Source organism: Brevundimonas sp., from assembly GCF_041648615.1.
Lineage (GTDB): Bacteria > Pseudomonadota > Alphaproteobacteria > Caulobacterales > Caulobacteraceae > Brevundimonas.
Genome location: NZ_JBAZOS010000001.1, coordinates 1 through 111470, shown reverse-complemented (window position 1 = coordinate 111470; position 111470 = coordinate 1). Strand labels below are relative to the sequence as shown.

The 111470-nt window shown below is 69.6% G+C and carries 108 protein-coding genes and 2 tRNA genes; 49 read left to right on the top strand and 61 right to left on the bottom strand.

The window, feature by feature from the left end; all coding sequences use genetic code 11:
- The first annotated feature begins 382 nt into the window (after window positions 1-382).
- Entirely contained in the window at window positions 383-1264 is an 882-nt protein-coding gene (locus WC555_RS00550; RefSeq protein ID WP_373250276.1) for a type I restriction-modification enzyme R subunit C-terminal domain-containing protein, read from the top strand.
- A gap of 112 nt (window positions 1265-1376) precedes the next feature.
- On the opposite strand, the gene WC555_RS00545 is transcribed toward WC555_RS00550, so the two are convergent.
- From WC555_RS00545 to WC555_RS00525, 5 genes are all read right to left on the bottom strand, one after another.
- A complete protein-coding gene (locus tag WC555_RS00545) occupies window positions 1377-1853 on the bottom strand; it encodes a hypothetical protein (RefSeq protein WP_373250275.1) in 477 nt (158 codons plus the stop codon).
- Window positions 1854-2098: 245 nt separating this feature from the next.
- Window positions 2099-2965: an SMP-30/gluconolactonase/LRE family protein gene (locus WC555_RS00540; RefSeq protein WP_373250274.1), complete on the bottom strand. Its 867-nt coding sequence runs from the start codon at window positions 2963-2965 to the stop codon at window positions 2099-2101.
- A 10-nt stretch (window positions 2966-2975) separates the two neighbouring features.
- A complete protein-coding gene (locus WC555_RS00535) occupies window positions 2976-4772 on the bottom strand; it encodes an IlvD/Edd family dehydratase (RefSeq protein WP_373250273.1) in 1797 nt (598 codons plus the stop codon).
- A gap of 4 nt (window positions 4773-4776) precedes the next feature.
- Window positions 4777-5526, bottom strand: a complete 750-nt coding sequence (locus WC555_RS00530) for an SDR family NAD(P)-dependent oxidoreductase (RefSeq protein ID WP_373250272.1) — start codon at window positions 5524-5526, stop codon at window positions 4777-4779.
- Window positions 5527-5643: 117 nt separating this feature from the next.
- On the bottom strand, window positions 5644-6417 hold the full coding sequence (locus WC555_RS00525) for an IclR family transcriptional regulator (protein ID WP_373250271.1): 774 nt from the start codon (window positions 6415-6417) through the stop codon (window positions 5644-5646).
- Window positions 6418-6612: 195 nt separating this feature from the next.
- On the opposite strand from WC555_RS00525, the gene WC555_RS00520 reads away from it, so the two are divergent.
- Genes WC555_RS00520 through WC555_RS00510 form a run of 3 tightly spaced genes read left to right on the top strand, consistent with a single transcriptional unit; the run spans window position 6613 to window position 9714 of the window.
- On the top strand, window positions 6613-8187 hold the full coding sequence (locus WC555_RS00520; protein WP_373250270.1) for a sodium/sugar symporter: 1575 nt from the start codon (window positions 6613-6615) through the stop codon (window positions 8185-8187).
- Between the two features lies 1 nt (window position 8188).
- On the top strand, window positions 8189-9082 hold the full coding sequence (locus tag WC555_RS00515; protein ID WP_373250269.1) for a 2-dehydro-3-deoxygalactonokinase: 894 nt from the start codon (window positions 8189-8191) through the stop codon (window positions 9080-9082).
- Window positions 9079-9714, top strand: coding sequence for a 2-dehydro-3-deoxy-6-phosphogalactonate aldolase (locus tag WC555_RS00510; protein WP_373250268.1), 636 nt, complete (start codon window positions 9079-9081; stop codon window positions 9712-9714). The genes WC555_RS00515 and WC555_RS00510 overlap by 4 nt, the downstream gene beginning before the upstream one ends.
- A gap of 4 nt (window positions 9715-9718) precedes the next feature.
- On the opposite strand, the gene WC555_RS00505 is transcribed toward WC555_RS00510, so the two are convergent.
- Genes WC555_RS00505 through galA form a run of 3 tightly spaced genes read right to left on the bottom strand, consistent with a single transcriptional unit; the run spans window position 9719 to window position 15954 of the window.
- The gene (locus WC555_RS00505) at window positions 9719-10861 is read right to left on the bottom strand and encodes an arabinogalactan endo-beta-1,4-galactanase (protein WP_373250267.1); all 1143 of its coding nucleotides are present in this window, start codon (window positions 10859-10861) and stop codon (window positions 9719-9721) included.
- Window positions 10862-10915: 54 nt separating this feature from the next.
- A complete protein-coding gene (locus WC555_RS00500) occupies window positions 10916-13540 on the bottom strand; it encodes a TonB-dependent receptor (RefSeq protein ID WP_373250266.1) in 2625 nt (874 codons plus the stop codon).
- A gap of 53 nt (window positions 13541-13593) precedes the next feature.
- The gene (gene galA / locus WC555_RS00495) at window positions 13594-15954 is read right to left on the bottom strand and encodes a beta-galactosidase GalA (RefSeq protein WP_373250265.1); all 2361 of its coding nucleotides are present in this window, start codon (window positions 15952-15954) and stop codon (window positions 13594-13596) included.
- Window positions 15955-16336: 382 nt separating this feature from the next.
- Between galA and WC555_RS00490 the strand changes: the two genes are divergently transcribed.
- Window positions 16337-17512 carry a DNA cytosine methyltransferase gene (locus WC555_RS00490; protein WP_373250264.1) on the top strand — a complete coding sequence of 392 codons (1176 nt, stop codon included), beginning with the start codon at window positions 16337-16339 and terminating at the stop codon, window positions 17510-17512.
- Between the two features lie 71 nt (window positions 17513-17583).
- Window positions 17584-18018, top strand: coding sequence for a surface-adhesin E family protein (locus WC555_RS00485; protein ID WP_373250263.1), 435 nt, complete (start codon window positions 17584-17586; stop codon window positions 18016-18018).
- 9 nt (window positions 18019-18027) lie between these two features.
- Here the strand turns inward: WC555_RS00485 and gyrB are convergent, their stop codons facing one another.
- The 5 genes from gyrB to rpsT form a co-directional block, all read right to left on the bottom strand.
- Window positions 18028-20466: a DNA topoisomerase (ATP-hydrolyzing) subunit B gene (gyrB, locus tag WC555_RS00480; protein WP_373250262.1), complete on the bottom strand. Its 2439-nt coding sequence runs from the start codon at window positions 20464-20466 to the stop codon at window positions 18028-18030.
- A gap of 317 nt (window positions 20467-20783) precedes the next feature.
- Window positions 20784-21914, bottom strand: a complete 1131-nt coding sequence (gene recF / locus WC555_RS00475; protein WP_373250261.1) for a DNA replication/repair protein RecF — start codon at window positions 21912-21914, stop codon at window positions 20784-20786.
- Window positions 21915-22024: 110 nt separating this feature from the next.
- Entirely contained in the window at window positions 22025-23143 is a 1119-nt protein-coding gene (gene dnaN / locus WC555_RS00470; protein ID WP_373250260.1) for a DNA polymerase III subunit beta, read from the bottom strand.
- A 195-nt stretch (window positions 23144-23338) separates the two neighbouring features.
- Window positions 23339-24796 carry a chromosomal replication initiator protein DnaA gene (gene dnaA / locus WC555_RS00465; protein ID WP_373250259.1) on the bottom strand — a complete coding sequence of 486 codons (1458 nt, stop codon included), beginning with the start codon at window positions 24794-24796 and terminating at the stop codon, window positions 23339-23341.
- Between the two features lie 441 nt (window positions 24797-25237).
- Window positions 25238-25507 carry a 30S ribosomal protein S20 gene (rpsT, locus tag WC555_RS00460; protein ID WP_373250258.1) on the bottom strand — a complete coding sequence of 90 codons (270 nt, stop codon included), beginning with the start codon at window positions 25505-25507 and terminating at the stop codon, window positions 25238-25240.
- 212 nt (window positions 25508-25719) lie between these two features.
- On the opposite strand from rpsT, the gene WC555_RS00455 reads away from it, so the two are divergent.
- Window positions 25720-26106 (top strand): BlaI/MecI/CopY family transcriptional regulator, encoded by a 387-nt coding sequence (locus WC555_RS00455; RefSeq protein ID WP_373250257.1) that lies wholly within the window; start codon window positions 25720-25722, stop codon window positions 26104-26106.
- Window positions 26106-28256 carry a M56 family metallopeptidase gene (locus tag WC555_RS00450; protein ID WP_373250256.1) on the top strand — a complete coding sequence of 717 codons (2151 nt, stop codon included), beginning with the start codon at window positions 26106-26108 and terminating at the stop codon, window positions 28254-28256. The genes WC555_RS00455 and WC555_RS00450 overlap by 1 nt, the downstream gene beginning before the upstream one ends.
- Before the next feature lie 3 nt (window positions 28257-28259).
- Here the strand turns inward: WC555_RS00450 and WC555_RS00445 are convergent, their stop codons facing one another.
- The 5 genes from WC555_RS00445 to WC555_RS00425 all read right to left on the bottom strand — a co-directional run bounded on the left by WC555_RS00445 (window position 28260) and on the right by WC555_RS00425 (window position 32393).
- The gene (locus WC555_RS00445; protein ID WP_373250255.1) at window positions 28260-29048 is read right to left on the bottom strand and encodes an enoyl-CoA hydratase-related protein; all 789 of its coding nucleotides are present in this window, start codon (window positions 29046-29048) and stop codon (window positions 28260-28262) included.
- Window positions 29049-29123: 75 nt separating this feature from the next.
- A complete protein-coding gene (locus WC555_RS00440; RefSeq protein ID WP_373250254.1) occupies window positions 29124-29573 on the bottom strand; it encodes a hypothetical protein in 450 nt (149 codons plus the stop codon).
- A 10-nt stretch (window positions 29574-29583) separates the two neighbouring features.
- Window positions 29584-30123 carry a DUF1697 domain-containing protein gene (locus WC555_RS00435; RefSeq protein ID WP_373250253.1) on the bottom strand — a complete coding sequence of 180 codons (540 nt, stop codon included), beginning with the start codon at window positions 30121-30123 and terminating at the stop codon, window positions 29584-29586.
- Between the two features lie 98 nt (window positions 30124-30221).
- The gene (mutM, locus tag WC555_RS00430; protein ID WP_373250252.1) at window positions 30222-31085 is read right to left on the bottom strand and encodes a bifunctional DNA-formamidopyrimidine glycosylase/DNA-(apurinic or apyrimidinic site) lyase; all 864 of its coding nucleotides are present in this window, start codon (window positions 31083-31085) and stop codon (window positions 30222-30224) included.
- 3 nt (window positions 31086-31088) lie between these two features.
- Window positions 31089-32393 carry a hypothetical protein gene (locus tag WC555_RS00425; protein ID WP_373250251.1) on the bottom strand — a complete coding sequence of 435 codons (1305 nt, stop codon included), beginning with the start codon at window positions 32391-32393 and terminating at the stop codon, window positions 31089-31091.
- 179 nt (window positions 32394-32572) lie between these two features.
- Between WC555_RS00425 and WC555_RS00420 the strand changes: the two genes are divergently transcribed.
- The 6 genes from WC555_RS00420 to truA all read left to right on the top strand — a co-directional run bounded on the left by WC555_RS00420 (window position 32573) and on the right by truA (window position 35795).
- Window positions 32573-32649, top strand: a tRNA-Arg gene (locus WC555_RS00420).
- Window positions 32650-32736: 87 nt separating this feature from the next.
- Window positions 32737-33084, top strand: a complete 348-nt coding sequence (locus tag WC555_RS00415; protein WP_373250465.1) for an acyl-CoA thioesterase — start codon at window positions 32737-32739, stop codon at window positions 33082-33084.
- A 57-nt stretch (window positions 33085-33141) separates the two neighbouring features.
- Window positions 33142-33732 carry a peptide deformylase gene (locus WC555_RS00410; RefSeq protein ID WP_373250250.1) on the top strand — a complete coding sequence of 197 codons (591 nt, stop codon included), beginning with the start codon at window positions 33142-33144 and terminating at the stop codon, window positions 33730-33732.
- Window positions 33732-33971: a hypothetical protein gene (locus WC555_RS00405; protein ID WP_373250249.1), complete on the top strand. Its 240-nt coding sequence runs from the start codon at window positions 33732-33734 to the stop codon at window positions 33969-33971. Before WC555_RS00410 ends, WC555_RS00405 begins: the two co-directional genes overlap by 1 nt.
- Window positions 33972-34084: 113 nt before the next feature.
- The gene (gene fmt / locus WC555_RS00400; RefSeq protein ID WP_373250248.1) at window positions 34085-35041 is read left to right on the top strand and encodes a methionyl-tRNA formyltransferase; all 957 of its coding nucleotides are present in this window, start codon (window positions 34085-34087) and stop codon (window positions 35039-35041) included.
- 10 nt (window positions 35042-35051) lie between these two features.
- On the top strand, window positions 35052-35795 hold the full coding sequence (truA, locus tag WC555_RS00395; protein WP_373250247.1) for a tRNA pseudouridine(38-40) synthase TruA: 744 nt from the start codon (window positions 35052-35054) through the stop codon (window positions 35793-35795).
- A 54-nt stretch (window positions 35796-35849) separates the two neighbouring features.
- Here truA and WC555_RS00390 read toward each other — a convergent pair whose 3' ends face one another.
- Window positions 35850-35987 carry an entericidin A/B family lipoprotein gene (locus WC555_RS00390; protein WP_373250246.1) on the bottom strand — a complete coding sequence of 46 codons (138 nt, stop codon included), beginning with the start codon at window positions 35985-35987 and terminating at the stop codon, window positions 35850-35852.
- Between the two features lie 95 nt (window positions 35988-36082).
- On the opposite strand from WC555_RS00390, the gene WC555_RS00385 reads away from it, so the two are divergent.
- The 10 genes from WC555_RS00385 to WC555_RS00340 all read left to right on the top strand — a co-directional run bounded on the left by WC555_RS00385 (window position 36083) and on the right by WC555_RS00340 (window position 48220).
- Window positions 36083-37741, top strand: coding sequence for a thiamine pyrophosphate-binding protein (locus tag WC555_RS00385; RefSeq protein ID WP_373250245.1), 1659 nt, complete (start codon window positions 36083-36085; stop codon window positions 37739-37741).
- Between the two features lie 11 nt (window positions 37742-37752).
- Window positions 37753-38199: a hypothetical protein gene (locus WC555_RS00380; RefSeq protein ID WP_373250244.1), complete on the top strand. Its 447-nt coding sequence runs from the start codon at window positions 37753-37755 to the stop codon at window positions 38197-38199.
- A 45-nt stretch (window positions 38200-38244) separates the two neighbouring features.
- On the top strand, window positions 38245-41148 hold the full coding sequence (gene polA, locus WC555_RS00375) for a DNA polymerase I (protein WP_373250243.1): 2904 nt from the start codon (window positions 38245-38247) through the stop codon (window positions 41146-41148).
- Window positions 41149-41215: 67 nt separating this feature from the next.
- Window positions 41216-42424: an NAD(P)/FAD-dependent oxidoreductase gene (locus WC555_RS00370; protein ID WP_373250242.1), complete on the top strand. Its 1209-nt coding sequence runs from the start codon at window positions 41216-41218 to the stop codon at window positions 42422-42424.
- A gap of 105 nt (window positions 42425-42529) precedes the next feature.
- A complete protein-coding gene (gene trmD / locus WC555_RS00365; RefSeq protein WP_373250241.1) occupies window positions 42530-43282 on the top strand; it encodes a tRNA (guanosine(37)-N1)-methyltransferase TrmD in 753 nt (250 codons plus the stop codon).
- A 1-nt stretch (window position 43283) separates the two neighbouring features.
- Window positions 43284-43712, top strand: a complete 429-nt coding sequence (gene rplS / locus WC555_RS00360) for a 50S ribosomal protein L19 (RefSeq protein WP_373250240.1) — start codon at window positions 43284-43286, stop codon at window positions 43710-43712.
- 118 nt (window positions 43713-43830) lie between these two features.
- A complete protein-coding gene (locus tag WC555_RS00355; protein ID WP_373250239.1) occupies window positions 43831-44232 on the top strand; it encodes a DUF2946 family protein in 402 nt (133 codons plus the stop codon).
- Window positions 44233-44299: 67 nt separating this feature from the next.
- Window positions 44300-46366 (top strand): TonB-dependent receptor family protein, encoded by a 2067-nt coding sequence (locus tag WC555_RS00350; RefSeq protein ID WP_373250238.1) that lies wholly within the window; start codon window positions 44300-44302, stop codon window positions 46364-46366.
- Window positions 46367-46412: 46 nt separating this feature from the next.
- Window positions 46413-47756 carry a PepSY-associated TM helix domain-containing protein gene (locus tag WC555_RS00345; protein ID WP_373250237.1) on the top strand — a complete coding sequence of 448 codons (1344 nt, stop codon included), beginning with the start codon at window positions 46413-46415 and terminating at the stop codon, window positions 47754-47756.
- 14 nt (window positions 47757-47770) lie between these two features.
- Window positions 47771-48220 carry a copper chaperone PCu(A)C gene (locus WC555_RS00340; protein ID WP_373250236.1) on the top strand — a complete coding sequence of 150 codons (450 nt, stop codon included), beginning with the start codon at window positions 47771-47773 and terminating at the stop codon, window positions 48218-48220.
- 60 nt (window positions 48221-48280) lie between these two features.
- On the opposite strand, the gene WC555_RS00335 is transcribed toward WC555_RS00340, so the two are convergent.
- The 6 genes from WC555_RS00335 to WC555_RS00310 all read right to left on the bottom strand — a co-directional run bounded on the left by WC555_RS00335 (window position 48281) and on the right by WC555_RS00310 (window position 53918).
- The gene (locus WC555_RS00335; protein WP_373250235.1) at window positions 48281-48766 is read right to left on the bottom strand and encodes a PA2169 family four-helix-bundle protein; all 486 of its coding nucleotides are present in this window, start codon (window positions 48764-48766) and stop codon (window positions 48281-48283) included.
- Between the two features lie 72 nt (window positions 48767-48838).
- Window positions 48839-49648: a tryptophan 2,3-dioxygenase gene (locus WC555_RS00330; protein ID WP_373250234.1), complete on the bottom strand. Its 810-nt coding sequence runs from the start codon at window positions 49646-49648 to the stop codon at window positions 48839-48841.
- Window positions 49649-49690: 42 nt separating this feature from the next.
- Window positions 49691-49972, bottom strand: coding sequence for a hypothetical protein (locus WC555_RS00325; protein WP_373250233.1), 282 nt, complete (start codon window positions 49970-49972; stop codon window positions 49691-49693).
- Between the two features lie 115 nt (window positions 49973-50087).
- Entirely contained in the window at window positions 50088-50450 is a 363-nt protein-coding gene (locus tag WC555_RS00320; RefSeq protein WP_373250463.1) for a YdbL family protein, read from the bottom strand.
- 17 nt (window positions 50451-50467) lie between these two features.
- Window positions 50468-50656 carry a YnbE family lipoprotein gene (locus WC555_RS00315; RefSeq protein WP_373250232.1) on the bottom strand — a complete coding sequence of 63 codons (189 nt, stop codon included), beginning with the start codon at window positions 50654-50656 and terminating at the stop codon, window positions 50468-50470.
- A gap of 82 nt (window positions 50657-50738) precedes the next feature.
- Entirely contained in the window at window positions 50739-53918 is a 3180-nt protein-coding gene (locus WC555_RS00310) for a YdbH domain-containing protein (RefSeq protein ID WP_373250231.1), read from the bottom strand.
- Between the two features lie 423 nt (window positions 53919-54341).
- On the opposite strand from WC555_RS00310, the gene WC555_RS00305 reads away from it, so the two are divergent.
- Complete coding sequence (locus WC555_RS00305; protein ID WP_373250230.1) at window positions 54342-55691, top strand: peptidoglycan DD-metalloendopeptidase family protein; 1350 nt, start codon at window positions 54342-54344, stop codon at window positions 55689-55691.
- Between the two features lie 6 nt (window positions 55692-55697).
- Here the strand turns inward: WC555_RS00305 and WC555_RS00300 are convergent, their stop codons facing one another.
- The gene (locus WC555_RS00300) at window positions 55698-56348 is read right to left on the bottom strand and encodes a glutathione S-transferase family protein (protein WP_373250229.1); all 651 of its coding nucleotides are present in this window, start codon (window positions 56346-56348) and stop codon (window positions 55698-55700) included.
- Window positions 56349-56395: 47 nt separating this feature from the next.
- Between WC555_RS00300 and WC555_RS00295 the strand changes: the two genes are divergently transcribed.
- On the top strand, window positions 56396-57286 hold the full coding sequence (locus WC555_RS00295; RefSeq protein WP_373250228.1) for an alpha/beta fold hydrolase: 891 nt from the start codon (window positions 56396-56398) through the stop codon (window positions 57284-57286).
- Here WC555_RS00295 and maiA read toward each other — a convergent pair.
- Window positions 57283-57915 carry a maleylacetoacetate isomerase gene (maiA, locus tag WC555_RS00290; protein ID WP_373250227.1) on the bottom strand — a complete coding sequence of 211 codons (633 nt, stop codon included), beginning with the start codon at window positions 57913-57915 and terminating at the stop codon, window positions 57283-57285. The two genes, WC555_RS00295 and maiA, sit on opposite strands and share 4 nt — an antisense overlap.
- Window positions 57912-58565: a fumarylacetoacetate hydrolase family protein gene (locus WC555_RS00285; RefSeq protein ID WP_373250226.1), complete on the bottom strand. Its 654-nt coding sequence runs from the start codon at window positions 58563-58565 to the stop codon at window positions 57912-57914. The genes maiA and WC555_RS00285 overlap by 4 nt, the downstream gene beginning before the upstream one ends.
- 135 nt (window positions 58566-58700) lie before the next feature.
- Here WC555_RS00285 and WC555_RS00280 point away from each other — a divergent pair, with 135 nt between their 5' ends.
- The 3 genes from WC555_RS00280 to WC555_RS00270 all read left to right on the top strand — a co-directional run bounded on the left by WC555_RS00280 (window position 58701) and on the right by WC555_RS00270 (window position 59740).
- Entirely contained in the window at window positions 58701-59081 is a 381-nt protein-coding gene (locus tag WC555_RS00280; RefSeq protein WP_373250225.1) for a DUF883 domain-containing protein, read from the top strand.
- A complete protein-coding gene (locus WC555_RS00275; RefSeq protein ID WP_373250224.1) occupies window positions 59081-59488 on the top strand; it encodes a hypothetical protein in 408 nt (135 codons plus the stop codon). Before WC555_RS00280 ends, WC555_RS00275 begins: the two co-directional genes overlap by 1 nt.
- An 87-nt stretch (window positions 59489-59575) precedes the next feature.
- Entirely contained in the window at window positions 59576-59740 is a 165-nt protein-coding gene (locus WC555_RS00270; protein ID WP_082559993.1) for a DUF1328 family protein, read from the top strand.
- Window positions 59741-59780: 40 nt separating this feature from the next.
- Here WC555_RS00270 and WC555_RS00265 read toward each other — a convergent pair whose 3' ends face one another.
- The 3 genes from WC555_RS00265 to WC555_RS00255 all read right to left on the bottom strand — a co-directional run bounded on the left by WC555_RS00265 (window position 59781) and on the right by WC555_RS00255 (window position 61977).
- Window positions 59781-60632 (bottom strand): metallophosphoesterase, encoded by an 852-nt coding sequence (locus WC555_RS00265; RefSeq protein ID WP_373250223.1) that lies wholly within the window; start codon window positions 60630-60632, stop codon window positions 59781-59783.
- Complete coding sequence (locus WC555_RS00260) at window positions 60632-61591, bottom strand: diacylglycerol kinase family protein (protein WP_373250222.1); 960 nt, start codon at window positions 61589-61591, stop codon at window positions 60632-60634. Before WC555_RS00260 ends, WC555_RS00265 begins: the two co-directional genes overlap by 1 nt.
- 68 nt (window positions 61592-61659) lie before the next feature.
- Window positions 61660-61977: a hypothetical protein gene (locus WC555_RS00255; RefSeq protein ID WP_373250221.1), complete on the bottom strand. Its 318-nt coding sequence runs from the start codon at window positions 61975-61977 to the stop codon at window positions 61660-61662.
- Between the two features lie 183 nt (window positions 61978-62160).
- On the opposite strand from WC555_RS00255, the gene WC555_RS00250 reads away from it, so the two are divergent.
- From WC555_RS00250 to WC555_RS00235, 4 genes are all read left to right on the top strand, one after another.
- Entirely contained in the window at window positions 62161-62502 is a 342-nt protein-coding gene (locus WC555_RS00250) for a YMGG-like glycine zipper-containing protein (protein WP_373250220.1), read from the top strand.
- A gap of 80 nt (window positions 62503-62582) precedes the next feature.
- Window positions 62583-63032: an OmpA family protein gene (locus WC555_RS00245; protein WP_373250219.1), complete on the top strand. Its 450-nt coding sequence runs from the start codon at window positions 62583-62585 to the stop codon at window positions 63030-63032.
- A gap of 130 nt (window positions 63033-63162) precedes the next feature.
- Window positions 63163-65277 carry a protein-disulfide reductase DsbD family protein gene (locus tag WC555_RS00240; protein ID WP_373250462.1) on the top strand — a complete coding sequence of 705 codons (2115 nt, stop codon included), beginning with the start codon at window positions 63163-63165 and terminating at the stop codon, window positions 65275-65277.
- A 195-nt stretch (window positions 65278-65472) separates the two neighbouring features.
- The gene (locus tag WC555_RS00235) at window positions 65473-65958 is read left to right on the top strand and encodes a superoxide dismutase (protein WP_373250218.1); all 486 of its coding nucleotides are present in this window, start codon (window positions 65473-65475) and stop codon (window positions 65956-65958) included.
- Window positions 65959-66032: 74 nt separating this feature from the next.
- On the opposite strand, the gene WC555_RS00230 is transcribed toward WC555_RS00235, so the two are convergent.
- Window positions 66033-66287, bottom strand: coding sequence for a GlsB/YeaQ/YmgE family stress response membrane protein (locus WC555_RS00230; protein ID WP_373250217.1), 255 nt, complete (start codon window positions 66285-66287; stop codon window positions 66033-66035).
- Between the two features lie 186 nt (window positions 66288-66473).
- Here WC555_RS00230 and WC555_RS00225 point away from each other — a divergent pair, with 186 nt between their 5' ends.
- Window positions 66474-66851: a helix-turn-helix domain-containing protein gene (locus WC555_RS00225; RefSeq protein WP_373250216.1), complete on the top strand. Its 378-nt coding sequence runs from the start codon at window positions 66474-66476 to the stop codon at window positions 66849-66851.
- A 109-nt stretch (window positions 66852-66960) separates the two neighbouring features.
- Window positions 66961-67746: a histidinol-phosphatase gene (gene hisN, locus WC555_RS00220; RefSeq protein ID WP_373250215.1), complete on the top strand. Its 786-nt coding sequence runs from the start codon at window positions 66961-66963 to the stop codon at window positions 67744-67746.
- Between the two features lie 3 nt (window positions 67747-67749).
- Here hisN and WC555_RS00215 read toward each other — a convergent pair whose 3' ends face one another.
- The 3 genes from WC555_RS00215 to WC555_RS00205 all read right to left on the bottom strand — a co-directional run bounded on the left by WC555_RS00215 (window position 67750) and on the right by WC555_RS00205 (window position 70631).
- A complete protein-coding gene (locus tag WC555_RS00215; protein ID WP_373250214.1) occupies window positions 67750-68790 on the bottom strand; it encodes an alpha/beta fold hydrolase in 1041 nt (346 codons plus the stop codon).
- On the bottom strand, window positions 68787-69698 hold the full coding sequence (locus WC555_RS00210) for a class I SAM-dependent methyltransferase (RefSeq protein ID WP_373250213.1): 912 nt from the start codon (window positions 69696-69698) through the stop codon (window positions 68787-68789). The genes WC555_RS00215 and WC555_RS00210 overlap by 4 nt, the downstream gene beginning before the upstream one ends.
- A 105-nt stretch (window positions 69699-69803) precedes the next feature.
- Window positions 69804-70631 (bottom strand): class I SAM-dependent methyltransferase, encoded by an 828-nt coding sequence (locus WC555_RS00205; RefSeq protein WP_373250212.1) that lies wholly within the window; start codon window positions 70629-70631, stop codon window positions 69804-69806.
- A 256-nt stretch (window positions 70632-70887) separates the two neighbouring features.
- On the opposite strand from WC555_RS00205, the gene WC555_RS00200 reads away from it, so the two are divergent.
- On the top strand, window positions 70888-71352 hold the full coding sequence (locus WC555_RS00200; protein WP_373250211.1) for an Hsp20 family protein: 465 nt from the start codon (window positions 70888-70890) through the stop codon (window positions 71350-71352).
- Between the two features lie 53 nt (window positions 71353-71405).
- Here the strand turns inward: WC555_RS00200 and WC555_RS00195 are convergent, their stop codons facing one another.
- From WC555_RS00195 to gpmA, 3 genes are all read right to left on the bottom strand, one after another.
- On the bottom strand, window positions 71406-72689 hold the full coding sequence (locus tag WC555_RS00195; protein ID WP_373250210.1) for a pentapeptide repeat-containing protein: 1284 nt from the start codon (window positions 72687-72689) through the stop codon (window positions 71406-71408).
- Between the two features lie 99 nt (window positions 72690-72788).
- Entirely contained in the window at window positions 72789-73427 is a 639-nt protein-coding gene (locus WC555_RS00190; RefSeq protein ID WP_373250209.1) for a bifunctional diaminohydroxyphosphoribosylaminopyrimidine deaminase/5-amino-6-(5-phosphoribosylamino)uracil reductase RibD, read from the bottom strand.
- The gene (gpmA, locus tag WC555_RS00185) at window positions 73424-74140 is read right to left on the bottom strand and encodes a 2,3-diphosphoglycerate-dependent phosphoglycerate mutase (RefSeq protein ID WP_373250208.1); all 717 of its coding nucleotides are present in this window, start codon (window positions 74138-74140) and stop codon (window positions 73424-73426) included. Before gpmA ends, WC555_RS00190 begins: the two co-directional genes overlap by 4 nt.
- A 161-nt stretch (window positions 74141-74301) precedes the next feature.
- On the opposite strand from gpmA, the gene WC555_RS00180 reads away from it, so the two are divergent.
- Window positions 74302-75801, top strand: coding sequence for a phosphomannomutase/phosphoglucomutase (locus WC555_RS00180; protein WP_373250207.1), 1500 nt, complete (start codon window positions 74302-74304; stop codon window positions 75799-75801).
- A 150-nt stretch (window positions 75802-75951) separates the two neighbouring features.
- Here the strand turns inward: WC555_RS00180 and WC555_RS00175 are convergent, their stop codons facing one another.
- Together WC555_RS00175 and WC555_RS00170 are read right to left on the bottom strand one after the other, a co-directional pair.
- The gene (locus WC555_RS00175; protein WP_373250206.1) at window positions 75952-76506 is read right to left on the bottom strand and encodes an ActR/PrrA/RegA family redox response regulator transcription factor; all 555 of its coding nucleotides are present in this window, start codon (window positions 76504-76506) and stop codon (window positions 75952-75954) included.
- Window positions 76507-76576: 70 nt separating this feature from the next.
- On the bottom strand, window positions 76577-77974 hold the full coding sequence (locus tag WC555_RS00170) for an ActS/PrrB/RegB family redox-sensitive histidine kinase (RefSeq protein WP_373250205.1): 1398 nt from the start codon (window positions 77972-77974) through the stop codon (window positions 76577-76579).
- Window positions 77975-78115: 141 nt separating this feature from the next.
- Between WC555_RS00170 and WC555_RS00165 the strand changes: the two genes are divergently transcribed.
- The 3 genes from WC555_RS00165 (at window position 78116) to WC555_RS00155 (ending at window position 80935) form a co-directional block, all read left to right on the top strand.
- A complete protein-coding gene (locus tag WC555_RS00165; RefSeq protein ID WP_373250204.1) occupies window positions 78116-78736 on the top strand; it encodes an SCO family protein in 621 nt (206 codons plus the stop codon).
- Between the two features lie 227 nt (window positions 78737-78963).
- Window positions 78964-80244, top strand: a complete 1281-nt coding sequence (locus WC555_RS00160; RefSeq protein ID WP_373250460.1) for a polyhydroxyalkanoate depolymerase — start codon at window positions 78964-78966, stop codon at window positions 80242-80244.
- On the top strand, window positions 80210-80935 hold the full coding sequence (locus tag WC555_RS00155) for a M48 family metallopeptidase (protein ID WP_373250203.1): 726 nt from the start codon (window positions 80210-80212) through the stop codon (window positions 80933-80935). The genes WC555_RS00160 and WC555_RS00155 overlap by 35 nt, the downstream gene beginning before the upstream one ends.
- Window positions 80936-81087: 152 nt before the next feature.
- On the opposite strand, the gene WC555_RS00150 is transcribed toward WC555_RS00155, so the two are convergent.
- Both WC555_RS00150 and WC555_RS00145 read right to left on the bottom strand, forming a co-directional pair.
- Entirely contained in the window at window positions 81088-83193 is a 2106-nt protein-coding gene (locus WC555_RS00150; RefSeq protein WP_373250202.1) for a transglycosylase domain-containing protein, read from the bottom strand.
- A gap of 117 nt (window positions 83194-83310) precedes the next feature.
- Window positions 83311-84273, bottom strand: coding sequence for an alpha/beta fold hydrolase (locus WC555_RS00145; RefSeq protein ID WP_373250201.1), 963 nt, complete (start codon window positions 84271-84273; stop codon window positions 83311-83313).
- A 117-nt stretch (window positions 84274-84390) separates the two neighbouring features.
- On the opposite strand from WC555_RS00145, the gene WC555_RS00140 reads away from it, so the two are divergent.
- Complete coding sequence (locus WC555_RS00140) at window positions 84391-85512, top strand: Rieske 2Fe-2S domain-containing protein (RefSeq protein WP_373250200.1); 1122 nt, start codon at window positions 84391-84393, stop codon at window positions 85510-85512.
- 206 nt (window positions 85513-85718) lie between these two features.
- Here WC555_RS00140 and WC555_RS00135 read toward each other — a convergent pair whose 3' ends face one another.
- Together WC555_RS00135 and WC555_RS00130 are read right to left on the bottom strand one after the other, a co-directional pair.
- Window positions 85719-86378, bottom strand: a complete 660-nt coding sequence (locus tag WC555_RS00135) for a TetR/AcrR family transcriptional regulator (RefSeq protein ID WP_373250199.1) — start codon at window positions 86376-86378, stop codon at window positions 85719-85721.
- Window positions 86379-86591: 213 nt separating this feature from the next.
- Window positions 86592-88424, bottom strand: a complete 1833-nt coding sequence (locus WC555_RS00130; protein ID WP_373250198.1) for a cation:proton antiporter — start codon at window positions 88422-88424, stop codon at window positions 86592-86594.
- A gap of 152 nt (window positions 88425-88576) precedes the next feature.
- Here WC555_RS00130 and WC555_RS00125 point away from each other — a divergent pair, with 152 nt between their 5' ends.
- Entirely contained in the window at window positions 88577-90703 is a 2127-nt protein-coding gene (locus WC555_RS00125; protein WP_373250197.1) for a M13 family metallopeptidase, read from the top strand.
- Between the two features lie 412 nt (window positions 90704-91115).
- On the opposite strand, the gene hisS is transcribed toward WC555_RS00125, so the two are convergent.
- From hisS to WC555_RS00100, 5 genes are all read right to left on the bottom strand, one after another.
- The gene (gene hisS / locus WC555_RS00120; RefSeq protein WP_373250196.1) at window positions 91116-92609 is read right to left on the bottom strand and encodes a histidine--tRNA ligase; all 1494 of its coding nucleotides are present in this window, start codon (window positions 92607-92609) and stop codon (window positions 91116-91118) included.
- 39 nt (window positions 92610-92648) lie between these two features.
- Entirely contained in the window at window positions 92649-93917 is a 1269-nt protein-coding gene (locus WC555_RS00115; RefSeq protein ID WP_373250195.1) for a DUF418 domain-containing protein, read from the bottom strand.
- Window positions 93918-94008: 91 nt separating this feature from the next.
- The gene (locus WC555_RS00110; protein ID WP_373250194.1) at window positions 94009-94578 is read right to left on the bottom strand and encodes a phthalate transporter; all 570 of its coding nucleotides are present in this window, start codon (window positions 94576-94578) and stop codon (window positions 94009-94011) included.
- Complete coding sequence (locus tag WC555_RS00105; RefSeq protein WP_373250193.1) at window positions 94575-95453, bottom strand: 3-hydroxybutyryl-CoA dehydrogenase; 879 nt, start codon at window positions 95451-95453, stop codon at window positions 94575-94577. The genes WC555_RS00110 and WC555_RS00105 overlap by 4 nt, the downstream gene beginning before the upstream one ends.
- A gap of 92 nt (window positions 95454-95545) precedes the next feature.
- The gene (locus WC555_RS00100) at window positions 95546-95866 is read right to left on the bottom strand and encodes a YggT family protein (RefSeq protein WP_373250192.1); all 321 of its coding nucleotides are present in this window, start codon (window positions 95864-95866) and stop codon (window positions 95546-95548) included.
- 151 nt (window positions 95867-96017) lie between these two features.
- Here WC555_RS00100 and WC555_RS00095 point away from each other — a divergent pair.
- A tRNA-Ala gene (locus WC555_RS00095) sits at window positions 96018-96093 on the top strand.
- A gap of 60 nt (window positions 96094-96153) precedes the next feature.
- On the top strand, window positions 96154-97107 hold the full coding sequence (locus WC555_RS00090) for a rhodanese-related sulfurtransferase (protein ID WP_373250191.1): 954 nt from the start codon (window positions 96154-96156) through the stop codon (window positions 97105-97107).
- Window position 97108: 1 nt separating this feature from the next.
- On the opposite strand, the gene WC555_RS00085 is transcribed toward WC555_RS00090, so the two are convergent.
- The 5 genes from WC555_RS00085 to WC555_RS00065 all read right to left on the bottom strand — a co-directional run bounded on the left by WC555_RS00085 (window position 97109) and on the right by WC555_RS00065 (window position 100610).
- Window positions 97109-97381 carry an HPr family phosphocarrier protein gene (locus tag WC555_RS00085; protein WP_373250190.1) on the bottom strand — a complete coding sequence of 91 codons (273 nt, stop codon included), beginning with the start codon at window positions 97379-97381 and terminating at the stop codon, window positions 97109-97111.
- Window positions 97378-97782 carry a PTS sugar transporter subunit IIA gene (locus tag WC555_RS00080; protein WP_325741410.1) on the bottom strand — a complete coding sequence of 135 codons (405 nt, stop codon included), beginning with the start codon at window positions 97780-97782 and terminating at the stop codon, window positions 97378-97380. The genes WC555_RS00085 and WC555_RS00080 overlap by 4 nt, the downstream gene beginning before the upstream one ends.
- Before the next feature lie 86 nt (window positions 97783-97868).
- Window positions 97869-98297: an HPr kinase/phosphorylase gene (locus WC555_RS00075; RefSeq protein ID WP_373250189.1), complete on the bottom strand. Its 429-nt coding sequence runs from the start codon at window positions 98295-98297 to the stop codon at window positions 97869-97871.
- Window positions 98294-99937, bottom strand: coding sequence for a sensor histidine kinase (locus WC555_RS00070; RefSeq protein WP_373250188.1), 1644 nt, complete (start codon window positions 99935-99937; stop codon window positions 98294-98296). Before WC555_RS00070 ends, WC555_RS00075 begins: the two co-directional genes overlap by 4 nt.
- On the bottom strand, window positions 99906-100610 hold the full coding sequence (locus WC555_RS00065) for a response regulator transcription factor (RefSeq protein WP_373250187.1): 705 nt from the start codon (window positions 100608-100610) through the stop codon (window positions 99906-99908). The genes WC555_RS00070 and WC555_RS00065 overlap by 32 nt, the downstream gene beginning before the upstream one ends.
- A 207-nt stretch (window positions 100611-100817) precedes the next feature.
- Here WC555_RS00065 and WC555_RS00060 point away from each other — a divergent pair, with 207 nt between their 5' ends.
- Entirely contained in the window at window positions 100818-102536 is a 1719-nt protein-coding gene (locus WC555_RS00060; RefSeq protein ID WP_373250186.1) for a hypothetical protein, read from the top strand.
- 5 nt (window positions 102537-102541) lie between these two features.
- Here WC555_RS00060 and WC555_RS00055 read toward each other — a convergent pair whose 3' ends face one another.
- From WC555_RS00055 to WC555_RS00040, 4 genes are all read right to left on the bottom strand, one after another.
- A complete protein-coding gene (locus WC555_RS00055; RefSeq protein WP_373250185.1) occupies window positions 102542-102880 on the bottom strand; it encodes a zf-TFIIB domain-containing protein in 339 nt (112 codons plus the stop codon).
- Window positions 102881-102959: 79 nt separating this feature from the next.
- A complete protein-coding gene (locus WC555_RS00050; RefSeq protein WP_373250184.1) occupies window positions 102960-104816 on the bottom strand; it encodes a DUF885 family protein in 1857 nt (618 codons plus the stop codon).
- A gap of 68 nt (window positions 104817-104884) precedes the next feature.
- Window positions 104885-105493 carry a DUF6655 family protein gene (locus WC555_RS00045; protein WP_373250183.1) on the bottom strand — a complete coding sequence of 203 codons (609 nt, stop codon included), beginning with the start codon at window positions 105491-105493 and terminating at the stop codon, window positions 104885-104887.
- A gap of 2 nt (window positions 105494-105495) precedes the next feature.
- Window positions 105496-105936, bottom strand: a complete 441-nt coding sequence (locus WC555_RS00040; protein WP_373250182.1) for a VOC family protein — start codon at window positions 105934-105936, stop codon at window positions 105496-105498.
- A 146-nt stretch (window positions 105937-106082) separates the two neighbouring features.
- Between WC555_RS00040 and WC555_RS00035 the strand changes: the two genes are divergently transcribed.
- From WC555_RS00035 to WC555_RS00020, 4 genes are all read left to right on the top strand, one after another.
- Window positions 106083-106658 (top strand): YqaA family protein, encoded by a 576-nt coding sequence (locus WC555_RS00035; protein ID WP_373250181.1) that lies wholly within the window; start codon window positions 106083-106085, stop codon window positions 106656-106658.
- A 52-nt stretch (window positions 106659-106710) separates the two neighbouring features.
- The gene (locus WC555_RS00030) at window positions 106711-107244 is read left to right on the top strand and encodes a disulfide bond formation protein B (RefSeq protein WP_373250180.1); all 534 of its coding nucleotides are present in this window, start codon (window positions 106711-106713) and stop codon (window positions 107242-107244) included.
- Complete coding sequence (locus tag WC555_RS00025; protein ID WP_373250179.1) at window positions 107222-107815, top strand: demethoxyubiquinone hydroxylase family protein; 594 nt, start codon at window positions 107222-107224, stop codon at window positions 107813-107815. The genes WC555_RS00030 and WC555_RS00025 overlap by 23 nt, the downstream gene beginning before the upstream one ends.
- Before the next feature lie 70 nt (window positions 107816-107885).
- Window positions 107886-108185 carry a hypothetical protein gene (locus WC555_RS00020; protein WP_373250178.1) on the top strand — a complete coding sequence of 100 codons (300 nt, stop codon included), beginning with the start codon at window positions 107886-107888 and terminating at the stop codon, window positions 108183-108185.
- A gap of 4 nt (window positions 108186-108189) precedes the next feature.
- Here the strand turns inward: WC555_RS00020 and WC555_RS00015 are convergent, their stop codons facing one another.
- The 3 genes from WC555_RS00015 to WC555_RS00005 all read right to left on the bottom strand — a co-directional run.
- Window positions 108190-109161: an esterase-like activity of phytase family protein gene (locus WC555_RS00015; RefSeq protein WP_373250177.1), complete on the bottom strand. Its 972-nt coding sequence runs from the start codon at window positions 109159-109161 to the stop codon at window positions 108190-108192.
- Window positions 109158-111032: a cobaltochelatase subunit CobT gene (gene cobT, locus WC555_RS00010; protein ID WP_373250176.1), complete on the bottom strand. Its 1875-nt coding sequence runs from the start codon at window positions 111030-111032 to the stop codon at window positions 109158-109160. The genes WC555_RS00015 and cobT overlap by 4 nt, the downstream gene beginning before the upstream one ends.
- 160 nt (window positions 111033-111192) lie before the next feature.
- A partial coding sequence (locus WC555_RS00005; protein WP_373250175.1) for an inorganic diphosphatase occupies window positions 111193-111470 on the bottom strand: 278 nt, incomplete at its 5' end.

Here is a 111470-nt window from a genome sequence, read left to right as displayed (position 1 = left end):
TTGCCGGACCATCGTCTGTCAGCTGTCGAACAACAACGCACTCCGCATGTCGTCTACAATCGCTCCGAACCGGTGCTGGACGCGCAACTCCGGTGTTCCGGTCACATAGCGAGCGAACAGCGTAAAACCGCTCCAGCGGACTCCTCGCGCGAGACCGCTTCTTCGCACGCCGCGATCATCATCAGCACCTCGTCGCGCAACATCCTGATGGCCGTCGAGCGGATTGCGACCTAGCCGTATCCTGAACATTGGCGGCGACTTGCCGTAGCCGGACGTTCTTGCTCTGGTAGAACCGACGGGAGGGCGCGCGGATGATCATTCGAATGGGCAAGTCCTGCGCTCGCGGCAAACGGGACTTTCTGCGAGCATGACCGGATCGTCCATGAGCGAGCGCGACATCTGCTCGAAGTTCATCACCCCCGCCCTCACGGGTGCGGGCTGGGACCTCCTGACTCAAATCCGCGAGGAGGTCAGCTTCACCAAGGGCCGCATCATCGTGCGCGGCAAGCTGGTCACCCGGGGCAAGGCCAAGCGCGCGGACTATGTGCTCTATTTCAAGCCGAACCTGCCGATCGCGCTGATCGAGGCGAAGGACAACAAACACAACGTCGGTGACGGCATCCAGCAGGCCCTGGCGTATGCCGAGACCATCGTCGATAGGCCCGACATCACGCTCCCGGAAGGCTTCGGCGAGAAGCAGAAGAAGGTCTACGTGGACGGAGTCGCTGTGTCGGTGGTTTCGGAACGGATCGAATATCTCGACGCCAACGGCAAGCTGGTCACGGAGAGCCTGCGCGACTTCACGCGCAACACGCTTCGCAAACGATACGTGTCGCTCGACGCCTTCCTGCGGCGCTGGAACGAGGTCGACCGCAAGCAGGCGATCATCGACGAACTGGCCGACGAAGGACTGCCGCTTGAGGTGCTGAGCGACCTTGCCGGCAAGAACCTCGACCCCTTCGATCTGATCTGCCACGTCGCCTTCGACCAGCCGCCGCTGACCCGTCAGGAACGCGCCGACCTAGTCCGCAAGCGCGATGTGTTCACCCGCTACGGACCGCAGGCGCGCGCGGTTCTGGAAGCCCTCCTGACCAAATACGAGGACGAGGGACTGCTAAACCTGGACGATGTCCAGGTGCTGAAAATCGCCCCCTTCGACAGGATGGGAACGGCGATCCAGCTCGTGAAAACATTCGGCGGGCGGCCGGGCTATGAGCAGGCTGTCCATGAGATGCAGGCGGCACTCTACGACCAGACGGCCTGAGCATGGACATCATTGGAAATCAGAAAATCTGGACGTTCATCGAGGGTGAGGACCGAGCTACTCCCTCAACCTGCCCCAAGGTTCGCAAAGCCTCGGCACCCCTTGTGCGGGATTACATGGATCTCGCCACGAAGGTGGGGTCCTCCACTCCGTGCAACAACATGTTGGTCGTCGCCAACATGTGCGGGAGGCCGGCCTCCGCGCTTGCGGTGATGGCACCGCTGATGTGCGGGACGCCAAGAACGAAAACGTAGGCATCACGGTCCGCCTCCTCCGCCGCAAACGACGAAAGGTCATAGTCGAAGAGCCATTGGAGGTAGTCCGATAGGTCGTTGGAGCCCCGAGCTTCCGAGGCACGCCGAATATCGACGCGAAGCTGGGTTTTTATTGCCTCTGCCTTCGCATTGGCGAGTTTTATGTCGGTTGTCCCGAGCGACTTGATGATCGCGGCCCTAGGTCGACCCTTGGCATCGGGAAATGCATACCGAACCTCCTCGGGAAGGGGGAACCTGACTTCAAGGATCCCACTGGAACGACGCTGAACATATTTGCCGAAATCCTCATTCCCTGCCGCGCGCTTCCGACCCATCGAGGACACTCATACTGACAAAAACTCAACGTCATTTACAACGGAATGCCCAACCCACAAGCTCTAAAATATCTGAAATATAACGATCTTTTTTGACTTCAGCACGTTAGCCGATCATCGAAGCCTATGGCGTTTGAGTCGTTCCGGGCGCGCCATTTTCTTCGTAATTCCCGGCCTTAAGGCGACGCGCGAGACCGCTTCCCCGGTCTGCGCCCTTGTCGCGACGCCGCCGCCTTCGGGGCCCTTCACACTCTGACGAGGTTCTGAGGCAGGCCCGGCGTGCCCGCCCGAAGACGGTAGAGGCCGCCGAGCGTCGGCTGCTGGAGGCGGACAGCCTCTGACTGGCCGAGCCAGGCCGTGGTGCAAAACATCGTGCGCAGGTCGTCGCCGGCGAAGGCCGCCTTGGTCACCGTCGCCACGGGGAAGCGGATCAGGCCCAGGCTCTCTCCCGAGGGGGCGAAGCGCGCCACGCCCGAGCCGTTGAACAGGCCGACGTGCACCACGCCGGCGCTGTCGACGCTCGGGCCGTCAGGGAAGCCGTCCGCGGTCTCGGCGAAGACCCGCCTGTTGGTCAGGACGCCGTCGGCGTGATCGAAGGCATGGATACGGCGGTTGACCGTGTCGTTGTGGTAGAGGGTGCGTCCGTCCGGGCTCATCGCCGGGCCGTTGGTGACGCGATAGCCGTCGTCGTGACGGACCAGCGCCCCGTCGGCGTAACGGTACAGGGCGCCGCTGACCGTGGCCTCGGAGTCGTCCATGGTCCCGAACCACAGGCTGCCGTCCGGGGCGACGAAGCCGTCGTTGATCCGGTTCTGCGGCCGGTCCGCCTCGACCGCGATCAGCCGGGTGAACCGGCCGGTCGCCGGATCGAACCGATGCAGGCCGCCGCGCACCCCGCAGATCAGTGAGCCGTCCACGGCCGGCAGGGCGAAACCCGTCTGGTCAGGCGTGTCCCACGATGTCTTCGACCCGTCGTCCACGCCGTAGCGGTGCAGTTTGCGGCCCTTGATGTCGACGAACCAGACGGCGCGGTCCCGGGCCACCCAGACGGGCCCCTCGGCCAGTTCGGCCCTCAGGTCCCAGACCAGTTCGGGCGCTTCGGTATCGGCCATGTCGGCTCCGTCAGTGGCTGTCGCGCGGCAGGCCGAAGCGGTCGATGATGCGGTGGTATTTCACCGCCGGCTCCAGCACCGCGCCGGTCTCCAGCTGGCTGACCATTCCGCGCTGGATCTCCTGCCACGGCGTCTGGGAGGCGGGACAGGCGTAACCGCCCCCGGCCTCGAAGAGGGCGCGGCGCCCGGCCAGTTCCTCGTCCGGGATCAGCACATCGGCCCGACCCGTGTTCAGGTCGATGCGCACCCGGTCGCCGGTCCGGAGCAGGGCGATGGCCCCGCCGGCCGCCGCTTCCGGCGAGGCGTTCAGGATCGAGGCCGAGCCCGAGGTGCCCGACTGACGTCCGTCGCCGATACAGGCCAGGGCGGTCACCCCCTGTTTGATGAGATAGTCCGGCGGCCGCATGTTCACGACCTCGGCCGCGCCCGGATAGCCGATCGGCCCGGCCCCGCGCATGAACAGCAGGGTCCGCTCGGTGACGCCGAGGGCGGGGTCGTCGATGCGGCGATGATAGTCCTCGGGTCCGTCGAACACGACGACAGGCCCTTCGAAGGCGTTGGGGTCGGCCGGGTCGGACAGATAGCGCGTGCGGAACTCGGGGCTGATCACGCTCAGCTTCATGATGGCGGTGCTGAACAGATTGCCGGTGAAGACCAGGAAGCCCCCCTGGGGCTTCAGCGGCTGGTCGATCGGCCGGATCACGTCCGGCATGCCGGTGGCGCGGCCGGCGCAGTTCTCGCCGATCGACCGACCGGTCACCGTCAGGGCGTCGAGGTGGATCAGTCCCTGTTTCGTCAGTTCGTGGACCACCGCCGGCACGCCGCCGGCATGGAAATAGTCCTCGCCCAGATAGGCGCCGGCGGGCTGCAGATTGACCAGCAGGGGGACGTCCAGCCCATGCGTCTGCCAGTCCTGCAGCGGCAGGTCGATGTGGGCGTGGCGCGCCAGGGCCGTCAGATGCACCGGGGCGTTGGTCGAGCCGCCGATGGCGGAGTTGACGACGATGGCGTTGAGGAAGGCCTCGCGCGTCAGGATGTCCGACGGCTTCAGATCCTCGCGCACCATGTCGACGATCCGCAGCCCCGTCTCATAGGCGACCTGGGCCCGCTCGCGGTACGGCGCCGGGATGGCGGCCGAACCGGGCAGAGACATCCCCAGCGCCTCGGTCAGGGAGTTCATCGTCGTGGCCGTGCCCATGGTGTTGCAATAGCCGACGGACGGCGCCGATGACGCCACCAGCTCGAGGAAGCCGTCGTAGTCGATCTCTCCGGCGGCCAGCATCTGGCGCGCCTTCCAGATGATGGTGCCCGACCCGGTGCGCTCGCCCTTGTGCCAGCCGTTCAGCATCGGCCCGACCGACAGGGCGATGGCGGGCATGTCCACCGTCGCGGCCGCCATCAGACAGGCGGGCGTGGTCTTGTCGCAGCCGATGGTCAGCACCACCCCGTCCAGCGGATAGCCGTACAGGCTCTCGACCAGACCCAGGTAGGCGAGGTTGCGGTCGAGCCCGGCCGTCGGACGCTTGCCGGTTTCCTGGATCGGGTGGACCGGGAACTCCATGGCGATGCCGCCGGCCTCGCGTATGCCTTCGCGGACGCGCTCGGCCAGAACCAGGTGGTGCCGGTTGCAGGGGCTGAGGTCCGAGCCGGTCTGGGCGATGCCGATGATCGGCTTGCCGGACTGAAGCTCGCGCCGGGTCAGGCCGTAGTTCAGATAGCGCTCCAGATAGAGCGCGGTCATGTCGGGGTTGTCGGGGTTGTCGAACCAGGCCCGGCTGCGCAGGCCCTTGGCGGGGGGCGTCTTCATCGGATCAGGTCCAGCCGCCGTCGACGACATAGTGCTGGTTGGTGATGGCGCCGGCCTCGTCGGAACTCATGAAGACGACCACCCGGGCTATGTCGTCGGGCGTCAGCCGACGCTTCAGGCACTGGTTCTTGTAGATGTCCTGTTCGGTTTCGGGCGTGACCCACAGGGCCAGCTGGCGCTCGGTCATGATCCAGCCGGGCGCCACCGCGTTCACGCGCACGCCGAACGCGCCGAAATCGCGCGCGAGCGAGCGCGTCAGGCCCAGCACCGCGGACTTGCTGGCCGTATAGGCCGCCATGCCCCCTTGCCCGATGATCCAGGAGGTCGAACCCAGGTTGACGATGGATCCGCCGCCCGACGCCTTCATGTCCGGCAGCACGGCCTGGGCGGCGAAGAACTGGTGCTTCAGATTGACCGCGATACGGCCGTCCCAATAGGCCTCGGTGACCTCCAGCGTCTCGTGGCGCTCGTCATGGGCGGCGTTGTTGATCAGGATGTCGATCGCACCGAAGCCCTCGCGCACCGCGCCGATCGCGCTCTTCAGCGCCGGAATGTCGGTCAGGTCGCAGGCGACGAACCGCAGGCGGTCGCCCAGTTCGTCCTGCAGGCGCTCGCCCCGCGTGACGTCGATGTCGAGAACGCCGACCTTGCAGCCCTGGGCGTGAAAGGCTCGCGAAATCGCCTCGCCGATACCGCCCGCGCCGCCGGTGACGACGACGACGCGATCCTTCAGGTCCGGGTAGATGGCCCCCATGCCTCGCGCGCCTCCCTGGCGTCTGTCGTCCGAACGGCGACTCTTGTTATTTTACAAGTGAAACAGATTTCTGCGGGCGAAAATGCTGTACCAGGCCGTCGAAGTCAACGGCGCGCGTCAGGCCTGGGACACCGCGCTCATATCCCCCGAGATGGTCTCCGCCGCCTCGCGAAGCCGCGAGACCGCTTCCCGCATCGGGCAGGTCGGCGGCATGCGCTCGATGTAAGGCGTGATCAGGGTGGCGATGATGCCGTCGGCGCCCATGACGGGCGCGACCAGATCGGTGACGCCCTTCACGAAATCGCTGGGGCGCTCGACATGGCCGGCCTCGGCCGCGGCCAGGGCGGCGGCGGCGAATTTCCGGACCTTCTGCACGCCGGACCCGTCGACCAGCATCTGGTGCAGCTGGGTTCTGGCCCGCTCGTTGGCGCAGCCGTAGAACATCAGGCCCGAGGTCGCCTCGATGATGTTGCGGCGGTAGCCGATGCGAACCGAATAGCCGAGATCGCCCGGCCCCTCGATCCGGGCGATAACCACGATCTGATCCCCGGTCGGCACCACGAGATGGCAGGACTGCGACGTCGCCGCCGCCAGATCGCGCATCACCGGCAGGGCCACATCGACGAGCGACTTGATCGGCGCCTGCGACATGCCGAGCGTGAACAGCCGGTTGGTCAGCCGATAGGCGCCGGACGACTGTTCGATATAGCCGCGAAACTCCAGCACCTGGATCATGCGGAACAGTTCACTGACCGACCGGCCGAGGGTCGCGGACATCTGGGACGGCGTCATCGGCTCGCCCTGGGCCGACAGCAACTCCAGCACGTCCAGCCCCTTCTCGAGGGCGGGTGCGCGATATTTGCGATCCTCGGCGTCGTCCTGCAGCGTCATTCCAGCGTCCGTTTCAAGCGTTCCGGACGCTAGCGGGCGCGCGCGGTCGGGTGAAGGGCGATTATCCCTCGCGGAGCAAATATTGTCGCTAGTGAAACCAACATACACATATGAAAAATAGTTGCGCGACCTGATCCCCTGACCTAGCGTCGCGAGGAGCCCGGTCAACCGGGACATGCCTGGGGAGGGCACCGCATGTCGCTCGCGACCATCGATCTGGTCATTCTGGCCGTCTACGCCGTGCTGATCTTCGGCCTGGCCCAGTGGGTGTCGCGCGACAAGGGGGGCGCGAGGAAGACCTCGACCGACTATTTCCTGGCCTCGAAGAACCTGCCGTGGTGGGCCATCGGCGCCTCGCTGATCGCCGCCAACATCTCGGCCGAACAGATCATCGGCATGTCGGGCTCGGGCTATGTGATCGGCCTCGGTATCGCCTCCTACGAATGGATGGCGGCCCTGACCCTGTTGATCGTGGGCAAATTCTTCCTGCCGATCTTCCTGCGCAACGACATCGTCACCATGCCGCAGTTCCTGCAGCAGCGGTACGGCCCGACGATCCGCAACGTCATGGCGGTGTTCTGGCTGCTGCTCTACGTCTTCGTGAACGTGACCTCGATCCTGTGGCTGGGCTCGATCGCCGTGAACACGGTCACCGGTCTGGACCAGATGTACGCCATCGTCGCCATCGGCGTGTTCGCCCTGGCCTATCAGCTGTGGGGCGGGCTGAAGGCGGTCGCCCTGACCGATATCGTCCAGGTGGCCCTGCTGGTCGCGGGCGGCCTGATCATCGGCTTCATGGCGCTGGGTCAGATCGGCGGAGCCGGCGGTCCGGTCGTGGGCTTCCAGACCCTGCTGACGGAATTCCCCGACAAGTTCGACATGATCCTGTCGCCCGACAATCCCAACTTCAAGGAACTGCCCGGCATCGCCGTGCTGCTGGGCGGGCTGTGGATCATGAACATCAGCTACTGGGGCTTCAACCAGTACATCATCCAGCGGGCGCTGGCGGCGAAGTCACTGGGCGAGGCCCAGAAGGGAATCGCCTTCGCCGCCTATCTGAAGCTGCTGATGCCGGTGATCGTGGTGCTGCCGGGCATGGCGGCCCTGGTGCTGGCTCCGACGCTCTCCGCGCCCGATCAGGCCTATCCGACGATGATGAACCTGCTGCCGGCGGGACTGAAGGGGCTGGTGTTCGCGGCCCTGATCGCGGCCATCGTCGCCTCGCTGGCGTCCAAGGTGAATTCGATCTCGACCATCTTCACGCTCGACCTGTACGCCAAGGCCAACAAGGGCGCGTCCGAACAGCATCTTGTGCTGGTGGGCCGCATCGCCGCCGTCAGCGCCATGGTCATCGGCGTCCTGGTCGCGCGCCCGCTGCTGGGCGGCTTCAGCCAGGCGTTCCAGTTCATCCAGGACTTCACCGGCTTCTTCACCCCGTCGATCGTGGTGATCTTCATCCTCGGCCTGTTCTGGAAGCGGGCGTCGGAAGCGGGCGCCCTGACGGCCGCCATCGGCGGCGTCGCCCTGTCCGGCCTGATGTGGTGGCTGGACCGCGAGGGGGTCTTCACCCTGCCGTTCATGAACCGGGTGGGCGTGGTCTTCCTGGCCGCCCTGGCGGCGGCGGTGATCGTCTCCCTGCTCTCCCCGCCCAAGGAGGGGACGATGCAGATCCGGCTGGACGGCGTCAGCTACAGGACCTCGATCGGCTTCAACATCGCGGGCGCGGGCGTGATCGCCTTCCTGATCGCCGTCTACGCCATCTGGTGGTGAGGTGAGCGACGGGGCCCGACTGATCGGCGTCGACTGGGGCACCAGCAATCTGCGCGTCATGCGGATCGCGCGGGGCGGCGCCGTCATGGACGCCAGATCGGACCCGCGGGGGGCGGGGGGGCTGGCCCCGGACGCCTTTCCCGGCGTTCTGACCGACGTCGCCGGCGACTGGCTGGCCGAGGGCTTGCCCGTTCTCGCCTGCGGCATGGCCGGCGGGCGCGGCAAGTGGCGGGAAATGCCCTATCAGTCGACGCCGGTGACGCTGGAAGATCTGGCCGCCGCCCTGGGGTCGCCTCCGGGGGCGCCCGGGGTGTCGATCGTGCCGGGGGTCCGGGCGATGTCTGACGGCCGGATGGTCGATGTCATGCGCGGCGAGGAAACCCAGATCATGGGCCTCGAGCTTGACCGGGACGATGACTGCGTGGTCGCGCCGGGAACCCACAGCAAATGGATCAGCGTCCAGGCCGGGTCGATCACCGATTTCCGCACCTTCATGACCGGAGAACTGTTCGCCGCGATCCGGACCGGGACGGTCATGGGCGCGGGCATGGGCGAGCCCGACATGGACGCCGCGGCGTTTGAAGCGGGGGTGACGCGAGCCCTGGCCGATCCGGCCTTGACGGCCTTGCTGTTTTCCGTCCGGGTCGAGAGCCTGGCCGACCGGCTGTCGGTCGAGTCCGCGGCCGACTATCTGTCCGGACTGCTGATCGGAGCCGAGATCGCGGCCCGGCTCGGCGGCAGGATGCGGCCCGTGACCCTGGTCGGCGCCGCGGCGCTCAATCGACGCTATGCGACGGCGCTGTCGCTGGCGGGCTTCACCGAGGTCCGCGTCGCGGACGGCCCGACCGCCACGGCGCGCGGCCTGTGGCGCATTCACGAGGCGGCCCGCCGATGATCCCCTGCTCCGTCGAAACCCTGGACGCCCTGCCCCTGGTGGCCATCCTGCGCGGGCTCGAGCCCGACGAGGCCGTCGCGGTGGGCGAGGCCATCGTCGCCGCGGGCTTCGTCTGTCTGGAAGTGCCGTTGAACTCGCCCGAACCGCTGGAGAGCATCCGTCGGCTGCGCCAGGCGCTGGACGGGCGGGCGCTGGTCGGGGCGGGCACGGTCCTGACCGTCGCGGCCGCGCGCGAAGTAGCCGCGGCGGGCGGCCAGATCATCATCTCGCCCAACACCAACCCCGAGGTGATCGGCGCGGCCAGGGCGATGGGGCTGCTGTCGATGCCGGGCTTTTTCACGCCGTCCGAAGCCTTTCAGGCGCTGGATGCGGGCGCGGACGTCCTCAAACTGTTTCCGGCCGAGGTCGCCGGTCCGGCCGGGTTGAAGGCGGTGCGCGCCGTCCTGCCGGCCGGGACACGCGTCTACGCCGTGGGCGGGGTCGATCCGGACGGCGTGGCGGGCTGGCGCAAGGCCGGCGCCTCAGGCTTCGGCATCGGCTCGGCCCTGTTCAGGCCGGGCGTTCCGGCCGAACAGGCCGGCGCATCGGCGGCCGCCTTTGTGGCCGCCTGGCGGGCCGGTCCGGCGGTCTGACCCCCTATTTCCCGACAGGGGAAGGCCAGCGGTATTCGGCCGTGGGCCAATGTCCGGCCATGGTCAGTTCATTGCCGCGACGCCAGTCGAAGAAGGTCGCGTTCTCCCAGTTCGAACCCCGGCCCCAGCGCGTCGAACAGCGCGTCGAGACCCAGGCCGGCTCCCAGTAGACGACGCCGGTCCCGCCGTTGGTGATCACGGTCTGGGTGATGTCGGTCATGTATTTCAGCTGGCCCTGCTCGGTCGCCGGATACTGCGGCAGCAGGGTGTCGGGCCCGAGCAGGTTCGGCGACGCATCGGCCCCGTCGTTGGTGAAGGGATAGGAGGTCTCCACAACCACCACATCGGCGTCATAGGCGGCGGTCAGGCGCTGGATCGTCGAGCCGAGGCCGGCCAGGTCGTTGGTCGACCATTTGCGGTAATAGCTGACGCCGATCAGGTCATAGTCGGTCACGCCATGCTCGGTGGCGGCGGCGAACCACGGCTCGACGTTCTCGGGCTGGGCGATGTGCAGCATGACGCGCGGCTGGATGGCGCTCCCGGCCGAGGCGTCGCGGACGGCCTTGATCCCGGCGTTGAGCAGGGCGGCGTTGCGCGGCCAGTTGATGCCCTCGCGCTTTTCCTTCCAGTCCAGCTCGCCCATCAGTTCGGGATTGGTCTCGTTGCCGACCTGGACCATCTCGGGCATCAGACCCTCCGCCGCCAGGGCGTTCAGCGTCCGGAGCGTATAGTCGTACAGCGCCTGGGACAGGGCCGGGACGTCGTCGCGGATGGGCCGCCAGGCCTTGGGCACGATCTGCTTGTCGCCGTCGGCCCAGTCGTCGGAATAGTGAAAGTCCAGCAGCACCTGCATGCCCTCGGCCCTCGCCCGGCGGATCGTCTCCCGGACGTCGTCGAGGTCGCTGTAGTCGGTCCATTCCGCGTCGTTCCACAGACGCACGCGCACCAGATTGTGGCCGGTCTCCGCGAAGATGGCGTAGGGATCATAGGCCTGCCCGCCCACGCGATAGACGGCGCCGCAGTCCTCCATCTCGTTCACATAGGACAGGTCCGCGCCGAAATAGAAGCGGGGCGCGGTCTGGGCGGCGGCGGGACCGGCGGTCGCGACCATCAGGGCGGCCAGGGCCGGGGGCAGGAAACGCATCATGGAACAGGGCCTCGAAAGCCGGCGGGCGGCGTCGGCGCCGCCCGCCGGGCGCACTCAGTAGCGCAGGGTGATGTCGAAGCTGAAACGACGGCCATAGTGGTCGTAGCGCGCCAGCCGGTCGGTGCTGTTGTCGTAGTGGACCCGCACCGGCTCGTCGGTGAGGTTGCCGGCCTGGAAGCGCAGGCCGATCTGGTCGTTGACCTGATACGACGCGCTGAAGTCGAGGATGCCCTCGCTCTCGAGCGTTCGCAGGGCCGATCCGTCCCAGCCGGCGATGATGGTGAAGGGGCTGTGATACTTGTAGCCCAGCCGGCTCTCGAACCGGCCGTTGCTGTACCACAGGTCGATGGTGGCGGTCCGTTCCGCCAGCCCCGTTCCCTCCAGCGGATCGTTGGCGGGATAGAACTCCTTCACGTCGGAATCGACATAGGCGAAGTTGGTGTAGATGCCGAAGTCCTGCAGACCCGGGATGAAGCTGAAGGGGGTCTGGAAGGTGAACTCGGCGCCCGAGATGCCGCCGCCGTCGCCGTTGAACGGCCCGGTGACGTTGTAGGTCACGCCGCCGATGGCGACCGGCTGGGTCGAATAGCCGATGTGGCTGTCGACGTCCTTGTAATAGACGGCCGCGGCGAACAGGGCCTCGGGCGCGAAATACCACTCGTAGGACACGTCGAACTGGGTGGCGCGGAACGGCTCGAGCAGGGGATTGCCGGCGCTGCCCGTCGGCGGCGGGGCGGTGTTCCACAGGGTCCGTCCGGCGCGCAGCTCGTCCAGCGGAGGCCGGGCGATGGTGCGGGCCGCACCGAAGCGCAGCTGCTTGTCTTCGGCCAGGGCGAGCGTCAGGTTCAGGCTGGGCAGGACCTCGACATAGTCGTTGTCGATGCTGACCGCCGTCAGCGGACCGCCGTTGACGGACTCGTAGCCGCTGCTGGTCGTCTCGGTCGCAACCACCCGGACGCCGACGTTGCCGGTCAGCGGCATGCCGCCCCACTGGCTGGAGAAGTCGGCCTTCACATAGGCCTCGGCGACCTGTTCCTCGACATCCCAACGCGAGCCCAGCACTTCGGAGTTCGCCGGCTCGGTGAAGCCGCCGTAGGCCGCCTGCGCCAGGGCGTCGAAATCGCCGTTCAGCAGCGGCGGGGCGGTGAAGTCATCGACCGTGAAGCTGCTAAGCAGATTGGCCGGCAGGGCGCCGGCGATCGGCGCCTGGAACCACTGGGTCCGGCGATAGCCCTTGGCCCGGTCCGATATCCGCGCCCCGAACGAGACCTCGGTCATGCCGGTGTCGCCCAGCCAGCGGCGGGCGTCGAAGCGCCCGGCCATCAGTTCGTCTTCCAGATGACCGCCATCCGTCTGGCCCGGCACCCAGCCGGGCAGGCTCTGGATGGCGGGATCGGCGGGGTCCGAGCTGGTCGACACCGACGGCGTCACGCCCGAGCGCATGTCGAACGACAGCGAGTTTGGATAGACCTCGGTGAACACGGCCTGCCAGGTGTTGTCGCGTTCGGCCTTCGAATAGGAGAGGTCGCCCAGCACGGTCCAGTCGCCGGTCGTCCAGCGGCCGTTCAGCCCGGTCACGAACAGGGTCTTGTCCTCGACGTAGCGGGCGATGACGTTGGTGACCGAGACGAACGGCAGGGTGGCCGCGACGACGGTGTTGTCGATGATGGTGTAGGAGGCGCCGGGGTCGTTGTAGGCCCAGCCCGAGCCGCCGGCCCAGTTGCCGATGGCGCCGTTCCGGCCATACCAGGCCTGGTTCTGATCCTCGCCGATATCGATCTGGGAATAGAGGGCGTCGAAGTTCAGTTCGAAGCTGTCGTTCGGACGCCACTGGACGGCGCCGTTGACGCCGGTGCGGTCCTCGGCCAGCCGCTTGACCTCGGTCTGGGCGCCCCAGGGCGTGGCGTCCAGATCGCCGTCGCCATCGACGTCGCCCGGCTGTCCGCCGGTGTCCTCGTCATTGAAACCCCAGCCCTGGAAGGAGGCGAAACCGTTCCTCTGTTCCTGACGGCTGACGCCCAGATTGACGCCGAAGGTGTCGGACAGGCTTTCCGTGAAGCTGGCGGCCGCGCGATAGCCGAGGGGGTCGTAGTCCGGCAGATTTTCGCCGGACTCGTAATAGACGGCGCCGGCGCTGGCCGCGATGGCGGGCCCGGAATAGTCCAGCGGCTTGACCGTGCGGATGTTGATCGTGCCGGCCACGCCGCCGGCGATGAGGTCGGCCGACTGCGATTTGTAGACCTCGACGCCGGAGACGACCTCGGACGGATAGATTTCCCAGCGCACGTTGCGGTCGGGCTCGGACGAGGCCACCTCGCGGTCGTTGACGAGACCCAGCACCAGACGCGGGCCGAGGCCGCGGATCGCCGCCTGGCTCTGGTTGCCGCGGTCGCGGGTGCCGTTGATGCCGGGCAGGCGCACGAGCTCCTCGGCGATGGTCACATTCGGCAGCTGGCCGATGTCCTCGGACGAGATCGCCTCGATGACCAGCGGCGACCGGCGCTTGACGGCGATGGAGTCGCGCAGCGAGGCCCGGATGCCGGTGACGATCACCTCGTCGATCTCGGTCGCGTCGGGTTCCTGGGTTGGCGCAGTCTGTGCGCTGGCGAGCGCCGGCGCCAGCAGGAACGCCGCCGTCAGCGCCGAGGCGCCGAGCAATCTGTTCTGAAATCCGGTCATGGTCTTCTTCCCCGATGGTCCGCCGTTGTCCGGCGTCTGTGTTGGTCCGTGTCTCACGCGGCGCGCAGCCTGAGGGTCGCGGGCCGGAGGCCCGGCCCGGTGGCCGTTACTGAAATCTCGCCGCTTGCGCGGTCGGTCTGAAGGATGGCCTGGGCCAGGGCGTTGAAGGTCTTGCGCGTCGTGGCGCGGTCCGGTTCGTGGCTGGTGGGATTTCCATTACCGACGCCGATAATCCGCCCCGGCCCCTGGACCTCGAAGGTGATCTGCTCCGCCGCCCGGGGCGCGGGACGGCCCCGCTGGTCCAGCAGGCGCACCGCCAGCATCGCCACGTCCTGGCCGTCGCCGCGCAGGCGGGACCGGTCCGTGGTCAGCTCGATCCGCGAAGCCGGCCCCGCCGTCTCGCGGCGCACCGGCGGCAGGGCGCGGCCGTCCTTGTAGCCTCGGGCCTCGATCACGCCGGGCGCCCAGGGCACGGACCATTCCAGATGCCGGTTCCGCACAACGTCCCTCGAACCCAGCGAGCGACCGTTCAGAAACAGCTCGACCCGATCGACATTGGCATGGACCCAGACGGGTATCGCCTCGCCCTCGCGGCCCTCCCAGTTCCAGTGCGGGAACAGATGGACCAGCGGCTCCGGCCGCCACCAGGCGCGGTAGTACCAGTAGTTGTCCTTGGGGAATCCGCAGGAATCCATCGCGCCGAAATACGAAGCGACGCTGGGCCAGCGGTTGAACGGCGTCGGCTCGCCGCGATAGTCGAAGCCCGTCCAGATGAACCCGCCGGCGATATAGGGGCGCTCCGCCGCGATGGTCCACCAGTCCTCGGCGGTTGAGGCCCACCAAGGGTGTTCGGTGTCGTAGGCGGGCACGATATGGCGGGCGTCGTCGCGGACGTATTCGCCGCGCGTCTGGACGGTGCTGCCCGTCTCGCTGCCGAGGATCGGCTGGTCGGGGAAGCGGGCGTGATAGGGCTCCATCTGCGGCGTGCGGTAGTTGAAGCCCAGGATGTCGACGACCCGCGACACGCCGTCGCCGAAATTCTGGTCCAGCGCCGCCGTCGTCGGCCGCGTCGGATCCAGCCGGTTGACCCGCCGGACCATGGTCGTGGCGATCCGGGCCCCGCGCTGCGTACCCTGGATCGCCTGCTCCTCGTTGCCGATCGACCAGGCGATGACCGACGGCCGGTTGCGGTCGCGCCGGACCAGCGATTCCAGCTCGGCCATGGCCGCGGTGTCCGAGGCCATGCGGCGCGTTTCAGAGATCACCAGAACGCCCAAGGCGTCGCAGGCGTCCATCAGTTCGGGCGTCGGCGGATTGTGCGAGGCGCGATACGCGTTGCAGCCCATGGCCTTCAGCTGTTCCAGCCGCCAGGCCTGCAGCCGGTCCGGGATCGCGGCCCCGACGCCGGCGTGGTCCTGATGGCAGCAGGCGCCCAGCAGCTTCAGAGGCTGACCGTTGAGGAAGAAGCCGCGGCGCGCGTCGAACACGGCGGTCCGGACGCCGAACGGCTGTTCGTATCGATCGACGATCCGCCCCGCCACGCGCACCTCGGCGATCAGCCGGTACAGGCGCGGCGTCTGCGTGGACCACAGCAGGACCCGATCCCAGCTGAGCGTGGTCTCGACCGCGCCCTCGCTCCAGCCCGCGAGGGTCGTGTTCGCCGAACCCTCCGCCACCGGCGCCCCGTCCGGATCGACGATCCGCATCGCGACCTCGCAGGCCGCCGGGGGCCCGGCCTCGTTCTTCACATCAACGACGACGACAGCCTTCGCGCCTGCCCCGGCGGGCTCCGCCCGAACCCACACGCCCCATTGCGGCACATGAACCGGGTCGGTCGCCACCAGCCAGACATGGCGGTAAAGGCCGGCGCCCTCGTAGAACCAGCCCTCCCCCAGACTCGCATCGACACGGACGGTCAGGATGTTGGTCTCGCCGGGGACGGCGACATCGGTGATGTCGACCCGGAACGGCGAATAGCCGCCCTCATGCTCGTGCACGATGAAGCCGTTCAGCAACACGACCACATCGCGGAAGGCGCCGTCGAATTCCAGCGACAGCCGCTGACCGGCCATGTCGGCCGGAATGGCGAGAGGATGACGGTACCAGCCGACGCTGGTCTCCGGATGCTCGCGACCCAGCGGCTTGAAACCGTGCGCGGCCTTCGGATCGTCCTCGCCGATCGGCGGCGGGTCGGGATTGTCCACAAAGGGCAGATCGATGGCCCAGTCGTGAGGCAGCTGCACCGCCTGCCAGCCGCTGTCGTCGAAATCAGCAGCGGCGGCCGTCGCCACCTTGGTGCCCGCCTTGGCGTAGGTTCTCTGGTCGAGGCCGAAATCGAAATCGCGCGCCGGATCCTGGGCGTGGCCGAGATGGAAACGCCAGCCGAACGACAGCCTTGAACGGCGGCGCGCCATGTTTGACGGGCTTTCAGCCCGGGCCTGAGCCGACCGTGGAAGCCCGAGGGCGGCCGCGGACAGGGCCGATCCTTTCAGAATACCGCGACGCGACGGCTTCACCCCCGCACTCCCGGGAGCGTGGCGCCGCGCGCGCGATCCGAAATGATCGGAGCCTCAACCATGATCGTCGACGTTTCCCGCGCGCCTGTTCCGGCGCTTGCTGCATCAAGAGGCATCCAGGACAGGCTGGTAGTCAACCATTTTCATCACGACAGGTGAAACTATTTTCATGAGTGAACCAAAATGCGGCGCCTCGCGCGGCACGTCTTCGGGTCACGGCAGGGCCATGATCCGGCACAGATGATTGGACTTGGCGGCGCCGGCGCGTCAGCGTCGGCTCATGATCGAATCGTCCGTTCACCCGCTCGACGACCGGCGGCCCGGCTTCTACGAATTCTTCGCGGGCGGGGGGATGGTCAGGGCCGGGCTGGGCGAGGGCTGGCGATGCCTGTTCGCCAACGACATCGACGCCGGCAAGGCGCAGGCCTATCGCGCCAACTGGGGCGCCGGCGACTTCCATCCCGGCGACATCGGCGCGGTGACCGCAGCCGATCTGCCGGGCGCGGCCGGGCTGATGTGGGGCTCGTTCCCGTGCCAGGATCTGTCGCTGGCGGGCGTGGGCGCGGGCCTGGGCGGACGCCGGTCGGGGACGTTTCACGCCTTCTGGGACGTCGCCCGGGGACTGGCGGCCGAGGGGCGGGCGCCGGCGATCGTGGCGGTCGAGAACGTGTGCGGCGCGCTGACGTCGCGGGGCGGACGGGATTTCGAGATCGTCTGCCAGACCTATGTCGACGCCGGCTATCGCTGGGGCGCCCTGGTCATCAATGCGGACCGGTTCCTGCCCCAGTCGCGGCCCCGGCTTTTCGTGATCGGCGTCAGGGGCGATCTGCCGGCGCCGCCCGGGCTGATCGCGCCGGGACCGCTGGAGCCCTTCCACCCCGCCGCCCTGCGCCGCGCCGTCGACCGGCTGCCGGAGGCGTTGCGCGCCCGGATGGTCTGGTGGCGGTTGCCCGAACCGGGCGCGCGACCGACGGCGCTGGCGGCCCTGATCGAGGACAATCCCGCCGATGCGCCATGGAGCCCGCCGGAACGGACGGCGGGGCTGCTGGCCCTGATGTCGCCGGTCAATCTGGCCAAGGTGGAACAGGCGCGCCGCGACGGCGGACGGCGCGTCGGGGCCCTGTACCGGCGAACGCGGCAGGAGGCGGATGGCCGCAAGGTGCAGCGGGCCGAGGTGCGGTTCGACATCGCCGGCTGCCTGCGCACCCCGGCCGGGGGCTCCAGCCGACAGACGGTGCTGGTCGTCGACCGGGGCGTGGTGCGCTCGCGGCTGATATCGGCGCGTGAGACGGCGCGGCTGATGGGGCTGGCCGACAGCTACAGCCTGCCGGCCTCCAGCAGCGCGGCCTGGCGGCTGACGGGAGACGGGGTGGCCGTGCCGGTCGTCCGCCATCTGGCGGAATGGCTGTTCGAGCCCATCCTGAAAGCCGCCGCCGGCGCGCGCCGCGCGGCCTGATCGCGGCGCCGCCCCTTGCCAAAGCCGCACAGCGGAGCATCATCAGGGTTCAGGGGTCTGGGGAGATCAACGTGAAATATCTTGCACTAAGCCTTGTCGTTCTGGCGGCGGGCGCCACGCCGGCGGCGGCCGAAAGCTGGCATCCGTTCTCGCGCAGCCAGAGCAATGTCTTCATGGCCGACGTCGACAGCATCGTGGTCAATGGCGACATCACCTCCGTCCATGTGGCGACGGCGCCACGGACCGGAACGCCGGGCGACTACAGCCATACGGTCGAGACCTATGAAATCCAGTGCGCCACCGGCAAATGGCGCACGGCCGGGATGGTGGAATACGGCCCCGACGGCGCGGAGATGGACACCTATCCGGAGGAAGGCGCGGCGTGGGAGGATGTGCGTCCGAACACCTCGCCCGAATTCCTCAACAACATCGTCTGCAAGGGGTCGCGCGCCCAGCCGCCGGTCTGGCCGACGATCAAGGCGTTCGTCGACGCCGGTCGCACCTGACGGTCGGGCCTAGGCGTCGACCGCCGCGTCCAGGGCGTTGGCCTGGATGAATTCGCGGCGCGGCTCGACCACGTCGCCCATCAGCTTGGCGAACAGGTCCGACGCGTCCTCCTGGTGCTCGACCTGCACCTTCAGCAGGGTGCGGGCGTTGACGTCCAGGGTGGTCTCCCACAGCTGTTCCGGGTTCATCTCGCCCAGACCCTTGTAGCGCTGGATGGCGAGGCCCTTCTTGCCCGCGTCCAGCACCGCCTCGAGCAGGTCGAGCGGACCCCGGATCGTCACGGCCTTGTCCTTGCGGCGGAAGATGGCCGGCTTGTCGAACAGACCCTCGAAGGCGGTCGAGCGTTCGGCCAGACGGCGGGCGTCCAGCGAGCGGATCAGCGCCTCTTCCAGGACGATGCGTTCAGTCACGGCGCGGCGCACGCGCTCGAAGGCCACGGCCCCCTGGGCGCCCGGCGAGCCGGTCCAGTCGCCGTCGCCTTCCTCGGCGTACAGATTCAGACGGGTGGCGGCCTTCGACGGATCGGCGGGGTCCTCATCGAACAGGCCGGCGAGCGCCGCCTGTTCGATGGCGAAGACGGGGGCGCGTTGCGACAGGCGGTCGACGCCGGCCTTGAAGGCCTTGGCTTCACGCACCAGCGCCTGGAGGTCGAGACCCACGCGGCGTTCGCCGTTGGGCAGGTCCAGCTCGGCCTCGGACGCCCCCTCCTCGATCAGGTAGGAGTCCATCTCGGACTGGTCCTTGAGGTAGCGCGACTGCTTGCCCTTGGAGACCTTGTAGAGCGGCGGCTGGGCGATATAGACGTGGCCGCGCTCGATCAGCTCGGGCATCTGGCGATAGAAGAAGGTCAGCAGCAGGGTCCGGATGTGGGCGCCGTCGACGTCGGCGTCGGCCATCAGAATGATCTTGTGATAGCGCAGCTTGTCGGCGTTGAAGTCGTCGCGGCCGATGCCGGTGCCGAGCGCCAGGATCAGGGTGCCGATCAGTTCCGACGACAGCATGCGGTCGAAGCGGGCGCGCTCGACGTTGAGGATCTTGCCGCGCAGGGGCAGGACGGCCTGGTTCTCACGGTTGCGGGCCTGTTTGGCCGAGCCGCCGGCGGAATCGCCCTCGACGATGAACAGTTCGGACTTGGCCGGATCGCGTTCCTGGCAGTCGGCCAGCTTGCCGGGCAGGGACGAGATCTCCATCGCCGACTTGCGCCGGGTCAGGTCGCGGGCCTTGCGCGCGGCCTCGCGGGCGGCGGCGGCCTCGATGATCTTGGCGACGACCTGTTTGGCCTCGACCGGATGCTCCTCGAACCAGGTCGACAGGCCCTCGGAACACAGGCCTTCCACGGCCGGACGCACCTCTGACGAGACCAGCTTGTCCTTGGTTTGCGACGAGAATTTCGGATCCGGCACCTTGACCGACAGGACGCAGGTCAGGCCTTCGCGGGCGTCCTCGCCCGAGACCGAGACCTTCTCCTTCTTGGCCGCGCCGGCGGCTTCGATATAGCCGCCCATGACCCGCGTCAGCGACGCGCGGAAGGCCGACAAATGGGTGCCTCCATCCCGCTGGGGGATGTTGTTGGTGAAGCACAGCATGGTCTCGTGGTAGGAGTCGTTCCACCACAGGGCGAGATCGATCTCGATCCCCTCCTTCTTGCCGCGGATGACGATGACGTCCTTGAGGATGGGCGTCTTGGACTTGTCGAGATGGCGCACGAAGGCCTCGACGCCGCCCTCATAGTGCAGGATCTCCTCGAATTTCTCGGCTCCGCGATGGTCCTGCAGCTTGATGACCACGCCCGAGTTCAGGAAGGCCAGCTCGCGCAGGCGATGCTCGAGCGTCTTCAGGTCGAAATCGATATGGGCGAAGGTGGTGACCGAGGGATAGAAGGTGACCTCGGTGCCCGACAGGACCTTGCCGTTGTCGCGCAGGGGGGCGTCGCCGGTGACCTTCAGGCTCTCGACCGTGTCGCCGCGCGCGAACTTCATCTCGTGGCGTTTGCCGTTGCGATAGATGACCAGTTTGAGCCAGTCGCTGAGGGCGTTGACGACCGAGACGCCGACGCCGTGCAGGCCGCCCGAGACCTTGTAGGAATTCTGGTCGAACTTACCGCCGGCGTGCAACTGGGTCATGATGACCTCGGCCGCCGAGACGCCCTCGCCCTCGTGGATGTCGGTGGGTATGCCGCGGCCGTTGTCGGTGACGGTGACCGAGCCGTCGGCGTTGAGGATGACCTGGACCAGGTCGGCGTGACCGGCCAGGGCCTCGTCGATGGCGTTGTCGACCACCTCATAGACCATGTGGTGCAGGCCCGAGCCGTCGTCGGTGTCGCCGATATACATGCCGGGCCGTTTGCGGACCGCGTCCAGGCCCTTGAGGACCTTGATGGAATCGGCGCCGTAGGCGGCCTCTTCGGCGGTGTCGACGTTGCGCGCGGTCGGGGTCTGATCGGTCATATATTCGGTCGGTGAAACGCCCTCGCGGAGGGCCTCTGAAGGCGGCGGCGGGGCCGCCTTGAACGGACGGTTTTCAGGGCGCGAATCCGATCCGCGCCGAGGCCGTCAACATATAGGGATTCAGGGCGGAATTGCGAGGAAAAGCGGGGTGGGTCGGCCCTCTGAATCCTTCCCCCATTTCGGGGGAAGGTGGGCCGCGCAGCGGCTCGGATGGGGGCTCTGTCGGCGTCACAGCCGGCGCGACGGGAGATCGCCGCAAACAGCCCCCATCCGTCAGGCTTCGCCTGCCACCTTCCGCCGAAATGGGGGAAGGAAAACTATTCGACGGTGAGCACCCCGCCCTCCACCCGCACGAACTGCGCCCGACCGCGCAGCGGCGCGAACAGTTCAGCCTCCGTGCCGGTCATGAAGGCCTGCAGGCCCAGGGCCTCGATCTCGTCGAACAGGGCGGCGCGGCGGGCCGTGTCGAGGTGGGCGGGGGCCTCGTCGAGCAACAGGACGGGCGGGGCCGGCTGGTCGGCCAGCCGGGCGATCTGGGCGAGGATCAGGTTGAGGACCAGGGCCTTCTGCTCGCCCGAGGAGCCCTCGGCGGCGGGGCGGTTCTTCTCGCGGTGCAGGGCGGTCAGGTCGGAGCGGTGCGGGCCGTACAGCGAGCGGCCGGCGGCGGCGTCGCGGGCGCGCGAGCGGCCCATGCCGTCGCGGATGAGGGCGGCGATGGCGGTCGCGTCGGCGCCCGAGGCGGCCAGGGTCTCGGCCTCGCCGGTCAGGCCGAGATCGGCCTGGGGGAAGGGCCGGTCGGACCGCGCGTCGATGGCGGCCTGGAGCGTGGTCAGGGCGGCGGCGCGGGCGGCGGCGGCGGCGGCCCCTGCCTCGCCCAGCCGGATTTCCAGCGCATCGAGCCACAGGGGGTCCGCGGCGCGGCCTTCTGCGCCCTCCGTCAGCAGCCGCAGGCGTTCGCGCAAGGCCTTTTCATAGGCCGAGACCGAGGCGGCGTGGGCGGGGTCGGCGGCGAACACCAGCCGGTCGAAGAAGCGAAGCCGGGCGGCGCGGGCGTCCGAGAACAGCCGGTCCTGCTCGGGCGTGGCCCAGACGGGGCGCAGATGGTCGAGAAGCCGGCCCGGCTGGGCCGTCTCGCCGTCGATGCGGACGATGCGGCGGGCGGCGCCGGCGGACTGGACGCCGGTGCCCAGCTTCGTCTCCCCGTCCCCGTCGGTCAGGACGGCGGCGACAGCCCAGGCGCGGCCGGTCGCCTCGCCGGGTTCGCGGCGGCCCATCTCGGGCGCCGTGGCCCCGCGCAGGCCCTTGCCCGGGGTGAACAGGCTGAGAGCTTCCAGTAGGTTAGTCTTGCCGGCGCCGTTGGGGCCGTGGAGCACCACCGCGCCCGCCGCGATGGGCAGGGTCGCGCTCGCGTAGGAGCGGAAATCGGTGAGGGTCAGGGCGGTGATCAAGGGGTGAAGAGTGATTTGTGACTAGTGAGTAGAGCGTCGGCGCTGATGCGGCAGCTGATCCCGCTCACGATCGAACCACTCACCAGTCACTACTCACCATTCACTCCAGCTCACACCCGCAGCGGCATCAGCACATACTGGACGCCCGGATCGCCCGGATCGAGGACCAGGGTCGGGCTGGCCGGGTCGGCGAATTTGAAGTGCGCCGTCTCGCCGGTGATCTGGCCAGCGACGTCGAGCAGATAGCGGGCGTTGAAGCCGATCTCGAAGGGCTCTTCGGAATAGCCGATCTCGACCTCCTCGACCCCCTGCCCGGCCTCCATGTTGCGCACCGTCAGGGTCACGCGGTCCAGCTCGAAGGCCAGTTTCACGCTGCGGCTCTTCTCGGCCGAGATGGTGGCGACGCGGTCGACGGCCTGGGCGAACAGGGCGTTGTCGATGTCGGCCTGTTTGTCGTTCCCCTTGGGGATGACGCGCATGTAGTCGGGGAAGGCGCCGTCGATGACCTTGGAGGTCAGGGAGGCCTGGCCGAATTCGAAGCGGATCTTCTGCGGGCTGACCATGACCTCGACCGGGCCGGAGCCGTCGTCGAGCAGGCGGCGGACCTGGTCGATGGTCTTGCGCGGGACGATGACGCCGGGGCCGCCGGCGGCGCCCTCGGGGGCCGGGGTCTCGGCCAGGGCCAGGCGGTGGCCGTCGGTGGCCACGGCGCGCAGCAGGGGAATGCCGTTGTCGGCCACGGTGTGCAGATACAGGCCGTTCAGATAGTAGCGCGTCTCCTCGGTCGAGACGGCGAAGCGGGTCTTGTCGATCAGCCGGGCGAGGTCTTCCTTGGGCAGGGTGAAGCGCGTGCCGCTGGTCTCGGTCGACATCACCGGGAAATCGCCGGCCGGCAGGACCGGCAGGTTGAATTTCGAACGGCCGGCCTGGACCACCAGACGGGGGTCGTCGCCGTTGTAGCTCAGCGAGACCTCGGCGCCGTCGGGCAGCTTGCGGACGATTTCATAGAGGGTGTGGGCCGGGGCGGTGATCTGGCCCTCGACATTCACCTGGGCCTCGGCCTCGTCGACCATCTCCATGTCGAGGTCGGTGGCGGCGAAGCTGAGCTTGTCGCGTCCGGCGCTGAGCAGGACGTTGGACAGGATCGGGATGGTGTTGCGGCGTTCGACGACGCTCTGAACGTGGCCGAGGGCCTTGAGGAGCGCGGATCGTTCGATGGTCAGTTGCATGTCGTCTCGCCCGGGGTGCGGCGACTCAAAGCGTCACCACGACTGGAGGGCCTTGGACACTAGCGGATTGAGCGGGCGGGGCAAGGAAGGGACTGGGGATGAGGGATTAGGGATTAGGGACGCCGCCCCATCGATGTGTGGATAATCCCCCGCCGAACGCACACGGGCCAAAACCTAATCCCTAATCCCTCGACCCTAGCCCCTCAGCTTCCTTGTCAGCGTCTCGACGTCGCGGGCGATCTGGTCGTCGAGGCCCATCAGTTCCTCGATCTTGCGCACGCCGTGCAGGACCGTGGTGTGGTCCCTGCCTCCAAATCGGCGGCCGATGTCGGGATAGGAGCGGGTCGTGTGCTGCTTGCACAGCCACATGGCGATCTGGCGCGGACGGGCCACGGCGCGGGTGCGGCGCTCGCTGAGCAGGTCGGCCTGTTTGAGGCTGAAGTGGTCGGCGACGGTCTTCTGGATCTCGTCGACGGTGATGCGGCGCTCGGGCCCGCCGCGCAGGGCCGAGCCGAGCAGGGCCTGGGTCTCGTCGACGCTGAGCGACGACAGGCGGGCGCCGGCGACGGCGGCCAGGGTGTTCACGGCGCCTTCGAGCTCGCGCATCGAGCCGGGGGTGCGGTCGACGAGGTGTTCGAGCACCTCGGCCTGGGCCTCGCCGGAGACGACGCCGAGATTGGCCAGCGCCTGGATGCGGTTGCGGGCCACGGCCAGCTTGAGGGCGCGGTCGGCGGGCTCGACCGGGCAGGTCAGGCCCGAGGCCAGATGGCTGCGCAAGCGCGGCTCGACCTCGGTCAGGGCCATGGGCGGGCGGTCGGCCGAGATGATGATCTTCTTGCCGTCCTCGATCAGGGCGGTCAGCGTCGACAGCAGCTCTTCCTGGGTGCCGGCCTTGCCTCCGACGAACTGGACGTCGTCGATCAGCAGCATGTCGGCGCCGCGCAGGCTGTCCTTGAACGCGGCCATGGTGCGGTCCTGGGCGGCGCGCACGAAGGTCGACAGGAAGCGTTCGGCGGTCAGATAGACGACCCTGGCGTCCGGGCGAAGCCGCTGGGCTTCCCAGGCGATGGCGTTCAGCAGGTGGGTCTTGCCGTAGCCATAGGGGCCGCAGAAGAAGATCGGGTTGAAGTGGCCGTCGGCCCAGGCCGCGGCCTGACGGGCGATGGCCAGGGCGAAGGCGTTGCCCTGTCCTTCGACGAAGCTGTCGAAGGTCAGGCGGTCCTGCAGGCCGGCGGCGCGCACGGCGCGGGCCCCGTCGGCGACCGGGGGAACGGTGGCCATCGGCATGGCCTGGGGAAGCGACTGGAACGGGATGGGGGCGGCGCCCTCGGCGCGGCCGGCGGCGACCTGGGAGGCGGAAGGGGTCGAGCCCATTTCGGCGCGGCAACGCACGTCGAGACGGCGCGACAGGCCGTCGAGGCCCAGCCACAGCTCGTTCATGCGGCGCAGGGCGTTCTTGCGCACCCAGTCACGGGCGTAGGCGGTCGGGGTGACGAGGATCAGCTGGCCCGAACCGTCGGCGCGGACGGCCGACGGCGCGATATAGGAGCTGAACGGCCCCTCGCCGATTTCCGTGCGAAGACGGCCCGCCGCCTCGGTCCAGATACGATCCGGATCCGTCATCCCCGCCATTTCAGCGCTCCCCGTAAACATCAGCCACCCGCTCAATCCATCACACGCCGACACCCTTCGAGCACGCCGGAATCGGGGACGACTTCTCCTGTCCCGCGTGGCGATGGCGCCGCGCAGGTGGGGTCGAACTCTCGAACAGACGTCTCACGCCGACACGAAATCAGGTTCCGCGCCGTCTTCATCCGTGTGGGGATGGAAGTGCGTCAGCGCCCCAAACTTACGCCCGGCGAGGGGGGCGTCAACGCTGATTCGCGAGTCGATTCGCACTTAAAATTGTTGACTCCGCTAAAGCCAAACGCAGTCAACGAAAAACCGTATTTCGCCACAGACGGGAGAGCGAATTCCCGTCTGGGCGGTTAGACGCACACGTGCAAACGGCGAGGAAGCGTTCGCTCCCTCGCCGTTGAAATCGCTGATATTAACTATGACAGGCCTGTAAAAGGCCGTCCGTAGCCCGTCGTGTCAGGCGACCGACATTTTCTTCAGCTGGGCGGCCAGGCGACCGACCTTCCGCGAACCCGTGTTCTTGTGAACCACGCCCTTGGAGACGGCGCGCATCAGCTCGGATTGCGCCTCGACGAAGGCGGTCTTGGCCGCACCGGCGTCGCCGCCCGTGACGGCTTCCTGGAATTTGCGCAGGAAGGTGCGGACACGCGTGCGGCGCGCCTTGTTCACTTCGGTGCGGGCAGCGATCTTGCGGATCGCTTTCTTGGCGCCGGCATTGTTGGCCATCAGTCAAACCTTACGAACGGAAACGCCGCGGAGCACGGTCCACGGCGGGGAAATCTCGAAGAGCGCGCGGCTATAGCGGAAAGGGGTCAGGGGGTCAACGAGAGTCCGACACCGCGCCTCAGCTATCCGCGCCACGGCCGCTGAAAGCGACAGTTGACGTCGTCGGGTTACAATTGTAGCGTTGTCGTTACATTCCTCGTGAGATCTCCGTCATGGCCGAACCCACAGCCCCCAGCGAGTCCGAACTGGACGTCCTGAAATGCTTCTGGCGCGACGGCGACCTGTCCGCGCGGGAGGTGCAGGACCGGATTGCCGGGAGCCTGGGCTGGTCGTCGTCCACGACCCGGACGGTGCTGGAGCGGATGCGGGCCAAGGGCCTGCTGAGCCGGCGCGACGCCCATGGCATGGCGGTCTATTCGACGGCCCAGCCCAAGACGGCGGTGATCGGCGGGCTGATGAAACGGCTGGGCGCCCTGCTGGACCTCGACGGCCCCCTGCCCGCGGCGGCCTTCTCGGGCAGCCAGATCCTCGACGCCGGAGACATCGCCGAGCTGGAAGCGGCCCTGTCCGCGCCCGACGCCGACAGGGAGGACCGCTGATGGGCGCCCCCGAACTTCTCGCGCTGTCGCTGGGCCTGTCGGTCGCGACAGCGGCGCTGGCCTGGGCGAGTGGCCGGCTGGTGGAGCGGCTGAGCGCCGATCCCCGGCTGAGGGACCGGGTCTGGGCCGCCGCCCTGATCCTTCCGGCCCTGCCGCCGCTGGCCGTCGGCCTGCTGCTGCTGACGCCCGCGCCGGTGCGAAACCTCCCCGCAGCCTCCAGCGCTTTGCCCACGGCCCTCGTCACGGCGCCGGCGGAGTTCGCCGCAATCGCCCCCGCGCCGTCGTTCGTTTTTGATCCCGCCATGGCCGCGTGGGCCGTGCTGGGGTTGGCCGCCCTGCTGACCGCCGCGCGGCTGACGGCGCTGGCGATCCGCGCCCGACGGCTGGTCCGGATCGTCCGCCAGGCCGAGGCGCCCGGCGCGGCGGTGACGGCGATGGTCGAGACGGCCGCCCTTGAACTGGCCATCCGCACGCCCCGGGTCCGGGTCAGCGCGGCGACGTCCGAGGCGCTGCTGGCCCATCTGGGCCGCGTTCATCTGATCCTGCCCCGCGGCCTGACCGACGGGGCCGACACGGTCGCCGCCAGCGCCGTGGTCGGCCATGAGCTGGCGCATCTGAAACGCGGCGATCATCACGCCCTGTGGCAGGAGGAGGCGCTGCTGGCGCTGCTGGCCGTCAATCCGCTGATGCCGATGCTGCGCGCGCGGCGCGCCGCGGCCCGCGAGGAGGCGTGCGACGCCCTGGCCCTGGGCGACGCCGTCGCGGAGACGCGCCGGGCCTACGCCCGGTCCCTGATCGAGGCCTTGCGGGACCGCGCCGGTCCGCAGGCGTCCGGCGGCCTGCCCGCCCTGACCTTCACCGGCGCGGGGAGGACCACCGCCATGCACCGCCTGAAAGCCGTATTGAGCCCCGCCCCCGCCGCCGGTCGCGGCCCCCGCCTGATGGCCCTGGGCCTCGCTGGCCTGATGGTCGCCCTGGCCGGGGCCGGATCGCTGGCGGTGGCCGGGGAGCGCGAAGCCGTGGTCCGGCCACCGCACGCCATTGCAACCCCCCCGATTCTGCCTGTGGAACAACCCCGTAGCATCGCGCTGGGCGCGGGCGCGCGCACCCTTTTGAACGGCGAGCCGCTGCCGGAGGGTCTGCCGATGTGGGCCGTGGCCGCCGAGCGGATCGACGTGCGCACGGCCCCGGCGGGGTCAGGCGAGGTGAATCTCATCCTGCCGTTCACCGGCTCGTCGCCGGTCAGCGTCAACGGCCGCCGCATGCCGGCGGGCTTTCCCGCCGGCGGGGTCAACCCTGACGCCGTGGCGCGGGTGGAGGTCATCGGCGATCATGTGCGCTACACACTGAAAACCGAATCCGAGGTGCGTCGCGTGCGCCGGGACGCCGCCACGCCGGCGCCGAAGGAAAATCACCTGACCCCCGGGCAGCAGGCGGACTACCGCAATCCCGACGGGCGGCAGTACCAGACTCTGTGCGCCTCGCGGGATCCGGGGGATGACGGCTTCTGCGCGGGCGTGATGTTCTCCGTGCTGCAGGACGCCACACGGTTCGGGGTCTGTCCGCCTGCGGCGCTCGATCGGGCTGATGAGGTCGCCCGTCGCGTGGCTCTGATGGCCCTGGTCGAACGCGGCAAGGCCGAAATTGCGCGGGGACCCGTCCGGTCGGATGACACTGCGTTCGACGTGGCGCGGTCCGCCCTGGCGCGCGCCTATCCCTGCGGCGCGGCGGCGGGTCAGGTGGTCGGATCCATTGTTCCTGCAAACGTCATGGCCCGCCCGATCGACCGGGAAGAGGCGGCGGCGCTCGGCGCGGCCGGCGGTGTCACCGGTGACAGCGTCCTGCTGACGCTCGACATCGATCTCGCGCCCGGCCTCCAGACGACTCCCGACGGCACTCTGATGGTCCGCATCCGGCCGACGGACGGTCGGGCGTCGACGCGCCTTCAGTTCGCGGTCGGCGGGAGCTTCGATCCGATTCCCATGGCCGTCGCGGTCAAGGGCAGCGCCGCAACGCCCGAGGACTACGTGATCACCGCCGAAATCCGTGACGCCGATAGTCGCGTGATCATGACCACCACCACGCCGGTCCGGGTCACCGCCGCGAACCGGCCTGTGAGAGCAGCGGTGACCCTGGCGCCTGCGGCCTGAACCTCAGCGCCCCGTAAACACCGGCTTCCGCTTCTCCACGAACGCCGCCATCCCCTCCTTCTGGTCCTCGAAGGCGAAGAGGGAGTGGAACAGGCGGCGTTCGAACTGGACGCCCTGGGTCAGCGTCGTCTCAAGGGCGGCGTTGACCATCTCCTTGTTGGCCATGACGGCCAGGGGGCTTTGCGAGGCGATCCTGGCGGCGATCTTGCGGACCTCGTCCAGCAGGGTTTCGTGCGGGACGACGCGGCTGGCGAGGCCGGCGCGTTCGGCTTCGGCGGCGTCCATCATCCGGGCGGTCAGGACCATGTCCATGGCCTTGGCCTTGCCGACCAGACGGGTCAGACGCTGGGAGCCGCCGATGCCGGGGGCGACGCCGAGGTTGATCTCGGGCTGGCCGAACTTCGCCTTGTCCGAGGCGACGATGAAGTCGCACAGCATGGCCAGCTCGCAGCCGCCGCCGAGGGCGAAGCCGTTGACCGCGGCGATGATCGGTTTGCGGAAACGGACGATGCGGTCGTGGCCGAGGGCGAAGAAATTGGCCTTGTACATGTCGGCGTAGGTCTGGTCCTGCATCTCCTTGATGTCGGCGCCGGCGGCGAAGGCCTTGTCGCCCGAGCCGGTCAGGATCAGGCAGCGCACGCTGTCGTCATGCTCGACGGCGTCGAGGAAGTCCGACAGATCCTTGAACAGGGCCGAGTTGAGGGCGTTGAGCGCCTCGGGCCGGTTCAGGGTCACCAGCGCATAGCCGTCGGCGTGGCGTTCGATGAGCAGGGTGGAATAGGTGTCGGCCATGGGGGCGCTCCGGAGTGTGCGCCCTACTTACCGACCCGCTCATCCAGGCGAAAGCCGGGATGCACGGATCGAGCGCTACCGTCTCGGCAGCAGCGCCAGCGTCAGGCCCGCCCGGAGCAGTTCGGCGGCGACCACCATGGCCAGCAGGGCGTTGGCGGCGATGACCTGGCCGCGGGCGCCCGACAGGTCGAGACTCCAGCCGAACAGGGAGGCGGAGGCGAGGAGGCCGGCGGCGGCGAGGATGAGGACGATCAGCAGCATGAGGGCGACATGGCTGGCCTTGAGCGCCGCCTGCAGCGTCGGGCCTTCGTCGAGGGCGCGGGCGCGGCGGCGGAACAGCCAGGCGATCAGGCTGACGGCGACCGTTTCGGCGAGCACGATCACGACCAGGGCGCCGAGGAACCAGAAGACCAGTCCGCCGGTCTCGCCGCGCCGCATCTGCTGCAGGAAATGGCCGAAATAGGCACCCCAGACGGCGAGGCCGACAACGAGACTGATCCAGAGGTGGGTGCGGCGATGGGTCATGCGCCGCTCCTTACCGCTTCAGCCCGGCCATGTCCGCGAGCTTGAGCACCGTGTTCCAGTTGCGGCCGGTCCCCATGCCGAGCATGCGCGGCGTGGCCTTTTTGAAGATGCCGGACTCGGCCTGACCGTTCGGGAACCAGAACCAGAGAACGCCGTCGATGGCCTCGACCGCCTCGCCGCCCTCCGTGAGCGCGCGGCAGGCGTCCACGGCGCCGTCCCGGATCCCGTCCTTCATGACCATGGCCACGACCTTGGCCGGATGGGCGGCGGCCTCGTCCGGGAAGGGATTGGCGGCGACCAGCCGGGCCCACTGTTCGGGCGTGCGGACCATGGCCGCGACCTTGAGGCCGAAGGTCCTGTCCATCGCGGCCTCGATGTCCGCTTCGAGCCCATCCGCCGCCCTGTCGCTCTCGACCACCAGATTGCCGCTGGCCGCGAGGGTGCGCGGATCGCCCAGCCCCATGTCGGCGGCCATGGCGCGCAGCTCTGACACCGGGGCGCGGACGCCCCCGGTGTTGATGCCGCGGAACAGGATGATGCGGTGGGTCATGAGGAGGAGTTAGGGGTTAGGGGTTAGGGTCGGTGATCCCTGATGTGTTGCCTGGCCCTAATCCCTACTCCCTAATCCCTAAAACCTGACCCCTTCCCTCACCACCGCTGGCGACTCGGGCAGTAGAAGGTCGAGCGGCCGGCCTGGACGATGCGTTTGACGACGCCGGTGCAGCCCTCTCCGGAACACGGCTCGCCCTCGCGGCCGTAGACGTCGAAGCGGTGCTGGAAATAGCCCTGCCCGCCGTCGGCGTTGGCGAAATCCTTCAGCGTCGAGCCGCCGGCGGCGATGGCGTCGTTGAGCACGTCGCGGACCACGGCGGCCAGGGTTTCGAGCCGGGGCTTCGACACCTTGCCCGCCGCGATCAGGGGCGAGATGCGGGCGCGATAGAGGGCCTCGCAGACATAGATGTTGCCGAGGCCGGCGACGATGCGCTGGTCTAGCAGGCTGACCTTGATGTTCTGCTTCTTGCCCGCGAAGGCCTCGGCCAGATGCGCGCCCGAGAAGCCGTTGCCCAGCGGTTCCGGACCGAGGCCGGCGAACCAGGGATGGGCGTCGACCTCGCCGGTCGGGATCAGGCCCATGAAACCGAAGCGGCGGGCGTCGGCGAAGCCGAGACGGGTGCGGGTGTTTCCCTTCACCGCGCACAGGCTGAGGTGTTCGTGCTTGCCGGCGATGGGCGCGGGCTCCTCGAACTCGCCCAGCTGTTCGCCGTCGAGGGTGAAGCGGCCGGTCATGCCGAGATGGCTGACCCAGGTCTCGCCGGTCGACAGGGGCATGAGAAGGTATTTGGCGCGGCGGTCGATGCGTTCGACGGTCGCCCCCTCCAGCCGGGCGACGAACCGGTCGGGAAACGGGAAGCGCAGGTCGGGCCGGTTCTGGCGCACGCCGGTCAGGCGGGCGCCGGTCAGGACCGGCTCGAGGCCGCGGCGGACGGTTTCGACCTCGGGAAGCTCGGGCATGGATCAGGGCAGCAGGTCGGCGGGCAGGATCTGGCTGGACAACAGGGTCTCCATGCCGTCCCAGCGGTTCGGGCCCTGGCGTTCGACCCAGGCCTGGACCACGTCGCGGCCGAGGCCGTAGTTGATGATGTAGCTGCGATACGCATCGATGAAGCGCAGACGCTGGGCGGCCTTGGCCGGCTCGGCGAGGGTGTATTTCGACAGGCGGGCGATGGTCTCGTCGCGCCCCACCCGCCCCGACAGCCAGTCGTCGGCGATGGTGTATTCGGCGCGGGCCAGACGGCGCTGCAGGACGCCCAGACGGGCCTTCTTCTCCGCCGTCGACGGATCCAGACCGGCGAGGGGATAGAGCACGTCGCGCTCGAAGGCCGTGCCCTCGTCCCCGGGGAAGGCCAGGTCGACGCCGTAGTTGGCGCTGCCCTCGGCCACGAAGGACATGGGGCTGAACAGCGGATAGACGCTCATCTCGACCCAGCCGCGGTCGCGCACGAAGGTCTTTTCCAGCAGGGCGTTGTAGACATGGTGGCCCGGGTAGCCCTCGTGGCAACCCAGATCGATCGCCCGCTCGGTGTAGATGGGGAAGTCGGCGTTGATCTCGATCCGGCTGGCCGCGTCGCCGAGATAGTAGTTGTACCCCGACCACGGCTTGTCGCCGACGAAGCTGAGGGTGAACCGCTCATCGGCCGGCAGGGCGATGTGGCGGACGGTGCGGCGGCGGCATTCGGCGATGGCCGCGTCCATGACCGGCTGGAGCCGGTCCTTCGGAATGACATAGTGGGCCTTGAAGGCGGTGACCCGGTCGGTCAGGGAGCCGGGGCCCGGCAGCAGGGCGTCGATCTCGGCGAGGACGGGATCCCAGGTCGACAGCGGCAGGAGCTCGGGGCGGATGCCGAACAGGGCCTCGGCCTCGTCGGCGAAGCCCATCTTCTCGCCGGACAGCATGCGCAGCCGCGCCGAGGCGGCGGAGACATGGGCCAGCAGATAGGCGCGGCGCTGGACCACCGCCGGATCCTCGCCCCGGGTCGAGACCGCGTTCAGACGTTCGGTGAGATCGGCCGCGCCCTGGATCAGCTGCGGCACGGTTCGCGGCCTGGCCCTGGCGACCTCCTGCCACTCCGCCGGGCCGTAGTAGGCGTCCACATAGCCGGGTTCGCGCTCGCCGATCTCGAGGATCAGGGCGACATAGTCCCTGGCGATGGCGCCCATGCTCTCGACGGACGGATCAGGGGTCGCCGGCAAGGCCGCCGGGGTTGGCGCCGTGGCGCAGGCGCCCAGCAGCATCAGCAGTCCAAGCAGAAAGGCGCGCATCGGGACCTCCATCGGCAATAGAGCGGGCATCGGCGAAGCGGGCGCACGCTAGATCACGACGCGCCGGGCCGGAACCGGGTAAATCGTCCCGGCCGGCTTTGGTTCGGGGCGCGCGCATTCGGGATTGAGGGCGGGGCGGTCCTGCTGTAAGGCCCTTCGTCCGGCGTTTCGCCGCCGACGCACCCGTAGCTCAGCTGGATAGAGTACTGCCCTCCGAAGGCAGGGGTCACAGGTTCGAATCCTGTCGGGTGCGCCATTCTTCTTCCCCGAACCGGAGCCAGAGCGCGTGACCGACGCCCTGCCGACCCAGCCGACCGGCCAGCCCGTCGGGCGCGTCATCGCCATGCCGGCGGACACCAATCCCGAGGGCGACATCTTCGGCGGCTGGCTGCTGGCGCATATGGATCTGGCCGGGGCGACGCCGGCGTTCGAACTGGCCCAGGGACGCTGCGTGACCATCGCCTTGGACGGCATGGTGTTCCACCAGCCGGTCTCGGTCGGCGACGAGGTGTCGATCTACGCCAGGGTGATCAAGACCGGCCGGACCTCGATCCGCGTCCATGTCGAGGCGTGGAAACGGCCGCGCGATCAGGCCCAGGCCGCTTCGGTGCGGGTGACGGAGGGCGTCTTCACCTATGTCGCCATTGACGACGACCGCAAGCCCAGGGCCCTGCCGGACCCTGCGGCATAACCCGGCAGGGCGCCGGGAAATCTTGACCTTTGGGCTCGCCGTGCCTACCTCGCGGTCATGTCCGTCCGTCGCATCCTCACCATCGACAACGCCGCCGACCTGGCGGTGCTGAAACAGGTTTCCACCCCCGTCGAAGGGCCGGTGACCGCTGAGCTGCGTCGCCTGATGGATGACATGCTGGAGACGATGTACGACGCGCCCGGCATCGGCCTGGCCGCCGTGCAGGTCGGCGACACCCGCCGGGTCATCGTCATGGACCTCGGGGACAAGGACGGCGCCGAGTGCGACGTCGACCCCGCCGAAATGAGCGACGAGGATCGGGCGAAGTGGGACGCCGAGCGCCGCAATCCGCGCTTCTTCGTCAATCCCGAGATTCTATGGACTTCGGACGAGACCCTTCCCTACGAGGAAGGCTGTCTGTCCATCCCTGAGTATTTCGACCAGGTCGAGCGGCCGGCCCGGGCGCGCATCCGCTATCTGGACTACGACGGCCAATCCATCGAGGAAGAGTGCGAGGGCCTGTACGCCGTCTGCATCCAGCACGAGATGGATCACCTGAACGGCGTCCTGTTCATCGACCACCTGTCCCGGCTGAAGCGAGACCGCGCCGTGGCCAAGGTCAAGAAGAACGCAAGGCTGGCCGCCTGATGGCCCGCCCCGCGACCCGCCTCAAGCGCGCCCGCGACCGCATCATCGACCCGTCCGGCCGCCGTCGGCTGACGCGCAACGAGAAGGTCGGCGTGGCCAGCGTCGCGACCCTGGTGGGCGTGGCCCTGCTGGGCGTCGTCGCCGGGGTGATCCTGGACCGGCTGCTCGATTTCGACGACGCCCTGGACGCCGGCGGCGAATGGGACGAGGGCGGCGGCGTCTCGACCCGCTGGCAGTAAGCCTCTTTTCGGGCGCTACCGCGCTTCGCGCTACTTGAGCGCGGACTGCTTTTTGTTGGGCGCTACCGCGCTTCGCGCTACTTGAGCGCGGACTGCTCCTTCCGGAACCGCCGATGCGCCTCGCCTTCATGGGAACTCCCGATTTCGCCGTCGCCTCGCTGGCCGAGTTGATCGCCAGCGGCCACGAGATCGTCGCCGTCTACAGCCAGCCGCCGAAGCCGCGCGGACGCGGCCAGAAGCTGACGCCGTCGCCGGTCCACGCCTTCGCCGAGACCATGGGCCTGCCGGTGTTCGCACCGGAGTCGATGAAGTCCGCGGACGCCATCGCGGCCTTCCGGAGCCTGGACGTCGACGCCGCCTGCGTGGTCGCCTACGGCCAGATCCTGAAGCGCGAGGTGCTGGAGGCCCCGCGCCTCGGCTGTTTCAACCTGCATGGCTCGCTGCTGCCGCGCTGGCGCGGGGCCGCCCCGATCCAGCGCGCCATCATGGCGGGCGACCGCCAGACCGGGGTCCAGATCATGCGCATGTCAGAGGGGCTGGACGAGGGTCCGATCCTGCTGTCCGAGGTGATGGACATCCGGCCCGACGACACGGCCGCGTCCCTGTCCGAGCGGATGTCGCACACCGGCGCCAGCCTGTGGCCGCGCGCCCTGGCGGCGATCGAACGCGGCGGGGTCGAGGGGACGGAACAGGTCGGGGAGCCGACCTATGCCAAGAAGATCACGACGGCCGAGGCGCGTATCGACTGGACCCGCCCGGCGGCCGAGGTCGACGCCCATATCCGCGGCCTGTCGCCCTTCCCCGGCGCATGGTTCGAGGCCCCGGGACCCGAGGGCCCGGTGCGGATCAAGGCGCTGATGTCGCGGGTCTCGCTGCAGGGCTCCGGCGCGCCGGGCGAGGTGCTGGACGGCGATCTGCGCATCGCCTGCGGCGACGGCGTGGTGCGGCTGCTGCGGGTGCAGCGGGCGGGCAAGGCGGCCCAGACGCCGGACGAGATGCTGCGCGGTTTTGCGCTGCCGGCCGGGACGGTGCTTTCCTCAAGCAGCGAGCCGCCGCGCGGCGAGCGATAGGGACTCCTGCATGGCGCGCTACCGGTTGACGCTGGAGTACAACGGCTCGGGCTATAACGGCTTTCAGGCCCAGCCCGACCAGCCGACGGTGCAGGGCGCGATCGAGACGGCCATCACCGCCTTCTGCGGCCAGACCGTGCGCATCGCCGCCGCCGGGCGGACGGACACCGGCGTTCACGCCACCGGTCAGGTCATCAGTTTTGATCTCGACAAGGCCTGGCCCGAGCGCACGGTGATGAACGCCCTGAACGCCCATCTGGTCGGCGAGGCCGTGTCGGTGCTGGACTGCGCCGCCGTGGACGACGCCTTCCATGCCCGGTTCTCGGCGACGGGCCGATGCTATCTGTATCGCATCCTCAGCCGGCCGGGCCCGCCGGCGCTGGACAAGGGCAAGGTCTGGCATATCCGCAAGGCCCTGGACGCCGAGGCCATGCAGGCGGCGGCCGAGGCGCTGGTCGGGCTGCACGACTTCACCACCTTCCGCGATGTGAACTGCCAGTCGAAGTCGCCGGAGAAGACGCTGGACGTCGCCCGCGTGACGCGCAGCGGCGACGAGGTGCGTCTGGTGTTCGAGGCGCGCAGCTTCCTGCACCGGCAGGTCCGCTCCATGACCGGCACCCTGGCGGAAGTGGGTCAGGGCCGCTGGGCGGTCGAGGATGTGGCGGCGGCGCTGACGGCGCGCGACCGCGCGGCCTGCGGGCCGGTGGCCCCGTCGGACGGGCTGTACCTGACGGGCGTGGTTTATCCGGAATGAAAAAGGGCCCGCCGGAGACCGGCGGGCCCTTCATTTTTCGCGGTGAGGCGAAACCTAGTTCTTGGCTTCTTCGGCGCCCGAAGTGACGGCGCTGCCGGCGGCCGAGACGTCGCGGCCGGCGCCCGAGATGGTGTTGCAGCCCGTAACGGCGATGGCGGCGGCGACGAGAGTCAGAGCAATGATCTTTTTCATGGGAATCCCCTTTTGGTGTGAACCTTGGCCATAAACGCGGGCGACGCCGAGGGGTTGCATGGCCAAGGCCGGGGCTGATCTGCTAACTCGCCCGCATGACCCAGCCCGCGAACACCGCCGCCCGCCGCCTTGTCGAAACCCTCGTCATGAACGGCATCGACCGCGTCTTCTGCGTCCCGGGGGAAAGCTATCTGGCCGTGCTCGACGCCCTGGCCGACGTACGCGACCGCATCCAGGTCATCGCCTGCCGGCATGAGGCGGGCGCCGCCAACATGGCCGAGGCGTACGGCAAGCTGACCGGCAGGCCGGGCGTCTGCATGGTCACGCGGGGGCCGGGCGCGACCCACGCCTCCATCGGCGTGCACACGGCGCATCAGGACTCCACCCCGATGATCCTGTTCGTCGGCCAGATCGCCCTGACCGACCGCGGCCGCGGCGCCTTCCAGGAGGTCGACTACCGCGAGGTCTTCGGCGGCCTAGCCAAATGGGCCACCGAGATCGAGAGCCCGGAACGGACGGTCGAGGTGGTCGAACGCGCCTTCGCCACCGCCCTTCAGGGCCGGATGGGACCTGTGGTCATCGCCCTGCCCGAGGACATCCTGCACGCCGACGGGGGCCCGGCGCCGATCCGTCCGGTGACGCCCGCGAAAGCAGCGCTGGATCCGGCCTTCGTCGAACAGGTGCGGGCGCGGCTGGCGAAGGCCGAACGCCCCCTGCTCGTGCTGGGCGGCTCGGGCTGGACCGAGGAGGCCGCCGCCGCCATCGGCGACTGGTCCGAACGGCTGGGCCTGCCGGTCACCCTATCCTTCCGGCGCAAGGACATCCTGTCCAACGACCGGCCCAACTACGCCGGCGACCTCGGCCTCGGCTGCAATCCCAGGCTGACGGCGCGAGCGAAGGCGGCCGACCTGATCCTCGCCATCGGCGCCCGGCTGGGCGAGAACCCGACCCAGGGCTACACCCTGTTCGACCGCGCCCGGACGGCGGAGACGCTGATCCATATCCATCCCGGCGCGGAGGAGCTGGGCCGGGTCTGGACCCCGCTGATGAGCGCCACGGCGGACAATTCCCTGGCCGCCCACACCCTCGCCGCGACCGATCCCGGCCGGACCTGGCATGACGAGGCGACCGCCGCCCACGCCGACTATCAGGCCTTTTCGACGCCCGTGCCGGTGACCGGGGCGGTCAATATGAGCGAGTGCATGGCCCACCTCGGCGAGACCCTGCCGCCGACGGCCATCGTCACCAACGGCGCGGGCAATTTCGCCGCCTGGCTGCACCGCTTCTATCGCCACCGCGCCTGCCGTACCCAGCTGGCCCCGACCTCGGGCGCCATGGGCTACGGCTATCCCGCCGCCCTCGCCGCCAAGTCAGTCCATCCCGACCGCGAGGTGATCTGCATCGCCGGCGACGGGGACTATCTGATGACCGGGCAGGAGATCGCCACCGCGGTCCAGTACGGGATCAACGTCGTGGTCGTGGTCGTCGACAACGGGACCTACGGCACCATCCGCATGCACCAGGAGAGCCACTATCCGGGCGCGGAACGGACCATCGCCACCGACCTGAAGAACCCCGACTTCGTCAAATACGCCGAGGCCTTCGGGGCCCTCGGCCTGCGCTGCGAGACCACCGCCGACTTCCCCGCCGCCCTCCAGGCCGCGCGGAACGCCGGCCGGCCCGCCCTCGTTCACCTGATCACCTCGGCCGAGGATATCGCGCCCAACCGCACGATCACCGGCCTGCGTTCCTGAGAGGAGCCGCCATGCGTCCCGTCCTCGCCCTGATCGCCGCCGCCCTGCTGACCGGCTGCGCCACGCCAATGGAGCCCGCGCCGGGCGTGCCGCAGACGGCGCAGAACGGCGATGACTGCGCCGTCATCGCCGCCGTGGCGAAGGAGCACTACCGCTTCAACACCACCGACAACCGGCCGCCGCCGATCCGGTTCGAGAGCGACTACGCCCCGCGATGCGACTGGAGCCGATACGGCCTGGCCTTCGAAGCTTGGGATCCCGACGCGACCGGCGATCCACGCCAGCGGGTGCGCTGGGTCAGTTTCGCCCGGCCGGTCTATGACGGAGGCGGCGCCCTGGTGGCGACCGGCATCATGCACGGCCCCCTCGCTGGCATGGGCTATGAGTGCCGGGTGATCTCGGGCTTCGCGGGATGGACGGTCCCCGAAGGCTCCTGCCGCAACACCTGGGTCTCGTAGTCGTCAGCCGGTGACGGCGGGGCCGCGCCCCCCTATGTTCGCCGCATGACCGACACAGCCGCTGAATCCGCCGACCGCCCCCTCACCCAGGACGGCCCCGCCGTGCGGCTGTGGATGATCGACGCCTCGGCCTACATCTTCCGCGCCTATCACGCCCTGCCGCCCCTGACGCGCAAGTCCGACGGCCTGCCCGTCGGCGCCGTGCAGGGCTACTGCAACATGCTGTGGAAGCTGATCCGCGACATGAAGGGCGACGACGGCCCGACCCATCTCGTCGCCGTATTCGACCATTCGGAGAAGACCTTCCGCAACGCCATGTACGACCAGTACAAGGCCAACCGCTCGGCCCCGCCCGAGGACCTGATCCCGCAATTCCCGCTGGTGCGCGAGGCCACGGCGGCCTTCGGCGTCCACTGCATCGAATTGCCCGGCTACGAGGCCGACGACCTGATCGCCACCTACGCCTGCAAGGCGCGCGACGCCGGCGGCGAGGCGGTCATCGTCTCCTCCGACAAGGACCTGATGCAGCTGATCGGCCCCTCGGTCGTCATGTGGGACCCGATGAAGGAGCGCCGCCTCGCCGAAGAAGCCGTGTTCGAGAAATTCGGCGTCACCCCCGACAAGGTGGTCGAGGTCCAGGCCCTGATCGGCGACAGCGTCGACAACGTCCCCGGCGCCCCCGGCATCGGCCCCAAGACCGCGGCCCAGCTGATCCTCGAATACGGCGACCTCGACACCCTGCTGGCCCGCGCCGGAGAGATCAAACAGCCGAAGCGGCGCGAGACCCTGATGGAATTCGCCGACCAGATCCGCCTCTCGCGCGAGCTGTGCCGGCTGGACTGCAACGCTCCCGCCTCCGAGCCGATCGACGATTTCGCCATCCGCCACCCTGACCCCGAGACCCTCGCCGCCTTCCTCGACAGGATGGAGTTCCGCGGCCTGCGCAGCCGCGTCGGCGACGGCAAGGCGCCGGCCAAGGACGGCACGGCCTTCGTCGCCCGGCCGAAGGTCCCGAGCGCCCCCGTGGCCACGCCGCGCTATGGCCAGGTCGCGACCGGCCCGGCCGAGGCCCAGAGGGTCGACATCGAGGCCTATCGCTGCGTCCAGACGCTGGAGGAGCTGGACGCCTGGATCGCCCGGGCGACCGAGGCCGGCGTCGTCGGGTTCGATTGCGAGACGGACGCGCTGTCGGCGACGCATGCGGGGCTGTGCGGGGTGTCGCTGGCGGTGGGGCCGAACGAGGCCTGCTATGTGCCGCTGACGCATGAGCATGAGCCGGCGGCGGATGCGGGGGGGCTGGATTTCGGGGGGGAACCGGAGCAGCGGGAGGCGATCACCCAGGTCGACAAGGCCGAGGCGCTGAAGCGGCTGAAGGGTCTGCTGGAGAATCCGGCGGTGCTGAAGGTCACCCAGAACGGCAAGTACGACATGGCCGTCATGGCGCAGCGCGGCATCCGCGTGGGGCCGATCGACGACACCATGCTGATCTCCTACGTGCTGGAGGGCGGGCTGCACGGGCACGGGATGGACGAGCTGGCCAGGCTGCACCTCGGCCACGAGCCGATCCCGTTCAAACAGGTGGCGGGCACGGGCAAGTCCCAGAAGTCGTTCAAACATGTCGAGCTGAAACCGGCCACCTGCTACGCCGCCGAGGATGCGGACGTGACCCTCCGTCTCTGGCGCATCCTCAGGCCCCGGCTGGCGGAGCAACGCCTGACCACGGTCTATGAGACGCTGGAGCGCGGCATGCCCGCGGTGCTGGCCGACATGGAGCGGGCCGGGATCCGCGTCGATCCCGACCGGCTCAAACGCCTGTCGTCGGAGTTCGGCATGCGCATGGCCGAGCTGGAGACCCAGGCCCACCAGATGGCCGGCCGCCCCTTCAACATCGGCAGCCCGCGCCAGATCGGCGACATCCTGTTCGGCGAGATGAACCTGACCGGCGGCAAGAAGACCGCCTCGGGCCAGTGGGGCACCGACGCCTCGGTCCTCGAAGAACTGGCCCTGACCCACGACCTGCCGCGCGTCCTGCTGGACTGGCGCCAGCTGGCCAAGCTGAAGGGCACATACACCGACGCCCTGATCGAGGCCGCCGACAAGACCACCGACCGCGTGCATACCAGCTACCAATTAGCGGCCGCCACCACCGGCCGCCTGGCCTCGTCGGACCCCAATCTGCAGAACATCCCGATCCGCACCGAGACCGGCCGCCAGATCCGCCAGGCCTTCATCGCCGCCCCCGGCCATGTCCTGATCAGCGCCGACTACAGCCAGATCGAGCTGCGCCTGCTGGCCCATATCGGCGACATCCCCGAGCTGAAGCGCGCCTTCGCCGCCGGCATCGACATCCACACCGCCACGGCCTCGGAGATGTTCGGCGTCCCCGTCGACCGGATGGACCCCGAGACGCGGCGCCGCGCCAAGGCGATCAATTTCGGCATCGTCTACGGCATCTCGGCCTTCGGCCTGGCCGCCCAGCTGAACATCGACCAGGGCGAGGCCGGGGCCTATATCAAGACCTATTTCGAGCGCTTCCCCGGCATCCGCGCCTATATGGACGCGACCAAGGTCCAGGTGCGCGAGACGGGCATGGTCTCGACCGTCTTCGGCCGCCGCATCCACATTCCCGCCATCCATTCCAAATCGGGGGCCGAGCGCCAGTTCGGCGAGCGCGCCGCCATCAACGCCCCCATCCAGGGCGCCGCCGCCGACATCATCCGCCGCGCCATGATCCGCATGCCGGGGGCGCTGGTGGACGCCGGCCTGTCGACCCTCATGCTGCTGCAGGTCCACGACGAACTGGTGTTCGAGGCCCCGGAGGCGGAGGCGGAGCGCGCCATCGCCGTGATCAAACGCACCATGGAGGGGGCGGCGGAACCCGCCGTGGCCCTGACCGTGCCTCTGGTGGTGGATGCAAGGGCCGCCGCCAACTGGGACGAGGCGCATTGATCCTGGAGCGCTAACGCTCGGCCCGCGGGGCCTCGCTGCTTGAGCGCCAGCCTGCTAACGCAGGCGCATGAAGCCCCAGACCGTGGATGTCCTGATCGTCGGCGCCGGCGCGGCCGGGATGATGTGCGCCATCGAGGCGGGGCGGCGCGGGCGCTCCGTGCGGGTGATCGACCATGCGCGGGCGCCGGGGGAGAAGATCCGCATCTCGGGCGGGGGGCGGTGCAATTTCACCAACCTGGGGACCGGGCCGGGAAATTTTCTCGGCGAGAACCCGCGGTTCGCGACCTCGGCCCTGAAGCGGTTCACGCAGCATGACTTCGTCAAGCGGGTCGACCGGGCGGGGATCGCCTGGCACGAGAAGACCCTGGGGCAGCTGTTCTGCGACGACTCGGCGAAACAGATCATCCGCCTGCTGACCGACGACATGCGGGCGGCGGGGGTTGAGCTGTCGCTGGGGGTCTCGGTCGAGCGGGTCGAGCGCGCGGGCGACGGGTATGAGGCGGCGCTGTCGGACGGGTCGGTGGTGCGGGCGCGGGCGCTGGTGCTGGCGACCGGGGGCAAGTCGATCCCCAAGATGGGGGCGACGGGCTGGGCCTATGACGCGGCTCGGGGGTTCGGGCTGCGGGTGACGGAGACGCGGCCGGCGCTGGTCCCGCTGACCTTCGAGGCGGGGCTGCTGGAGCAGCTGACGCCGCTGGCGGGGGTGGCGGTGGATGCGGTGGTCTCCACGGCCTCAAGTAGCCCGCAGGGCGGTAGGCCCACTTTCAAGGAGGCCATGCTGTTCACGCATCGCGGGCTGTCGGGGCCGGCGATCCTGCAGATCAGCTCCTACTGGCGCGAGGGCGAGGCGATCACCGTGGCCATGGCGCCGGGCGAGGACGTGTACGCCCGGCTCAAGGCGGCCAAGGAGGAGAACGGGAAACAGATGGTGCATACGGCCATGGGGCACATCGTCCCGCGCCGGCTGGCCGAGAGCGTCTGCGAGCGTGAGGGCGTCAAAGGCAAGCTGGCCGAGGTCGGGGACAAGACCCTGCGCCGGCTGGACGCGGCGGTGAACGCCTGGACGGTCAAGCCGGTGGGGTCCGAGGGCTATCGCACCGCCGAGGTGACGCTGGGCGGGGTCGATACGGCGGCGCTGGACCAGCAGACGATGGAGGCGAAGGCCGCGCCCGGGCTGTACGTCATCGGCGAGGCGGTCGATGTGACCGGCTGGCTGGGCGGGTACAATTTCCAGTGGGCCTGGTCGTCGGGCTGGGCGGCGGGGCAGGTTTGCTAGGGCATGGGGTGTGGGGGATGGGGTGTGGGGTGTTCCCCTCTTCACCCCCGCCCCCTAGAAGCTGATCCCCAGTCTCCACACCCCACCCCCCACACCCCACATCCCATGCCCTTCACCGCCACCGTCCTGACCATGTTTCCCGAGGCGTTTCCGGGGCCGCTCGGCGTGTCGCTGATCGGCACGGCGTGGCGCGAGCGCGGGCTCTGGAGCCTTGAAACGGTTGACATTCGGGCCTTTTCCACAGATACGCGCGGCTTCCTGGACGACACCCCCGCGGGTGGCGGGCCGGGAGCCGTGCTGAAAGCGGACGTGGTGGCCAGGGCGCTCGACAGCGTTTCGGGCCCGCCCCGGCCGCTTTTGTACATGAGCGCCCGGGGTCGGCCCCTGACCCAGGCGCGCGTCAAGGACTGGGCCAAGGCGGACGGGATCACCGTCCTCTGCGGCCGGTTCGAGGGGGTGGATCAGCGCGTGCTGGACGCGCGCGGGTTCGAGGAGGTCTCCGTCGGAGACGCGGTTCTCGCCGGCGGCGAGGCGGCGGCGATGGTGGTGATCGAGGCGTGCGTGCGATTGATCCCCGGGGTGCTGGGCCAGGCCGAGAGCCTGAGTTCGGAAAGCTTCGAGGACGGTCTTCTGGAACATCCGCAGTACACGCGACCGCGGACGTTCGAGGGGCTGGAGATACCCGAGGTTCTTCTGTCGGGCGACCACAAGAAGGTCGCACAATGGCGCGAAGAGCAGCGGCGAGCGACGACCCGGGAGCGGCGGCCAGACCTCTGGGCGGCGTATCCGGACAAGACAAATGCGGGACTTGAGCCCGCCAAATCACAGGTAAAGAGCGCAAAAGCTCGAGGAGAATAGAATGAACATCCTTCAGACGATCGAAGCCGAAGAAAAAGCCCGCCTGGTCGCCATCCGCGCGATCCCCGACTTCCAGCCCGGCGACACGCTGCGGGTCATGGTCAAGATCAAGGAAGGCGAGCGCGAACGCATCCAGGCCTTCGAGGGCGTGTGCATCGCCCGCGCCGGCGGCGGGATCAACGAGAATTTCACCGTGCGCAAGATCAGCTTCGGCGAGGGCGTCGAGCGCGTCTTCCCGCTGATGTCGCCGAACATCGACGCCATCGAAGTGAAGCGTCGCGGCGTCGTGCGGCGCGCCAAGCTGTATTACCTGCGTGACCGTCGCGGCAAGTCGGCCCGGATCGCCGAGAAGCAGACCGTGCGTCCGGTCAAGGGCGTGGTGGTGCCGGAGACCGGCAAGGCCGAAACGGCCGCCGACACCGAAGCATAATCCGCTTTCGGCCATCAGAATGACGAGGGCCCCGGCGGAAACGCCGGGGCCTTTTTCGTGTCGGGCGCGGCGCGAACGGCGCGGCGCCGGCGTCTTCCCTTCGGCAAGCGAAGCCGCTATGGCCGCCCTCGTGTCAGCCCGTTCGCCCGAGCCCTGGTCGTTGTTCCGTTCGCTGGCGTTCCTCGCCGCGACGTTCGCCATCATGCTGGGCGCCATGCTGCCCTCGGCCGTGGCCGCAACGGCCGCCACGGGTTCTCCGGTCATGCTGTGCTCCGGCGACGAGATCTTCGTCGTCGATGGCGGTGCAACGCGGCCTGAAAAGCCTTCGCCGATGGACAGCCTGACGTGCGCGTCCTGCATCCTGGCCGCCTTCACCACCCTGCCCCCGCCTCCGCCCGTCCATCCCGTCGTCCCGCCGCGCATCGCGGCCGTACAGCCGACAGCGGTCCGGACCAGCCTGCCCCCGCGCTGCGCGCGTCCGGGCCCGCGCCCGCCGTCCACCGCTCCGCCCCAGGCCTGAACAGCCCAGTCCGTCCGCGCGCCCTCGCATCGTCGGCGCGCCCGCTCCCCTGTTCAGGAAATGATCCATGTCCCTCGAGACCACCGCGGCGCCGTGCGCGCTGCTGCTCGCCGCCGCCCTGGCGGCCCCCGCCCTCGCCCAATCCGCGCCTGATCCGTCCGGCGTAACGACGCTGGACAGCGTCATCGTCACCGGCGTCCGCAATCCCGAGGACCCGCCCGTCGTCGCCGACGCCCGCGCCCTGCTGAGCCGCACGCCCGGCGCCGTCGCCGTCGTCTCGTCGGAAAGCTTCGAGACCCGCTTCGCCCAGGGCTTCTCCGACACGCTGCGCAACGTGCCAGGCGTCCTGGCCCAGAAGCGCTATGGCGAGGAAAGCCGACTCTCCATCCGCGGCTCGGGCATCGCCCAGGGCTTCCACCAGCGCGGGGTCCTGTTCGCCCAGGACGGCGTCCCCTTCGCCGACGCCGACGGCTTCTCGGACTTCCAGGGGGTGGATCAGCTGAGCGCCCGCTACATCGAGGTCTACAAGGGGTCCAACACCCTGCGGTTCGGCGGGGCCCAGCTGGGCGGGGCGATCAATCTGGTCACCCCCGCCGGGCGGACCGCCGCTGACGATCTGGTGCTGCAGCTGGAAGGCGGATCGTTCGGCTTTCGCCGGGTGCACGGCGAGGTCGCCGGCGAACGAGGCGACTGGGACGCCTTCGTCAGCGTCACGGCCATGGAAGCCGACGGCTACCGTCAGCAAAGCGACCAGAGCCAGGGCCGGCTGACCGCCAGCCTCGGACACAGTTTCGGCGAGGACCGGGAGGTCCGCCTGATCGTGCAGGCCGCCGACATCCAGCAGTCGGTTCCCGGCGCGCTGACCCTCCAGCAGGCCCTGACCACGCCCCGGATGGCGCCGGCCAACAACATCCTCAACGACAACGCCCGCGACCAGACCCTGAGGCGGCTGACGCTGCAGACGCGCTGGCGGTTCGACGACAACACCCTGTTCGAGGGCGCGATCTGGGGCTGGGAGAAGTCGCTCTATCACCCGATCTTCCAGGTGGTGGATCAGGAAAGCGAGACGCGCGGCGCCTTCGCCCGCATCGACTGGACCGGCGCCGTCGGCGGCCTGCGGGCAGACGCCTTCTACGGCCTCAGCTGGCGCGACGGCCAGGTCGACGCCCTGCGCTACGTCAATGTCCGCGGCTTCCGCGGCGCCCTGACGACGAACGGCTTTCAGGAGGCCGACGGCCTGGACGTCTTCGGCGAGGGACGGCTGTTCGTCACCGACCGTCTGGCCCTGGTCGCCGGCGGCTCATACGGCCGCGCCACGCGTGACTATGTCGACCGGCTGAACGCCGCCAACAACGACGGCGTCGACTATGAGTGGTTCTCGCCGCGTCTCGGCCTGTTGTGGGACTCCGGAGAGGGCGTCCAGGTCTTCGCCAATGTCACGCGCTCGGTCGAGCCGCCGACCTACGGCGCCCTGGTCCAGGCGCCGCTGACCGGCTTCACCCCGGTGGATATCCAGGACGCCTGGACCGCCGAGGCCGGAACGCGCGGCCGCCGCGGGGCCTTCGCCTGGGATCTGACGATCTATCGCAGCGAGATTGACGGCGAGATCCTGAATTTCATCGTCGGACCCGACGTCCCGGCCGCCACCTTCAACGCGGACGAGACGGTGCACCAGGGCGTCGAGGCGGGGCTGGACTGGCGCCTGCCGGTCGAGCTGGCGGACGGGTCGATGCTGCTGCGCCAGACCTATGCGTTCAGCGATTTTCACTTCGTCGACGACGCGCGCTGGGGCGACAACACCCTGCCCGTCGTGCCCGAACATCAGTACCGGGCCGAGCTGACCTGGCGGCATCCGTCGGGGCTGTTCGTGACCCCCTCGGTGGAGTGGCGCATCTCGGACGTCCAGGTCGACTACGCCAACACGCTGAAGGCGCCGGCCTACACCCTGCTGGGCCTCAACGCCGGTTTCGCGCTGGGTCAGGGGGCGACGATCTATGTCGATGCCCGCAACCTGACGGACGAGCGATATGTGGGCGAATTCTCCGCCGTCACCGACGCCCGCACCGCCTCGACCGCGGCCTTCTTCCCGGGCGAGGGTCGCTCGGCCTTCGTCGGCCTGCGCCTGACCTGGTGATCCGAAACCGGGGCGGGCCGGAAGGTCCGCCCCGACGGAGTTCAAGATGACAGAATACAAACCTGATCGTCCCCTGTCGGGGGCCTTTCGCGCGGTGTGGCGCTGGCATTTTTACGCCGGCCTGCTGGTGCTGCCCTTCCTCATGCTGATGGCGCTGACCGGCGCCCTCTATCTGTTCGCGGACGAGATCGACGGCGCGGTCTATCGCGACCTGTCCCGCGTCGCGCCGCGCGCCGCCGCAGCCTCGCCCGACCGCTGGGCGGCCTCCGCCGAAGCCGGGCTGGGCGGCGCGGTGGCCAATGTGCTGGTCCCGGCCGGACCGGGCGAGGCCGTCCGCCTGACCGTCAACCGGCCGGACGGCGGCAAACGCACCGCCTTCGTCGATCCCCACGACGCGCAACTGATCGGATCGACCCCGTTCGGCGGGGTGATGGAGACGGTCAAACAGTTGCACAGCCTGATCCTGCTCGGGCCCTGGGCCAACTATGTCGTCGAGATCGTCGCGGGCTGGGCCATCATCCTGGTCGCGACCGGACTGTTCCTGTGGTGGCCGCGCGGACGCGGCGTCGGCGTGGTGGCGATCAAGGCCGGGGACCCGGGACGTCGCCCGTTCTGGCGCGACCTGCATGCGGTCACCGGACTGTACGCGGGCGGCGTCATCGCCTTCCTCGCCCTCACCGGAATGCCGTGGTCGGCCTTCTGGGGCGACCAGTACATGGCCTGGGTGAAGGATCACGGCCTCGGCCGACCGGCGGCTCCGAGCGCCGCCAGCCCCTTCGCCCACGCCGAACATCGGGACGCCCCGGCGGGCGTCGGCTGGACCATGGAGGGGATGGTCATGCCCGGCCCCCCCGCCGGCCCGGGGCGACTGTCCACGGTGATCGCCACCGCGGAGCGGCAAGGTCTGGCCCGGCCCTGGATGGTGTCGATCCCGTCCGATCCCGGCCTGGCCTGGACCGTCGCGCGGCAGGTGCGGCAGGTCGAGGACACGCGCGCCCTGTATATCGATGCGACCACCGGGGCGGTGCGGGCCGACATCCGCTACGGCCAGTTCGGGGTCGGAGCGAAGGCCTTCGAATGGGGCATCGCCGTCCATCAGGGTACGCAATACGGCTGGATCAACCGTTCCGTCATGCTGGGCGGCTGCATCGGCATCTGGCTGCTGGCGATCAGCGGCGTGATGATGTGGTGGAAGCGTCGCCCGCCCCGGCTTTCGAAGGGCCGGCTCGGCGCGCCCGAGGCGCCGCCGGGACCCCGGGTCCGCGCCGCCGTGCTCGGCATCGTCCTGCCCCTGGCCATCCTCTTTCCCCTCACCGGCCTCAGCCTGATCGTCGCCCTCGCGCTCGAGCGGGCCGTGTCGCTCCTGCGTCGCCGTTTCGCTTTCACCTGAAGGACCCCAGACCCATGAAACACCTGCTCGTTCCCGCCGTCCTGCTGGCGCTCGCCGGCTGCGACCGGCCCCCGGCCGCCGACACCCCGGCGGTCGTCTCCCCGTCCGACGCCCTCTGCCGGCCGACGCCCAACGGCCGCGACATCACCGGCTGCTATCTGACCCTGACATCGAGCCGTGACGATCGCCTGGTGTCGGTCGCCAGTCCCGCGGCGGCCGAGGGCCAGATCCATGAGATGAAGATCGTGGACGGCGTCATGTCGATGGCAGAGCTCAAGGACGGTCTCGCCCTTCCGGCCGGCGAAGCGGTCGTCCTGCGGCCGGGAGGCGACCACATCATGCTGCTGGGGGTCAAACAGCCGCTGAAGGCCGGCGAACAGGTCTCGCTGACGCTGACGTTCGAGCATGCCCAGCCGCTGGGGATCCGCGCCGTTGTCGGACAGCCGCAGCGGCCGGGCCAATAATGCGATCGTGGTCTTCGGGGCGCGACTCCCTCCCCTCGCGGGGAGGGAGTCGCGCCGGGATCAGTTCGGATGCAGGCGGTTGTCGGCGTCCTTCTGGCCTTCCAGGCTGCGCTTGAGGTCGCGCATCTGGTCGTGGCCGTCCTTCACCGTGCCGTAGGCGCGGCGGATGGTTTCGCGGGTGGTGGACGAGACGTTGGAGTCCTCAAGGGCGGTTTCGAACTTGCCCTTGATGAAGTCCTCGCCGTTCTCGACCGAGTTCACCACGGCCTGTTCGTCTCGCAGCAGGGCGTGTTTGACGTCCAGGAAGGCGCGGTGGGCCTTGGCCAGGATGGTGCCGTCGTCCTCGGGATCGCCGCCGAGGCTGCGGACGGCGCCCTGAAGGTCGGAGGCGACCTGCTGGCGCTCGAAGCTGCGGGCCTCGAACAGGGTGCGATAGTTGGGCTTGTCCGTTTCCTTCGCCGCTTCGCGATAGCCGTCGGCGCTGTCGATGGTGGTCTCGATCAGGCTGTTCAGGACATGGATGTCGTGATGGTTGGGCGTGCTCATGGGATCGGCCTTCACTGTTGGGAGGAGACCTGAAAGCGCGGAGCCGCCGCAAAAGGTTTCAGCTTCGCCGTTCTACAATTTCGTGCGCAGCGACCAGAGCTCGGGGAAGCAGCGGCGCTGCAGCGTCTCGGTCAGATAGGCGACGCCCTCGGTGCCGCCGGTGCCGCGGCGACGCCCGATGATGCGTTCGACGGTGACGACATGCTTGTGCCGCCAGGTCAGCAGGGCGTCGTCCAGATCGACCAGTTTCTCCGCCAACTGGTAGAACGGCCACCAGCGGGTGGTGTCGCGATAGACCTCCAGCCAGGCGGCCTCGACGCCCTCGGACGGCGTCCACGGCTGGCTGACGTCGCGGTGCAGGGCCTCGGCCGGGACCGGCAGGCCGGCGGCGGCGAGCTGATGCAGGGCGTCGTCATAGAGGCTGGGCGCGGCCAGGGCGGCGCGCAGGGCGGCGTGGGCCTCGGGCCGGTCCTCGTGGAAGCGAAGGAAGCGCTCGTCCTTCAGTCCCAGCATGAATTCCAGACGGCGGAACTGGTCGCTCTGGAAACCGGACGACGAGCCCAGCACGCCGCGGAAGCGCAGATAGTCCGCCGGGGTCATGGTGGCCAGGATGTCCCAGCTCATGGTCATGACGGCCTGGATGCGGCTGACGCGGGCGAGGCTCTTGTAGGCGGGAACCAGGTCGCCGGCGCGGACCAGGGTCCCGGCCAGGGTCACCTCGTGCAGGATCTGTTTGAGCCACAGCTCCTTGGTCTGGTGGATGATGACGAACAGCATTTCGTCGTGCTCGTCCGAGACCGGATGCTGGGCGGCCAGCAGGTCGTCGAGGGCCAGATAGCTGGCGTAGGTGAGGTCGGAGGGATGGGCGGGCGCGTCGGTCATCCGCGACCTATCGCGCGGGCGGAGCCCCGGCTCAAGAGCGGGTCAGCGCCCGTCGTCGCCCCGGCCGTCACCCGCGTCGTCGCGGCCCGGGTCCAGCGAGTTGTCGACCCGGTCGTCCCAGCCTTCGCGATCCGACTTGAAGGCCAGCCCCATCAGCACCCAGGCGAGGGTCACCGTGCCGAGAACGCCCAGCAGCAGGGCGATCCAGCCATGCAGCGGCAGGTCTCCCCCGCCGATCATCTTCCAGAACAGGCTGATCAGACCGGTGGCGGCCGCCGAGACGCCGGCGGCGATCAGGAGGTTGCGCAGAAAGCGGACGGCCATGCAGGAGCTGTAGCGACCCGGGGCGCGGGATGCGAGCGGATAGCTGTGCGTGCAAAGGCCGCGCCCCGGAGCCGTCGGGACGGCGGCCGCGGATCAAGGCGTCCGCGAGGCCGGGCTAGCGCTGGACCCACTGGCCCTGGGCGTTGCGGTACCACTGGCCCGAGCTGATGCGGGGCAGGAGCTGACCTTCGAACATCCGGGCGCCGGCGACGTCGGCCGTGGTGCCGGCCGCCTGGGCGCTGCGGGCGTAGGCCTCGCGCCGCGCGGCGTTGGTGGCCTGGACCGCCTGGGTCAGGGCCGGGTCGGACGCCGGGACGCGGAAGCCGAGATAGCCGTCGGCCTGTTCGCCGACCGCGCCTTGCGCCTTGGCGGCGTCAATCATCGACTTCTGGGCGGAAGTCTGGGCGAAGGCCGCGCCCGCGGCGACGCCGAGAGCCGCGACGGCCGCGGCGACGACGAAGAACTTGCGGAAAGACATCTGGGTCAACTTTCGCGTCAGAACAGGTTGGGGTTTTCGACGAGGAGGTCCTGCAGCTCCTTGTCGAGACGCACGCGAACGTCGGCGTCCAGTTTGGCGTAGATCTGGATCGGATCGACCTGCAGCCGGATCGTGGGCGTGCAGGCGCTCGCTCCAAGGGCGGCGACGAGGCCGAAAAGGGCGAGGCGTGTGCGCGTCCGGGTCATGGTCGGTGGTCTCCGGTCTTCAATCCACGGCGACTTAACGCCCCGGCGGGTGAACGGGTTCTGAACGAAGATGGCGGCGGGATCACGGCGTCTCCGGCGAGGGAGTCGGAACATCCGAAGTCTGGCCGTTGCGGGCGCGGTTCATCTGCAGCAGATCGCCGACCAGCTGGTTGAGGTTCAGGGTGGTGTCCAGCGTCAGATCGATCCCGGTGCCGGACGGCAGGGGCAGTTCGCGGTTCAGGAACTCCCGGCTGATGAAGTCGGCGAGCGAGATGCGCAGTTCCTGTTGAACCGGCGGATCGTGGCGGCCGCGGATGCGGAACAGCACGCCGATCCGGCCTTCGTCGAGACTGTTCACCTCGGCCGAGAGCAGGTCGAAGGACAGATTCTCCATCGCCTGATAGGCGAGGTCCTGGATGGTGTTGGGCGGCACGGCCTCGCCGCCGCCGCCGGCCTCGAGCCCGCTGAGAGCCTCGCGGGCGATCGACAGACGGCCGGGCTGGACGGCGGCCAGGGTTCCGCCGGTGATGCGGACGCCGCCCTCCCGCGTCGAGGTGAAGGGCAGGCGGCCCGAGACGAGGGCGTCGAGCTTGACCTTTTCGCCGAAGCCCGCGCCGGCGATGATGTCGCCCAGCTGAACCTTGTCGAGAACGATGACGCCGGTGATCGGCTGGGTCGGGTCCAGCGAGACGGCGAAGGGCTCAATGCTGACGCGGCCGCCGGCCACGGCGAGGTCTCCGGCCTGGATGGTCACCGCCGCCTTGTCGAGGCCGAAGGTCAGTTCGATGTCCGTCAGCGGCGTGACCGAGTCCAGACTGTCGGCCGTGAGGCGCTGGCCGGGCGCGGCCGTCAGCGGGGCCAGGTTGATGAAGTCGACCGTTCCGCGCAGCCCCTTCACCGGGCCGGCCGGGCTGACGAAGTCGAGGCCGGGGATGGTCAGGCGGCCGGAGCTGGTCCCCGCCTCGTCCGCGCGCCAGTCGATGCGGCCGCTGAAGCCGACCGAGCCGACCGCCGGCGAGGCGACGAAGTCGGCGACCAGGGGGCTGAGATCGGCGGGCTGCAGGCCGCCCTCGGCGAAGACCAGCGAAGGGGCGTCGATGACGATCCCCCCCGCGCCGGCGCCGCCGTCATGGGCGAGGGTCAGACGGCCGAGGGCCGCGCCGTTGCGGGTCAGGTCGAAGGCGCCGGTCCAGTCCTCGCCGCTCATACGGGCCGAACCGGCGGCGGCGAGGGGATTGAAGCGCAGGGGCGTGGTCGCATCCACGACCGAGGCGCTGGCGACGCGGACGTCGAGATCGATGCCCGCGGGGCGTCCGACGGCGGTGAAGCCGCCCTGGATGTCCCGGAAGCCAAGGGCGAGGAAGGGGGCGTTGGCGCTGAAGCCCTGCATCGATCCGTCGGAGCGCCAGCCGCCGTCGGCGATGCTGGCTAGGGGGCGGGCCGCGGGGCAGATCTGGCCGGCGAGATCGGTGACGTCGCTCTCGTCCAGTTCCAGACGTTCGACCGTGACGGGGCCGCAACCCGCGGCGACATAGGTCACGCGACCGTTTGACGAGGTCAGCTCGCCCCGGGTCTGGACGACGATCCCCCTCGCGAGGCCGAAGTCGAGGGCGGCGCGGCCGTCCAAAGTCGCGGTGAAGCCGTTCGGGGTCAGGCGCCAGGCGGGAATGGCGAAGGCGGCCTCGGGCAGGCCCCGGCCCCGGGTCGCGCTCAGGCTGAGAGCCCCGCCTCCGGCCTGACCGCGCGCGGCGGCGAAGATGGGCGTGGCGGCGGGATGCAGGGTCAGGACGCCGCCGTTGGCGGGCCGCAGGGTCGCGGGACGGGTCAGGGCGACGCGGGCGCCCGAGGAACCGGCGGTGAGGCTGAAGGCCGGAATGTCGACGGCGAAGGCCGACAGCGCCTGTTTCATCCCGGCCAGTTCGGGCACGTCCTCAGACCCGGTCGGGCCGAACAGCGGCCAACTGCCCCGCGCCGCCGCGAGCGATCCGGTCGCCTCGACGCGCAGTCCGCCGTCGGCGACGAGGTCGAGACGGCCGCCGCCGCTTACGCCGTTCAGGACCAGATCATCCCACGCCAGACGCGTCGCCGACAGGGACAAGGGTCCCTCGGCCTCGAACGCGGCGTCGCGGCCCCCGAGCAGGAAACGGGTCGAGTTCAGGGTCAGGGCGGTCCCGTCGAGGCCCCCGCCGGACGCACGGGCGGCGGAGGCGGTCGCGGGACCTTCCAGCCGCCAGCCCACGCCCCTGGCGTCGCGGTTGAGCACCGCCCGGGCGCGATCCAGACGGAGCCGGGCCGTCGAGACGGAGGCGGGCCCCTCGATCCGGGCGGCCCGGGCGTCGAGGTCGCCGACGCCGTCGATGCGGAAGGTTTCGATCCAGCCGGCGGTCTGGCCCGCGAATTTCAGGCGGACCTCAGCGCCCCGGGCGGTGGTCTCGCCCGAGGACAGGCGGGCCGCCGTAAAGGCGCCGTTCACGGCGGCGCGGCCGTCGCCCCGGCGCCCCTTCAGATCGGGATAGGGCAGGTTTCCGGTGAGGACGAGTTGGGCGGTCTCGCCTTCGAGCCCTGGCAGCGCAGCCCGTTCGGCGGCGGCGTCGAGCCGGACGACGATGCGGTCGCCGGTGGTGGTCAGGTCGACGGCGGCCTGCAGGCCGCGCGCCTCGATATCCCCGCTCTTGAAGGCGGCGGCGGGCATGCGGGCGGTCAGCCGCATCAGCTTGCCGTTGTCGATCCGCGCGTCGCCGAGGATGTTGGTCGGGCCGTAGTCGGTGTCGAGTCGCACCCGGGCGCTTTCGACGATGACGAGGGGGCTGCGACTGTCGGGCCGGGGCGGCTGGCCGGTGAAGCGTTCGACCAGCGGGTCCAGCGAGCCGAAGGTCAGCTTGCCGCCGCGCACGCTGGCGCGGACCACCGGGCGGACCAGACGGATTCGCGTCGGGGTGACGCCAAGCCCCCCCTTCGACCAGGGGGCGGCGAGGCCATAGTCGACCTCGACCCGTTCGATGGTCACATCGGGGTTGGCGGGATCGCCGATGCGGACGCTGGCGACGAGGCTGTCCATCTCCAGCCGTTCGATCTGCATATCGGCGTCCACGCCCTGCTGCTCCAGCCAGCCGATCAGAACCTGGCGCGTGGCGGCGCGGCGATTGAGCCACAGCATGGCGACAAGGATCAGCAGAACGCCCAGCACGGCGCCCGCGACAATCAGCACGGGGCGGCCGCGAGGACGCCGGGGAACGGGGGCGGGCGAAGCGTCGGCGCTCATGAGCCGCTCATAGCCGGACGGGACGCCTTGCGGGAAGCCCGCTGAACAAAGCGTGGAAACGGTCGAATACTATAAGCGTGTCTGTCGAAGCACGGTTGAGTGGCGCATCGGCCACTTTGAATGCAACCAGAGTCGGGCCGGGATGGATCACACACGTCAGAGCCGACTCCTGTTCGCACCATCGCGAATACACTGTTCAAGTCGCACGATATTCTCTCGGCTCACGCAAGCTTTACCGGCGCGAACGGCTCCGGTTAACGGTCTGTAACGAACCTTCTTCCCATGTTGGGACGGACGGGCTATAGGGCCTGTCTTCGCGGCGGGGGCTGTTCCGGCGCGAAGCTTGCTTCCAGTGGCTTGGCGCCGAACGGCGTCGTCGTTTTTCGGGGACCGATGGCTCAGTTCGATCCACGTCGCCAACCGATGCGCATCGCGCCTCACGCCCTCACGGCGGTGGCCGCGATCTCGGTGGCGCTCCTTGCCGGACGCGTATACCAACCCGCGAAAGCGCAAGAGGCTCCGCCTCTCACGCAGATTCAAATTTCCGCTCTCGCCGATCAGGCGTTCGCCGCCGCCGGGACCCCGGCCGGCCTGACCACCCCGGAAGCCATTCCGGTCCAGATTCGCCGCGGCGAGACCTTCGAGCAGGCCGTGCGCCGCACCGGCATCGCGCCGGAAGAAGCCTCCGCCGTCGCCGCCACCCTTTCAAACGCCATGGACGTCACCGCGATGCGGGTCGGCCAGCGCTTCGAAACCGCCATCTCCAAACCGCGCGGCGGCCGGGGCGACGCCCGCCTGATCGGCCTGACCATGCGCACGGGCCCCGCGACCCAGTTGACCGTCTCGCGCAGCTTCGACGGCGCCCTGCGCCTGCGCGCCCTGGAAGAGAAGGTCACGCACGAGACCGTGGTCCTGACCGGCAAGGTCGAGGGCTCGCTGTCGCGCACGGCGCGGCGCGAAGGCGCCCCGGCCGACGTCGCCCGCGCCGCCGGCCGCCTGTTCTCGCACAAGTTCGACATGGATCGGGACATCCGGTCGAACGACGAATTCACCTATGTGTTCGGCCGCACCGTCACGGAAAACGGTCGCACCATCGGCACCGACGGTCTGCTCTACGCCGAACTGAAGGGCGTGGCCTTCTACCGCTTCCAGCCCGCCGGGGCGAAGGAGCCGCAGTATTTCGACGCCACGGGCAAGAACACCCGTTCGGCCTTCATGCGCACGCCGCTGGAGCGGGGCTTCCGGGTCTCGTCCTCGTTCGGCTTCCGCCGTCACCCGATCGCCGGCTATCGCAAGATGCACCAGGGCATCGACTTCGCCGCGGGCATGGGCACGCCGGTGGTGGCGCCCGCCGACGGCGTCGTCGTCGAGGCGCGCCGCTGGGGCGGCTATGGCAACTGGCTTCGCATCCGCCACGCCAACGGCCTGGACAGCGGCTACGGTCACCTGTCGCGCTACGCCTCGGGCGTCCGCGCCGGCCAGCGCGTCCGTCAGGGCCAGATCGTCGCCTATGTCGGCTCGACCGGCGCCTCGACCGGGCCGCACCTGCACTATGAACTCTGGCGCGGCGGCCAGCGGATCAATCCCGCCGGCGTGCGCACCACCGAGGGCACCATCCTCGCCGGGGCCGACCTGACCGCTTTCAAGGCCGAAAAGGCCCGCATCGACCGCATCCGCGCCGCCGGCGGCGAACGCCGCCCGCAGGTCCAGCGCGCGGCCCTGGCGGCTCCCGCCGCCCCGACGTCGGCCGGCCTGCGACCCGCCCAGGGCTAGGTCTCCTCAACCCTCCGCATGGGCCGCCGCGATCAGGGCGTCATCGATCCCGCGCGCCCGGACGGCCGCCTCACGCTGGAACAGCCGACCCGCGTAGGCCTTGAAGGCGTCCCGCTCGGGGATGGATTTGAACTGCAGGCCCCAGCCGATCTGGCTGCCCAGATAGACGTCCAGCGCGCTGAACCGGTCGCCCAGAAGCCAGGGCCCGCCGCTGCTGGTCACGGCGTATTCGAGCGCGTCGACCACCTGGTCGAAACTGCCGTAGCCGGCCATGGCGGCCTTGTCGGCCGGGGCCAGAAGGTTCAGCGACCGGGCCGTCACCGCCGCCTCCAGCGGTCCCGCGCCGAAGAACATCCAGCGCAGATAGGGGCCGCGTTTCGGGTCGTCGAGTGACGGAGCCAGACCGGCTTCGGGAAAGGCGTCCGCCAGATAGGCGCAGACGGCCGCGCATTCGGTGACGGTCACGCCGCGATGGGTGATGGCCGGCACCTTGCCCATCGGATTGATGGCCAGATACTCGGGGGCCTTCATCGTCGTGCCGTAATCCAGCACCACGGTGCGGTAGGGGCGGCCGACCTCCTCCAGCATCCAGCGCGCGATACGCCCGCGCGACATGGGGTTGGTGTAGAAGACGATCTCGTCGGACGGCTGGCTCATTGTGACCTCCCTCGCGTTTGCCCCGGCAAGCTAGACTCAAAGACGGCATGGAACAAAGGCGAAACATTCTGAAGGGGCTGGCCGCCGGCGCGGCGCTCTGGAGCGCGGGGTCGGGCGCGTGGGCGCAGACCCCCTTCCGCTCGGGCCGCGTCACCGTGACGACGCGCGGGCGGGGCCCCGACATCGTCCTGATCCCCGGCCTGGCCTCGACGGCCGAGGTGTGGCGCGGGCTGGCGGCCCAGCTTGAAGGCCGACGGCGGCTGCATCTGGTCTCGGTGCGCGGTTTCGGCGATCTGGCGGCCCAGGGCAACGCCGACGGTTCGGTCATGCCCGGCGTGGCCAATGAGGTGCGCCGCTATATCACCGAGCAAGGACTCGATCGGCCCGCCATCATCGGCCACTCGATGGGCGGCCAGGTCGGCATCCGGGTCGCGGCCGACGCCGGCGCGCGTGTGGGGCGCGTCATGGCGGTGGACTCCTCGCCCTTCTTCGCCGCCCTGATCAGCCCGGCGGCGACGGTCGGCGACGTCGAGCCGATCGCCCAGCTGGCCTATCAGGCGATCCAGTTCCTGGGCGACGAGGCGCTGCGGACCCGGGGACGGTCCATGGGCCTGGACCTGGGCGGGGCGACGGACGCGGTGTTCGGCTCCATGGGCTGGCAGGGCGGCGACCGCCGGGTGCTGGCCCAGTCGCTGTACGAGGTGATGACGGTCGATCTGCGCCGCCGCCTGCCCGACATCACAGCGCCCGTGACGGTGGTCTATGGCTGGAGCGCCGACCAGAATTCGCCGCGCGCCCGGGCCGACAGCCTGTTCCGCGGGGCCTATTCGCGCCTGCGCCGGCCCGCGACCTTCGAGCGGATCGAAGGGGCCGAACATATGGTGATGATCGACCAGCCGCGGCGGTTCCTGGCGGCGGTAGAGCGGTTCCTGGCCTAGTCGGCGTCGGGCTGGACGTCCGGATGGGCGGCGGCGAAGGCGGGATGCTGTTTCGCCGCCTCGTCGATGGCCAGCAGGCGCGGGAAGGCGTCCAGGGCGACATTGAAGCGCCGGGCGGAATAGATCTGCGGGATCAGATAGCAGTCGGCCAGGGTCGGGGCGTCGCCGAAACACCAGCCCGCGCCCTGCCGCGCGACCAGCGCTTCGAGGGCGGTGAAACCGGGAACGATCCAGCGGGCGGCCCAGGCGTCGACGGCCGCCTGATCCGCGCCGAAGGTTTCGCGCAGGGCCTTGCCGACGCGCAGGTTGTTGAGCGGATGGATGTCGCAGCCGATTACCGCAGCCATGGCGCGGACCTGCGCACGCTCGACCGGATCCGCGGGAAGCAGCGGCGGTTGCGGATGGGTCTCCTCCAGCCATTCGAGAATGGCGGGGCTCTGGGTCAGGACGGCGCCGTCCACCTCGAGCGCGGGCACCATGCCCTGCGGGTTGAGGGCGACGAAGACGTCGGAACCCTGGGCTCCGGTGCGCAGGTCGACGCCCTGCTGGTCGTAGCTCACGCCCTTCAGATTCAGCGCGATACGGACGCGATATGCGGCGCCCGAGCGCCAGTAGCCGTGCAGGATCATCGCGGCTTCACCGTGAAGACGAGCGGCTCGAGACCGCCGATGGAGGCCTCGACCCGGTCGCCGGGCTGCAGCGGGCCGACGCCTTCCGGCGTGCCGGTGAAGATCAGATCGCCGGGCCGCACGTCCCAGAGGGTGCGCGCCTTGGCGAGGATTTCATCGGGGTTCCAGACCATGTCGTCCAGCCGGCCCGACTGGCGGACCTCGCCGTTCACCGACAGGGCGATGAGGGCCGCCGGATCCGGCAGGGGGCCTGGGGTGATCGGACCGCAGGGAGCGGACTGGTCGAAGCCCTTGGCCGCGTCCCACGGACGGCCCTTGTCCTTGGCGGCGGCCTGGAGGTCGCGCCGGGTCAGGTCGCAGCCGACGGCCCAGCCGGCGATCGTCCCGCCGACGCCGACGGCGCAGACCAGCTCGACCTCGTGGTGCAGGTTCGCGGTGGCCAGGGGAAAGACCGGATCGGCCCCATCGACGACCACGGCGTCGGCGGGCTTGGTGAAGAAGAAGGGCTCCGCGCGGTCATGGCCCATCTCGCGGGCGTGGGCGGCGTAGTTCTGACCCACGCACAGGATGCGCCGGACGGGGAAGCGTTGCGGACTCCCGTGGATCGGCAGGGAGGGGGTCGGGGCGGGTGAGAACAGCCAGTCGGTCATGGTGTCTGTCTATGCCCGGATGCGGCGCTTCGCCACCCGTCGGAAATGGTGCGATGCGGAACCGGCGCCGCGCGGTGGCGTTTCCGCTATGAATTCTATATTTAACAGCCAAGCTTGAACACCGGAGCGCGCATCATGGCCACGACCAAGGCGGCACGAACTGCCGTAAAGAACGACCTCAATACCCTGAAGGACGACCTGAAGGTGCTGGGCGCCGAGGAAAAGGCGCGCCTGCGCGAGAAAGCCGCCGAGGCCGAAACCCGCGTGCGCGCCAAGGCCGCGGAGGCCGAAGCCCGGCTGCGCGAACAGTCCGAGGTCATGCGTGACCGCGCCCGCGGCTATTACGACACCGCCCGCGTCCGCGGTCAGGAATACTATGACGAGGCGCAGGAGCGCTTCGACGAAGCCCAACGCTACATCACCGAGCGGGTGCAGGAGCGTCCCGTCCAGTCGACCGCCATCGCGCTCGGCGTCGGCGTTGTGCTGGGTCTGCTGCTCGCGGGCCGTCGCCGCTGATGTTCGGCGCAGGACTGGCCAGGGGTCTGGTCAAGAAAGCCGTCGCGGCTGCGGCCGCGGCGGGGGCCGCCCTTGTGGCTGTCCTGGCGCTGGGAGCGACGATCTTCTTCGCCCTGCAGCTGGTCGTCGTGCCTCTGGCGGCGGCGGCGATCACCTTCCTGCTGTTCGGCCTGATCGCTGTCGGGGTGGCGACGATGTTCGTGGTCCGCAGCGAAGCCGAGGACGACCTGGACGATGACGAGCCGGTCGGGCTGGGCCAGCGCGCCTACAGCCTGTTCCGCCAGCGCCCCATCCTCGGGACCGTGGCGGCTCTGGCCGGCGGCTGGATCTTCCTCCGGAATCCGGCCCTGGCCACCATGGTCGCGGCCGCCTTCACCGAGAAGCCCCACGGACGGCGCCGCGGGTAAGCGGAACGGCTCCGGTTCCGGAACGTTGGTCAGGCGGGCGCGGCGGGGTTGTCGCTCCTTGATCCATCGCTCTGGAAGGAACCGCTGATGCTTCGTTGGGCTCTCATCTTTCTCGTTCTGGCGCTGGTCGCCGGCGCCCTCGGCGCCGGAGGCGTCGCCGGGCTTTCGATGAACATCGCCTATGTGCTGTTCGTCGTCTTCATCATCCTGCTGATCGTGCATTTCGTCACGGGCAGGGGACGCCGGATCTAGACCGGCTCAAACCGAACCATACGGACGAGGCCGCGGTCGCTCAGACCGCGGCCTTTTCCTTTTCACCCGCCACATTCGGATCGGGCGCGGTGGCGGTCATGCGGGTGTCCTGGCGACGGGGCAGCGTCCAGGTCCGGCTGGGATTGAACCCCTCGCCGTCCCAGGCGATGGCGGTCACCGTGATGTTGTGGGCGTCCCATTCGATCTGGTTGAAGCTGGGCGGCGCCCCGCGTTCGCGGTGCGACAGGGTCCCGCAACCGATCGCATAGGAGCAGTGGTCGCCCAGGCCGATGGGCAGGGCGAAGGGCACGTGGACGTGACCGGTGGCGATGATGTCCACGCCGGCCTCGGCGAAGATCAGCGCGGCCGCCTCCCCGCGCTTGACCTCGCCGGTCATCGGCGTGCCGATCATCTCGACCAGAGGATGGTGGCAGGCGAGGATGCGCAGGGCGCCGACCGGGGCCTGGCGCAGGGCCTCGGCGGCCTTGCGGGTCTGCATCAGGTCGATGACGCCCTTGGACCAGTTGGGCCGGGCCTGCCAGCCGCGCGCGGTGACGACGCCGCGCACCATGACCGTGGGGCTGAGGAACTGGTGGTCGTGAGCCGGGTGGCCGGTGGCCTTTTCGAACGCCTTCCAGGGCGCGAACAGCCGCGCGAACAGGCTCCAGTAGGGAACGTCGTGATTGCCGACGATGACGAAGCGCGGATCCGGCATCTGGTTGATCCATCGGCCCGCCGCCTCGAACTCCTCCGGAAACCCCTGTTGGGTGATGTCGCCGGTGATCAGGACCAGGTCGGGCGCATTGGCGTGCGCATACTCCAGCGCGGCGGCGCACGCATGCTGGTGTTCACAACCGAAGTGGATGTCCGAGAACTGGAGAATCCGCCCCACTAGACCGCGTCCCCGGACGCGGACGGCGCGGGGGCCAGGGCCTGGAAGGCGTTTCGGATGAATTTCACCCTGGCCTCATGGGACAGCAGGATCGGTTCGCCATCGATCACGGCCGGGATGCGCGAACGGGCGTGGACGGTGGCGCGCTGGATCGCCTTGGTGGTCACGGCGGGGTCCTGCCGCCAATCGCTGAACACAGCGTGCGCAGCCAGCCGGAAGGCCTGGGCGGCGTCGGAAGGATTCATGGCGGCGGCCTCCAGGCCCGTGTTCTCATCCATGGCTTTCGAGATGAGGGGGCTGATCAGCACCAGCGCTTCGGCCTTGCGGTCCGCCTTCCCGTCCAGCGAGAAGCGCATCTTGCCCGAAAAGGCGCGGCGCAGGGCGCGGCGCCCATACATCCAAGCCAGCTTCAGATGGCCATCCCGTACAGCCTCGCGCGCCGGGGCCCACAGGGCGGGCGAGCCGAGGATGGCGGCGCAATAGAAGACCCGCGAGGTCTGGCCGTCTGAAACCTCGCCCCCGGCGACGCACTGCGGCGCGCCGTGCTCGAGCGCGAGCCGGAGGGCGGCCTTCCAGTCGGCGGTGCCGTACAGCGCCTTGGGCAGCATATTCATGGTGCCGCCCGGCAGCGGCGCGATCAGGGGCCCGTCGGGTCCCGCGCGCGAGGCGATCGTGCCCGCGGTGCCGTCTCCCGCCAGAACGAACAGAACATCGGGCCGGGCGTCGAGAGCGGCCTGGATCTGGCCGTCGAAGCCGCCGGAGTCCAGAGCGACCACGGATGCTTCGCAGCCATAGTCAGCCAGGATCGCCTCGGCCTCCTGCGCCGCGTTCGGACCCACGCCGCCCGCCTGCGGATTGACCAGCAAGATGATCCGCCCCAGGGCGACATGGGTCGTCAGCGCGCGCGGTTCGACGGCCGCGCCATTCGGCGCGGCCGTCGGATCAACGGTCGTGTTCAAGGCGTCTGTCATGCCGCCCGAACGCCCCGGCCGAGGCGATGTTCCGGCGCCTCCGGCCTCAAGCGCAGCTATTGCTTCTTCAACGAGTCCGAAGCGGCGGCCGCACCGGCCTGGGCTGCGTCACCGGCTTTTTCGGCGGCGGCGACCGTCGCGTCAGCAGCCTGGTCGGCGGCCTCGGGCGCCTTGCCCTTCACGGTGGCGACGCCCTTGGCGATCCAGCCGTCCATGACGGCTCCGCCCTCAGCCAGCGAACGCTCCTTGACGCCCAGCACGGCCGTCAGCACGCCAAACAAGGCCAGAAGGGTCACGATGATCCCTACCAGCGGATTGCCCGAACGGCGTTTGGAGCGCGCCCACACCGGGCTGTGCTCTCCATCATCCGCCATGCGGACCGGTTCAGAAAAACGCATACAAGACCCCCGTCTCTACCCATGAAGCATCGGCGCCCGCGTCTGACGGGGCGCCGTCCGGACCTGACACAGGCCCGCCCCGCATTATAGAGGTGGAACCGCAACGCTTATCCAGCGTTCTCACCGCAGGGGCGAACCCAAGGGATGAAGGACATACCCATGAACAAGGCAATCATCGCGATCGCGGCTACCGGCCTGCTGGCCAGCGCCTGTGCAAGCGACGGCTACGGCGGCACCAATGGGACGGTTCGTCAGGGCGCGATCGGCGCCGGCCTCGGCGCGGTCGCCGGCGCCATCATCGGCAACAACGTCGGCAGCGGCAACGCCGGAACCGGCGCGGCCATCGGCGCCGTCGTCGGCGGCGCGGCGGGCGCCATTCGCGGCTCGCAGCAGGACCGCGCCAACCAGCAACGCTACCGCGACAGCCAGAACCGCTACTACTATTGCTACGATGGCCGTCAGGACGAATGCTATTGGGAGAATGGCCAGCGTCGCTACTAGGCGCAGGCTTTTCGACTGAATATCAGGGCGGTTCGTCGACTGGCGGGCCGCCCTTTTCACGGGTTGATGGAGGGGTGAGGATGAAGCGAGCAATTCTGGGGCTGGGTCTGGCGGCGGTGGCTGTGGCGGGCTGCAGCATGACGGGGTTCAAGAACCGCAGCGATCTGGTGGCGGAGCCGTCGGCCTGCGTCGAAAAGCGGTTCGAGGTCTATTTCGCCGACAGCGAGGCGCGGCTGACGGAGTCGGCGCGCCAGGCCATCGGCATGACGGCGGCGCAGCTGCAGGGCTGCGACATCCGCAAGGTGCAGGTGCTGGGTCTGTCCGATGCGCGGGGCGGCGCCGCCGCGAACCAGGACCTGTCGGAGCGCCGGGCCCAGGCGGTGGCCGAGGCGCTGACGGCGGCCGGCTGGCCGGCGCCCGTGTTCGACGTCGACGCGGCCGGCGATACCGGCGCCGAAACCCCCGGCGGGGTGCGCGAACCGATGCGCCGCCGCACCGAAGTGCTGATCGACGCCGTTCCGCGGCGCTGAGGCGACGCGCCGCTGGTGACGCGACGGGGTCGGGGCGGCTAAGGTCGCGCCGACGCCTCGTGGAGCCCGCGTGTCCCTGTTTTCCCGAATCCTGATCGCCGCCCTGCTGTGGGCGTTCGCCGGCGCGGCCATGGCGCAGCCCGCGGCCATGGCCGGGCCGCAGCGGACCGAGCGGATCGAGGCAGAACTGGTCCCGATGTCGGCCTGGGCCGCGCCGGGATCGACGGCCGTGATCGCGGTGAAACAGACCATCCAGCCGGGATGGCACACCTACTGGCGCAACCCCGGCGACTCCGGCGGGGCCACGACCCTGACCTGGACCGCCCCGCAAGGCGTCAGGCCGGGGGAGATCGTCTGGCCTCTGCCGCAACGCCAGCGGCTGTCGGGCCTGATGAACTACGGCTATTCCGGCGAGGTCTGGCTGCCGGTTCCGGTCGAGATCCCCGCCACGGCGCGCCCGGGGACGGTGCTGCCCCTGACCGTCAAGGCGCTGTTCCTCGTCTGCAGCGCCGAGATGTGCGTGCCGGACGAACTGACCCTGCGCCTGGACCTGCCGGTGCGCGAGGGCGCCGCGCCGCTGGACGCGCGCCACGGCGCCGCGATCACGCGCGTGCTGGAGACGGCGCCGCGGCCGGCGGGGATCGAGGCGCGCATCGTGATGGACAACGGGGCCCTGATGCTCAGCGCCGCCGGCGGGCCGCTGGCCGGGCGCGATCCTGGACCGAGCTATTTCTTCCCCTTCGAGGGCGGGGTGATCGACCATCCGGCCGCCCAGGCCGGCGCCTGGGGCCCGCGGGGGCTGACGCTGCGGCTGCAGCCGGGCGGGGCGACGCGGGCGGACGGCCTGTCGGGTCCGGTCGCGGGCGTGCTGGCCACGGCCCAGGGCGCCTTCGAGATCACCGCCGAACCCGGGGCGGCGCTGGCCGGAACCTCCGGGTCGGGCGATCTGGAGGCCGCCCCTGATGGCGACGCAGCGGCCGGGTCTGCGGCAGGGACCGGTCCGGCGATCTTCGTCCAGGCCGTGCTGTTCGCGATTCTGGGCGGATTGATCCTGAACCTGATGCCCTGCGTCTTCCCCATACTGGCGATGAAGGCGGCGGCGCTGGCGGCCTCGGCGCATGACGCGCGCCACGCCCGGCGCGACGGCCTGGCCTTTCTGGCGGGGGTGCTGACCACGTTCCTGCTGCTGGCGGGCGGACTGCTGGCCCTGCGCGCGGCGGGCGAGGCCGTGGGCTGGGGCTTCCAGCTGCAGTCGCCGCCGGTGACGGCGGGGCTGGCCCTGCTGATGCTGGCCGTGGCCCTGAACCTGTCGGGCGTCTTCCACGTCGGCGCCGGGCTGCAGGGCGCCGGATCGGGACCGCTGGCGCGTCTGCCCGGCGGGCTCGGCGCATTCTTCACGGGCGTGCTGGCGGTCGTGGTGGCGGCCCCGTGCACCGCCCCCTTCATGGCCTTCGCCCTCGGGGCGGCGCTGGTGATGCCGTGGCCGATGGCCCTGCTGGTCTTCCTGGGGCTGGGGCTGGGGCTGGCCCTGCCCTATCTGGCTCTCAGCCTGGCGCCGGGCCTGTTGAGCCGCCTGCCGCGGCCCGGGCCGTGGATGGACCGGCTGAAGGGGCTGCTGGCCTTCCCCCTGTATGCGACGGCCCTGTGGCTGGCCTGGGTGTTCAGCCGCCAGACGGGGGCCGACGCCCTGGCCCTGCTGTTCGCAGCCAGCGTGCTGCTGGCGCTCGGACTGTGGCTGGCCGGCGGGGCCCAGGCCGAGCGCGCGGCCGGTCGGCGCGGCGTGCTGCATCTGGCGACGGGCGTCGTCGCCCTTGTTCTGGCCCTGGGCGCGGGCTGGCTCGCGGCCGTCCTGCCCGCGGAAATCCCCGTCACCGAGCCAGGCGATTCCCCGGCCGGGCCGCGAGCCGCCACATGGTCGCCCGCCGCCGTCGAGGCGGCGCTGGCCGAGGGGCGGCCGGTGCTGGTCAACTTCACCGCCGACTGGTGCGTGACCTGCAAGATCAACGAGCGGACCTCCCTGACCTCGCCCGCCGTGGCGGCGGCCCTGGAGCGGGCTGACGCCGTCTATCTGGTCGGCGACTGGACCCGGCGCGACGACGCCATCACCACTGAACTGCAGCGCCACGGCCGGTCGGGCGTGCCGCTGTATCTGCTGTATTCGCCGGGGTCCGCCGGGCCGCGCATCCTGCCCCAGCTGCTGACCGAGGGGGTCGTGATCGAGGCCCTGAAGCCCGCCGGAGACTGAACCCGCGCCACGCTTGTGGCGCCGCGGGAGCGGGAATCGGCCAATCCGGGCGGGCCCAAGGTCATTTCGGGGCGGCCGAAACAATCCGACACCGGTCGTGTTAGCCAATCGGTGCGAGCCCTCCCCGCTCGCTTGGATAAGGCTGAAATCATGCGAAAGACCGCACTCCTCACTGGCGTCGCCGGCTTGCTGTTCATGACCGCTCCCGCGTTCGCCCAGGACGCCGCCACGCAAACGCCGCCGGCTCCGGCGACGCAACCGGCTCCCGCCACGGCGACCCCGCCCGCGGCCGAACCGCAGAACCTGACCCTGCAGCCCGGGTCCGACGTCAAGGGTTCGGACGGAGTCGTGCTGGGCAGGCTTGAAGGCGCCCGCAACACCGAAGCCGGTCAGGAGCTGACCGTGCGCGACGCCGACGGCGAACTTCGCGGCATTCCGGTCTCCGGCGGCGTGCGCCAGGACGGCGCCGGCGTCGCCGTGGGCTGGTCCAGCGCCCAGTTCTCGGCCGCCGCGGCGATCGAGGATGAAGCGACTCCGGCTTCCGACGACGCCGCTCCGGTCGAGCCGACCGCGCCGACGGAAGGCAGCATGCCGACCGAGCCCGGCGCGACCGAGCCCACGCCGGTGGCCCCTGCCCCGGACTCCGACGAAGCCGCGGCGCCGGACAAACCCGGCGCCTGATCCTTTGATCGCGGCATGAAAAAAGGGCGGCTCCGGATGGAGCCGCCCTTCGTCCGTTCAGACAGGCGAAGCGTTTAGCCGCGACGCTTGACCAGACCCACCAGGAACAACAGCAGGCAGGCGCCGAGGAAGGCGACCAGCAGCGTGATCAGGTTGAAGCCGCCGACGGCGATCCCCAGCAGGTTGCTGGCGATGAAACCGCCCAGCAGGGCGCCGATCACGCCGACGATCAGGTTGGTCACCAGGCCGTGGCTGCGGCCCATAACTTTTTCAGCCAGCCAGCCGGCGACGATGCCGATGACGATCCAGCCAATAATTCCCAAGCCCATGTGGTGTCTCCCTTTAAAGCCCAATGCTCTTTCGCGGTAATGCACGTGAACCGTAACGGTTGCGATGCAGGTCACAGAACGTCGCTCACCGATACTCCCCCGTCACGCGAGCGCGGCATGGTGCTTGCCGCGTGAGGGGCGAGCCGTCCCGCTTCGGGACAGCCTGCAACACGGGGAATAGGGGCCATGGCCACCGACATTGACCTGCACCTGGGACGCCGCCTGCGCCGCCGCCGGCGCCTGCTGGGCCTGACGCAACAACAGCTGGCCAACCAGGTCGGCATCCGCTTCCAGCAGATCCAGAAATACGAGTGCGGCGCCAACCGCATCTCGGCCGCCCGCCTGTGGCAGCTGGCCGAGGCGCTGGAATCGCCCGTCAGCTATTTCTACGACGGTCTGGAAGAAGCCATCGAGCGCCGCGAGGTCGCCAACCAGGGCGGCGAGATGTTTTCCCGCAAGGAAACGCTCGACCTGATCCAGGCCTATTATCAGCTGGACGAGAAGCCGCGCCGGCGCCTGCTGGATCTGGCCAAGTCGCTGCACGTCGAGGCCGACGCGGCGTAGGGAGTGGCGAGTGACGAGTGGCGAGGGCGGCCTGTGGTGGCGGTGTGATTGCGGGGCGATGACGGGTCTGCCTTGACTCGCCACTCGCCACTCGCCACTCGCCACTGCCATGACCGAGTTTGAACTGTTCGCCGCCGAACTGGCCCGCGAGGCCGCGCGCGTGTCCCTGCCCTATTTCCGGGGCGACTATGCGCAGTCCGACAAGGGCGGGCCGGGCGCCTTCGACCCGGTCACCCAGGCCGACCAGGAGGCCGAGGCCGCCCTGCGCCGGCTGATCGCCGCCCGCTATCCCGACCACGGCGTCATTGGCGAGGAATATGGCGAGGACCGGCCGGACGCCGACCACGTCTGGATCCTCGACCCCATCGACGGCACCCGCGCCTTCATGGCCGGCCTGCCGCTGTGGACCAATCTGATCGCCCTGAGGGTTGAAGGCCGCCCCACGGTCGGGGTGATCGGCCAGCCCTATCTGGATGAAATCTTCCTCGGCGGACCGTCGGGCGCGCGGCTGCTGCGCGGCGGGACGGAGACGGCGCTGGCCGTGCGGCCCTGCCCCCGGCTCAACGACGCCCTGATCGCCACCACCGACCCCGACCTGTTCACCGGGCCGGAACTGGGCGCCTGGACCCAGGTCAGGGCCGCCGCCCGTCTGGCCCGGCTGGGCTGCGACGCCTACGCCTACGCCATGCTGGCCGCGGGGCGGATCGACCTGGTCGCCGAGAGCGCCCTGAAGGTCTGGGACTGGTCGGCCCTGGTTCCGGTCATCGAGGCGGCGGGCGGCGCGGTCAGCAACTGGCGCGGCGAAACGCCGGACGGGAGCGGACAGATTCTGGCGGTCGGCGACGTGGGAATCCGGGAGCAGGCGCTGGTCACGCTGAGGCGGGCGGCGCTGTAGGACTCAGGCCGCTTCGATCGGCTCCGGGACCGGCTCCTTCACCGGCAACGGCGACAGGTCCTCGACCGGGGAGACATAGGCGGCCATGGCGTCGAACTCCTCGAGGAAGACGGCGCGCAGGTCGTCGGTCTCCATGATGACCTCGTGTTTGGCCCCCGGGATCTCGACATAGCGGCCGCGGCCCAGGCGTTTGGCGGCCCATTTGTTGGTCTGTTTCCAGACGCGGTCGTCCTCGCCCGCCTGAACGATGGCGACCGGAATCTGGACCGCCTTCAGGGCCCGGGGCTTGAGCGCGCGTTCGCCGGCGTCCAGCCCCACGGCCAGCCAGCCCCAGGTCGGGCCGCCGACGGCCAGGTGCGGGCAGGCGTACAGCTGTTGCCGCCACTGTTCGTAGCGGCTCTCGTCGGACGTCAGGGCGTCCTTTTCGAAGGTGTGGTCGAAGGGATCGTCGGCGTCGTCCAGCACATAGTCGCCCGCCTTGCCGTGACGCAGGTTCCAGCGCACCGCCAGCTTGACCGACCACATCGACCGCTTGCCCGTCTTGATGCGCAGCATGGGGCTGGTCAGGATCGCGCCCGAGACGCGGCTCTCGCCGCCCTGCAGGGTCATCAGGTTGAAGACGCCGCCCATCGAGTGGCCGACCATGACCCAGGGCTTGGGCGCGCGGCCCTCCCAGGCGTCCAGCAGGCGGGCGTAGTCGTCGAGGAATTCCTCGACCGCGCGGGCGTGGCCCTTGAGCCGGTCAGGCAGCAGCCGGGCCGACAGGCCCTGGCCGCGCCAGTCATGGGCCAGGACGCACCAGCCGCGGGCGAGGAAATTGCCGATGACCTCGAAATATTTCTCGATCGGTTCGGTGCGGCCGGGGCTGAGGATCACCGTGCCGCGCGGCTTCTTCGCGACCAGGGCCGACGGGGTCCAGAAGGCGGCGCGCAGGCGCAGGCCGCCGGCTCCGCGGAACCACTCGCCCGTTCCGCCCGGAGGCGCGGAGGCGCCCGGAACCCCCATCAGGGGCGCGTTGGCGGCATAGGCGACGGCTCGGTTCACTCTGGCTTCCTGAATCTCAAGGTCATGCGGTCACTCTCTCCGATGCGGTCATACTTCGACCGGTCGAAGGCCGGGTTCGGCGGCGAACCGCGCGGGGCGGTCAGCGACATCGGCGGCAGGGTCTCGACCCCGAACGGATGATCCTTGGTATCCCTTTCATTCGCGTTGATTTCCGAGGCGGCGACGAAGGCGAAGCCCGCTTCGGCCGCCAGTTGTCTGACGAAGGCCTCCTGGACGTAACCGTTCGCCGCGGCGGGGTCCTGATCCTCCTCGGGCCCCAGGCGGTGCTGTTCGACGCCGAGGACTCCGCCGGGACGCAGGGCGGCCCAGGCGTCGGCGAAGGCCTTTTCGGCGATGCCGGCGGCCATCCAGGCGTGGATGTTGCGCATGAACAGGACCATGTCGGCCGTGCCCGGGGCGGTGACGGGGCCCGAGGTCGGGCCGAAGGCGCTGAGCTCGATCTCGCCGTACAGGCGCTTGTCGGTCGTGAACCGCTGCTGGAAGGCGGCCATCAGGGCGACCTGGGACGGATCGGCGCCGGGGCCGGTCTGGAAGCCGGCGGCGACGTATTTGCCGGCGCCCTCGGCGAGGTACGGGGCCAGAATCTCGGTGTACCAGCCGCTGCCGGGCCAGAATTCGACCACCGTCATGCGCGGCTGGAGGCCGAAGAAGCGCAGCGTCTCCATCGGATGGCGGGCGGCGTCGCGAGCCTTGTCCTGGGCGCGCCAGGGGCCGGCGACGGCCCATTCCAGCGAGCCCTTGGGCGGGCCGTCGGGCGTCGGCGGGGGTTCGGCGGTCTTTTCCTCGCGGCCGCAGGCGGCGAGACCGGCGACGGCGAGGACCGCGACGCCGGACAGCAGGCCGCGGCGTGACAACGATCCTCGACGGCGTTCAACGGATTCAGCCATGCACGCTCCCCGCAGAGCGGCCCTGTCCGATCAGACGCCGCCCCGGCCCGCAGGCCTTAACCGTGTTCCCCGACCCCGTCAAAATGGTTCCCGGCATGGGCGCGGTCAGGCCGGCTTGCGGAATCGCAGGGTCATGCGGTCGCTTTCGCCGATAGCGTCGTATTCGGCGCGCTCGGCCTCGGTCAGGGGCGTGGGGCGATCGTTCGCATTGCCTTCGCGCGGCGCGCTGGTGCGGACGGGGGGCAGGGTCCAGACGCCATAGGGATGGTCGTGGTCGTCCCGGGGATTGGCGTTCAGCTCGCTGCGGGCCTCGAGTACGAAGCCGGCGGCCTGGGCGGCGTGGATGACGTAGCTTTCGGAGACATAGCCGGTGGGGGCGGTGTCGTCGGCGTTCAGCCCCTCGGCGCCGCGGTGCTGTTCGATCGCCAGGACGCCGCCCGGTTTCAGCGCCTTGAAGAAGGCGGCCATATAGGGGGCGGTGCGGCCGGCGCGGTGCCAGTTGTGCAGGGCCCGGGCGACGACGACCAGATCGGCCGTCCCGTCCGGCACGCCCATGCTCTCGGTCGGGCGGTTGACGGCGACATAGGTCCCGCCCGTGGCCTGGGCGTAGGGCTCCAGGATGTTGCGCCACCAGCCGGCGCGGCCCGGCTCGATCTCGACCACGGTCGACCCGGGCGTCAGGCCCCAGAAGGTCAGGGTCTCGAACGGATGGCGGTGGACGTCGCGGGCGATGTCGGCGGCGGGGCGGGCGTCCGAGCCGACGGCGGCCTGGAGGGCGGCGTCCTCCTGCAGGACCGGGGGCGTCATGGCGGCGCGGCGGACGGTGCGCTGGGCCGCCGTCTCGTTCAGGGCCGGAAGCGCCGGCAGGGCCTGGGCCGCGGCGATCGACGGCAGGGCGAGGGCGGTGGTCACGGCGAGGGCGAGCAGGCGCATGGGTGGCTCCACAAATGTGCGGGCGAACCCTACGGCCTCCGCGCACGGGAGCAAGCCTCGGGATCCGATGGCGACAGATTGGCGCGGTCTTGACGCCGAACGGAAGCTTCCCACATCCTGATCGAGGCCGCCGGTTCCGGGGCCTCCAGACCGGGCGGGGCCGATATTCGGACCGCCGGGGCTGAACTCCCACCGCCGTCCCGGGCTCCAAATCGCTGGGGCGGTTCAACCTTGCTGTTCCTCAGGAGGATGACCCATGCGTACCTATGATTTCACCCCGCTGTACCGTTCCGCCGTCGGCTTCGACCGTCTGGCCGGCCTGCTGGAAAGCGCCGCGCGCACCAGTCAGGAAAACGGCTGGCCGCCCTACAATATCGAGACGACGGGCGAGAACGCCTATCGCATCGAGGTGGCGGTCGCCGGCTTCAAGCCCGACGAACTGACCCTCGAGGTCAAGGAGAACCTGCTGACCGTCACCGGCCGCAAGACGGCCAATGACGACGCCGCCGGACGCACCTATCTGCATCGCGGCCTGGCCGAGCGCGACTTCGAGCGCCGGTTCCAGCTGGCCGACTATGTGGTGGTCAAGGGCGCCGACCTGGCCGACGGCCTGCTGTCGATCGAACTGGCCCGCGAACTGCCGGAAGCTCTCAAGCCCCGCCAGATCGAGATCAACACCGGCCAGCGGCTGATCGAAGGCAAGAAGTCCAAAGCCGCGTAAGCCACCCGGAGACTTGCCGAAAGGGCGGCGTTCGCGCCGCCCTTTTTTGTGCCTCAGATCCGGGAAACGGGCGCCGGCTCGGGCATGCCGCGCGCGCCGTGGACCGTGGCGTCGGTCAGGTCGGTCTGGGTCATGGTCGCGCCGTGCAGCATGGCCCGGCTGAGATCGGCGCCGGTCAGGACCGCGCGGCTGAGATCGGCGCCGGACAGGTCCGCGCCGCGCAGGCAGGCCCCGGTCAGGTCGGCGGGCAGCAGCCGGTCGGCGGCGATCAGGAGCGGCCCCAGCTTGGCGCCGCGCAGATCGGACCCGTTCAGCCGCGCCCGGCCCAGCCGCGCACCGCGCAGGTCCGCGCCCTTCAGATTGACCGAGCGCAGGTCCGCGTCCTCAAGATGGGCGCCCTGAAGCTGAACGCCCTCCATGTCGAGACCGTAGAAGACCGCGCCCTTGGCCGACAGGGCGGTCAGGTTATAGCCGTGGATGGAGCGCAGGGCCCGCAGGTCAACGCCGTCGAACACCGAGGGCCGGCCCTGGACGCCGCCCGTCTCGCACCACTGGGCGTGTTCGGCCAGCATCTCGGCGGCGGGCATCTTGCCGACGGGCGCGCCGGATGAGCGGTCGTCGGTGAGACAGCCGGCCATATTGGCCCCGTCGGTCCGCCACATGGCCATCTTGACCCCGACCAGGACCGCGTCGCGCATGTCCGCGCCCGAGAGGTCGGCGCCCGACAGATCGGCGCCGGCCAGATCCGCCCCGCGGAAGCTGGCCTGTTTCAGATTGGCCCGGACCAGCTTGCAGTCCTTCATGATGGCGTCGGAAAAGTCCGCCGCCACCGCGACGATCCCGGTCAGTTTGGAGCGCTCCAGATTGGCTCCGGCCAGGCAGGCCCCCTGGGCCTGGGTGTCCTGACGCGACTTGGCCTCGACCACGCGGAAGCCCAGCTTGGCGTCGGCGGCGGCGATCGTGCCCTCGCGCAGATCGGCCTCGAACAGATCCGCGCCGCTGAGGTTCGCGCCCCGCAGGCAGGCGCCGCGAAGATCGGCCCTGCGCATGCTGGCGTCGATCAGGATGCAGTCCTGCATGTCGGCGCCGAAGAAGGTGGCGTTGTCGAGCTTCGCCCCGGTCAGGTCGGTCCCGTGCAGGGAGGCGGCGGCGAAGTCCGCATCGGCCAGGTTGCGGCCGGCGAGGCTGAGGCCGGAGAGGTCCATCCAGGCGAGGACGGCCCGGGCGCCACCCGGCTTCGCTTGCCACAGGCGATCGTGCCGGGCGCAGATGGCGTCCAGTTCAGTCTGGTCGAGACGCCGTTTGGCGCGGGAAGAGGCGGTGGGGGCGGGCGACATGGTCCCGTTCTGGCACGGCGGCGCTTAAGGAAGATTGAAATGGTTACCGGCGGAGCCTTGTCCCGCCGCTCACTGGATTTCCGGCCCGCAGCCTCGCTGTCAGGCCGTCAAAAGACCCTGGGCCTGAAGGGCGTCGGCCAGTTCGCCGGGCCCGACCCAGACCCTTGTATAACCGGCCTCGCCGAGGCGTTGAAGCTCCGTCGTCAGATCGGCCTTGGCCGAGGCGGCGAAGCGGGCGTCGAAGCCCGCGCCGTCCTCGCTGACGCGGACCATGGGACGGCCGGTCTCGACCCGGTGCAGATAGCCCTCGTAGAGAACCGCCGCCTCCCGGGCCAGCAGGCCGGTCTCGACCTCGAGCCCCGCCTTGCGCAGCCTTTCGACGCCGCGGCCCGCCGCGAAGGGCGAGGGATCGACGGCGGCGACGACGACGCGGCTGACGCCGGCGTCCATCAGGAAGTGGGAACAGGATTTACGGCCCGACGACCGGGCGCCGCAGGGCTCCATGGTGACATAGGCGGTGGCGCCGCGGGCCTTGTCGCCGGCGGCGGGGGCGGCCTGTTCCTCGGCGTGAGGCCGGCCGCCGGGCGCGGTCGCGGCCTCGGCGACCACCTCGCCGTCCCTGACAATGACGCAGCCGACCGACGGATTGGGCCAGGTCTCGCCCATGCGCGCCCGGGCCAGCTCGATGGCCCGGGCCATGAAGCGGATGTCGTCCGAGGCCTGCCGCGCGGTGGTCATGCGGGGATGTCCGGCAGGTCCGTCGCCCGCTCCGCGTCCAGATAACGGGCGGCGACCGGCTTCAGATCGGGGTCGAGGTCGATTTCGAGCGGATTGCCGGTCGGAATCTCGACGCCGACGATCCGGTCGTCCGGCACGGCGAACAGGTGTTTGACGATGGCCCGCAAGGAGTTGCCGTGGGCGGCGATCAGCACGTCCTGACCGGCCTTCAGCCGCGGCGCGATCTCGGCCTCCCAATAGGGCAGGACGCGGTCCAGCGTGGTCTTGAGACTTTCGGTGTCGGGGATGGCCTGGCCGGCGTAGCGCGGATCGCCGGCGAAATCCCATTCGCCGCCGGGCGTCAGGGGCGGGGGCGGAATGTCGTAGCTGCGGCGCCAGATCTTCACCTGGGCGTCGCCGTGCAGGGCCGCCGTCTCGGCCTTGTCGAGCCCGGTCAGGCCGCCGTAGTGGCGCTCGTTCAGGCGCCAGTCCTCGATCACGGGGATGTCCTTGAGCCCGGCGGAATCCATCGCCAGGGCGCCGGTCCGCTTCGCGCGCTTCAGCACCGAGGTGAAGATGACGTCCGGCGTGAAACCGGCCCGGGCGATCAGTTCGCCGCCGCGCCGCGCCTGGGCCTCGCCCTCGGCCGTCAGGTCGACGTCGACCCAGCCGGTGAAACGGTTCTCGAGGTTCCACTGGCTTTGGCCATGGCGCAGCAGGATCAGGCGGGGCATTCAGGTCTCCGAACGGGACTCCGGGCGTAGGACCGGCGGCGGCGTGGGTCAAGCCGACGCCCGGCGGCGAAGGCCCCGTTGCAGCCAAGAACCGGGGCGGGCGTTGTTGTGGCCCCGGGACCGCCTGCTATACCGGGCCCGCTTCCGAACAGGACCCGATCATGATCAAGCCCCGCCAGGACCTTCGCCCCAACACGGCCGACTATGAGACCGTGCCCCTGGTGAAGCCGACGGGCTTCCGCGAATACGACGCGCGCTGGATCCTTGAGAAGGAGATCAATCTCCTGGGCATCCAGGCGCTGGGCCTCGGCCTGGCGACCTATGTCCACGAGATCGGCCAGACTCCGCGCATCGTCGTCGGCCACGACTACCGCTCCTATTCCCTGTCGGTGAAACAGGCGCTGATCCTCGGCCTGCTGGAAGGCGGGATGGAGGTGCTGGATATCGGCCTGGCCCTGTCGCCGACGGCCTATTTCGCCCAGTTCGAGCTGGACGCGCCGTGCGTCGCCATGGTCACCGCCAGCCACAACGAAAACGGCTGGACCGGGGTGAAGATGGGAGCCCAGCCGCCGCTGACCTTCGGCCCCGACGAGATCGGCCGGCTGAAGGACATCGTGCTGAACGGCGAGGGCGTGGGTCGCAAGGGCGGGTCGCTGACCCGGATCGAGGGCTTCCGCGAGGCCTATCTGGCCGACATCGTCTCCAAGGTGAAGCTGACCCGGCCGATCAAGGTCGTGGCCGCCTGCGGCAACGGCACGGCCGGCGCCTTCGCCCCCGAGGCCCTGCGCCGGATGGGGGCCGAGGTGATCGAGATGGACACCGAGCTGGACTACACCTTCCCCAAATACAATCCGAACCCGGAAGACCACGCCATGCTGATGCAGATGGCGGCCAGGGTGCGCGAGACGGGGGCCGACCTGGCCCTGGGCTTCGACGGCGACGGCGACCGCTGCGGCGTGGTGGACGACACGGGCGAGGAGATCTTCGCCGACAAGATCGGCCTGATGCTGGGCCGCGACCTGTCGGCCCTGTATCCGAACGCCACCTTCGTCGTCGATGTGAAATCGACCGGCCTGTACAAGACCGATGAGGTGCTGAAGGCCAATGGCGCGACCACCGTCTACTGGAAGACGGGCCACAGCTACATCAAGCGCAAGACCGCCGAGCTGGGCGCCCTGGCCGGGTTCGAGAAGTCGGGGCACTTCTTCTTCAATGCGCCGCTGGGCCATGGCTATGACGACGGCATCGTCGCGGCGGGCGCGGTGCTGGCCATGCTGGACCGCAATCCCGGGAAGAAACTCAGCGAGCTGAAGGCCGCCCTGCCCGACGCCTGGACCTCGCTGACGATGAGCCCCCATTGCGACGACGAGCTGAAGTACGAGGTGCTGGAGCGGATCGTGGCCGAGTATCAGGCCCTGGCCGACGCCGGCGGCTCGATCCTGGGCCGCAGGATCGTCGAGGCCATCACCGTCAACGGCGTGCGGGTGCACCTCGAGGACGGCTCATGGGTGCTGGTCCGGGCCTCCTCGAACAAGCCGGAGCTGGTGGTGGTGGTCGAAAGCATGCGCTCGGCCGACGACATGCGGGCGCTGTTCCACGACGAGGTGAAGCCGCGGCTGGCGAAATATCCCGAGGTCGGGGCGTATAATCAGGAGATCTGACCCACCCCAAACCGTGCATCCCCGCGAAGGCGGGGACCCAGGTTTGAGCGGCAGACAGAGCGGTTGGGCTAACCGACGCTCGTTCAAGCGCCGGTGGCGAGGCTAAAGCCTGGGTCCCCGCCTTCGCGGGGATGCACGGTGTTTTGCTGTCTACCGCGGCGCCCGCTTCGCCAGTATCCGCTGCAGGGTCCGCCTGTGCATCCCCAGCCTCCGCGCCGTTTCCGAGACGTTGTGGTCGCACAGTTCGTAGACGCGCTGGATATGCTCCCAGCGGACCCGGTCGGCGCTCATCGGATTTTCGGGCGGCTCGGGCGCCTCGCCGGTCGAGAGCAGGGCCTTGACCACGTCGTCGGCGTCGGCGGGCTTCTGCAGATAGTCGACGGCGCCGGCCTTGACCGCCGCCACGGCGGTGGCGATGGCGCCGTAGCCGGTCAGCATGACGATGCGGGCGTCCTCGCGCCGCTCGCGGATGGCCTCGACGATCTTGAGGCCGTTGCCGTCCTCGAGCCGCATGTCCAGCACGGCGAAGGCGGGGACCGAGGTCTTCAGGGCTTCATGGGCCTCGGCCAGGGAGGCCGCGAGGGTGACGACGAAGCCCCGGCTCTCGAGCGCGCGGCCCAGACGGGTGCGCAAGGCGTTGTCGTCATCGAGCACCAGCAGGGTCTTGTCGGCGAGGGCGGCGATCCGGTCTTCGGCGTCGGGCATCTGGGTCTCCTGGAGGCTCAAGTCAGTAACAGTACGGCTGCGGTCAAGGTTCGGCTGCGGGGGTGCGACATCACGACGGAATCTCGAGCGCGGGCCGGGGCCAGCGCACGGCGACGCGGGCGCCCCTGGGCTGGCCCTTGCCGCCCTCGCCGGCGCCGACGAAGACCTTGCCCCCCGTGCGCTCCAGCAGGGTGCGGGCGATGAAGAAGCCCAGACCCATGCCGCCCTGGCTGGGGGCGATGGCCTCGGGCTCGGGGGCCGGGGCGCCCTTTTTCGCCTTGCGGCCCGGGGTGGCGGCGGCGACCGAGGCGGCGATCTGGGCGGCCAGGGCGCGGCGCGCCTTGCCCTGGGGCCGGCTGGTCACATAGGGCTCGCCCAGACGCGGCAGGATGTCGGCGGGGAAGCCGGGGCCGTCGTCGACCACCTCAATCTCGATGAAGCCGGCGTCGACCATGGCGCGGACCCGGACCCGGGAATGGGCGAAATCAGCGGCGTTCTCGACCAGGGTCGACAGGCCGTGGACGACCTCGGGCAGGCGGCGGACGCGGGGGGCGGGTTCGCCCGAGGCGGTGCGGACCTCGACCTGGAAGTCCAGATCGAAGCCGCGGTGGGGCTCGATGACTTCTTCCAGCAGGGCCTTGAGGCCGACCTCGGCGAAGGCGGAATCGCCCTCCTCCGGCTGCTGCGACAGGCGTTTGAGGATGTCGCGGCAGCGTTCGGCCTGCTGCAGGATCAGGGCGGCGTCCTCGGCGGCGGCGCCCCCCTTGGCCGAGGCGCGCAGCAGCTCGCGGGCCACGACCTGGATGGTGGCCAGGGGCGTGCCCAGCTCGTGCGCGGCGGCGGCCGCCAGCCCGCCGAGGGCCGCCAGCCGCTGCTCCCGCTGCAGCACGTCCTGGGTGGTGGCGAGGGCCAGCTCCAGCTTCTCGGCGTCGGCGGCGACCCGCCAAGCATAGGCCGAGGTGAAGATGACGCCGGTGAACAGGGCCAGACCGATGCCGAAGCGATACAGCGGCGGCAGGTTCAGCTCGGTGCCGGCCTGCCACGGCAGGGGCATGGAGAAGAAGAACAGGGTGGTGGTGGCGACCAGCACCAGAAAGCCCATGAAGGCCGCCTGACGGCCCGGCAATGAGGCGGCGGCCACGGTCACGGGCGCCACCAGCAGCAGGCAGAACGGGTTCTGCAGGCCGCCGGTCAGGGCCAGCAGGATCGACAGCTGCAGGATGTCGAAGCCCAGATGCGCCGCCGTCATCCGCCCGTCGGGCAGGGAGCCGTCGACGCGCTTCAGCCGGGCGGTGGCGTTCAGGTTCATCGCCACGCTGGCCGCGATCACGGCCAGACAGCCCCACAGCGGCAGGTCGAAATGGAAATAGAGGGTGGCGATGGCCACGGTGAGGGTCTGGCCCGCGATGGCCATCCAGCGCAGGATGACGAGGGTGCGCAGGCTGAGGCCCCGGCTGCGGCGCGGCATGTTGCGCCATCCGGAAAAACGGCCGGGATCGTCCGGCGCGAATCGCGACGCCGACTGCGGCAAGAGAGGGTCTTGGGACAGGCTCACCGGTCTTCTATAGACCGGTCGCGCGCGCGGTGCGCGTTTTCAAGGGGGGCCGTGATGCCGCGCCGTTCCATCCTGCTGTTCGCCGGGGCCGCCATCGCCCTGGCGGTCGCCATCGCCGTCTCGACCATCGTGGTGGTCAACCAGCGCGAAGGCGCGATCCCGCCGATCGACAGCTCGACCGGCCAGCCCTCCGTGGGCGGGCCGTTCCAGCTGGTCGACCAGGACGGTCAGGCGGTCGACCAGACGATGCTGGACGGCAAGTGGTCGCTGGTCTTCTTCGGCTTCACCTATTGCCCCGACTATTGCCCCACCACCCTGACGGCGCTGGAGGCGACGAAGCGGCAGCTGGGCGACAGGGCGAAGGACCTGCAGATCGTCTTCATCTCCATCGATCCCGAGCGGGACACGCCGCAGGCGCTGAAGGACTATCTGTCATCCGACGGCTTCCCGCAGGGCGTCATCGGCCTGACGGGCTCGGCGGACCAGGTGAAGGCGGCGGCGGACGTCTACCGCGCCTACTATCAGAAGGTCGGAGAGGGCGAGGGCTACACCATGAACCACTCGCTGACCGTCTATCTGATGGGGCCGGACGGCAAGTTCCGCAGCGCCCTGGCCCACGATCTGGGGCCGCAACGGGCCGCTGAGGTGATCGAACGGGCCATGGCGCGGGGGTAGCGAACGCTCTCCCTCCCCTTCATGGGGAGGGATGTCGGCGCGAAGCGACGACAGGGTGGGGTACGACAGGGCAGCGCCAGACCGTGCGGCGGTTCCCCACCCGTCTGCTTCGCGGCCACCCTCCCCGCGAGGGGGAGGGAGAAAGCATGGCCCTGATAATCTTTTTGCAGTGCGGTGCGTTCTATGGTGCTCTGCCGCGTAACGGCGGGGGCCGCTTCAAGGATTCCATGCTCTATTCGCTTCACGAGCTCGCCTATCATTCGGCGACACCCTTCCGGTTCGGGGCCCATATGGCCCGCCAGTTCTGGAGTTCTCCGTTCAATCCGGCGTCGGACACCGCGATCGCCCGTACGGCCTTCGCCTCGGCCGGGCTGTTCGAGAGTGTGACGCGCCGTTACGGCAAGCCCGCCTGGGGGCTTGAGACCATCACCGTCGGCGACCGGACCGTGCGGACCACCGAACAGGTCGTCTGGTCCTCGCCCTGGTGCCGGCTGGTGCGGTTCGCGCGCCATATCGGCGACGTGAAGCGGGCCGGCAAGCCGGCCGCGGCGCCGGCGGTGCTGATCGTGGCGCCCTTGTCGGGCCACTACGCCACCCTGCTGCGCGGCACGGTCGAGGGCTTCCTGCAGGACCACGACGTCTATGTCACCGACTGGACCAACGCCCGCCAGGTGCCGATGCTGGAGGGGCGGTTCGACTTCTTCGACTATATCGACCACGTCCGCACCATGCTGGCCGTGATCGGGCCGCGCGCCCACGTCGTCGGCGTCTGCCAGCCGGGTCCGCCGGTGCTGGCCGCCTGCGCCCTGATGGCCGAGGACGAGGATCCCAATCGTCCGGCCTCGATGACCTTCATGGGCTCGCCGATCGACGCGCGCCTGTCGCCGACGGTGACCAACCAGCTGGCGGAGGACAAACCCTTCACCTGGTTCAAATCGAACATGATCCACACCGCCCCCTGGCCCTATCCGGGCTTTGGACGGCGGGTCTATCCAGGCTTTGTCCAGCTCTACAGCTTCATGTCGATGAACGAGGAACGCCATCGCGACGCCCACCGCGAGTATTTCCAGGACCTGGTCGACGGCGATGGCGACGGGGTCGAGAAGCACGAGGAATTCTACAATGAATATCTGTCGGTGCTGGACCTGACAGAGGAATTCTATCTCCAGACCATCGACATCGTCTTCCAGCAGCACCTGCTGCCCCGCGGCCTGCTGGAGCACCGGGGACGCAAGGTCGATCTGACGAAGATCACCGACATCGGGCTGATGACGGTCGAGGGCGCCAAGGACGACATCTCGGGCGTGGGCCAGACCCAGGCGGCGCATACCGTGTGCAGCGCCCTGCCGGACGATCTGCGCACCCTGTATGTCCATCCCGACGTCGGTCATTATGGCGTGTTCAACGGACGCCGGTTCCGCGACGATATCTATCCGGCGGTGCGCGATTTCATCGCCAGACACGAGGCCATCAGTGCAGTACCGGAACGGGCAGCGGCTGCCGCCTGAAGGACCTGACCGCCTCGGCGTCGCCGCGCGGCTGTCGGTCAATCCGCGCGCCCGGCGGCTTTCGATCCGCATCGACGCGCGCGCGGGAGAGGCGGTGCTGATCGCGCCCTCGGAGCGCAAGCTGGCCGACGTCGTCGCCTTCGCCCGCACCAAGGCGTCCTGGATGCGCGATCGTCTGGCCGAGCGGCCGCACGGGACGCCGCTGGCGCCGGGAGCGGTCATCGACCTGTTCGGTCAGCCGACGCGGCTGGTCGCCACGGGCGGCGCCGGGGCGGCCCGGCTGACCGAGGACGCGGACGGCCCGGTGATCGTCTCGGGCGGCGAGGGCGAGGCCTACGCCCGGCGGGTCGAGAACCTGTTCAAACGGGTGGCGCGGGACACGCTGCAGACCCGCACCGACGTGCATCTGCGCACCCTGGGCCAGCGGCCGGTGAAGATGTCGATCGCCGATCCCAAATCGCGCTGGGGCTCGTGCAGCCCGCACAATCGCAGCATCCGCTACAGCTGGCGCGTGGTCATGGCCCCGCCGGCGGTCATCGACTATCTGGCCGCCCACGAGGTGGCCCATCTGGTCCACGCCGACCATAGCCCGGCCTATTGGTCGGTGGTGCAGCGGCTGGTCGGCGACCATCGCCCGTTCCGCAAATGGCTGCGCGACAACGGGCCGGCGCTGCACGCGGTGGGGCGCTGACCGCTCCTCCCCATGAGCGGAGCGAATGGGGAGGAGACCACATACGCCAGGGGAACAGCGGTCGGCCTTTGTCCCGGATGTATCACTTGTCGCCCTTGTCCCGGTAGCGATGTCCCGGTTATCCAGCCCGGATTGTCCCGGTCGGAAAGGCTTCAGAAGAACAGCGGGTCGGCCTTCTTCTCGGGTTGCGCGACCGGCTCGGGGCGCTGGTCCGGGACATCGCGCTGGGGCTGGGGCGCGGTCGGACGGACGACGGGCGGACCGGGCTCCGGGCGCCGCGGCTCGAGCGTCGGCTGGTCCTCGGGCGGGACGGACTCGTCGGCCGGCGGGCTGTCGCCGAACAGGTCGCCGATCTCGCCCAGCAGGTTTTCGACGGGACTGACGGGCGCCTGCCAGCCTTCGGGCATGGCCGGGCCGTTGGGTATGGCCGGGGCGTTCAGGCGCGGCAGGGCCGCCTCCATGAAGCCGCGCCAGATGGCCGCCGGGGACGAGCCGCCGGTGACGCCGCGCATGGCCGTATTGTCGTCCTTGCCGACCCAGACGGCGGTGACGAAGCCGCCGGTGTAGCCGACGAACCAGGCGTCCTTGTAGTCCGAGGTGGTGCCGGTCTTGCCCGCCACGTCGCGGCCGGCGATGGCCGCCGAGCGGCCCGTGCCCGAGGTCATGACGCCGCGCAGCATCTGGTTCTGGTAGTAGAGGAAGGGGTTGGAGATCGCCTGCACCGCGCCGTCGGCCCGGGCCGAGCGCTGGTAGATCACCCGCCCCTGCGGCGTGCGGATGCGGCTGATGCCATAGGCGCGGACGCGCTTGCCGCCGTTGGCGAAGGCGTCGAAGGCCTGGGCCATCTCCATCGGCGAGACCTCGACGGCGCCCAGGGCCATGGCGGGCTCGAGGCCGATGCGGCTGGTGATGCCGAGGCGGCGGGCGGTGCGGGCGACGTTGTCGCGGCCGATCTGGTCGGCGAGACCGGCGGCGACCGTGTTGGTCGACTGGGCCACGGCGTTGGCCAGGCTCATCTCGCCGGCGAAGGTCCCCGAATAGTTGCGCGGCGACCAGTTGCCGATGCGGATCGGCGCGTCATTGACCCGCGTTTCGGGCGTGTAGCCGCTTTCCAGCGCGGTCAGATAGACGAAGGGCTTGAAGGCCGAGCCGGCCTGGCGGCGGGCGTCGACGGCGCGGTTGAACTGGCTGTCGGCATAGGAGGCCCCGCCGATCATGGCCCGCACCCGGCCGTCGCCGTCGAGCGCGACCAGGGCCGCCTGCTGCACGCCCTTGGACCTGTCGCGCACGAGGATGCGATGCACCGCCCGCTCGGCCTGGGTCTGCAGGGTCAGGTCCAGGGTGGTCTCGACCACCATGTCCTCGGTCGGTTCGCCGACCAGCTCGCGGATCTGCTTGTCCAGCCAGTCGATGAAATACTGCGCATGCTGACTCGACAGGGTGCGCGACACCCGCACGGGCGAGGCCGCGGCCTCGGCGCGCTGTTCCGGGGTGATGACGCCGGCGTCGACCATTTCGTTCAGCACCACGGTGGCGCGGACCCCGGCCCGTTCGCTTTCGGACACCGGCGAATAGCGGGAGGGGGCCTTGAGCAGGCCGGCCAGCAGCGCGGCCTCGCCGACGGTCAGGTCCTTGGCGCCCTTGTCGAAATAGCGTTGCGACGCGGCCTCGATGCCATAGGCGCCGGCGCCGAAATAGACGCGGTTCAGATAGAGGGCGAGGATCTCTTCCTTGGAGAATTTCATCTCCAGCCAGACGGCCAGCATCAGCTCCTGGACCTTGCGCTTGATGTTCTGGTCCGGGCTGAGGAACAGGTTCTTGGCCAGCTGCTGGGTCAGGGTCGAGCCGCCCTGGACCACCCGCCCGGCGCGCATGTTGGCGGCCATGGCGCGGGTCATGCCGACGGGGTCGAAGCCGGGGTGGTGGTAGAAGCGCCGGTCCTCGATGGCGATGAAGGCGGCGGGGACATAGTCCGGCAGGGCGGCGAGGTCCGCCGGCGGGGCCTGCTGGGTGCCGCGCACGGCGATCAGGGCCCCGTTGCGGTCCAGATAGGTGATCGAGGGCTGGCGATCGACATTGTACAGGGTCGCGGTGTCGGGCAGGTCGCGGGCGAACACCGCGAAGAAGACCACCAGGAAGATCAGGCCCCAGACGGCCAGGACCGCGGCCCAATAGACCAGCCTCTGCACCGGCGTGCGCGCGGGCCGGGGACCGCCGGCGTCGCCGCCGCGTCCGAAGCTGAAGCCGGAACCCGCCATGAAAACCTCATCTGACCCTGACCGGTCCTAGCCGATCAGGCCGTCAACGGAAACGCCCCCGTACCGATCACAGGACTGTGAGGGTCGTTTCCGCCGAAACCATGACGCTTTGACCGCCTATTCTAAAAACGCGTTCACCTCGGCGGCGAATACGGCGGGCTGGTCCAGCATGATGAAGTGGGCGCTGTCGTCGATGCGCTTGAGCTTTGCCGAGGGCAGGGTCGCGTAGGAGGCCTGGTAGATGCCGTCGACCATCATGTCGGTCATGCGCGGGTCGTTGAACTTCACATACACGACCGTGGTCGGGGCCGTGATCCGCGGCAGTTCGGGCCGAAGATCGGTGACGATGAGCTCCCGGAAGGCCGACGCCGAGACGGCCCGGTCGCTTTTCGCCGTGTCTTCCAGCGGACCGGCGCGCAAGGACTCAGTGTTGATCATGCCGGTGACGGAGGCGGCGGCCTGCTGGCGGTAGCCTTCCTCGGGGCCTGCGGTCATGGCCGTGTAGATCTGGTCGGCCATGGGGGCGACGCTTTCCGCCGTGGCGCCCGGCGCGCCGAACATGGCGCCCATGAACGGCACCATGTCGACCACCATCAGCTTGCCGACGCTGTCGGGATGACGGGCGGCCAGCATCATGCCGATGGTCCCGCCCATCGAATGGCCGATGACGGCCGGCTTGTTCAGCCCCTGTTCGGCGATGTAGCGGGCCAGGTCCTCGGCCACGGGGGCCGAGACGGGACCCGTGGCGTTGTCCTCGGCGGCCGCGCCGGCGAAGCCCTGGATGTGGACGCGGTGGACGCGGTACCGGCCCTTCAGGTCTTCCGTCAGACCGTCCCAGACCTCAGGCGAGGACGACAGGCCGGGAATCAGGATGACGTCGCCGACCGGGTGCTCGGGCCCGTCGACGCGGACGTGAAAGCGGCCGGACTCAAAGGCGGCGTGGGCGTGGCCGTGGGCGGCGGGGGCGCTCTGAGCCTGGGGTTCATGCTGATGCTCCTGCGCCAGGGCGGGGGTGGCGAGGATGGCGAGCGCTCCGGTGAGAGCGGCGGAAAGCGCCGCGGCGGCGGTCATGGTCTTCATGGTCGGATCCCCGAATGCACGGGCGATGCGCCCGTCCCTGTCCCTAAGTCGCCGTAGAGGGCGCGAACGGATGCAGCCGGTCAAGACTTCGCGCATCCAGCCCGCTAAACTGATCCCATGAACCCAGCCGACAGCGCCCCCGTTTCCGCAAAATCGCCCGAGGCCAAGGCCCCGCCGACCGCCTTCGGCCAGGGCTTTGTGCAGGACGCCTGGTATTTCGTCGCCCTGTCGCGCGACGTGGCGCCGGCGTCGCTGAAGCGCCACGAGCTGCTGGGCGAACCGGTGCTGATCGGCCGGACGCGGGCGGGTCAGGTCTACGCCATGCGCGACATCTGCCCGCACCGCGCCGCGCCGCTGTCGGCCGGGCGGCTGGTCGAAAAGCCGGGCGAGGGCGAGACGATCGAGTGCTGCTATCACGGCTGGCGCTTCCGGCCCGACGGGGTCTGCGCCGCCATTCCCTCGCTGGTCGAGGCGCAGGCCTATGAGCCGGACCGCATCCGGGTGCGCAGCTATCCGGTGCGCGAGAGCCAGGGGATGGTGTTCGTCTGGGCCGCCTCGGACCCGCGCAATCCGGCCGAACCGGACCATGAGCCGCCGCAGTTCCCCGGCGTCGTCGGCGGCGGCGCGAAGCTGGTCGAATGGATGGATTTCGACGCCCACATCGACCACGCCGTCGTCGGCCTGATGGATCCGGCCCACGGCCCCTATGTGCATCAGCAATGGTGGTGGCGATCCGAGCATTCGATGCACGAAAAGGCCAAGGCCTTCGAGCCGCGCGACCAGGGCTTCGCCATGGTGCGGCACGCGCCGTCGTCGAACAGCCGGGCCTACAGGATCCTCGGCGGGGCGCCGGCGACCGAGATCACCTTCCGCCTGCCGGGCTATCGCTGGGAGCATATCCAGGTGGGGCCGAAACAGGTGCTGGCCCTGACCTGCCTGACGCCCGTCAGCGAGACGAGGACGCGGATCACCCAGATCTTCTGGTCCGACCACTGGGTGTTCGCGCTCGCCAGGCCGTTCCTGAGACTCGGCGTGGTCGCCTTCCTGAAACAGGACGGCGGCATGGTGAACCTGCAGAACGAGGGGCTGCGCTACGACCCGGCCCTGATCTGGATCGACGACGCCGACAAGCAGGCCAAATGGTACCAGCAGCTGAAGCGCGAATGGATCCGCAGCCGCGCCGAGGGTCGGCCGTTCGCCAATCCGGTCAAGCCGGCAGTTCTGCGCTGGAAAAGCTGAAGGCCGCGGCCTGATCCTGTCTCCTCCCTGTCGGCGCAGCCGATGGGGAGGTGGATCGTCGGCGCAGCCGGCGAGACGGAGGGGGCGACTCGATGCGAGGGGATCAGCGATCCACCGGCCCGGCCGGCGTCGCCCCCTCCGTCACGGCGCGAAGCCGCGCCGCGCCACCTCCCCATTCGCGACGCTCATGGGGAGGAGACGAACGCCTACTGGCGGCTGAGCGCGCCGGCGAGGATCACATCGACCTGTTTGCCGATCTGGTCCGTCAGCTGCTGGATGGTCCAGCCGTCGTAGGCCGCGCGGCGGTAGTTGGACAGGAAGGCCTCGTAGATCATCCCGCTGAGCAGGCGGACGTCGGCGTCCTGACGCAGTTCGCGGTCGCCCACGCCGGCCTGCAGGGCGTCGGTGACCACCGAGAGCAGCGGCTGGATGGCGGCGCGGGTGCGCATTTCGGACGCAACCGGCTGGAACCACGAGCGGGCGATGACGGCCTGGACCAGCGGCAACTGCTCCAGAGAGGCGTGGTAGCCGGCGGTCAGGGCGGCCAGAATACGACCCCGCACGGTGGTCTCGGCGGCGGCGGCGGCCTTCAGCGTATCGGCCAGCTTGACCATGTCGGCGGCCAGGACGGCCTCGAACAGTTCGGCCTTGTCCTGGAAGTTGGCGAAGACGGCGCCGGTCGACATCCCCGCGCCCTTGGCGATGTCGCGGATGGTGGCGGGCTCGTAGCCGCGCTCGGCGAACAGCAGGCGAGCGGCGTCCAGCACCTTCTGGCGCGTGCGGACCTTGGCGGCCTGGCGGCGGTTCAGCCGGGGGGCTTCGCCCTCGACGTCGGCTACGGGGGAGGGGGAGGCGACATCTCGCATGAAACGATTACTCACGAAGCGGCGGCTGACATCCGCCGGTAAAACTGAACGCCGAAGCGATGGGTCATTGGGGCGCGCGCGGCGCGCGAACACGCCTGGAAGGCGAGGTGGGGCACTCATCACGCAACGATGACCAAATTGGGGTAAGCGGATTAACGGGACGGTTAGGCTGGAGGTTAACGCGGCGTGGGCGGGACATCCGTCGCCTGCGTCTCAGCGCCGCAGCGTGGAGCGCAGGGCGCGGGCCCGGCGCGGCCCTTCGCCCCCGGGCATGGCCTCCTGGAACACCTTGCGGAACTGGTCGCGACGCTCGTGGATCGAGGCCAGCACCAGACCCATGGGGACGCCGAGGTCGATCAGGGTGTTCTCGGCCAGCTGAAGGCTGGCCTCGGTCGTCTCGGGCACGGCGTCGGTGACGCCCAGCCGGTACAGGCGCACGGCGTGCTTGTCGTCCCGCGCCCGGGCGATCAGCACCACGTCGGGGCGAATGGCCCGCACGGCCCGGACCACCTCGTCGACCTTGGCCGGGGCGTCCATGGTCACCACCACCGCCCTGGCTGTGTCGATACCGCACCGGGCCAGCATCTCGGCCCGGGCGGCGTCGCCATAGAAGACGTTCGAGCCCTCGGCGCGGCCCTTGCCGACGGTCGAGGCGTCGGCGTCGATGGCGAGGAAGGTCTGCTCGTGCGTCAGCAGGATTTCGCCGACCAGCCGGCCGACGCGGCCGAAGCCCACGATCAGGACCTGGCCCTCCGCCGCCGTCGGCTCCATCGCCTCGGCCGGAAGGTCGGGATGCCGGACCTCGGCGCGACGCACCAGCTTCGATGCGATCAGGGCCATCAGGGGGATGCTGAAAATGCTGATCGTCGCCGCCAGCAGCACCTTCTGCGTGAAGTCGGGCGAGGCGACGCCCTCGACCAGACCGGCGCCGAGGATGACGAAGGCGAACTCGCCGGCCGGGCCCAGCACCAGGGCCGCCTCGATGGCGGTGCGGTTGTTCAGTTTCCACGCCCGGGCGGCGCCGTAGATCAGGCCGGCCTTGAACAGGGTCATCAGGGCCGCCAGACCGAAGACCCCGACCGGATCCGCGGCCACGGCGTCGATGTCCAGGCTGATGCCGACGCCGACGAAGAAGACGCCCAGCAGCAGGCCCTTGAACGGTTCGATCGACACCTCGACCTCGCGCCGGAACTCGGTCTCGGCCAGCAGCAGGCCGGCGATCAGCGCGCCGAGGCTCATCGACAGGCCGGCGGCCTGGGCGGCCAGGCCGGCGCCGACCACGACCAGCAGGCTGGCGGCGATGAACATCTCCTGCCCCTGCCCCTTCGCCTTGGCCCGCGCGACCGAGCTGAACATCGGGCGCAGCACCAGCCGGCCGAGCACCACCAGCAGGGCCAGGCCGATGGCGGCGGGGATCAGGGTGAGCAGGGCGGGCCGCAGCACCGACGGATCGAACTCGCCCCCGGGCATGGCGCCCTGGGCCATGGCGGCCATGACCGTGACCGTGATCAGGATCGGAGCCACCGCCAGGTCCTGGGCCAGAAGGATGGCGAAGGTCGCGCGGCCGGCGGTGGTGGAGATGCGGCCGCGCTCGGCCATCACCGGCATGACCACGGCGGTCGAGGACAGGGCCAGACCCATGCCCAGCACCGCCGCCGAAACCAGCGGCTGGCCCATCAGCATGAAGACGGCCCCGAGGCCGACAGTGCACAGCGCCACCTGGGTGAGGCCCAGGCCGAACACCAGCCGGCGCATGGATTTGAGCCGTTCCCACGACAGCTCCAGCCCGATCATGAACATCAGGAAGGCGACGCCGAGCTCGGACAGGGAGCGGATCTGCCCGGCGTCCGAGATCGTCAGCCAGGCCAGCCAGGGCACGGTGTCGGCCATCCGGGCCAACCCCTGCGGCCCCAGCAGCACTCCGGCGGCGAGAAAGCCGAGGACGGGGCTGATTTTCAGACGGTTGAACAGCGGCACGACGACGCCCGCTGCGGCCAGGAAGACCACGAGATCGCGATACTCGCCGCCGCCGCCGTGAATCGTCATCCAGCCCCCAATGACGTTCAGCCTACAGGCTGAAACGCCGGCCTGTCCGGCTTTCCGTCGCACATGACAAAAAATTCAGGCGACAGGCCGGAACCGGCGCGTAGGGTCCCGGCCGACGCTGTCCACAGAGATGCGAAGTCGAGGATTTCCCCATGAAGAACCTGCTGATCGGCGCCGCGCTCGGCGCGCTGCTGCTTCCCGCCTCGGTGGCCTCCGCCCAGGACCACGAGCACGGCTGCATCGACGAGAGCTGCACCGTCTTCGAACTGTTCCAGGCCCCGCCCGAAGGCGCGACGGTTCTGGGCTACCAGGGCACGGAAGCGCCGAAATACGGGACCTGGGGCTTTGACCTCGCCGGCCGCGACACCTCGGTGGCGCCGGGCGACAGCTTCATGCGCTACGCCAACGGCGCGGCGCTCGACCGGATGCAGATCCCGTCGGACCGCACCAGCTACGGCTCGTTCGCCCTGCTGCGCGAACTGTCGGACAACCGCGTCAAGGCGATGATCGAGGGCCTGACCGCCCGCACCGACCTGATCGCCGCGTCTGACGAACAGAAGATCGCCGACGCCTATCGCTCGTACATGGACGAGGCGCGGATCGAGGCGCTGGACGCCCAGCCCCTGGCCCCCTACCTGGCCGCCATCCGCGCCGCCGACACCCACGACAAGGCCGCCGTCTACATGGGCGGGACCCAGGGCCGCATCGGCGGATCCATCTTCGGCACCGGCATCACCACAGACCAGAAGGCGCCGACCCGCTATGTGGTCTCGACCGGCCAGTCGGGCCTCGGCCTGCCCAACCGCGACTACTATCTGGAGCAGCGCTGGGCCGAGAAGAAGGTCCTGTACCAAGCCTATGTCGCCCGCATGCTGGGCATGATCGGCTGGGAGAACGCCGAACAGGCCGCCGCCGACATCGTGGCCTTCGAGACCCGTATCGCCGAGGCGCACTGGACCCCGATCCAGAACCGCAATCGCGACGAGACCTACAACGAATACTCCATCGCCCAGCTGGCGTCGGAGGCCCCCGGCTTCCCGTGGCAGGACTATTATACCGCCGTCGGCGTGGGCGAGGTTCCGCGCCTGATCGTCCGTCAGGACACGGCCATGCCGAAGATCGCCGCCATCTACGCCGAGACGCCGATCGCCACGGTCCAGGCCTGGCAGGCCTTCCACACCGCCGACGACGCCGCGCCGCGCCTGTCGCGCCGCTTCGCCGACGCCCAGTGGGAGTTCCGCTCGCGCGACCTCAATGGTCAGCCGATGCAGCGTCCCCGCGACAAGCGCGGCATCAGCTTCGCCGAGGGCATGCTGGGCGAGGCCGTCGGCCGCCAGTATGTGGCCGAATATTTCCCGGCCGAGTCCAAGGCCAAGATGGAAGAGCTGGTCGCCAACCTGCGCGTCGCCCTGGGCAACCGCATCCGCACCTACGAATGGATGAGCCCCGACACCCAGGCCCAGGCCCAGGACAAGCTGAACAAATTCACCGTCAAGATCGGCTATCCGAACAAGTGGCGGGACTATTCGGCGCTGGAAATCCGGCCCGACGACCTGTTCGGCAACGCCGAGCGCGCCGGCCTCTTCCAGTGGAATTACCAGCTGAACCGCCTGAACGACCCGGTCGACAAGACCGAATGGGGCATGACCCCGCAGACGGTGAACGCCTATTACAACTCGACCAACAACGAGATCGTCTTCCCGGCCGCCATCCTGCAGCCGCCGTTCTTCGATCCCGACGCGGACCCGGCCGTCAACTACGGCGGCATCGGCGGCGTCATCGGCCACGAGATCGGCCACGGCTTCGACGACCAGGGCTCCAAGTCGGACGGCGACGGCGTCCTGCGCAGCTGGTGGACCGCGGAGGACCGGGCCAATTTCGACGGCCTGACCAAGCGTCTGGGCGAGCAGTACGACCAGTTCGAACCGATCCCGGGCTTCAAGGTCCAGGGCGGCCTGACCATGGGCGAGAACATCGGCGACGCCGCCGGCAACGCGGTGGGCCTGGAAGCCTATCACCTGTCGCTGAACGGCCAGCCGGCCCCGGTGATCGACGGCACCACCGGCGACCAGCGCTTCTTCTACGGCTGGGCCCAGGTCTGGCAGTCGCGGATGCGCGACGACGCCCTGCGCAACCAGATCGCCACCGACCCGCACAGCCCGGCCGAGTTCCGCGTCATCGGTCCGGTGCGCAACATCGACGCCTGGTACGAGGCCTTCGACGTCCAGCCGGGCTCGAAATACTACCTCGCCCCGGAAGACCGGGTCCGCATCTGGTAGGGCGTTTCACGCGCTGAATGAAGGAGGGGTCGGAGCGGTGCTCCGGCCCCTTTTTCGTTGGCGCGCTTCTCCCTCCCCCTCCGGGGGAGGGTCGGCGGCGCGAAGCGGCGGCGGGGTGGGGACGGCAGAGCCGAGGCGGCCTTGCGGCCGTTCCCACCCGGTCGCTGCGCGACCTCCCTCCCCAAAGGGGAGGGAGAACTCCAGGCGCAAAAAAGCCCGCCGCGGGGGATACATCGCGGCGGGCTTTCTTTCGCTCTTTAACGAGCGGACGTTTCCTCCCCGAAACGCCTCCGAGCCGCTGCTGCGCCGAAACGCTGCGCTTCCCGAGTGCGTCAGAAAGACGACATTTCGCCGTTCAAGTCAATGAAAGCCTCGCGGAACTCACAGTAATTCCTAAGTTATCGATGATAACTCACGAAGCTGTGTGCGCACCCTCGACGATGGCGCGGACGGTCGCGACCAGGTCGCCGCGTGCGACCACCCTCTGCCCCGGTCGTTCCGATTTCCACGCCTCGTTGTCGCTGACGCCGGCGGCGAGAATCCGGCCCGCGTCGAGGTCCTTGACGGTCACCTGGCCGGCCGCGATCTCGTCCCCGCCGAGGATGACGGCGGCGGGCGCGCCGCGGCGGTCGGCGTATTTCATCTGCGCCTTCATGCCCGCCCGGCCGAGGTAGAGTTCCGCCGCGATCCCGGCGTTGCGCAGCTCGGACACCGCGTCGAGATAGTGCTGCATGTCGGCGTCGGAGAAGACGATGACCACCACCGGGCCGCGCACCGACTCCGCCGCGCCGCGGCCCGCCGCCTTCAGCGCCGAGGCCAGCCGCGAGACGCCGAACGAAAAGCCGGTGGCGGGCAGGCGCTCGCCGGTGAAGCGGGCGACCAGATCGTCATAGCGGCCGCCGCCGCCGATCGAGCCGAAGCGCACGGCCCGACCCTTGTCGTCGGTCGTGTCCAGCAGCAACTCGGCCTCGAACACGGCCCCGGTGTAGTATTCCAGCCCGCGCACGATGGTCGGATCGAAGCGCACCGAGTCCTCGCCCACCTTCATCGCGGTCAGCGCCCGGTCGATCGCCGCCAGCTCCTCGAGGGCGGCCTCGCCGGCGGCTCCGAGCCCGCCGGCGCGCGCCACGGCCTCGAGCGTCGCCGCGCGGGACAGGGCCGCGTCGCCCGCCGAGGCGAGGAAGGCCTCGATGGTCGCGGCTACGCCGAGCGGCAGATCGGCCCCCTTGGTGTAGTCGCCCGACTCGTCCAGCCGCCCCTCGCCGAGCAGGGCCGAGACGCCCTCCCAGCCCAGACGGTCGAATTTGTCGATGGCGCGCAGGGCGGTCAGGCGCTGGCGCGGATCGGTGACGCCGCCGGCGTCGAACAGGCCGTCGAACAGCTTGCGGTTCGACACCCGGACCACGGCCTGGTCCGCGCCCAGCCCGGCGGCGCTCAGACCCTCGCAGGCCATGGCGATGATCTCGGCGTCGGCCTCGGGCCGGTCCGAGCCGACGGTGTCGGCGTCGCACTGGACGAATTCGCGGAACCGGCCGGGGCCTGGCTTCTCATTGCGCCAGACGGGACCGAAGGCGTAGCGGCGGAACGGCTTGGGCAGGGTCTCCCAGCCCTGGGCCGCGAACCGGGCCAGGGGCGCGGTCAGGTCGTAGCGCAGGGCCATCCACTGGTCGTCGTCGTCCTGCAGGGCGAAGACGCCCTCGTTCGGGCGGTCGGCGTCGGGCAGGAATTTGCCCAGGGCGTCGGCGTATTCGAACGCCCCCGTCTCCAGCGGCTCGAAGCCCCAGCGCTCATAGACCTCGGACACGCGCGCCACGAGGCGGCGCTCGGCGATCAGGTCGGCGCCTCGCCGGTCGGCGAACCCCCGGGGATTGCGGGCTTCGGGGCGGGTCGGCGTGTCGGTGCTCATGTCGCGCCGCTTAAGCCATCACCCGGCCCCGGGCAACGCTCAGAGGGCGACGGACGCCGCGGCCGGTTTGCGGATCGGCACCATCCGGCCATAGGTCAGGCAGCGCCACAGCCACTCCAGCGGCCCCATGCTGAACGCCGACAGCCACAGCGGCGACCAGATCAGCTGGGCGATCCAGACCGCGACCACCACCATCCACATCTCGGCCGGGCCATGCGTCCCGAACCACATCGGGCCCCAGGGCGCATAGTAGAGGGTCATCATGATCAGGGTCTGGGTCAGATAGTTGGTGAAGGCCATCCGCCCGACCGGCGCGAAGACGGCGGTCAGAACCCTCAGTCCGAACCGGTTTATCAGGATCAGGACGGTGGCGTAGAACAGGGTGATCAGGGGCGCCATGCCGCCCGCGGCGGCGGCCAGGCCGTGGGTCGGATCCGTCCCCTCGGGGGCGATCGCCTCCTGCCAGCCGAACCAGGCGAAGGCGCCCAGATTGGCCCCGCCGACCAGCAGGATCAAAAGATAGACCCAGAGCGGCGACCGACCGGACAGATAGCCGGATTTGAACAGGCCCAGCCCCAGCAGCATCAGGGGCACGGTGACGACGATCAGGAAGGGGCTGGCCATCAGCTGGAAGGTCGCCCAGGTCTCGAGATTGGCCAGCAGGCCCGCCGGCCAGCCGCCGCGGTAGAGATCGACCGCGGTCTGGATGGCGGCGGCGTCGGCCGTCGGCATCGCGGCCTGCATCTGGGCCGCGATCTCCGGAGGCAGGTTGGCCATGCCCCAGGAGGCGCCGGCGGCGACCAGGCCCCACAGCAGGGTGATGGAGCCGCCGACCCACAGCAGCCGGCGCGCGCTCCATGAGCGCATCAGCATGACCAGCAGGCCGCAATAGGCGTAGTGCAGCAGGATGTCGCCGTACCAGAAGACGGCGCCGTGGATCAGGCCGAACAGCCCCAGCCACAGCAGGCGCCGGCGCAGCAGCCGGCCGCGGCCTTCATCGAACCGCTCGCCCCCGACCAGAAAGACCGAGACGCCGAACAGCATGGTGAAGAGGGTGCGCATCTTGTCGGCGAAGAAGACATCCGTGACCCACAGGCCGATGGTGTCGGCATGGCTGAGCACCCCGGGAGGCGGGCCCTCGGCCATGGTCACCTGGAACGGCCAGGCGAAGCTGACGGCGTTGACCGCCAGAATGCCCAGGATGGCCCAGCCCCGCAGCACATCCAGATTGTAGATGCGGTCCTTTGGCTGGACAGGCGTCAACACGGGCATGGCCCGCGGCGCGGCGTCGATGTCGATGGCGGCCATGATCTTCCCCCGGGTCTGGCGAGGCCCAGCTTGGCGGAAGCGGCGGCGGTCCGAAACTGAATTCGCCGTAACCGGCTGCGGGCCGCCTGGGTCAGTCCGGCTCGCGGTCGCGCATCACGCCGAGGCGGTCACGCACCGCGGGCTGGGGACTGAAGGCGATGAAGGCGGCGCACAGCCCGGCCCACAGGGCGTAGCTGACGCCGAGCAGCACGGCGATCGGCAGGCCGCCGACGCCGTAGATTAGCAAGGTCGTCTCGGTCGCGCCCGCGGCCTGGGCGACGCCGCCGGCCTCGAACAGGCCGACGACCGACACGACAAGGGCCAGCACGGCCTGAAGCCCGGCCGCCAGCAGGCCGCCATAGAACATGAAGCGCCAGACCACGCCCAGGCGGGTCGCCGGACGGCCGGTCAGGTCCCGCTCGCGCGCCAGCAGCCACAACCCTCCGGGTACGGCGGCGAGGCCGATGACCAGCACCAGCAGCCGCCAGTCCATCTCGAGACTGGGCAGCCAGTTCCGCGGCCGCCAGACCATCAGGGTGATGACCAGCGGCGGCCACAGGGCCCCGGCCAGCGCCGCCAGCACGATGCGCTGCGGCTCCCGCCGCCAGGACACGCGCTGCTGGCCCGGAAAGTCTTCCGGCTTTTCGAGCGTGGGGATCATCGGGTCGGGACCGGCGCCGGGCCGGAATAGTCATAGAAGCCGCGGCCGGACTTGCGCCCCAGCCAGCCGGCCTCGACGTATTTCACCAGCAGCGGACAGGGCCGGTATTTGCTGTCGGCGAGGCCGTCGTACAGCACGTTCATGATGGCCAGGACGACGTCCAGCCCCATGAAGTCGGCCAGCTCCAGCGGCCCCATCGGATGGTTGGCGCCCAGTTTCAGCGCCTTGTCGATCGAGGCGACGTCGCCGACGCCCTCGTACAGGACATAGACCGCCTCATTGATCATCGGCACGAGGATGCGGTTGACGATGAAGGCGGGGAAGTCCTCGGCGTTGGTGGTCGTCTTGCCCAGCGATTCCGCGAAGGCCACGGCCGTGTCGTAGGTCCGGGCCGAGGTGGCGATGCCGCGGATGATCTCGACCAGCTTCATCACCGGCGCCGGCTTCATGAAATGCAGGCCGATGAAGCGCTCGGGCCGGTCCGTGACCGAGGCCAGACGGGTGATCGAGATCGACGAGGTGTTGGACGCCAGCAGGGTGTCCGGGCCCAGGTGCGGCGTCAGGTCGGCGAGGATGGATTTCTTGGCCGCCTCGTCCTCGATGGCGGCCTCGATAACCAGATCGGCCTTGGCCGCGGCGGCGAGGGACGGCGCGGCGGAGATGCGCGACAGGGCGGCGTCGGCGGCGGCCTGGTCGATCAGTCCGCGCGCGACCTGGCGCGCCAGGCTGGCGGCGATGACGCCCTGCGCCTGCGGCACGCGGTCGCCGGCGGAATCGTACAGCAGCACCTGATAGCCGCCCGCGGCCACGGCCTGGGCGATGCCGGCGCCCATCTGGCCTGCGCCGACGATGGCGACGGATCGGATCGTGGTCATGAAGTCCGGTTGGCTGGCGGGCGCTGGGCCCGGTCGGAGCGGCACCTTAGGACCCTCGCCGGACGGCGCAAGAGCGGATGGACGTCCGTGTCTCAATAGGCTCCGACGAGTGTCAGAAGTGCAGCTTTCGACGCCGGGAGAAGATAGACCCGCACGCCGTGGATCAGGATCAGCACGATGATCGGCGTGACATCGATGCCGCCCAGCGGCGGAATGACGGCCCGGACCGGCGCCAGCACCGGGGCGACCAGCGCCTCCAGCGCCGAGGACAACTGGTTCACGAACCGGTTGCGGTGGTTGATGACATCAAAGGCGAACAGCCAGCTCAGAATGGCGCTGACGATGATGGCCAGCACCAGCAGCCCCAGAACCGCGTCGATAACGAAGAAGATAAAGCCGATAATCGCCGCCATGCCGTCCGGTGCTCCTGAAGCCTTGACGGCCTTCTAGCCCACCACCCCCGCTTGGCCAACTCCCGCCCTGCAGGTCGGGATGGTTGACACCCCGGCTCCGCCCCTCGTATGTCGCGCGCTCGCCTGCACCCGACGGTCCCGTGGGGTAAGGGGGGCCGTAGCTCAGTTGGTAGAGCGCGTCGTTCGCAATGACGAGGTCAGGGGTTCGACTCCCCTCGGCTCCACCATCCTGCTTCGCGCTGACGCGCTTCGCAGGACAGGTCGGATTTTCGCACGGAAGTCTTTCTGTGACTGTTTCCCCGTCCCCAACGCCCGTCCGCGTCGCGGCCCTTTACCGGTTCGCGGCCATCGCCGACCGCGAAACCGCCCGGGACCGGCTCGAGGCGCTTTGCCGCCCCGATGTGCGCGGCACCCTGCTGGTCGCCCATGAAGGCCTGAACGGCACCATCGCGGGTCCCGAGGCGTCGATCGAGCGGGTGCTGGCCGGCATCCGCGCCCTGCCCGGCTTCGCCGCTCTGGACGTCAAATACGCTGCGGCGGACGCCATGCCGTTTCACCGGCTGAAGGTGCGGATCAAGCCCGAGATCGTGACCATGGGCCAGCCGGGCCTCGACCCCGCCGACGCCGGAACCTATGTCGCGCCCGCCGACTGGAACGCCCTGATCCGCGATCCGGGCGTGGTCGTGATCGACACCCGCAACGATTATGAGGCCGCCGTCGGCGCCTTCGAGGGCGCCGTCCAGCCCAATACCCGCGGCTTCCGCGACTTCCCCGACTGGTTCCGCACCGAGGGCCGCGCCCTGCTGGACGGCCCGAACCCGCCGAAGGTGGCCATGTACTGCACCGGCGGCATCCGCTGCGAGAAGGCGACCGCCTTCCTCAAGGCCGAGGGCGTGCAGGACGTCTTCCATCTGGAGGGCGGCGTCCTGCGCTATCTGGAGACCACGCCCGAGGCCGACAGCCTGTGGGAAGGCGAATGTTTCGTCTTCGACGAGCGCGTCGCCGTCGGCCACGGCCTGACCCCGGGCAGCCACAGCCTGTGCCGGGGCTGCCGCATGCCGGTCAGCGAGGAAGGCCGGAAGTCGCCGCGCTATGTCGAGGGCGTCGCCTGCGACCGCTGCGCCGATGCGCGCACCGAGGCGGACCGGGCGCGCTATCTGGAACGGGCGAAGCAGGTGGAGATCGCGGACCGGCGCGGCGTGGCCCACATCGGGGCGGTTCAGGCCTCGCCCGAAGACTGAGCTACTGATCCTCGTCGAAGCGGCGTTCGACCAGTTCGGCCAGGGCGGCGACCGCGGCCTCGGCCTCCGGGCCCTCGCCGACGATCTCGATGCCGCAGCCGTTGCCGGCGCCCAGCATCAGCAGGCCCATGATCGACAGGGCGTTCACCGTCACGCCGTCCCGGGTCACCCGGACCTCGGCGTCGAAACCGGAGGCCAGCTTGACGAATTTGGCCGAGGCGCGGGCGTGCAGGCCGCGGGTGTTGCAGATGTTCGCCGTGGCCGTGACGCTCATTTCTCGCCCTGAAGCACCCAGCTGGCCACCGAAATGTATTTGCGGCCGGCGTCCTGGGCATGGGCCACGCAGGCCTCCAGCGGCTCGCGGCCGCGCACGCTGGCCAGTTTGATCAGCATCGGCAGGTTCAGCCCGGCGATGACCTCGGCGTGGGTCTCTTCCATCACCGAAATGGCCAGGTTGGAGGGGGTGCCGCCGAACATGTCGGTCAGCAGGATGACGCCGTCGCCGTCGTTCACCGCATTGGCGGCGTCGACGATGTCGCGCCGGCGACGCTCCATGTCGTCCTCGGGGCCGATGCAGATGGCCGCGACCCCGCGCTGCGGGCCCACGACGTGCTCCATGGCCGCCAGGAATTCCGAGGCCAGTCCCCCGTGGGTGACGATCACCAGCCCGATCATGACGGCATTACCAAAGCTCGCGCCCCGCGTCCGACGGCTCTTCAGCTCGCCGCAAGCCGGGCGGAATAGCCCAACTCCGCGCCGGGTTAAAGCGCGCTGGTCAGCAGTGTGACCTTTTCGACCGCGGACGGCTCGAAACCGCACAGGCGGACGACGGGCACGGGAACCCCGGCGAGAATGGTTTCAGCGGCCTCGGGAAGCCGTTCGATCGGGTCCGTCGACAGCTCGACCGCCAGCACCAGCCGGACCAGGCCGAGGGCGCAAGCCGGAACCACGCCGACGCCCCGGGCCTCGATCCGGCCGGCGATCGTCGCCGGGCAGGTCGCATACAGCGCGCCGCCCGAGGCGAAGACATGGGCGTAGTCGTCGGCCACCAGCCGCCAGCCCTGGCCGATCAGGCGCAGGGCCAGATCGCTCTTGCCCGCGCCGGACGGGCCGGTGATCAGCACGCCGCGCCAGCCGTGGGCGGGAGTCCAGCGCGCCGCCACCGTCCCGTGCAGGGGCTGGTCGCTCATCCGCGCCGGCCCGCGGGCGCCAGCGGCAGGGCGACCTCGAAGCGGGCGCCGTCGACCGCGCCGTCCGGGTCCGTCCGGTTGGCCGCCTGTATGGCGCCGCCGTGGGCCTCGATGATCTGGCGCGCGATCGACAGGCCGAGACCGGAATTGGCGCCGAAGGCCGTGCCCTTGGGCCGCGAGGTGTAGAATCGCTGGAACACGGTCTCCAGATTTTCGGGCGGGATGCCCGGTCCGTCGTCCTCGACGCGCACGCGGGCGGGGCGGACCGGGTCCGAGGGATCGCGGACAAGGGTGATCCGCACCCGACCGTCGGCGGGGCTGAACGAGCGGGCGTTGTCGATCAGGTTGCGGAACACCTGACCCAGCGGTCCGTCACGGCCCGCGACGAGGATGTGATCCCCGGCCGGCGCCTCGAACAGGATCCGCGGCTCGCCCGGTTTGCGGCCCGCGTCATAGACGCCGACGATCTCGGTCAGCAGGGTGGTCAGATCGATCGTCCGGGGCCGGTCGCGGGCCAGTTCGGCGTCCAGACGCGAGGCGTTGGAGATGTCGGTGATCAGCCGGTCCAGCCGCCGCACGTCCTGCTGCAGCAGGGCCGTCAGTTTCTCGCGCTGGGCCTCGGTCTTCACCAGCGGCAGGGTCTCCAGCGCCGAGCGGATCGAAGTGAGGGGGTTCTTGATCTCGTGCGAGACGTCGGCGGCGAAGCGTTCGATGGCGTCCATGCGGTCGGACAGGGTTTCGGTCATGGTCTCGAGCGAGCGGGCCAGATCCCCGATCTCGTCCTTGCGGCCTTCGAGGTCGGGCAGGGAGATGGCGCGGGCGCGCTGCAGACGGACCTCGTCGGCCGCCACCGACAGCCGCATCACGGGCCGGGCCACGAACAGGTGCAGCAGCAGCGATCCCAGCAGGTTCACGAACAAGGCCACCAGGGCGAAGGGCATCAGGGCCCGGCGCTGGGCGGCGAGGGTCTCGTCGACGTCGCCGGCCTCCAGGGTCAGCACGCCCAGCACCTGCTGCACGTGGCGCACGGGGATGGAGACCGAGACCACGCGATCGCCGCTTTCGGAGCGGCGCAGGCCCGACTGGACCTCGCCGTCGAGCGCGGCCTCGACCTCGGCGGCCAGGGCGGCGCGGGCCCGCTCGACCTCCGCCTCGTTGCGTCGGCCCGCGGCGGGATCGACCTTCACCGGCGGGCTCCCCGCGGGCCGGGCCGGCGGCAGGGGCTGGCCGGGGATCGCTTCCGTGACTTCGTAGCTGTCGGCGACGGGAATTCCGTCGATGTCGAACAGCCGCGCCCGCTGGCCCGTGGGAATGAAGTTGTCGCGCAACCAGCGGCTGGCCTCGACATAGTCGAGATAGGGCGTCGGCGATCCGCGCGTGACGCCGATCTGGGGCTCGCCCAGCACCCGCACCAGCAGTTCGCCCTGGGCGATCAGGGTTTCCTGCCGCGCCTTGGTCAGGGCGCTCTGCCACTCGTTCAGGGCCAGGGCGCCGACAAACAGGATCAGCAGGCTGAGCAGGTTCAGGGCGAGAATCAGCCCGCCCAGCCGCGACCCGCCGAAGCGCTTTACGCGACGGCGGGGTTCAGCCTCTCCCGTCGGGAGCGGATCAGCTTTCGCGATAGCGGTATCCGACGCCATACAGGGTCTCGATGGCGTCGAACTCGGGGTCGACCACCCGGAACTTCTTTCGCATCCGCTTGACGTGGCTGTCGATGGTGCGGTCATCGACATAGACCTGATCGTCGTAGGCGGCGTCCATCAGGTTGTCGCGGCTCTTCACGAAGCCCGGGCGCTGGGCCAGGGCCTGCAACAGCAGGAATTCGGTCACGGTCAGCTTGACCGGCTTGCCCTCCCAGGTGCTTTCGTGGCGGGCCGGGTCCATCGACAGCTTGCCGCGCTTGATCGCCTTGGCCGAATTCTCGCCCGAGGGCTCGGGCTCGCCGCCGTCGGCGCCGGTCCGGCGCAGCAGGGCCTTGACCCGCTCGATCAGCAGGCGCTGGCTGAAGGGTTTGTGGATATAGTCGTCGGCGCCGAGGTTGAAGCCGAGAATCTCGTCGATTTCCTCGTCGCGCGAGGTCAGCATGATGACCGGGATCTGCGAGGTCTGACGCAGACGGCGCAGCACCTCCATGCCGTCCATGCGGGGCATCTTGACGTCGAGGATGGCCAGATCGGGCGGGCTGGCTTCCAGCGCCTCGAGCCCGGCGGCCCCGTCGTGGTAAGCCGTGATCTTGTGGCCATGGCTTTCCAGCGCCAGCGACACGGAGGCGACGATGTTCTCGTCGTCATCGACCAGGGTGATGTTGGCCAAAGGCGGTCTCCTTGCAGACTCTTCGTTCGCAGTCTCAACGCACGGCAAGCGTTACCGTTCTAATCCATCATTGTTCCGGGCGGGTCGACCGAAATCCCGGATGACCGCCCGCAAGGCCTTTAGATGGGGCGCATCGCCATGATCCACAACGAAACCCCGCCTTAAAGCCTTGGCGTCATGATGAGGCGGAACAGTTCGAGCGTTTTGATGGCCGGATCCGTCCACTACGAAGTCTACATCCGAAAGACCGCTCCCGCGCCCTGGGCCCTCCAGATGGCGACGGAAGACCGCGCGGTCGCGGTGCAGGCGGCCGAGGACATGCTGGCGGACCACCGCGCGGCGGCCGTACGGGTGACGAAGGAAATCCTCGATCCCGACACCATGGAGTTCGCCAGTTCGACGGTCCTGACCCGCGGAGCGCCCGAAGTGCGGCACAAGCGGGTAGTGCCCGAGGATCAGAGCGGACCGCGCTGCAACGGTCCGCAGGACTTCTATACGTCGCAGTCCCGCGAGTTGATCGGCCGGGTGCTGGAGGACTGGCTGGCGCGTCAGGGCGTGACGGCGTTCGAACTGCTGCACCGCCCCGATCTGGCCGAAAAGCTGGAAGCGTCGGGCGTGGAGATGCAGCACGCCATCCAGAAGGTCGCCGTGCCCGAGAGCCAGGCCGTGGGCCAGCCCGTCCACGACCTGGTCCGCCACTATCAGAAACTGGCCGACAAGGCCGTCGAGCGGGTCATCACCGCGGGCCGGCGCGGCCAGTTCCCCAGCCTGGAAGACTGCTCGATCGCCGACCTGGCGCACCGGCTGGCGGGCCAGCCCGACCGGGCCTTCATCATGGGCGGGGTGGTGTCGGGCGCCCTGATCGGGGTCCGCGGCGGCCGGGCCCGGCTGGATCGCCTGATGGATCTGGCCGAACGCGCGCCCATGGACGGGCCGCCGCGCGCCATGGTGCTGGTGCCGATCGAGCAGCTGCTGTGCGAAATGCTGGCGGCGCGCACCAATCTGACGGACATCCTGGGACCCGGGCTCGATCAGGGCGCCTCGCTGGCGGCCGTGGTGCGGATGGTCGCCCCCAACGAGATCGCCGCCCTGATCCGGCAGGACGCCCGGATGGCCCTGCAGATGCCCGCGGTCGAGGGTCCAGCCGTTCGGCTGGGCGAACGGCTGGAGGCCGGCGAATTCCCCCTGCTGGCCGCCGCCCTGGCCCGGATGGTGCTGCGCGAGCTGATGAGCCCCCGGCGTCTGCGGCCCAACGACGCCGCCGGCGAGATCGACATCCTGCGGACCCTGGCCATGGCGCTGACCGTCACCGCCGGCCGCCTGCTGACTCTGGAAGAGGTGCAGAACGCCTTCAACGAGCGCTCGAAATCCATCGTCACGGCCGATTTCGTCGCCGCCTACGCCAAAACCTGCACCACGGTGCTGTGCGAGGCCGAGGCGCTGACGCGCCTGTGCGAGAACGTCACCGGGACGGCCAACAAGCGGTCCGCCGCCCGCTGGCTGTCGGCCTGCGTCGGTTCGCTCCGGTTCGAGAGCGAGATGCGCGCCAGCGCCGTCGGCCAGACGGCGGCCCAGAAACTCGGCGTCCTGGCCAATCTGCAACGGGCCGTACACGGCTGCGGCCTGAACGAGCGGGACGACGCCGAGATTTCGGCCGCCATCGGCACGGTGGGCGGCGCGGTCGAGAGCGAGGCGAAGATCGTGATGATGCTGGCGCGCTCGCCCGCGCCCCTGCCGCAGAAGCTGTCGGTGCTCCTGCGCATGGCCGCCGGCGAGACCGCGCCGGTCGGTCCCGCCGCGGACCGGGCCAAGGCGGAGGCGATCAAGCTGTTCCGCGCCCCGGAATCCCGCGCGACCCTGTCGGCCACGCCGGAGGCCCTGGCTCCGCTGAAGGGGTTGATGAGGGCCGCCGGCCTGGCCGCCTGAGCGGCCTAGTCGAAGATGTCGAAGATGCTGTCGCGCTTCTTTTTCTTGTAGCGGTAGTCGTCGTCGTCGCGGCTGCGATAGCGGTCGTCGCGGTAGGCCGGCTGTCCGCCCCACGGCTGCGGCGCCGGCTGCTGCGGCGGATAGGGCTGCTGCGCCTGTTGCGGGGGCGGCGCGGCCTGGGGCGCGGAGGCGCGGCCTTCCTCGGTGGCCGAGGCCATCAGCTTCTCCAGCTCGCCCCGGTCCAGCCACACGCCGCGGCAGCTGGGGCACATGTCGAACTGCACCCCGCCGCGCTCCAGCGTCTGCATGGCGGCGTTGTCGTTCGGGCACATCAAGAGCGGCATCGGCGTCTCCATTCACGTTCAGGCGGTAGAGCTAGGGCGGGCCCACGGTTCCGCCAACGCGACCAAGGGCCGCGCCGCCTCAGGCCTCCGGAGCCCCGCCTCCGGCCGCGATCCAGGCGTCGACCTGGTCCTCCAGCACCTCCAGGGGCACCGAACCGGAACCCAGTACGACGGCGTGGAAGTCGCGGATGTCGAAACGCGGCCCCAGCGCCGCCTGCGCCCGCTGGCGCAGCTCCATGATCTTCAGCTCGCCGATCTTGTAGCTGGTCGCCTGGCCCGGATTGGTCAGATAGCGCTCGACCTCCTTGACGATGTCGCGCTCGCTGAGCAGCGAGTTGCGCTGGAAATATTCGATCGCCTGTTCGCGGCTCCAGCGCTTGGCGTGCAGGCCGGTGTCCGTGACCAGCCGCACCGACCGCCACAGCTCCAGCGACAGCCGGCCGAAGTCCGAATACGGATCCTGGTAGAAGCCCATCTCCTTGCCCAACCGCTCCGAATAAAGCCCCCAGCCCTCGGCGTAGGCGCCATAGCCGCCGAAGCGGCGGAAGCGCGGCAGGCTCTCCATCTCCTGGGCGTATGCGATCTGGAAATGGTGGCCCGGCGCGCCCTCGTGGTAGCTGATGGCCTCGATCTGGGGCTTCAGCACCTGGGTCATGTCCGACAGGTTGACGTAATAGATGCCGGGCCGCGAACCGTCCGGGGCCGGCGAATTGTAGAAGGCGACCGAGGCCGTCGCCTCGCGCCACGGCTCGACCGACCGCACCTCCAGAGCCGCCTCGGGCAGGTCGTGGAAATACCGCGGGCCCGCCGCCATCACCTGGGCGATGAAGGCCCGCGAGTCGGTCAGATACTGCTCCTTGCCTTCGGGCGTGTTCGGATACTGGAAGCGGGGATCCGTCTTGAGGAAGGCGAACATCTCCTGCAGCGAGCCGGTGAAGCCGACCCGGGTCATGATCGTCTGCATCTCGCCCTGCAGCCGCGCCACCTCGGCCAGGCCGATGTCGTGGATCTGGTCCGCCGTCAGATCGGTGGTGGTCGAGAGCTGGAGCCGTGCGTTGTAGAAGGCCTCGCCCTGGGGCAGCCGCCAGACGCCGCCGTCGCGATCGGGCATGGCCGCGGCCAGGACCTGAACCTCGGCGAGGGCCGCCAGCACCCCTTCATAGCCGCGCTTCCATTCGCCGGTCAGGGCCGCGCGGCCCTCGGCCAGCAGCCGGTCCTTCGTGGCCTGATCGGCGTCCAGCGCCCCGACCTTCTTCTGGAAGTCGGCCCAGACCGGATTGTCGGCGCCGTCGTCGAAAGGGGCGCCGGTGATGATGTTGCGGGTGTTGGCGATCGAGGGTTCGAACACGAAATTCGGCGAGATGATCCCCTTCGACGCCCGGTCGCGCAGTTCGGCGGCGATCTCGCCCATGACCCGCCCGGCGTCGCGCAGGCGCGCCACATAGGCCTCGGCGTCCGAAACGTCGCCGACGCGGTGGTTGTTGATCATGAACACCGGCAGGCCGGTGGTCGGATTGCCGTTGGCGGCGAACTGATAGTTCCAGTCGCGCCAGCGGTTGGACAGACGCGCCTGCTGGACGCCGTATTCGAACAGCCGCCACGACACCCGGCTGTCGGGGCTCAGGGTCCGCGGATTGAACTGGTCGTTCAGCCGCGCCAGCTGGCTTTCGGCCAGGGCCAGAGACCGGTCGGCCGCGGCGTCGGTGGCGTCGTCCAGCTTGTCGTAGCCGGTCTTCAGCCCCAGCGAGGTCATGGTCTGCGGGCTCAGCGCGACCCGCTCCTGGAACGCCTGTTCGAAGAAGGCCGCCAGCCGGGCGTCCTCGCTCTGGGCCGGGGCCGCCGCGGGCCCGGGCGCGGGCGTCTGGGCCAGGGCGGCGGCGGGCGCCCCCGCCAGCAAGGCGACGGCGGCGGCGGACGAAACGAGCAGACGGCGCATGGAAACCCCCGGAAACGATGAGGACGCGACCATCTGCGGTCAGTGCGCGGGGTGCAAGTCGCGAACGCCTAGAACTGCCGCCAGCTGTCGCCCGGGTTGCGTTCGCCGGGGTCGACGCGCTGCTGACCCCAGGCGACGATCATCAGCAGCTTGTGGCTGCGGATGCGGAACTCGCCGGTCATGGGCACGACCGCGCCCAGCGGGGCGCCCGTCTTCGGCTCATAGAGGAAGCCCGAAAACTCGGCGACGCCGACGCGGTCGCGACGGCTGTAGATCGACAGCTCGGGCACGGAGACGACGTTGAAACTCTCGTTGATCGGCACCCGCATGTCGGGCAGGCCGAAGACGCGGCGCATCTGTTCCAGGGACAGGGCGCCGACGCGCAGTTCGAACACCGCGTCGGCCTCCGCCTTGGACGGCGCCAGCGAATAGCCGGCCTCGGACAGGGCCGCGCGGATGGCGCTGACGGCGTAGGCCGCGTTCTCGGCCTGGAAGAAGGCGGAGTCGACGAAGACCCGGGACCCGGCCGGAATGGGCAGGGTCAGGCCCTCGACGGCGCGGTCGGCGGCGCGGGCGACCAGCAGCTGCTCGGTCGCCGTGCGCGCCGGATGGGTCTCGGACGTCGAGGCGCAGGCCCCGGCCAGCAAGGCCAGGCCGATCGTGGCGTAGGCTTTCAAGATCACCAGCTCCCGGTGTTGGGCATGGAGGCCCAGGGCTCGGCGGGCGCCAGGGGCGGACCCTCCTGCAGCAGTTCGATCGAGATGCCGTCCGGCGAGCGCACGAAGGCCATGTTGCCGTCGCGCGGCGGGCGGTTGATCACCACGCCCCCGTCCATCAGCCTCTGGCAGGCGGCATGGATGTCGTCGACCCGGTAGGCCAGATGACCGAAATTGCGTCCGCCGTCGTAGGGCTGGGGGTCCCAGTTGAAGGTCAGTTCGACCTCGGGCGATCGCTCGGCCTCGGCGCGCGGCCGGTCCGACGGCGCGGCCAGGAAGACCAGCGTATAGCGCCCCGCCTCATTCTCCATGCGCCGCGTCTCCACCAGACCCAGCAGGTCGCGGTAGAAATGCAGCGAGGCGTCGAGATCCGTGACCCGGACCATGGTGTGCAGATAACGCATGGGGGCGGTTGTCCTGGGCAGAGGCGGGAAGGCGGTCTCTATAGCGACCCTTCGCCGCGATCGCGACTCACGGAGGGTTTCGGTGGATGCGCCCGTCCCCGCCGCCTGCTAGACGCGACAGGTCCGGCCGCCGCCCAAGGGATTTCATGCTTCGCAAGCTCTACGATCGGGTTTTCGCCCTGGCCCGCAGCAAACACGCCACGCCGGCCCTGGCCGTGATCTCGTTTACCGAGAGCTCCTTCTTCCCCGTTCCGCCCGACGTGATGCTGGCCCCCATGATTCTGGCGCGGCCCGACCGGGCCTATTTCTACGCCACCGTCTGCACGGTCGCCTCCGTGCTGGGGGCGATGCTGGGCTATGCGATCGGCTATTTCCTGACCGATGTCGGGATGATGATCCTGACCTGGCTGGACAAGGCCGACACCTTCGAGGCGTCCAAGGCCCTGTTCCAGCAACACGGCGCCTGGGTGATCCTGATCAAGGGTCTGACGCCCATTCCGTTCAAGCTGATCACCATCGCCTCGGGCATCTTCCAGTTCAACTTCGCCCTGTTCGTGGCCCTGTGCGCCGTGACCCGCGGAGCCCGCTTCTACGCCGAGGCCTTCATTCTGAGGCGCTGGGGTCCGCCTATGCTGGAGATGGTCGAGAAGCGGCTGGCGATGTGGAGCGTCATCGGCCTCGTGGTGCTGGTCGGCGTCATCGTGGCGGTCAAGCTTCTCTGATCGGGCAAGCCGCATCGACGCGGCGTTCGGGCCCGGCTATGAACGACGTCCGATGAGAGACTTCTATCGACTCCTGACGCGGTGGTGGACCGCCTTCGCCCTCGCCGCCTCGCTGGCGCTGCTGGGCGCGGCGCATGCGTTCGAGCGGTTCGCAGGCCTGGCGCCGTGCAACCTGTGCCTCAAACAGCGTGAGGTCTACTGGGGCGCCGTGGCCATCGCCCTGACGGCCACCCTCTGGCATCTGGTCAGCCGCGGCAGCCGCGGCACGCCCCGCATCGCGGCCTTCCTGCTGGCCGTCGTCTTCGCCACCGGCGCGATCACGGCGGTCTTCCACATGGGCGGCGAGATGAAGTGGTGGGTCCTGCCCGCCTCCTGCGCCGGCGGCGGCGACGTCAATCTGGAAGGCCTGGCCGCTCTGGCGCTGGGAACCGGTCCGATCGAGAGGCCGGTCTTCTGCGACGCGGTGACATGGCGCTTCCTCGGACTTTCGATGGCAGGGTGGAATGCGATCATCTCGGCGGTCCTCGCCGGGTTCAGCCTGCTCGCCGCAAAGAGACCCAAGGATGCCCGCGCTCCCCGAATCTGATCCGACGGCCGACCGGCGCATCCCGCTGGCGCGGCCGGGACGCGGCGCCAGCCGGCGCCGCCGGGCCGAGATCCTGCGCGTCGATCACGCGGGCGAATACGCCGCCGTCCACATCTACCGGGCCCAGAAGGCCGTGTTCGAGGGCCGGACCGGCAAGGCCGCCCTGGCCGCCGACATGGGCGAGATGCAGAACCAGGAGGCCGTCCATCTGGCGCGCTTCGACGCCTTGCTGAACGCCGAACGGGTGCGGCCCACGGCGATGACGCCGGTCTGGCGGCTGGCCGCCCTGGCGCTGGGGACCGGCACCGCCCTGATGGGCGAGAAGGCCGCCCACGCCTGCACCGAGGCGGTCGAGAGCGTGATCGAGGAACACTACGCCGACCAGATCGCCGAACTGGGGGAGCGCGATCCGGCGCTGGCGGCGGAACTGGCGGTGTTCCGCGACGAGGAGCTGGCCCACCACGCCCACGCGGTCGAGCACGGGGCCCGCGAGGCCCCCGGCTACCGCCTGCTCAGCGCGGTCATCAAGGCCGGCTGCCGGGCGGCCATAAAGATCAGCGAAAAGGTCTGATCGCCCGTCCGGGTTGCGATCTGACGCCCGGCTGGCATTATAGGCGATCGATGTTCCACAGGAGAGCCCGGTGCTGTTTCCCGTCGCCTTGTTCGCGTCCCTCTTTCTCCTGCAGCAGACTCCGCCCGCCGGGCAGACCCCCGCGCCCGCCCCGGCGCCCGCCGCCGCGCAGCCCGAGACGACGACCCTGCCGAGCGTGAACGTCGCCGCCACCCCCGCGGAACCCACCCAGACCTGCCGGACCGAGGCCGTCACCGGATCGCGCTTCGGCCGCCGCGTCTGCCGCAACAGCGTGCAGACCGCCGAGGAAGCGGCCGCCAGCCGCGAGATGCTGCGCCGTATGCAGGGCGCCCGCATGCCGGACAGCTGACGCCTCAGGGTTTCCGCGAATCCAGGTCAAAGGCCAGAAGCAGCGTCCTCTGCCGGGGATTGTCATTGTCGTCGGACAGGATGTAGAGGCGCGTCCCCGTCGCGCCGGCGACGGCCGCCACCCCCTCGAAATTGTCGGTCGTCGACGGCAGGCTGAGGGTCGCCAGAACCGGCCCCGGCCGGCCTGAGGCGTCCATGCGGCGCAGACGCGCGCGCATGTCGAACGGCTCGCGATACAGGCGCTCGACGATGAACCAGCCGTCCCCCGCCGGGTCGCGGTCCATGCCCGTGACCCGCCAGTCGCCGACGGCGGGCGGAGTCGACGGCGGCGGCGCGATTTCGGCGCAGCGCGCGGGCGCGCAGTCCCAGACCCCGCCGCCTTCCGCCGCGGCGCGCAGGCCGTCGGGCCCGGCCGCCAGCGCCTCCAGACCTTCATTGCCCGGCGGAACGGGCGGAACCGGCAGCGGCGACGGGCGGTCCCGCAGGGCGTCGAGCGGACCGTAGGACCACAGGCGCGGCCTCTGCTCGAAGCCGATGACCAGATCGCCGGCCGCCGTGATCGCCAGGCTTTCTGCGTCGCCGTCGGCCTTGGTCGGAAAGGCGCGTCCGTCCTCCCCGGTCAGTCCGCGCAGGCGCAGGCCGGACAGACCAGCCAGCCGGCCCCGGCGATCGAACGCCAGCCGTCCCCGCACCAGATCGCCCGCGTCGGTGACCGCGATCACGTCTCCGTCGGCCAGCTTGAGATCCGACAGGCCGTGCAGCCGGTCGCCCGTCGGCGCGACGATCCGGACGCCGCCGGCGTAGCGCACGCCCGGCGCCAGCCGGACGCCGCCGGGAACGCCCAGACCGACGGTTCGGATTTCCGCGGCGACGGGCGTCCAGCCGTCGGCGGAGCCTCGCCACGGTTCGGACATCCCGCCCGGGCCGGCGCAGGCGCCCAGCATCAGTGTCAGGCCGACGGCGGCGAGCCGCCTCACGCGGCCTTCCGGCGGCGCCCGGCGGAAACGGCCTTGGGCTCGGCGTCGAACAGGGCGGCCAGGTTCTCGACCATGGCGCCGGCCAGCTGCTCGACATCGACGATGGTCACGGCGCGGCGGTACCAGCGGGTCACGTCATGGCCGATGCCGATGGCCATCAGCTCGACGGGCGAACGGGTCTCGATCTCGGCGATGACCTGGCGCAGATGCTTGTCCAGATACAGGGCCGCATTGGCCGACTGGGTGGAATCGTCGACCGGCGAGCCGTCGGAGATGACCATCAGGATGCGGCGCGACTCGGTCCGCGCCAGCAGCCGGTCGTGCGCCCAGGTCAGGGCCTCGCCGTCGATGTTTTCCTTCAGCAGCCCCTCGCGCATCATCAGGCCGAGGCTCTTCTTCGCCCGGCGCCACGGCGCGTCGGCGGACTTGTAGATGATGTGGCGCAGGTCGTTGAGGCGGCCCGGGTTGGCGGGCTTGCCGGCGGTGATCCAGGCCTCGCGCGACTGGCCGCCCTTCCACGCCCGGGTGGTGAAGCCGAGGATCTCGACCTTGACCCCGCAGCGCTCCAGCGTCCGCGCCAGAATGTCGGCGCAGACCGCCGCCACCATGATCGGCCGTCCGCGCATCGAGCCGGAATTGTCCAGCAGCAGGGTCACCACCGTGTCGCGGAACGGGCTTTCGCTTTCGGCCTTGAAGCTGAGCGGCGAGGTCGGGTCGGTGATGATCCGCGTCAGACGGGCGGTGTCCAGCACCCCCTCCTCGAGATCGAAATGCCAGCTGCGGTTCTGCTGGGCCATCAGGCGGCGCTGCAGCTTGTTGGCCAGGCGCGAGACCACCGACGACAGGGCCGTCAGCTGCTGGTCCAGCAGGGCCCGCAGCCGCTCCAGCTCGTTCGGGTCGCACAGGTCGGCGGCGTCCACGACCTCGTCATAAGCCGTGGTGAAGACGCGATAGGCGTCGATGGCGCGCCCGTCGTCGGCGGTCTGCTGCCGGTTCGGCAGGGAGCCTTCGTTGACGTCCGGGCCATCGTCCGAGGCCTCGCCGTCGGGATCGCCGGGCGCGCCGTCCGGGCGGCTGTCGCGGTCCTCGCCCTCGGCCCGGTCGTCGGCCGAGCCGTCCATGGACTGGCCCTCGCCGCCGCCGGCGTCCTCTTCCTCGTCCTGATCGTCGGCGGCGTCCGGCTCCTTCGGGTCGGGTTCGTCCTCGCCCTGATCGTCGGAGGCGTCGTCGCCGCGACCGTCGCCGGGATCGAGATCCAGCGCGCGCAGCACGTCCTTCAGCCGCTCGGCGAAGGCGGTCTGGTCGCCGGCGACCTCCGCCAGCGCATTCAGCTTCACCCCGGCCCTGTCCTCGATCCCCGCGCGCACGAGATCCAGCATGGCGCCGGCGCCGTCGGGCGCGCGCTGGCCGGTCAGCCGCTCGCGCACCAGCAGGGCCACAGCCTCGGCCACGGGCACGCGGTCGGCCTCGGTGTTGCGCAGGGCGCCCATCTTCTCCAGACGGGTCAGCAGGGCCGCGTTCATATTGGCCCGGACCCCGGCGAGGGCGGTCGAGCCGACGGCCTCGACGCGGGCCTGTTCGACCGCCTCGAAAACCTCGGAGGCGCGGCTGTCCAGGGGGCGCAACCGGGCGTGCAGGCCTTCGTCGTGATTGGCGAGGCGCAGGGCCAGGCGGTCGGCCTGGCCGCGCAGCGTCGCATTCTCGGGCGCGGCGGGGTCGCGCGGCGGATGCGGCAGGGTCAGGACGCCGTTCGCCAGCTTCGGCCCGTCCGAGCCGAACACGACCTCGAGCTCGGACTGTTCGGCCAGCGCCCTCGCCGCATGGGCGAGGGCGCGCTTGAAGATGTCGGCGGGCGTGTCGGCGGAGGCCATGCGCGACACATAGCGCAGCGAGCGGAGAGGGGAAGCGTTCTCCCTCCCCTTTATGGGGAGGGATGTCGGTGCGAAGCGACGACAGGGTGGGGTGCGTCAGGCGTTCCCCACCCGGTCGCTACGCGACCACCCTCCCCACTTCGGGGGAGGGAGAGGGCGATCAGGCCGCGTTCACAGCCTTGGACACCGCCGACTTCAGCTTGTCCTGGTGCGCGCGCATGCCGATGGCGATCAGTTCGGCGGCCTCGCCGGCGTCGCCCCAGCCCTTCACCGTCACCGACTTGTTCTTCTCCAGGTCCTTGTAGCGGGTGAAGAAGTGCTCGATCTGCTCGACCAGGATGGCTGGCAGCTGCCGGTAGCTGGCGATGTCGGTGTAATAGGGGTTCAGCTTGTCGACCGGCACGGCCAGGATCTTCTCGTCGCCGCCGGCCTCGTCTT

Coding starts and splice junctions, on each gene's coding strand:
- WC555_RS00550 (WP_373250276.1), top strand. CDS start 383: ATGAGCGAGCGCGACATCTGCTCGAAGTTCATCACCCCCGCCCTCACG.
- WC555_RS00545 (WP_373250275.1), bottom strand. CDS start 1,853: ATGGGTCGGAAGCGCGCGGCAGGGAATGAGGATTTCGGCAAATATGTT.
- WC555_RS00540 (WP_373250274.1), bottom strand. CDS start 2,965: ATGGCCGATACCGAAGCGCCCGAACTGGTCTGGGACCTGAGGGCCGAA.
- WC555_RS00535 (WP_373250273.1), bottom strand. CDS start 4,772: ATGAAGACGCCCCCCGCCAAGGGCCTGCGCAGCCGGGCCTGGTTCGAC.
- WC555_RS00530 (WP_373250272.1), bottom strand. CDS start 5,526: ATGGGGGCCATCTACCCGGACCTGAAGGATCGCGTCGTCGTCGTCACC.
- WC555_RS00525 (WP_373250271.1), bottom strand. CDS start 6,417: ATGACGCTGCAGGACGACGCCGAGGATCGCAAATATCGCGCACCCGCC.
- WC555_RS00520 (WP_373250270.1), top strand. CDS start 6,613: ATGTCGCTCGCGACCATCGATCTGGTCATTCTGGCCGTCTACGCCGTG.
- WC555_RS00510 (WP_373250268.1), top strand. CDS start 9,079: ATGATCCCCTGCTCCGTCGAAACCCTGGACGCCCTGCCCCTGGTGGCC.
- WC555_RS00505 (WP_373250267.1), bottom strand. CDS start 10,861: ATGATGCGTTTCCTGCCCCCGGCCCTGGCCGCCCTGATGGTCGCGACC.
- WC555_RS00500 (WP_373250266.1), bottom strand. CDS start 13,540: ATGACCGGATTTCAGAACAGATTGCTCGGCGCCTCGGCGCTGACGGCG.
- galA (WP_373250265.1), bottom strand. CDS start 15,954: ATGGCGCGCCGCCGTTCAAGGCTGTCGTTCGGCTGGCGTTTCCATCTC.
- WC555_RS00490 (WP_373250264.1), top strand. CDS start 16,337: ATGATCGAATCGTCCGTTCACCCGCTCGACGACCGGCGGCCCGGCTTC.
- gyrB (WP_373250262.1), bottom strand. CDS start 20,466: ATGACCGATCAGACCCCGACCGCGCGCAACGTCGACACCGCCGAAGAG.
- dnaN (WP_373250260.1), bottom strand. CDS start 23,143: ATGCAACTGACCATCGAACGATCCGCGCTCCTCAAGGCCCTCGGCCAC.
- dnaA (WP_373250259.1), bottom strand. CDS start 24,796: ATGTTTACGGGGAGCGCTGAAATGGCGGGGATGACGGATCCGGATCGT.
- rpsT (WP_373250258.1), bottom strand. CDS start 25,507: ATGGCCAACAATGCCGGCGCCAAGAAAGCGATCCGCAAGATCGCTGCC.
- WC555_RS00455 (WP_373250257.1), top strand. CDS start 25,720: ATGGCCGAACCCACAGCCCCCAGCGAGTCCGAACTGGACGTCCTGAAA.
- WC555_RS00450 (WP_373250256.1), top strand. CDS start 26,106: ATGGGCGCCCCCGAACTTCTCGCGCTGTCGCTGGGCCTGTCGGTCGCG.
- WC555_RS00445 (WP_373250255.1), bottom strand. CDS start 29,048: ATGGCCGACACCTATTCCACCCTGCTCATCGAACGCCACGCCGACGGC.
- WC555_RS00440 (WP_373250254.1), bottom strand. CDS start 29,573: ATGACCCATCGCCGCACCCACCTCTGGATCAGTCTCGTTGTCGGCCTC.
- WC555_RS00435 (WP_373250253.1), bottom strand. CDS start 30,123: ATGACCCACCGCATCATCCTGTTCCGCGGCATCAACACCGGGGGCGTC.
- mutM (WP_373250252.1), bottom strand. CDS start 31,085: ATGCCCGAGCTTCCCGAGGTCGAAACCGTCCGCCGCGGCCTCGAGCCG.
- WC555_RS00425 (WP_373250251.1), bottom strand. CDS start 32,393: ATGCGCGCCTTTCTGCTTGGACTGCTGATGCTGCTGGGCGCCTGCGCC.
- WC555_RS00415 (WP_373250465.1), top strand. CDS start 32,737: ATGCCGGCGGACACCAATCCCGAGGGCGACATCTTCGGCGGCTGGCTG.
- WC555_RS00410 (WP_373250250.1), top strand. CDS start 33,142: ATGTCCGTCCGTCGCATCCTCACCATCGACAACGCCGCCGACCTGGCG.
- WC555_RS00405 (WP_373250249.1), top strand. CDS start 33,732: ATGGCCCGCCCCGCGACCCGCCTCAAGCGCGCCCGCGACCGCATCATC.
- fmt (WP_373250248.1), top strand. CDS start 34,085: ATGCGCCTCGCCTTCATGGGAACTCCCGATTTCGCCGTCGCCTCGCTG.
- truA (WP_373250247.1), top strand. CDS start 35,052: ATGGCGCGCTACCGGTTGACGCTGGAGTACAACGGCTCGGGCTATAAC.
- WC555_RS00390 (WP_373250246.1), bottom strand. CDS start 35,987: ATGAAAAAGATCATTGCTCTGACTCTCGTCGCCGCCGCCATCGCCGTT.
- WC555_RS00385 (WP_373250245.1), top strand. CDS start 36,083: ATGACCCAGCCCGCGAACACCGCCGCCCGCCGCCTTGTCGAAACCCTC.
- WC555_RS00380 (WP_373250244.1), top strand. CDS start 37,753: ATGCGTCCCGTCCTCGCCCTGATCGCCGCCGCCCTGCTGACCGGCTGC.
- polA (WP_373250243.1), top strand. CDS start 38,245: ATGACCGACACAGCCGCTGAATCCGCCGACCGCCCCCTCACCCAGGAC.
- WC555_RS00370 (WP_373250242.1), top strand. CDS start 41,216: ATGAAGCCCCAGACCGTGGATGTCCTGATCGTCGGCGCCGGCGCGGCC.
- trmD (WP_373250241.1), top strand. CDS start 42,530: ATGCCCTTCACCGCCACCGTCCTGACCATGTTTCCCGAGGCGTTTCCG.
- rplS (WP_373250240.1), top strand. CDS start 43,284: ATGAACATCCTTCAGACGATCGAAGCCGAAGAAAAAGCCCGCCTGGTC.
- WC555_RS00355 (WP_373250239.1), top strand. CDS start 43,831: ATGGCCGCCCTCGTGTCAGCCCGTTCGCCCGAGCCCTGGTCGTTGTTC.
- WC555_RS00350 (WP_373250238.1), top strand. CDS start 44,300: ATGTCCCTCGAGACCACCGCGGCGCCGTGCGCGCTGCTGCTCGCCGCC.
- WC555_RS00345 (WP_373250237.1), top strand. CDS start 46,413: ATGACAGAATACAAACCTGATCGTCCCCTGTCGGGGGCCTTTCGCGCG.
- WC555_RS00340 (WP_373250236.1), top strand. CDS start 47,771: ATGAAACACCTGCTCGTTCCCGCCGTCCTGCTGGCGCTCGCCGGCTGC.
- WC555_RS00335 (WP_373250235.1), bottom strand. CDS start 48,766: ATGAGCACGCCCAACCATCACGACATCCATGTCCTGAACAGCCTGATC.
- WC555_RS00330 (WP_373250234.1), bottom strand. CDS start 49,648: ATGACCGACGCGCCCGCCCATCCCTCCGACCTCACCTACGCCAGCTAT.
- WC555_RS00325 (WP_373250233.1), bottom strand. CDS start 49,972: ATGGCCGTCCGCTTTCTGCGCAACCTCCTGATCGCCGCCGGCGTCTCG.
- WC555_RS00320 (WP_373250463.1), bottom strand. CDS start 50,450: ATGTCTTTCCGCAAGTTCTTCGTCGTCGCCGCGGCCGTCGCGGCTCTC.
- WC555_RS00315 (WP_373250232.1), bottom strand. CDS start 50,656: ATGACCCGGACGCGCACACGCCTCGCCCTTTTCGGCCTCGTCGCCGCC.
- WC555_RS00310 (WP_373250231.1), bottom strand. CDS start 53,918: ATGAGCGCCGACGCTTCGCCCGCCCCCGTTCCCCGGCGTCCTCGCGGC.
- WC555_RS00305 (WP_373250230.1), top strand. CDS start 54,342: ATGCGCATCGCGCCTCACGCCCTCACGGCGGTGGCCGCGATCTCGGTG.
- WC555_RS00300 (WP_373250229.1), bottom strand. CDS start 56,348: ATGAGCCAGCCGTCCGACGAGATCGTCTTCTACACCAACCCCATGTCG.
- WC555_RS00295 (WP_373250228.1), top strand. CDS start 56,396: ATGGAACAAAGGCGAAACATTCTGAAGGGGCTGGCCGCCGGCGCGGCG.
- maiA (WP_373250227.1), bottom strand. CDS start 57,915: ATGATCCTGCACGGCTACTGGCGCTCGGGCGCCGCATATCGCGTCCGT.
- WC555_RS00285 (WP_373250226.1), bottom strand. CDS start 58,565: ATGACCGACTGGCTGTTCTCACCCGCCCCGACCCCCTCCCTGCCGATC.
- WC555_RS00280 (WP_373250225.1), top strand. CDS start 58,701: ATGGCCACGACCAAGGCGGCACGAACTGCCGTAAAGAACGACCTCAAT.
- WC555_RS00275 (WP_373250224.1), top strand. CDS start 59,081: ATGTTCGGCGCAGGACTGGCCAGGGGTCTGGTCAAGAAAGCCGTCGCG.
- WC555_RS00270 (WP_082559993.1), top strand. CDS start 59,576: ATGCTTCGTTGGGCTCTCATCTTTCTCGTTCTGGCGCTGGTCGCCGGC.
- WC555_RS00255 (WP_373250221.1), bottom strand. CDS start 61,977: ATGGCGGATGATGGAGAGCACAGCCCGGTGTGGGCGCGCTCCAAACGC.
- WC555_RS00250 (WP_373250220.1), top strand. CDS start 62,161: ATGAACAAGGCAATCATCGCGATCGCGGCTACCGGCCTGCTGGCCAGC.
- WC555_RS00245 (WP_373250219.1), top strand. CDS start 62,583: ATGAAGCGAGCAATTCTGGGGCTGGGTCTGGCGGCGGTGGCTGTGGCG.
- WC555_RS00240 (WP_373250462.1), top strand. CDS start 63,163: ATGGCGCAGCCCGCGGCCATGGCCGGGCCGCAGCGGACCGAGCGGATC.
- WC555_RS00235 (WP_373250218.1), top strand. CDS start 65,473: ATGACCGCTCCCGCGTTCGCCCAGGACGCCGCCACGCAAACGCCGCCG.
- WC555_RS00230 (WP_373250217.1), bottom strand. CDS start 66,287: ATGGGCTTGGGAATTATTGGCTGGATCGTCATCGGCATCGTCGCCGGC.
- WC555_RS00225 (WP_373250216.1), top strand. CDS start 66,474: ATGGCCACCGACATTGACCTGCACCTGGGACGCCGCCTGCGCCGCCGC.
- hisN (WP_373250215.1), top strand. CDS start 66,961: ATGACCGAGTTTGAACTGTTCGCCGCCGAACTGGCCCGCGAGGCCGCG.
- WC555_RS00210 (WP_373250213.1), bottom strand. CDS start 69,698: ATGGCTGAATCCGTTGAACGCCGTCGAGGATCGTTGTCACGCCGCGGC.
- WC555_RS00205 (WP_373250212.1), bottom strand. CDS start 70,631: ATGCGCCTGCTCGCCCTCGCCGTGACCACCGCCCTCGCCCTGCCGTCG.
- WC555_RS00200 (WP_373250211.1), top strand. CDS start 70,888: ATGCGTACCTATGATTTCACCCCGCTGTACCGTTCCGCCGTCGGCTTC.
- WC555_RS00195 (WP_373250210.1), bottom strand. CDS start 72,689: ATGTCGCCCGCCCCCACCGCCTCTTCCCGCGCCAAACGGCGTCTCGAC.
- WC555_RS00190 (WP_373250209.1), bottom strand. CDS start 73,427: ATGACCACCGCGCGGCAGGCCTCGGACGACATCCGCTTCATGGCCCGG.
- gpmA (WP_373250208.1), bottom strand. CDS start 74,140: ATGCCCCGCCTGATCCTGCTGCGCCATGGCCAAAGCCAGTGGAACCTC.
- WC555_RS00180 (WP_373250207.1), top strand. CDS start 74,302: ATGATCAAGCCCCGCCAGGACCTTCGCCCCAACACGGCCGACTATGAG.
- WC555_RS00175 (WP_373250206.1), bottom strand. CDS start 76,506: ATGCCCGACGCCGAAGACCGGATCGCCGCCCTCGCCGACAAGACCCTG.
- WC555_RS00170 (WP_373250205.1), bottom strand. CDS start 77,974: ATGCCGCGCCGCAGCCGGGGCCTCAGCCTGCGCACCCTCGTCATCCTG.
- WC555_RS00165 (WP_373250204.1), top strand. CDS start 78,116: ATGCCGCGCCGTTCCATCCTGCTGTTCGCCGGGGCCGCCATCGCCCTG.
- WC555_RS00160 (WP_373250460.1), top strand. CDS start 78,964: ATGCTCTATTCGCTTCACGAGCTCGCCTATCATTCGGCGACACCCTTC.
- WC555_RS00150 (WP_373250202.1), bottom strand. CDS start 83,193: ATGGCGGGTTCCGGCTTCAGCTTCGGACGCGGCGGCGACGCCGGCGGT.
- WC555_RS00145 (WP_373250201.1), bottom strand. CDS start 84,273: ATGAAGACCATGACCGCCGCCGCGGCGCTTTCCGCCGCTCTCACCGGA.
- WC555_RS00140 (WP_373250200.1), top strand. CDS start 84,391: ATGAACCCAGCCGACAGCGCCCCCGTTTCCGCAAAATCGCCCGAGGCC.
- WC555_RS00135 (WP_373250199.1), bottom strand. CDS start 86,378: ATGCGAGATGTCGCCTCCCCCTCCCCCGTAGCCGACGTCGAGGGCGAA.
- WC555_RS00130 (WP_373250198.1), bottom strand. CDS start 88,424: ATGACGATTCACGGCGGCGGCGGCGAGTATCGCGATCTCGTGGTCTTC.
- WC555_RS00125 (WP_373250197.1), top strand. CDS start 88,577: ATGAAGAACCTGCTGATCGGCGCCGCGCTCGGCGCGCTGCTGCTTCCC.
- hisS (WP_373250196.1), bottom strand. CDS start 92,609: ATGAGCACCGACACGCCGACCCGCCCCGAAGCCCGCAATCCCCGGGGG.
- WC555_RS00115 (WP_373250195.1), bottom strand. CDS start 93,917: ATGGCCGCCATCGACATCGACGCCGCGCCGCGGGCCATGCCCGTGTTG.
- WC555_RS00110 (WP_373250194.1), bottom strand. CDS start 94,578: ATGATCCCCACGCTCGAAAAGCCGGAAGACTTTCCGGGCCAGCAGCGC.
- WC555_RS00105 (WP_373250193.1), bottom strand. CDS start 95,453: ATGACCACGATCCGATCCGTCGCCATCGTCGGCGCAGGCCAGATGGGC.
- WC555_RS00100 (WP_373250192.1), bottom strand. CDS start 95,866: ATGGCGGCGATTATCGGCTTTATCTTCTTCGTTATCGACGCGGTTCTG.
- WC555_RS00085 (WP_373250190.1), bottom strand. CDS start 97,381: ATGAGCGTCACGGCCACGGCGAACATCTGCAACACCCGCGGCCTGCAC.
- WC555_RS00080 (WP_325741410.1), bottom strand. CDS start 97,782: ATGATCGGGCTGGTGATCGTCACCCACGGGGGACTGGCCTCGGAATTC.
- WC555_RS00075 (WP_373250189.1), bottom strand. CDS start 98,297: ATGAGCGACCAGCCCCTGCACGGGACGGTGGCGGCGCGCTGGACTCCC.
- WC555_RS00070 (WP_373250188.1), bottom strand. CDS start 99,937: ATGGCGTCGGATACCGCTATCGCGAAAGCTGATCCGCTCCCGACGGGA.
- WC555_RS00060 (WP_373250186.1), top strand. CDS start 100,818: ATGGCCGGATCCGTCCACTACGAAGTCTACATCCGAAAGACCGCTCCC.
- WC555_RS00055 (WP_373250185.1), bottom strand. CDS start 102,880: ATGCCGCTCTTGATGTGCCCGAACGACAACGCCGCCATGCAGACGCTG.
- WC555_RS00050 (WP_373250184.1), bottom strand. CDS start 104,816: ATGCGCCGTCTGCTCGTTTCGTCCGCCGCCGCCGTCGCCTTGCTGGCG.
- WC555_RS00040 (WP_373250182.1), bottom strand. CDS start 105,936: ATGCGTTATCTGCACACCATGGTCCGGGTCACGGATCTCGACGCCTCG.
- WC555_RS00035 (WP_373250181.1), top strand. CDS start 106,083: ATGCTTCGCAAGCTCTACGATCGGGTTTTCGCCCTGGCCCGCAGCAAA.
- WC555_RS00030 (WP_373250180.1), top strand. CDS start 106,711: ATGAGAGACTTCTATCGACTCCTGACGCGGTGGTGGACCGCCTTCGCC.
- WC555_RS00025 (WP_373250179.1), top strand. CDS start 107,222: ATGCCCGCGCTCCCCGAATCTGATCCGACGGCCGACCGGCGCATCCCG.
- cobT (WP_373250176.1), bottom strand. CDS start 111,032: ATGGCCTCCGCCGACACGCCCGCCGACATCTTCAAGCGCGCCCTCGCC.